Below are 115,343 nucleotides of genomic sequence, written 5' to 3'. Positions count from 1 at the left end.
GCCCGACACTGCACAACTTCAGAGCCTGGGCGAGCCTGCGGTTGCTGATGAACGCGTGCCAAAGATCGACGAATCCGCCGACTGGCTGACTCGCACGGCCTTCTGTGCGGAGGCGCGAGAAGGGCGCTTGTACCTGTTCATGCCGCCGCTGGAACGGGTCGAGGATTACCTGGAACTGGTCAGCGCCATCGAAGCGACCGCCGAGGAATTGCATTGCCCGGTGTTGCTGGAAGGCTATGAGCCGCCGAGCGATCCGCGCCTGAGCAATTTCCGCATCACGCCCGACCCGGGCGTGATCGAGGTCAACGTGCAGCCGTCTGCCACGTGGGATGAACTGGTCGAGCGCACCGAGTTTCTTTACGAAGAGGCACGCCAGACCCGACTGACCACCGAGAAATTCATGATTGACGGTCGGCACACTGGCACCGGCGGTGGTAACCATTTCGTCCTGGGTGGCGCGACACCGGCGGACTCACCGTTTCTACGCCGCCCCGATCTGCTGCGCAGCCTGATCAGCTACTGGCATAACCACCCGTCCTTGTCCTACCTGTTTTCCGGATTGTTCATCGGCCCGACGTCTCAGGCGCCACGGGTCGATGAAGCACGCAACGATGCGTTGTATGAACTGGAAATCGCCTTCGCCCAGATGCCTGAGCCGGGCGAGGAGTGCGCGCCGTGGCTGGTGGATCGGCTGCTGCGCAACCTGCTGATCGACGTGACCGGTAACACCCATCGTGCCGAGTTTTGCATCGACAAACTGTATTCCCCGGACGGCGCTACTGGTCGCCTGGGATTGCTCGAACTGCGCGCCTTTGAAATGCCGCCCCATGCACGCATGAGCCTGGCTCAGCAGCTGTTGCTGCGGGCGCTGGTGGCTCGATTCTGGCGCGAGCCTTATGCGCCGCCAAAACTGGCGCGCTGGGGCACTGAGCTGCACGATCGGTTTTTGTTGCCGCACTTTATCGAGCAAGACTTCGCCGACGTCATCGTCGACCTTAATGCCGCGGGTTATCCCGTGCGTGCGGAGTGGTTCGCAGCGCATCTGGAATTCCGGTTTCCAAAAGTCGGTGATTATGCCGTCAGCGGCATAGAGCTGGAATTGCGTCAGGCGCTGGAGCCCTGGCATGTGCTGGGCGAGGAGGGTGCAGTCGGCGGCACGGTGCGTTATGTGGATTCGTCGCTGGAGCGCTTGCAGGTCAAACTCACGGGCCTGCCGCCGCAGCGTTATCTTCTGACCTGCAATGGCATCCCGGTGCCGTTGCAACCCACCGGGCGGGTCGGCGAGTTTGTCGCTGGCGTGCGTTTCCGCGCCTGGCAACCGGCCAACTGCCTGCAACCGACCATCCCGGTCCACGCGCCGTTGGTGTTCGACCTGCTCGACACCTGGATGCAGCGTTCGCTGGGGGGTTGTCAGTACCACGTCGCCCATCCGGGCGGGCGCAACTACGACAGCTTGCCGGTGAACGCCAATGAAGCCGAGAGCCGGCGGATGGCGCGCTTCTTCCGCATCGGACATACGCCGGGGAAACTTCCTATACCCAACTTGGAAATTAACGACGAGCTGCCGATGACACTCGATTTGCGACGTTTCTAAGCCCTACGCGACGCTCGGATTTTTCGTATATCCGAGCGTCATGAGCCTGCGTTAGTCTGACCGTTCTTTGCTGTCTGCCGAGCTTTCCATGCCTGACCTGCTTGACCGCTACCCGCTAACGGCGGGCACTTATCATGAACTGCTCGACGACAGCGGCGCCGTGCGCCCGCATTGGCGTCGGTTGTTCGACCAATTGCAACGCAGCACACCAACGCAATTGGTGCAGCGTCAGGCGCTGCTGACCCGGCAGATCCAGGAAAACGGCGTGACGTACAACGTCTACGCCGATCCCAAGGGCGCCGATCGGCCGTGGGAACTCGATCTGCTACCGCACGTGATTGCTGCGGATGAATGGCAGCAGTTATCGGCGGGGATCGCCCAGCGGGCACGCTTGCTCAATGCTGTGCTGGCAGATTTGTACGGCCCGCAACGCTTGATCGCTGAGGGCCTGCTGCCTGCTGAGCTGGTCTTCGGTCACAACAACTTCCTCTGGCCCTGTCAGGGCATCACGCCGCCCGACGGGGCTTTTCTGCATCTGTACGCCGTAGATCTGGCACGTACGCCCGACGGTCGCTGGTGGGTCACGGCGGACCGGACGCAAGCGCCATCCGGTGCCGGTTATGCACTGGAAAACCGCACTATCGTGTCCCGGGCCTTTCCCGAGTTGTACCGAGATTTGAAAGTGCAGCACCTGGCCGGGTTCTTTCGCACGCTTCAGGAAACCCTGGCCCGTCAGGCGCCGAGTGATGACGACGCGCCACTGATCGTGCTGCTCACACCGGGACGTTTCAACGAAAGCTATTTCGAACACATCTATCTGGCGCGTCAGCTCGGCTATCCACTGGTAGAGGGCGGCGACCTGACCGTCCGGGATGCCACGGTCTACCTGAAAACCTTGAGCGGACTGCGCCGGGTCCACGCGATCATGCGGCGGCTCGACGATGATTTTTGCGATCCGCTGGAGCTGCGCACTGACTCGGCCCTTGGCGTGCCGGGATTGCTGGAAGCGGTACGTCGAGGGCGGGTGCTGGTGGCCAATGCCCTCGGCAGCGGCGTGCTGGAATCGCCGGGGTTGTTGGGCTTCCTGCCGAAGATCAATCAATTCCTGTTCGGCGAAAAATTGATACTGCCCTCCATCGCGACCTGGTGGTGCGGTGAAGCACCGGTGCTGGCTCAGGCCCTGGAAAAATTGCCGGAGTTGTTGATCAAACCGGCGTTCCCGTCGCAGAGCTTCACGCCAGTATTTGGTCGCGATTTGAGTGAAAAACAGCGTCAGGCACTGGCCGAGCGCATGCAGGCACGGCCTTACGCCTATGTTGCGCAAGAATTGGCTCAGCTCTCTCAAGCTCCGATCTGGCAGGCTGAAGAGGGTCATCTGCAACCCCGGGCCGTCGGGATGCGCATGTACGCAGTGGCCAGTCGTGAGGGTTATCGGGTCCTGCCCGGCGGCCTAACCCGGGTTGCCGCCGAGGCTGACGCCGAAGTGGTGTCGATGCAACGGGGTGGCGCGAGCAAAGACACCTGGGTGTTGGGCGATCGCCCGCCAAGCGGTGAGCAATGGAAAACCCAGCGTACGATCGGTGTGCACGACCTGGTGCGACGGGATCCGTATCTACCGTCGCGAGTGGTGGAAAACCTGTTTTGGTTCGGTCGTTATTGCGAGCGCTGCGATGACAGCGCACGGCTGCTGCGGATCATGCTGGCGCGTTATGTCGATGGCGATGACCCGCAAGCCCTGGAGGCGGCGGTCGATTTGGGTGAACGGTTGATGTTGTTGCCCGATGAAGGCGAGTTGCCGGAGCGTTTGCTGGCGGCATTGCTCGGCGATGACTGGTCGTTCAGCCTACGCTCCAACTTGCAGCGTTTGCAGTGGGCGGCCTCGCAGGTGCGCGGCAAGCTCTCGCGGGAAAACTGGCAAGCGCTGGTGGAGCTGCAGCGTGAAGCCATGGAGCTGGAAGCCGAAGAGCCGGACTTCGGCGAATTGCTGGATTTCCTCAACCGTGTGGTGATGTCCCTGGCGGCATTATCCGGTTTCGCCCTCGACGACATGACCCGGGACGAAGGCTGGCGCTTCCTGATGATCGGTCGCCGGATCGAACGTCTGCAATTTCTCAGCGCCAGCCTGGCGGCATTTCTGCGCGGTGCCGGCGCGTTCGATCAGGCCGGTCTGGAATGGCTGCTGGAGCTGGGCAACAGCAGCATCACTTACCGTTCGCGGTACCTGGCGGTGGCGCAATTGATCCCGGTGCTTGACCTGTTGCTGCTCGACGAGCAGAACCCCCACGCCGTGCTGTTTCAGTTGAAGTTGGTGACTCGAACCTTGAAACGCTTGAACGACGACTTCGGCGTGCCTCGCGAAGCGGGGTTGCCACAGTTGGTGGAACGCTTGGCACGGTTCGATCTGGGATGCCTGGAGAACTCGCTGTTCGGCGAAGCCAGCGTTCGGGCAGCCATTGAGGGGCTGGCCGACCTGTTACAAGAGATCGCCGACGCCAGCGGGCAAGTGTCGGATCGTCTGGCCTTGCGCCATTTCGCTCATGTCGATGACGTCAGCCAGCGCACGGTGTCCGTCTGATGAGCGCCCATTATCAGATTCTCCACGACACCCATTATCACTACGACAGCCCGGTTTCTCTGGCCCAGCAGCTCGCGCACCTATGGCCGCGGGCGTGTGCCTGGCAGCGCTGTACCGAGCAGCAACTGCAGATCAGTCCCGACCCGACGTCGCGCCGCGATGAGCTGGATGTGTTCGGCAATCCGCTGACCCGGTTGGCGTTCGAGCGGCCGCATGATGAATTGCTGGTCAATGCCCGGCTCACCGTCGAAGTGCTGGCCCGGCCCGCGCTGGATTTCAATCAATCCCCCGCATGGGAAGAAACCCGCAACGCGCTGACCTACAGCAGTCAGCCGCTTTCCCCCGAATTGCTGGAAGCGTGTCGTTACCGGTTCGAATCGCCTTACGTGCATTTGAAGCGCAACTTCGTCGAGTTTTCCGAAAGCTGCTTTCCACCGGGGCGCCCGCTGTTGCTGGGTGTACAGGCGCTGATGGAGAAGATCTTCAGCGAATTCACCTTTGACGCAGAAGCGACCCAAGTGGCGACGCCGCTGGTGGAAGTGTTGGAGCGCCGGCGTGGTGTTTGCCAGGACTTCGCTCACCTGATGCTCGCCTGCGTGCGCTCCCGTGGATTGGCGGCGCGGTACATCAGTGGCTACCTGCTGACCCAGCCACCACCGGGCCAGCCGCGACTGATCGGCGCCGATGCGTCACATGCGTGGGTTTCAGTGTTTTGCCCGGTGCTCGGTTGGGTGGATTTCGACCCGACCAACAACGTGCAGCCGGCGCTGGAACACATCACCTTGGCCTGGGGCCGGGATTTTTCCGATGTGTCGCCGTTGCGCGGGGTGATTCTTGGGGGCGGCAACCATGACCCGGAAGTCCGCGTCACTGTAATGCCACTGGATTAACAAAGATCCACTGTAGGAGTGAGCCTGCTCGCGATAGCGGTGTGTCAGAAAAATAAATGCTGAATGTGCCACCGCTATCGCGAGCAGGCTCACTCCTACAAGGGACTGTGTGCGTTCTTTAGATAAGGGTATTTCAGATGGGACTGTGAGGGTCAGCAAAGTAACTGCTGACCCTGGACACAGATCCGGTGGGCCTGATCAGATCATCGGGCCCTGAGGGTCTCAGGCGTCGGGCGCCTGATCTTTCGGTGTTTCAACATCATTTTCTGCGGCCACTTCACCTTCTGCATCCGGGTTCAGTGCGGCGGCTTCTTCTTCAGCTGTAGCTTTCTTGCGCTGAAGCTTTTCCTCTTTCTTCTGCTCCTTGGCCAAGTCTCTCTGACGTTTGGCGAAGGAATAATTGGGTTTAGCCATGGGCGATCCTCTGGGGTCGAAGGTGAGGTTGAGCGGCGCGTATTCTGCCCTGTATCGATGCCCAGCCGTTAGCTGGGTTTTTGCTCGATCCACTTTGGCACCACTGTCGGCTGCCAGGCATCCAGTTGATCAAGCAGGGTTTGCGGCGACTCGCTCACTTGCAGCATGTCACGGTGCGGTGCGCGAACGAAGCCTTCGCCGACGATATGATCGAGAAAAGAGGTCAATTTGCTATAGAAACCGTTCACTTCCAGCAGCCCCAGCGGTTTTCCGTGATACCCGAGCTGGCCCCAGGTCCAGACCTCGAACAGTTCTTCCAGCGTGCCCAGGCCGCCGGGCAGGGCGATAAAGGCGTCACTGAGCTCGGCCATCCGCGCCTTGCGCGCATGCATGCCGTCAACCACTTCCAGACGAGTCAGGCCGCTGTGACCTATTTCCTTGTCTTTGAGGCTTTGCGGGATGATCCCGATTACTTCACCGCCGGCCGCCAGCGCAGCATCGGCGACGATGCCCATCAGCCCGACGGCACCGCCGCCATAGACCAGAGCCAGCTTACGCTCGGCCAATGCTCGCCCCAAGGCGACAGCCGCTTCACGATAAGCCGGGTTGGTGCCAGTGCTGGCACCGCAAAATACACAAACGGACGCTAAAGACATGCCTTACTCCATGGTCAGGATGGCCACAGAGTAAAGGCAGGCACGCGGCGTTCCAAGGTCTACACTTCGCGTGCAGGTGTTTCACAGGTTCCGCTGGCGCCACAGGCGTAGGCGGCGAGCCAATTGCGCAACAGGCTGTTAAGGGACATGACTGACGCTCCAGATGGATGAGGACGACCTGATGATAGGGCCGCCCCAGAGGTCTGGCTGGTAGATTGTTTCGATAGGTGTCATAGCCCGAAAGTTGTATACAATTTATGATTCAGGTCATAGGAACTTGCGACGTTTTCAGGCAGTCTTCTGTCCATTAGCACTTTCGTTAACCCTGCCTTGGAGATTCACCATGTTTGCCAAACTTGTTGCGGTATCCCTGCTGACACTGGCCAGCAGCCAATTGATGGCTGCCGAGTGCAAGACGACCGTCGACTCCACTGACCAGATGTCCTTCGATACCAAGGAAATCAGCATCGACAAGAGCTGCAAGACGTTCACCGTGGAGCTGAAACACTCCGGCAACCTGCCAAAAAACGTCATGGGTCATAACTGGGTGCTGAGTAAAGAGGCTGATATGCAGCCGATCGCCACCGCTGGCCTGGCCGCAGGTATCGAGAAGAGCTACCTGCCGGAAGGTGACGCGCGCATCATCGCCCACACCAAAATCATCGGTGCCAAGGAAACCGACTCGGTGACCTTCGACGTGTCGAAGCTCGATGCTGGCGAGAAGTACGGCTTCTTCTGCTCGTTCCCTGGCCACATCTCGATGATGAAAGGCACGGTTACCCTGAAGTAATCGAATCGAGCTCATAAAAAAAGCGTCCACCGGACGCTTTTTTTGTGCCTGTCTGTTCGCTCAATCAAGGTGCGAACGGCATCACTCGCTTGTGATGAGTCTTTTTATACGTGTCACAAATGATCTTGAACGCTTCCTCACGCACCGGCTCGCCATGCAAAAACGCGTCGATCTCGGCGTAGGTCACGCCGTGGGACGCTTCGTCCGGTTTGCCGGGCGACAGGTCTTCAAGGTCGGCCGTCGGGATCTTTTCCACCAGCGACTCCGGCGCGTCGAAGCTGCGGGCGATGTCCCGGACCTGGTTTTTCACCAGGCCACTCAGTGGCGCCAGATCGCAAGCGCCATCGCCGAACTTGGTGAAGAAACCCATCACCGCTTCTGCCGCATGGTCGGTACCAATCACCAGGCCGTGGGCCGCGCCGGCGATGGTGTATTGGGCAACCATGCGCATCCGCGCCTTGGTGTTGCCGAGCACGAAATCCACCGAGACCGCGTGCTTGCCTTCGAAGGCTGCGACTTCACTGGCCAGGGATTTGACTGCCGGGCCGATGTTCACGGTGTGGCGCTCGTCCGGGGCGATGAAGTCCACCGAAGCCTGGGCGTCGTGTTCGTCGAACTGGGTTTCGTACGGCAGGCGCACGGCGATGAACTTGTAGCTGTTGTCGCCTGTGCGGGTGCGCAGTTCGCGCATGGCACGCTGGGCCAGCAGGCCGGCGGTCAGGGAATCGACGCCACCGCTGATGCCGAGTACCAGGGTCTTGAGCCCGGAATTGACCAGGCAGTCCTGGATGAAGATGATCCGCCGGGTGACTTCAGCCTCGAGGGCGGCCTGGTCGGCGAACGGCGGCTGGACCTTGAGCTGTTCAGCAATCTCACGCTGTTCGGCTTGCATGAATTCACTCCTTGCTAGAAATGCTGGATGTACTGGAAAGGGCGGCAGGTACTTTGAAAACGTGTCGCAAATAGGCGACGAAATTCGGGTCTTTGCAGTGAGTCTTGCCAGGCTCATCGGAAATCTTTGCCACGGGCTGGCCGTTGCAGGCGGCCATTTTAAGCACGATGCTCATCGGTTCAACACCCGGAATATCGCACGTCAGGTTGGTGCCGATGCCAAAGCTGACATTGATCCGACCGCGCAGCGCCCGAAAAATCTCCAGGGACTTGGGCAGCGTCAGGCTGTCGGAGAACACTAGCGTCTTGCTCATCGGGTCGATGCCCAGCTTGTGATAGTGGGCGATGGCCTTTTCCGCCCAGAGCACCGGATCACCGGAATCATGGCGCAAGCCGTCAAACAGCTTGGCGAAGTACAGGTCGAAATCGCCGAGAAAGGCATCGGTGGTGATGCAGTCGGTGAGGGCAATTCCCAGCAGGCCACGGTACTCGCGGACCCAGCAATCGAGGGCGGCAATCTGACTGTCGATCAGCCGTGGGCCGAGTTGTTGGTGGGCCATGATCCATTCGTGGGCCATGGTGCCCAACGGCTTCATGTCCAGCTCCCGTGAAAGGTGCACGTTGCTGGTGCCGACAAAACGACCGGGGAAATCGTGCTTGAGCACGTTCACCACTTCTTCCTGAACGCGGTACGAGAAGCGACGGCGAGTGCCGAAATCGGCTACCTGCAATTCGGACAATTCCTCCGCGCTGGCGTTGGCGGTCAGCCAGTCGAACTTGCGGTAGAGCTGCTCACGCGCCTGTTCCAGGACAATCTCACGGTAGCGATAGCGGTTGCGCACTTCGCTGACGATGGACAGCAGCGGCACTTCGAACAGGATCACGTGCAGCCATGGCCCGCGCAGGCGGATGAACAGCTCGCCGTTTTCGATGCCGGTGTGGACGTAGCGCAGATTGAAGCGGAACAACCCGAGAAAGCGCAGGAAATCCGGCTTCATGAAGCTGATGCGCTCCATGAAACTCAACTGGTCGGCGCTCAGGCTCAATTCGGCGAGGCGCTCGATCTGGAAGCGGATTTCCGCCAGGTACGGGCGCAAATCTTCACTGTTACGGCAACGAAATTCCCATTCGACTTCAACGTTCGGGTAGTTGTGCAGCACCGCCTGCATCATCGTCAGTTTGTAGAAGTCGGTGTCGAGCAGGTTCTGCACGATGCGATCGCCAAACACGCTCTCGCTCATAACGGGGTTCTCCAGGCTGGCCGCGGCCCGTGGCAGCGACGTTGCAGCTGTTTCAATGAATGGGGCTAGTGGCGCATATCAACGGCAGGTAATGCCAGTGATTTTTTAGACAGTGCAGATTCCTGTGGGAGCAAGCTCGCTCCCACAGGGATTGTGTGAAGCTTTAGATTTGCGGTACATCCGGGCTGTCGATCTGCTCCAGCATCCACTTCACAAAATCCCGCACCTTCGGCACTTCCGCCGAATGCTCCGGATACGCCAGGTAGTAGGCATCGGTGCTGGGCATCGCGTGCTGCCAGGGTATGACCAGTTTGCCGTCGGCCAATTCCTCTTCCACCAGAAACCGCGGCAACAGCGCCACACCGCAGCCGACCTGGGCTGCGCGGATGCACATGTAAAAGGTTTCAAAGCGCGGGCCGTGGTAGCTGTGTTCGGTGTGGTAGCCCTGGCTGTCGAACCAGTCGTGCCAGGCTTGGGGCCGGGAGGCGTTTTGCAGCAGGACCAGGTCGGTGAGTTGCGTAGGATCGGTGAACGGCGTGTTCGGCAGGCTGCCCGGTGCGCAGACCGGCACCAGCTCTTCGCCGAACAGCTTCAGGCATTCAGTGCCGGGGCGTGAGCCCTGGCCGAAGTAGAACGCCAGGTCGCTGCGACCTTGCAGCAGATCGTCGGCTTCCTGCTCGCTGCACAGGTCCAGATGGATCGAGGGATGGCGCAGACGCCAGCCTTTCAAGCGAGGCACTAGCCAGCGCGCGCCGAAGGTCGGAGGCGTCGAGACGCGCAGGACTTCGGTTTCACCGCCGTAGGAGCGCAGGTAGTGGGTCGACATCTCCACCTGCGTGAGGATTTTTCTTACCTCCACCAGATACAAATCACCGGCCGGGGTCATTTGCAGGCGTCGGCGCACCCGGCGGAACAACAGGTGCTGCAGCAATTCTTCGAGTTGCGCGACCTGTTTGCTGACGGCGCTCTGGGTCAGGTTCAGCTCTTCAGCCGCCCGGGTGAAGCTCAAATGCCGGGTCACGGCCTCAAAACACTGCAGCGCGGTGATCGACGGCAAGTAGCGTTTATTCAGCATTGGTTGTCCTTTTTCTTGTTTCTTTCTTACCAGCAATTCGCAGCATGAATAAACGGAATGATATCTCTCTTAAAGGTCGTTTGTTGGGTAACGTCGGGAGCGCTAAAACTACAGGCCTCACCAGCCGAATCAATCCGGCTGCACGTTTTCTGTTTTTCGCTTGAGGAGTGACCCATGGTTGCCGCATTGCTTGATCGTCTTGGTGTTAACCCGGCCCTGTACCAGAACGGCAAAGTGCCGGTGCATTCGCCAATCGATGGCAGCCAGATCGCCGCCGTGAACTGGGAAGGCGCCGCTGAAGTCGAGCAGCACATCAGTCGTGCAGATCATGCGTTCGAATTGTGGCGCAAGGTCCCGGCGCCGCGCCGTGGCGAACTGGTCCGCCAACTGGGCGACATCCTGCGTGAATATAAGGCCGACCTCGGCGAGCTGGTGTCCTGGGAAGCCGGCAAGATCACTCAGGAAGGCCTGGGTGAAGTTCAGGAAATGATCGACATCTGCGATTTCGCCGTCGGCCTGTCCCGTCAGCTGTACGGTTTGACCATCGCTTCCGAGCGTCCTGGCCACCACATGCGCGAAACCTGGCACCCGCTGGGCGTCGTCGGCGTCATCAGTGCGTTCAACTTTCCGGTCGCGGTCTGGGCCTGGAACACCGCGCTGGCGCTGGTGTGTGGTAACCCGGTGATCTGGAAACCATCGGAAAAAACCCCGCTGACCGCACTGGCCTGCCAGGCGCTGTTCGACCGCGTACTGAAGAACTTCAGCGACGCGCCTCCGCACCTGAGCCAAGTCATCATCGGCGGTCGCGATGCCGGCGAAGCCCTGGTCGATGACCCGCGTGTCGCGCTGATCAGCGCCACCGGCAGCACCCGCATGGGCCGCGAAGTGGCACCGAAAATCGCTGCACGTTTCGCTCGCAGCATTCTGGAACTGGGCGGTAACAACGCAATGATCCTCGGCCCAAGCGCCGACCTGGACATGGCCGTACGAGCCATCCTGTTCAGCGCCGTCGGCACTGCCGGTCAGCGTTGCACCACGTTGCGTCGCCTGATTGCCCATGAATCGGTAAAAGAAGAAATCGTCACCCGCCTGAAAGCCGCTTACTCCAAAGTGCGTATCGGCAACCCGCTGGAAGGCAATCTGATCGGTCCGCTGATCGACAAGCACAGTTTCGAAAACATGCAGGACGCGCTTGAGCAGGCCCTGAGCGAAGGCGGCCGGGTGTTCGGCGGCAAGCGCCAACTGGAAGACAAATTCCCTAACGCTTATTACGTCTCGCCGGCCATCGTCGAAATGCCGGAGCAGAGCGACGTGGTCTGCAGCGAAACCTTCGCGCCGATTCTGTACGTGGTCGGTTACAAGGATTTCGACGAAGCGCTGCGCCTGAACAACGCCGTGCCACAAGGCTTGTCGTCGTGCATTTTCACCACTGACGTGCGTGAAGCCGAGCAGTTCATGTCGGCGGTGGGCAGCGACTGCGGCATCGCCAACGTCAACATCGGCCCGAGCGGCGCGGAAATCGGCGGGGCGTTTGGCGGTGAGAAAGAAACGGGCGGCGGTCGTGAATCCGGCTCCGATGCATGGCGCGGCTACATGCGCCGTCAGACCAACACCGTGAACTATTCGCTGGAGTTGCCCTTGGCCCAGGGCATTACCTTCGACTGATCGGTGATCCTCTGTAGGAGCAAGCTTTTGTGGCGAGGGGATTTATCCCCGTTGGGCTGCGAAGCGGCCCCAAATAATGGGACTGCTGCGCAGTCCAACGGGGATAAATCCCCTCGCCACATAGATCATCTCCACATTCAATGATTGTGGTGGTTAGGTTTCTGTTGGAGTCTGGCAATGCCGTTACGCGAAGAGTGTCTGTGGGAAAAACTGACGCCGCAAAGGCCTGACAATGCGGCGCTCAAGGGCGAGGTGACGGTGGATGTCTGCGTCATTGGCGCTGGTTTCACCGGTCTGTCGGCGGCGGTGCATCTGCTGGAAAAAGGCAAAAGTGTCTGTGTACTGGAAGCCCATCGCGCCGGTCATGGCGGATCGGGGCGCAACGTCGGGTTGGTCAATGCCGGGATGTGGATTCCACCGGACGAGATCGAAGCCGGTTTCGGCGAGGCGGTTGGCAGTCAGCTCAATCGCATGCTGGGTGCGGCACCTTCCCTGGTGTTCAGCCTTGTGGATAAGTACAACATCGATTGCCAGTTACGCCGTGAAGGCACGTTGCACATGGCGCACAACGCCCGTGGCGAAGCGGACTTGCGCAGTCGTGAAGAGCAATGGAAACGTCGCGGCGCGCCGGTGGAACTGCTGACCGGTCAAGCCTGCGAACAAGCAACGGGCACCAAAAAGATTGCCGCCGCGCTGCTCGATCGGCGTGCTGGCACGATCAATCCAATGGCTTACACGACGGGGCTGGCCAAAGCGGCCATCGGTCTCGGCGGTCAGTTGTTCGATCATTCCCCGGTGACCCGACTCGAACGTCAGGGCCAGCGCTGGTCGGTACAAACCGCTCAGGGTTCGGTGCTTGCCGAGCAAGTCGTGATTGCTTCTAACGCCTACACCGAAGGTGACTGGACGGAATTGCGGCGCAACTTTTTCCCCGGTTATTACTATCAAGTGGCCTCGGTCCCGCTGACCGAGGAGGCTGCACAGCAAATTCTCCCAGGTGGCCAGGGTTCCTGGGACACTCGCCAGGTTCTCAGCAGTGTTCGTCGGGATAAGGATGGCCGTCTGCTGCTCGGCAGTCTCGGTAATGGCAATCAGAAGCCGACCTGGTTCCTTAAAGCCTGGGCCGACCGGGTTCAACAGCACTATTTTCCTTATCTCAAACCGGTGGATTGGGAGTGCACCTGGACCGGTTGCATCGCCTTCACCCCCGATCATTTGATGCGTTTGTTCGAGCCGGTGCCCGGTTTAGTGGCAGTCACCGGTTACAACGGCCGGGGCGTCACTACCGGCACAGTCGTCGGCAAGGCCTTTGCCGATTATCTGTGTAACGGAAACCCTCAAGCGCTGCCGATTCCCTTTGCACCCATGCAGCCATTGGCTGGCGTGGGATTGCGAAGCTGTCTGTACGAGGCCGGATTCTCGCTGTATCACGCAGGCCAGTGCCTGCGGATCGTTATTTGATTGTTGAAATTTGTTGCTGAAAGCGGCGCTTTTTCGCGCAGCGACTAGCCTGTAAAAGGTGCGGGTTGTAGCAGTTCCGCACCAGCAGTGTGCACTTCGGTGACGCACGTTGTTACAGGCTGGTTGCACGTCGTTTGGCGCCGCGGTTGCAATGATGGCGCGCTCGGGTTGCGCCTTTAAAAATAAATGGTTACACCTTCCGCGGTTTAGACGGTTGCACGCCCAATGAAAATGGGATCGAAACAGTCGAAAAAACAATAAAGCAGCGACTTTTCTCAGAATAAAAAACCGATGGCACGGCCCTTGCTCTGAGCATTCAGGAAGTCGCAGTGCCAACTAAAAAAAACCTTGGAGCACCACCTCATGTCCCAGACGTTTTACAAAAAAGGCTTTTTGGCCCTCGCAGTGGCAACTGCGTTGGGTGTTTCTGCGTTTGCACAGGCTGATGTGAAAATCGGTGTGGCGGGACCAATGACAGGCGCCAACGCGGCATTTGGCGAACAGTACATGAAGGGTGCACAGGCTGCGGCCGATGCGGTCAACGCAGCGGGCGGCGTAAACGGGGAAAAAATCGTACTGGTCAAAGGCGATGACGCCTGCGAACCGAAACAGGCTGTGACGGTTGCCAAGGACCTGACCAACCAGAAAGTCGCTGGCGTAGTCGGTCACTTCTGCTCCTCCTCGACCATCCCGGCTTCGGAGATCTACGACGAAGCGGGCATCATCGCGATCACTCCAGGCTCCACCAACCCGGCTGTTACCGAGCGCGGCCTGAGTGCCATGTTCCGTATGTGCGGGCGTGATGACCAGCAAGGCATCGTGGCCGGCGACTACATCGTCGACGTGCTCAAGGGCAAGAAAGTGGTGGTCCTGCACGACAAGGACACCTACGGCCAAGGTCTGGCGGACGCTACCAAGGCCCAGCTGGAAAAACGCGGTGTGAAGCCGGTGCTGTATGAAGGCCTGACCCGTGGCGAGAAAGATTTCAGCACCATCGTCACCAAAATCCGCGGCGCTGGCGCCGACGTCGTCTACTTCGGTGGTCTGCACCCGGAAGCCGGTCCTCTGGTCCGTCAACTGCGTGAGCAAGGTCTCAAGGACGTCAAGTTCATGTCCGACGACGGCATCGTAACCGACGAACTGGTGACCACCGCTGGCGGTCCACAATTCGTCGATGGCGTACTGATGACCTTCGGTGCCGACCCACGCATGCTGCCAGACAGCAAGACTGTAGTGGACGAGTTCCGCAAGAAAGGCACCGAGCCTGAAGGCTACACCCTGTACGCCTATGCTTCGGTCCAGACCCTGGCTGCAGCGTTCAACGGCGCCAAATCCAACAGTGGCGAGAAAGCCGCCGAGTGGTTGAAGAAAAATCCGGTCAAAACCGTGATGGGCGAGAAGACCTGGGACGCCAAAGGCGATCTGAAAGTCTCCGACTACGTGGTTTATCAGTGGGACAAGGATGGCAAATACCACCAGCTGGAAAAACAGAAGTGATATGACTTGCTGATTGCCCGGCGCCTTGTGCGCCGGGCAATCAAAGAACATGTCCGTGCAGTACCTGTCTTTTCTCGTAGAGCTGCACATAACCGTGTTGCGCCGGCAGCTGAACTCCGGTCCGTCGCACCCGGCTTCTGTGCAGTCTCTCAAATGCGTGAGATTGCGTTATGGATGGTATTTTCCTGCAGCAACTGGTCAACGGCCTGACCCTCGGGTCGGTCTATGGCCTGATCGCCATCGGCTACACAATGGTCTATGGCATCATCGGCATGATCAACTTCGCCCACGGCGAGGTTTACATGATTTCCGCTTACCTCGCGGCAATCAGTCTGGCTCTGCTGGCATACTTCGGTATTGAATCCTTCCCGCTGCTGATGCTTGGCACACTGATCTTCACCATCATCGTCACGGCGGTGTATGGCTGGGTCATTGAGCGCGTCGCCTACAAACCGCTGCGCAACTCCACCCGACTGGCACCGCTGATCAGCGCCATCGGTATTTCCCTGATCCTGCAAAACTATGCACAGATCGCCCAGGGTGCCCGCCAACAGGGTGTGCCCACACTGCTCACCGGTGCATGGCGAGTTGAAGTCGGGACCGGCTTCGTCCAGCTCACCTACACCAAGATCTTCATTCTGGTCGCAGCGTTTGTCGGGATGGCCGCGCTGACCTACGTCATCAAGTACACCAAGCTCGGCCGCATGTGCCGCGCCACCCAGCAAGACCGCAAGATGGCCTCGATCCTGGGGATCAACACCGATCGCGTGATTTCCTACGTGTTTATCATCGGTGCCGCGATGGCGGCCCTGGCCGGCGTGCTGATCACCATGAACTACGGCACATTCGACTTCTATGCCGGCTTTATCATCGGGATCAAGGCGTTCACCGCCGCGGTGCTCGGCGGGATCGGCTCGCTGCCTGGCGCCATGCTTGGCGGGATTATTCTGGGGATCTCCGAATCACTGTTCTCAGGTCTGGTGAACTCGGACTACAAAGATGTTTTCAGCTTCTCGCTGCTCGTTCTTGTTCTGGTCTTTCGGCCTCAAGGCCTGCTCGGCCGTCCTCTTGTGTCGAAGGTGTAAGCGATGTCTTCAACCACTAAAAAAACCATTGATCTCAAAAGAAGCCTGGTTGACGCGATTCTTGCCGGCCTGGTGGCCCTGATTGTGTTCGGCCCGATTGTCGGCGTGGTCCTCGACGGCTACGGCTTCAACCTGGAAACGACGCGGGTGGCGTGGATTGTCGCTATCGTCATGGCTGGCCGCTTTGCCTTGAGCCTGTTCCTGCAAACCCCCAAGGGCCTGAGAATTCTCGAGGGCTTTGAAAGCACCGGCTCCGGGGTTCATGTACTGCCACCTGATTACAAAACCCGGTTGCGCTGGATCATTCCGGTGGTGATTGTTGTTGCCGTGGTGTTCCCGTTTTTCTCCAACTCCTACCTGCTGGGCGTGGTCATTCTCGGGCTGATCTACGTGCTGCTGGGCCTCGGGCTGAACATCGTGGTCGGCCTGGCCGGCCTGCTCGACCTGGGTTACGTGGCGTTCTATGCCATCGGTGCCTACGGGTTGGCGCTCGGTTACCAATACCTCGGCCTGGGCTTCTGGACGGTGCTGCCGCTGGCGGCGATCACCGCTGGCCTTGCCGGTTGCATCCTCGGTTTCCCGGTGCTGCGTCTGCACGGTGACTACCTGGCGATCGTGACCCTGGGCTTCGGTGAAATCATCCGGTTGGTCCTCAATAACTGGCTGTCCCTGACCGGTGGCCCGAATGGCATGGCTGCTCCATTGCCAACCTTTTTCGGCATCGAGTTCGGCAAAAGGGCGAAAGAGGGCGGGGTGCCGTTTCATGAGTTCTTTGGCATCGCCTATAACCCGGACGTGAAGTATTACTTTATCTACGCGGTGTTGTTCCTGGTGGTATTGGCCGTGTTGCACATCAAGCACCGCTTGACCCGCATGCCGGTCGGTCGCGCCTGGGAAGCCCTGCGTGAAGACGAAGTCGCTTGCCGCTCCATGGGGCTGAACCATGTACTGGTCAAACTCTCGGCGTTCACCATCGGTGCTTCGACGGCCGGTCTGGCCGGCGTGTTCTTCGCCACCTATCAAGGCTTCGTCAACCCGACCTCGTTCACCTTCTTCGAATCGGCATTGATCCTCGCCATCGTGGTGCTCGGCGGCATGGGCTCGACCATCGGCGTGGTGATTGCGGCCTTCGTGCTGACCGTCGCCCCGGAACTGCTGCGTGGTTTCGCGGAGTATCGCGTGCTGCTGTTCGGCATCCTGATGGTGTTGATGATGATCTGGCGACCGCGCGGCCTGATTCGGATCAGCCGTACCGGTGTGACCCCGCGTAAAGGAGTAGCGCCATGAGCGAAGTCGTACTCTCGGTCGAGAAGCTGATGATGCACTTCGGCGGCATCAAGGCGTTGAACGATGTCAGCCTGAAGGTCGAACGCAACTCGATCTTCGCCCTGATCGGCCCCAACGGCGCCGGCAAAACCACCGTGTTCAACTGCCTGACCGGGTTCTACAAGGCCTCGGGCGGCAAGATCGAACTCAATGTGCGTGGCGAGCAAACCAACGTTATCAAGCTGTTGGGCGAATCGTTTAAAGCCACCGATTTCGTCTCGCCGAAAGCGTTTGCCAGTCGGATGTTCTACAAGATGTTCGGCGGCACCCACCTGGTGAACCGTGCCGGTCTGGCGCGGACTTTCCAGAATATTCGCCTGTTCAAGGAAATGTCGGTGCTGGAAAACCTGCTGGTGGCCCAACACATGTGGGTCAACCGCAGCATGCTGGCCGGGATACTCAACACCAAGGGTTATCGCAAAGCCGAAAGCGATGCGCTGGACCACGCGTTCTACTGGCTGGAAGTGGTGGATCTGGTGGATTGCGCCAACCGTCTGGCCGGTGAGCTTTCCTATGGTCAGCAACGCCGTCTGGAAATCGCCCGGGCCATGTGCACCCGGCCGCAGATCATCTGCCTCGACGAACCGGCCGCCGGCCTCAACCCTCAGGAAACCGAAGCGCTGAGCGCGATGATCCGGCTGCTGCGCGACGAGCACGATCTGACCGTGGTGCTGATCGAACACGACATGGGCATGGTAATGAGCATTTCCGACCACATCGTGGTGCTGGACCACGGCATCGTCATCGCCGAGGGCGGCCCTGATGCGATTCGTAACGATCCGAAAGTGATTGCGGCCTATCTGGGCGCCGATGAAGAGGAAGTGGTGCTATGAGCCAACCCATCCTCGAACTGAAGGATCTGGATGTGTTTTACGGGCCGATCCAGGCTCTGAAGAATGTTTCGCTGCACATCAATGAAGGTGAAACAGTCAGCCTGATCGGCTCCAACGGCGCCGGTAAATCGACCTTGCTGATGTCGATTTTCGGTCAGCCGCGGGCGGCGGATGGGCAGATCATCTATCAGGGTGTGGATATCACCCACAAATCCTCCCACTACATTGCGTCCAACGGCATCGCTCAATCGCCGGAAGGGCGACGGGTGTTCCCCGACATGACCGTCGAGGAAAACCTGCTGATGGGCACCATCCCTATCGGTGATAAATACGCCAAGGAAGACATGCAACGCATGTTCGAGTTGTTCCCGCGACTCGAAGAGCGGCGCACCCAGCGGGCCATGACCATGTCCGGCGGTGAACAGCAAATGCTCGCTATCGCACGTGCGTTGATGAGCCGGCCGAAACTGCTGTTGCTTGACGAGCCGAGCCTGGGTCTGGCGCCGATTGTGGTTAAACAGATCTTCGCGACCCTGCGGGAACTGGCGAAAACCGGCATGACGATCTTTCTGGTGGAACAGAACGCCAACCACGCCCTCAAACTGTCGGACCGGGCGTACGTGATGGTCAACGGCGAGATTCGCCTCACGGGCACCGGCAAGGAGCTGCTGGTTAACGAGGAAGTGCGTAACGCCTATCTCGGCGGCCACTGAGTTCGCTGTTGTAACACCAAGCCCCGGCGCGCAATCACCGGGGCTTTTTTACATCTCCAAAACACCGTCAATCCCCTGTGGGAGCGAGCCTGCTCGCGAAGGCGATAGCACGCTCAATATTGAAGTGTCAGACCCACCGCTTTCGCGAGCAGGCTCGCTCCCACAGGGTGTCTCTGTGTGCTTTCGGGAAATTGTGGAAAACAATATTCACAAGCTCTCAAAGCGCGACATAAAGCCGCTGCAAATAGTTGTTTTGTCACGGTTTTGACTTGTCCCCGTTTGCTGTGGAGCTGGCTGTGAATAACGTGGGAGTAGCTGGCTGAAAGCCTTTGAAACCGTGGCTTGCAGAGTTGTGGTTGTTTTTTGATCAGGCGTTTTTACCGAGCCGCGAGTGGGCTTTGTCAACCTTTTTGTTGATGACCCAAACGGGCCAAAACTGTGGGTAGCTGCCTGTGGATAAGTCTGTGGTTAAACTCTGGAAAGACTCGGCTGAAGGCCGTAGTTACTGGCTTGGCGCCATCGTCGGTATGACCGGTCAATCGTGCAAGATGCCATGGGCTGCACAGCCGACGTTCCAGGGTCAAGCAAAAAAATTTCCAATTTGCCCGCAAAGCCTTGTACACAGCGGGTTACAGCTTTTCCACTTGCCCCCGGAAACTGTGGACCGGCCTGTGGATAAGGTGCGCGCACATGGCTGAAAGCCGCGGCGGGCAAGGCGTGGCAACGTTTGATCGTTTTTTGTACAGTTTGTGCGGTAGTTGCCGCTGTGGGTCAGGCCGGGCATGCTGCCTGCTGATTTTCTATTCCAGTGGCTGTCGATCAGCCGAAGCAAGGAGAACACGATGTCCAACACCCTGTTTATTACCGGCGCGACCTCCGGTTTTGGTGAAGCCTGCGCCCGTCGTTTTGCCGAAGCCGGATGGAAACTGGTGCTGACCGGCCGTCGTGAAGAGCGCCTCAATGCGCTGTGTGCCGAGTTGTCGAAGCAGACCGAGGTCCATGGCCTGGTGCTCGACGTGCGTGATCGCAAAGCTATGGAGGAGGCAATCGCCAACCTGCCGCCGTCCTTCGCCAAACTGCGCGGGCTGATCAACAACGCCGGCCTGGCCCTGGGCGTTGACCCGGCGCCCAAGTGCGACCTCGACGATTGGGACACCATGGTCGACACCAACATCAAAGGCCTGATGTACAGCACGCGTCTGTTGTTGCCGCGCCTGATCGCTCACGGTCGCGGCGCCGGCATCGTCAACCTCGGCTCCATCGCCGGCAACTACCCGTACCCGGGCAGCCATGTGTATGGCGCGAGCAAAGCGTTCGTCAAACAGTTTTCCCTGAACCTGCGCTGCGACCTGCAAGGTACGGGCGTGCGGGTCAGCAATATCGAGCCGGGCTTGTGCGAAAGCGAGTTCTCATTGGTGCGTTTCGCTGGTGACCAGGAGCGCTACAACGCGACCTACGCCGGTGCCGAACCGATCCAGCCGCAAGACATCGCCGATACCATTTTCTGGGTGCTCAATGCCCCGGCGCACATCAACATCAACAGCCTGGAGCTGATGCCGGTGAGCCAGACGTGGAGCGGGTTTGCGATTGAGCGGAATGCCAAGGCTTAAGACCGCGTAATGGCCATTCGCGGGCAAGCCTTGCTCCTACAGGTTCTGTGTCGATTCGCGATGATGCGAACAACACAAAACCTGTAGGAGCAAGGCTTGCCCGCGATGGCGATTTCTCAGTCAGCGCAGATATTCGACCAATCCGCGATAACACGTCGCCAAGTGATAAGGCGTGGTCGACGGCATGTCCCGACGTGTCACATCACCGTTTTCATCACGACACTCATACCAGCCACCCGCATGCAGAAAGCGCTGCTGCAACGCCTGCAATTGGCGCAGCACCGCAGCCTCGCTGTCTGGCCGCAAGGTCAAGGCGCGCAGGTATTCAGCCTGAGCCCAGATTCGCTGCGTAGCGTCCCGAGGTGGGCTGTCCGGCTGCAGGTCAAGCATGGCCCGCACAGCACCGGTCTGTTGATCGACGCCCAGTTTTTCAGTGAACGCAAAGGCGCGTTCCAGAGCAGCATGCAGTGTCGAACCGCGCAGCAACAAAGACGATTCCAGTAAGAAATACCACTCGAACTGATGCCCAGGTTCAAACCAGTTATCCACAGCGCCCAGCGGCTTTTCCATCAACACACCGTGTTGCGGGTCGATAAAGTGCTTATGCATCGCCGTGCATAACTCGACGAGTGCGTTTTGCACGACGACGTCTTTGCGCACCGACAGCGTGGCGAGGAAGGCTTCGGCCAAGTGCATCAGGGGATTTTGCAGCGGCCCGGACTCGAGCGAGGACCAGTCACGGCCGAGACTGGCTTCGTACAGGCCGTCGCCCGTGACAAAGCGCTGCGCGACCACTTCCAGTACGGCATTGAGCACCGATTCCACCAGCGGTTCGCGAACTTTGTCCCAGTAATGGGCGCAGGCGAACAGGATGAAGGCGTGGGTGTAGAGGTCTTTGCGCTGATCCAGCGGCGCACCCTGTGGGTCGACGCTGTAGAACCAGCCGCCATGCTCGGCATCGTGGAAATGCTGTTGCAGGGAACGGAACAGCGCTGCGGCGCGCTCTTCGGCGGCCGGCACCTGGCCGATCAGGCTGGAAAACAGGTAAAGCTGCCGCGCGCAGGCCATGGCCCGATAGCGTTGGGGCGGCAGCGGTTGGTGTTCGGCGTCCAGCGCCTCATAGGGCAGCGCCATGTCGGCATTCCAGCCGGGGCCTTGCCAGAGCGGCACGATCACGTCCTGGAAGTGCTGTTGCACCGAGGCAAACAGAGCGGTCAATTCAGGCTGGGAAGCAGAGCGGGAAACAGGCGGCATTGGCTGGCGTCGTCACGGCAGGGTTGATTGCGCGACATGTTAGCAGAGAGGCCGGCTGGAGAGATGCGGTGTCTGTCAGACCGCTATCGCGAGCAAGCTCGGCTCCCACAGGAGTACGCATTTCACTGTGGGAGCCGAGCTTGCTCGCGATGAGGCCATCACAGGCGATAAAGAAATCAGCCCGCCAACAGCCACACGCCAGTCGCCGCCGAGGCCGCACCCGCCAGTCGAACCAACGGCGCCGCCGCTTGCGGCAACACCCGCACTACGGCGTAACCCAATCCATGCAACGCAGCCGTCGCCGCTACAAACCCCGCGGCATACGTCCAAGGGCTCGACATCTGTGGCAACTCCAGTCCGTGCGCCACCCCGTGGAACAACGCAAACAAAGCGGTTGCCGCAACGGCGAAGCTCAACGGCGGACGCACGGCCAACGCCACCGCCAGACCCAGCGCCAGCACCGACGCCGCAATCCCGCTCTCCAGCGCCGGCAGGTTCAGCCCTTCAAACCCTAGCAAACCGCCGATCAGCATGATGCCGACGAATGTGCACGGCAGCGCCCAGCGTGCAGCGCCTTTCTGTTGTGCCGCCCACAAACCGACCGCAACCATCGCCAACAAGTGATCGAGGCCTCCGATCGGGTGGCTGATGCCGGCGATCAAGCCGTTGTCGCCATGCCCCGGGTGGGCGAAGGCGATGGCCGGGGTCAGCAGCAGGGCGATGACGCCCAGAATGCGTTTAAGTGTCATGGATAAGCGTCCTTGTTGATAAAAGTTGATCATGTTCACGCCGCTGTCAGCAGGCCCTGGCGTTCGATGAAGGCGATGATTTGTTCCAGGCCGAGTCCGGTTTTCTGGTTGCTGAAAACGAACGGTTTGCCGTTGCGCATGCGCTTGGTGTCGCTGTCCATCAGTTCCAGCGACGCACCCACCAATGGCGCGAGGTCGATTTTGTTGATCACCAGCAGATCCGATTTGCAGATCCCCGGCCCACCCTTGCGCGGCAGCTTGTCGCCGGCCGAGACGTCGATCACATAGATGGTCAGGTCGGACAGTTCCGGGCTGAAGGTGGCAGACAGGTTGTCGCCACCAGACTCCACAAGGATCAGGTCCAGCCCCGGAAAGCGCCGGTTCAGTTGGTCCACGGCTTCGAGGTTGATCGAGGCGTCTTCGCGGATCGCCGTGTGCGGGCAGCCGCCGGTTTCTACGCCGATGATCCGCTCCGGCGCCAATGCTTCGTTGCGCACCAGAAAGTCGGCGTCTTCGCGGGTGTAGATGTCGTTGGTGACCACCGCCAGGTTGTAGCGGTCGCGCAGCGCCAGGCACAGGGCCAAAGTCAGAGCGGTTTTGCCGGAACCGACCGGGCCGCCGATGCCGACGCGCAGAGGTTGTGTGTTCATGTGCTTCTCCAAAATAACAGGCCCAAAATAAAGGCCCTAGGAACGGAACAGACGGCTGTACTGGCGCTCATGTGCCATGCACGCCAGGGACAGGCCGAAAGCGGCGCTGCCATAGTGTTCGGGGTTGATTCGGGTGGCGTTTTGCTGAGCCTCTTGCAGCAGCGGCAGCAGTTCGCTGGTCAGGCGTTGCGCGGCTTGCTGGCCCAATGGCAGGGTTTTCATCAGCACCGCCAGTTGGTTTTCCAGCCAGCTCCAGAGCCACGCCGCGAGTGCGTCCTGCGGGCTGATATTCCAGGCGCGAGCGGCCAGTGCCCAGCCGAGGGCCAGGTGCGGCTCGGGACGTTGCTCAAGAAAGGCACGGGCCGGTGCATCAAGCTCAGGCAAACCGTTGAGCAGTTGCTGCAACGAATAACCCATCTGCCGACTTTCCTGATGCAGCTCGCGGGTTTCCCGGCTGGCGCGATGTTCTTCGCAGCGTTGCAGCAGTTCACCCCAGTTTTCATCAGAGGCGGCCACGCAATGGGCGAGCAGCAACGGCGCTTCGAAACGTGCCAGGTTCAGCAGCAACTGATCGCTGATCCAGCGATGGGCGCTGTCAGGATCATTCACACGGCCGCTATCCACAGCCATTTCCAGGCCTTGGGAATAGCTGTAACCGCCAATCGGCAATTGCGGACTGGCCAGGCGCAACAGCGCCCAGGCTGGGTTCATAGCCGCACGCCGAATTGGTGCAGCTTCGGCGGGTAGTTGAAGTCTTCGTCGCCGTGACGCGAATGGTGGTGGCCGCCACCGTAGGCACCGTGTTCTGGCTGGAACGGCGCCTCGATGTTCTCGACCTTGGCATCAAGCTGTTCGAGCATGGCCTTGAGCACGTAGTCGTCGAGCAGGCGCAACCAGCCATCGCCGACTTGCAGGGCGACGTGGCGGTTGCCGAGGTGATAGGCGGCGCGAGTCAGTTCGAAAGCATTGGCGCAGGTGACGTGCAACAGTTGTTCGGCCCGGGCGCAGACGCGCACGATGCGCCCGTCTTCGGCTTGCAGGTATTCGCCGTCGTACAGCGGTGGCTGACCGCGCTCCAAAAACAACCCGACGTCTTCACCCTCGGCACTGAAACAGCGCAAACGGCTTTTGCTCCGGGCTTCGAAGGTCAGGTGCAACTCGGCGGCCCAGACGGGTTGAGGGTCGATTCTGCGATGAATCACCAGCATCGGAAGGCTTCCAGCAATGGACAATGCTTAGGGCTAGAGCAAGGGGCTTGCCAATCGGGTGATACGTAGGAAATGCCTGTCGGAGCTCAGTGGGGGCTAACAGGCTTTGCGGCTATTTGGATGAATTTGGTGCGGTGCAGAGCTGCGCGCACCAAATTGCGGCGCAAAAAAAAGATCGTCCGAACGATCTTTTAGAAGATTACTCGGTACTGCCGAGGCCTTGCCAATGCTTCAGGCCAATAAAGATAAACCTTAGCTGCTGTGTAATCTTCGCCTGCGGCGTCAGATGCTCAGGCAGCGCCTGTGCCGGCGGATCAATGATGTCCGGCAAGGTCGCGAACACGCTTTTGACAATCAGATCAGCCATGACGCTCAGGCCGGCGATGTCCAGATGTTGCAGTTTCGGCATCAAGGACAAGTCGGCCGCCAGGTCCGAGCTGATGTCTTCGCGCAAGCGGCCAATGGCCTGGCGCACTGGCAGCGAGCCGCCGTACTGCTCGCGAGCGAGAAACAGGAACTGCGAGCGATTGGCCGTGACCACGTCGAGAAAAATCCGCACCGACGCATCGATGATGCCGCCCATGACGAACTCGTTGTGCCGCACCAGGCGTATGGTTTCGCGGAAGGTCTGACCGACTTCACTCACCAACACCAGGCCCAGTTCATCCATATCGGCGAAATGCCGGTAGAAACCGGTAGGCACGATCCCCGCAGTTCTGGCGACTTCGCGCAGGCTCAGGCTGCCGAATCCTCGGCCGCATTCCATCAAGTGGCGGGCAGCGTCCATCAGGGCGTTGCGGGTCTGTTGTTTCTGTTCGGCGCGGGGCAGCATCGCAAGGGTGTTTTCTATATAAGACAGCGGCGCACTCTAGCAAATCGGCTTTGCCGGCGTCGAATGACTATCGTGGGATCAAGCGGGGAAGTGAGGCATCTATAACGTTAAAAGCCCAATCCGGGGATTGGGCTTTTTTTCAGGGCCGCCATGGGCTCAGCTCAAAGCGCTGTTGCGTTCGATGACACGGTCACCACCGCCTTCAGCCAGGGTCTGACCTTGTGGAGTGCGATCGGAACCGTCAGCCGCCAGGGTTTGACCTTGTGGAGTGCGGTCGGAACCATCAGCCGCCAGGGTTTGACCTTGTGGAGTGCGATCGGAACCATCAGCCGCCAGGGTCTGGCCTTGTGGAGTGCGATCGGAACCGTCAGCCGCCAGCGTTTGACCTTGTGGAGTACGGTCTGAACCATCCTGGGTGATCAGGCCTTTTTCTTTCAGGCGATCATTGCCACCTTCGGCGACGGTTTGGCTGAACGCCGAGTGGGTGGATTTCACTTGCGGTGTGGCCTGGTCAGCCGCTGGCAGGGCGAAAGCAGTGCTGGCCAGCATTGAGAGAGTAAGGCTAAGCAGTAATTGGCGTTTCATGATTGGGTGCTCCGTGGGAGGGCTATAAAGTGGGTACGAGGGCAATGCTACTCTCGATAAGTCGATATAAAAGTTCATAAACGCAATGGTAATAATCAACAGAATTGATTGTTCCGTGAAACGGCTCTAGATCGGGCGTTTCCGGCGGACGTTTTTGCGCTGAGATGGGTATTTTCCACTCACTTGCGCCTTGCAATAGTGCGGGTCCGGTAACGCATCCTGTCGCCGACCGATTATTTGAGCGTTAAGCGGCTTTTCGGTTAAACCTGCGCGCCATTTCCCAGTCCTACACTCCATGGCAGGCCGGTTCTGGCCTAACGTTTCAAACATGCGTCGCAGGTCAGGGCGCTCGGTCGTATCAGGAGCCCTGTGCAATGACGCGCACTCGTAAATTTTTTACCTGGACCCTCGCCAGCCTGGTTGTGCTGCTGGCCGTATTGGTTCTGATCATCGCGTTCTTCGATTGGAACCGAATCAAACCGCCGCTTAACGCCAAAGTTTCCGAAGAGCTGCACCGCCCGTTTGCCATCAACGGCAACCTCGCGGTGGTCTGGCAGCGCGAACCCGACGAGGGCGGCTGGCGCGCGTGGGTGCCGTGGCCGCATGTGGTGGCAGAGGACTTGAGCCTGGGCAACCCGGACTGGTCGAAGAAGCCGCAAATGGTCACCCTCAAGCGTGTCGAGTTGCGCATCTCGCCCTTGGCCTTGTTGGCGCAGCGCGTGGTGATCCCGCGCATCGACCTGACCGAACCGAATGCCGACCTTCAGCGCCTTGCCGATGGTCGAGCCAACTGGACCTTCAAATTCGACCCCAAAGATCCGAACGCCGAGCCTTCCAACTGGGTGGTGGACATCGGTGCGATCGGCTTCGACAAAGGTCACGTCATCCTCGACGACCAGAGCCTGAAGACTCAGCTCGACTTGATCATCGACCCGCTGGGCAAGCCGATTCCGTTCAGTGACATCGTCGGTGACAAAACCGCGAAAACCGCGTCGGAAAAGGGCGCTACGCCGCAGGATTACGCGTTCGCGCTGAAGGTCAAAGGCCAATACCACGGCCAGAAACTCGATGGAGAAGGCAAGGTCGGCGGCCTGCTGGCGTTGCAGGACGCGGCCAGACCGTTCCCGCTTCAGGCGCAAGTGAAAATCGCTGACACCCGTGTCGAACTGGCCGGCACCCTCACTGATCCGTTGAACCTCGGTGCCCTGGACTTGCGCCTGAAACTGGCGGGCACCAGCCTGGGCAATCTTTACCCGCTGACCGGCGTGACCCTGCCGGACACACCGCCGTACGAGACTGACGGGCACTTGATCGCCAAGCTGCAGGAAGCAGGCGGCGGGGTGTTTCGTTATGAAGAGTTCAACGGCAAGATTGGTCAAAGCGATATCCATGGCAGCCTGACCTATGTCGCCAGCCAGCCGCGTCCGAAGCTGAGCGGATCGCTGGTTTCCAATCAACTGCTGTTTGCCGACCTGGCCCCGTTGATCGGTGCCGACTCCAATGCCAAACAAAAGGCCCGTGGCGGCGAAAGCAATCAGCCGGCCGACAAGGTGTTGCCGGTCGAAGAGTTCAGAACCGAGCGCTGGCGCGATATGGACGCTGACGTCGAATTCACCGGCAAGCGCATCGTCCACAGCGAAAGACTGCCGTTCAACGATCTCTACACCCACCTGATACTCATTGACGGCGTGCTCAGCCTTGAGCCCCTGCGCTTCGGCGTGGCCGGCGGCAACCTGGACGCTCAGATTCGCCTCAATGGCCGAACCGAACCGTTGGAAGGCCGGGCAAAACTCACCGCCCGCGGTTTCAAACTCAAACAACTGTTCCCGACCTTTGAGCCGATGAAAACCAGTTTCGGCCAGCTCAATGGCGATGCCGACATCACCGGTCGTGGCAACTCGGTGGCCAAACTGCTGGGCACCGCCAATGGCAATCTGAAGATGCTGATCAACGATGGCGCTATCAGCCGCGAGTTGATGGAGCTGGCCGGGCTCAACGTCGGCAACTATGTAGTGAGCAAGATCTTTGGCGACAAGGAAGTGAAGATCAACTGCGCTGCCGCCGACTTCGACATCAAGACCGGGCTGGCGACCCCGCGCCTGTTCGTCTTCGATACCGAAAACGCGATCGTCTACATCGACGGCACCGCCAACATGGCGACTGAACAACTGGACCTGACCATCACCCCGGAATCCAAGGGCTGGCGATTGATATCGCTGCGTTCGCCGCTGTATGTGCGGGGCAAGTTCATCAAGCCTGATGCGGGTGTGAAGGCTGTGCCGCTGATGCTGCGCGGGGCGGGAATGGTGGCGTTGGGTGTGATTGCGGCGCCGGCGGCGGGGTTGTTGGCGCTGATAGCGCCGAGCGGTGGCGAACCGAATCAGTGCGCGCCGTTGCTGGAGCAGATGAAGGCCGGCAAGGCACCAGTCACCGTCAAACCCACCAAGTAATCCGTTGGCGTCTGTCATGACGCCATCGCGGGCAAGCCATGCTCCTACAGGTCTCGGCCACCACACGAAACCTGTAGGAGCATGGCTTGCCCGCGATGGCGGATTAACAGGCATTACCAATCTTTCAGAATGTCCGCCATGTCATCCGCGCCGTTCTCTACGTTCTTCATCTCGATCTCCTGTAGGCGCTGCCGAAGGCCGCGATCTTGGCAATAGCCCTGACAATGCTGCTTCTTCCTGCAACCACGCAAAAAACGCCCGGACCGGCGGATGCCGTTCGCGCCCCGGCACGCACAGTGCCGCGTAACCGGCACCATCGACCTGAACCTCACCCTTGTAAGCCACCAGCAAACCACTGGCCACGCTCTCGGACACCAGAATATTGCTCGCCAGCACCAGGCCTTGCCCGGCAATCGCCGCTTGCAGGGCGTAATGTTCTTCGTCGTATTCACGCACCACCGGTTGCCCGGCCAGCCAGGTTTCGCCGGACTTCACGCACCAGGCCTGCCAATCGTATGCGTAAAATTTTGAGTTGCACCAGCGAACGCTAATCAACGTCGGCACTCGTCTGGCCGCCAGGGCCACCTGTTCGGGAGAGCCATAGACGCCGAAGGATTCGTCGAACAGACATAACCCATAAAGGTTCGGGTAGTCGCCTTGTGTGTAGCGCACCACCAGATCGACGCTGGCGTCCTGATGCAAATCGATGACATCGCAATGGGTGTCGAGCCGCAGGCTGATATTGGGATGCCGCGCATAGAAGCGCCCCAGTCGCGGCACCAGCCATAGTGCGGCGAAGGCGGCGATGGTGGAGACCGTCAAGCTCGCTCCACTGCGCTGCGGGCGCAGGGTATCGACGCTTTGTGCCACTTCCAGCAAGGCGCCGTGCAGACTCTGGAACAGGCGTTCGCCGCCGTCAGTGAGGCGCACTTGTCGCGGCAATCGCTCGAACAGCGCGATACCGAGCCAGTTTTCCAGCGAGCGAATCTGATGGGAAATCGCTGTGGGTGTCACCGAAAGCTCTTCGGCGGCGGCCTTGAAGCTCAGCAAGCGAGAGGCGGATTCGAAGGCGCGCAAAGCGGTTAGCGGCAGTGAGGCGAACATGGGAACTCCATGGATGAAATAAATTCATCCTGAATGACTTTTGCTCATTTGAAGGAAGGCGGCTACGAGCGCCAAGCTAAGAGCCATAAACAATCGAGTGTAGTCCTTCAGGAGGTTCAGATGAGCACAGTTCTTGCGATTCACGCCAGCCCCCGTGGCGAACGTTCCCACTCCCGGCGCTTGGCCGAAGTGTTTTTGGCGGCCTGGCAGGCCCGTCACCCGCAGTCGCAGTTGACCCGTCGTGAAGTCGGTCGGGCATTGATTCCGCCGGTCAACGAGGCTTTTGTTGCGGCGGCGTTTTACCCCGAGCCCGAGGCGCGGCCGCTGTCGATGCAGGCCGACCTGGCGTTCAGCGATGAGCTGGTGGGGGAATTGCTCGGCCATGATCTGCTGGTGATTTCCACGCCCATGCATAACTTCAGCGTACCCAGCGGCCTCAAGGCCTGGATCGATCAGATCGTGCGGCTCGGGCTGACCTTCAATCACACCCTGGACAATGGCGTTGCGCAGTACCAGCCGTTGGTACAGGGCAAAAAAGCCCTGATTGTCACCAGCCGCGGCGGGTTCGGTTTCGGACCGGGCGGTGAGCTGGAAGCCATGAATCACGCCGATCCGTTGTTGCGCACGGCGCTGGGTTTCATCGGTATCACCGACATCACGGTGGTCGCTGCCGAGGGTGAAGAGTCCGCCGAGCGGACTTTTCAGCTCAGCGCCGCCGAGGCAGAACAGCGTCTGCTGGCGTTGGCAGGGGAGTTTTAATGGCTTGGTTTTTTTTGTTGATCGCCGCCGGGTTCGAAATCACTTTCGCCATGAGCATGAAGTACTCGGAAGGCTTCACTCGGCTCTGGCCGTCGCTGATCACCGTTGTGGCGGCGCTGGCCGGAATCTACTTCCTGACCTTGTCCATGCGCGAGTTGCCGGTGAGCATCGCTTACCCGATCTGGACCGCCATCGGCTCACTGGGCACGGTGTTTCTCGGGTTTGCGTTGCTCGGTGAAAGCCTGACGGCAGTCAAACTGGTGTCGGTCGGATTGATCGTGGCGGGGGTGGTGGGGCTGAAGTAGGGCGGGATGTCATAGACTGGTCGTCGAGTTGTCATCTTCGATGCCGATGCTTGGCTGATGTCTTGCATTCAGTCTTGCGTCACTTCACCGATCACAAGGACGTTCGCCCATGTCGCAAGGTTCCGCCACACGTTACCCGTTGGTGCTGGTCCCGGGAATGCTCGGGTTTATCCGTCTGCTGCTCTATCCATACTGGTACGGGATCGTCTCGGCGTTGCGCCGCGGTGGGGCGACGGTGTTTGCGGTGCAGGTCTCGCCGCTCAATTCAAACGAGGTACGCGGCGAACAGTTGCTGGCGCGGATCGAGGAGATTCTGCGGGAAACCGGGGCCGAGAAGGTCAACCTGATCGGCCATAGCCAGGGCTCGCTCACCGCCCGTTACGCTGCGGCCAAACGCCCGGATCGGGTGGCGTCGGTGACGTCGGTGGCAGGACCCAATCACGGTTCGGAGCTGGCGGACTACCTGCACAGCCACTACCCGGGAGACAGCGCCAAGGGGCGTTTGCTCAGCGTTTTGCTGCGCTGGATCAGTGCGCTGATGAGCCTGCTGGAAACCGGTTATCGCGGGCCGAAATTGCCGGTCGATATCCATGCCTCCCATCATTCACTGACGACGGAAGGCGTGGCGCTGTTCAACCAGCGTTATCCACAGGGCTTGCCTGAAACCTGGGGCGGGCATGGGCCGGAGGAGGTCAACGGCGTGCGGTATTACTCCTGGTCCGGGACCTTGCAGCCGGGGAAAACTGATCGGGGGCGTAACCTGTTCGATGGGACTAATCGCAGTTGTCGGTTGTTTGCCAGGACCTTCGTTCGAGAAGTCGGGCATTGCGACGGGATGGTCGGGCGTTACAGCTCGCATCTGGGGACAGTGATCGGCGATGAGTATCCGATGGATCACTTCGATATCGTCAATCAGTCGTTGGGTCTGGTGGGCAAGGGCGCGGAGCCGGTCCGGTTGTTTGTCGAGCATGCTGCGCGGCTGAAAGCGGCCGGGGTTTAGCCTCCAGACCGAGTTATCGTTCATCGCGGGCAAGCCTTGCTCCTACAGGTATCACCAACCCTGTAGGAGCAAGGCTTGCCCGCGAAGGCGTCAGATCAGGCAACACTGACCTTACGACCGAGAACCGTGGTCCAGCGCTCCGACAAAATCACGCCACCCAACGTCAACATCCCGCCCACCAGGTGATACATCGCCAACTGCTCATGCAGCACCACCGCCGCAATCAGTGCAGTAATCAGCGGCAGCAGATTGAAAAACAACGTGGTCCGGCTCGGTCCCAGGCGCACCACGGCCTGCATCCACGCCAATGGCGCAACCATCGAGGCCAGCAGGCAAGCGTAAAGCACCAGCGGAATGTTCTGCAGCGTCGGGCCGATCTTCGGTGAAGCGAGGAACAGCGGAAACAGCACCGCCACCGCCACCCATACCTGCAAGTACAGCAACACCAACGGCGGCAAACGCAGCTGCCACTTTTTCAGCAGCGTGCTGTAAATCGCGTAGGCCAGGGTGGCGATCAGCATCATCGCGTCACCCAGGTTCACCCCGTGTTCGAGCAGCGCACCAAGGCTGCCGGATGAGACAACCACCAAAACCCCCGCAAACGACAGCACCGCACCGGCCAGGGCCCCGATGGTCAGGCGCTGGCCCAGGCTGATGATTGCCATGGCCAGCGACATCAGTGGCATCAGCGACAGGATGATGCCCATGTTGGTGGCCGAGGTCAGGCTCGCCGCGAAGTACGCCAGGCTTTGGTAAACCGCCATGCCGAGCACGCCGAGCACAAAAATCTTGCCCAGGTTCGGGCGGATCGCTGGCCAATGGGCGATCACCGGTTTGAGCATGAAGGGGGTGAACAGCAGTCCGGCAAGCAGCCAGCGGTAAAAGCCGATCTCGGCAGGGAAGATCGCCCCGGCCGACATTTTGGTGATCACGGTATTGCCGGCCCAAATGAAAATGGCCAGCAGGGGATAAGCGTATTGCATCAGGGAAAACCAGAACGTTAATGAGGGGCGATTATCGCCTGTCTGGATACAAGCCTATACTTCGATCCAGACAACCTGCCCCTGATGACGGACAGCATGAACAGTAAACACATCGATCTGCTGGATTTCAGCGAACTGCCTGCCCCGGTGTATTTCCGTTATGCCGACTTTGATGCACATCGTTATGCCTCGGCGCACCGTCATCCCTGGGGAACGCTGGAGTATTCGGCCCACGGCGTATTGCACATGGAAATCGGCGGCAGCCGCTTCATGTCACCGCCGCAATATGCGGTGTGGGTGCCGCCGCAGACCGAGCACAGCTTCTATAGCCATCAACCGATCAACTATCGAGCGGTCTGCCTGGCGCCGCCGATGTGCCAGGACCTGCCTCAGCAGGCCTGCACCCTGGCCATCAGCGACATCCTCAAAGCGATCCTCAAAGACTTCGCCGCGCGCGATGTGAAGATTCCGGAGCACGACGCTGACAAACGTTTGGCTCAGGTGTTGGTGGACCAGCTGCAGCAGGCGCCTATCCACGAGTGTTATTTGCCCTACGCCAGCAGCCCCGGCTTGCTCGGGATTCTCGAAGCCTTGCAGGCCGAGCCCGGTGATAACCGGCCCTTGGATCAATGGGCCGCGCAGATCCATGTCAGCGAACGCACCCTGGCGCGGCGGTTCGTGCGTGAGTTGGGCATGAGCTTTGGCGAGTGGCGGCAGCGGTTGCGGTTTCTGGCGGCGATCGAAGCGCTGGACAGCCATCGCAGCATCCAGGAGATCGCCTTCGACATGGGCTACAGCACCGGTTCAGCGTTTATCGCGATGTTTCAACGCCAGGCAGAGTGCACGCCGGAACAGTATCGACGTAGCCACCTTGAGAGCAGGAAGGTGTAACAGGTGTTGTCTACACTCCAGAGCGAGGTCGTGCTCGTCGGTGCGGCAACAAGGAGAAAACTCCATGAAGATGTTGCGTGTCCCTTTGTTGATGATCGGTTTGCTGCTCTGCGCCCAAGGCTTCGCCGCCACTGAACAACAGAACAAGATGACCACCTGCAATGCTGACGCTACCGCGAAAAGCCTCAAGGGAGATGAACGTAAAGCCTTCATGAGCAATTGCCTCAAAGCAGCACCCGCCGCCGATGCCGCCAAACCCCTGACTCCTCAGCAAGAGAAAATGAAAACCTGCAACGCCGATGCTGCTACTCAGGCGCTCAAGGGCGATGCGCGCAAAGCCTTCATGAGCGATTGCCTGAAGAAAAAATAATCATTGGGCTGGAAGATGTGGGGGCTGTGAGGGCCTCTTCGCGAGCAGGCTCGCTCCCACAATGGATCTGTGTACGCAGGACAAATGTGGGAGCGAGCCTGCTCGCGATGGGGCCAATAAGCTCACTGCAAAAAGTCGCCAGCGCCCCCACTAAGGTCGACCTACACAATCCCTAGTGCTGGCATCGGAACGCTGGCAGACTGCCAATCCTTTTACGCCGTTCGTTTTGAGGCTGTATGCCAACGTTTTCTCAACGCCAAGTCTTGCAAGTCATCAGTTGGGTCATCATTTTCGGCGGTTTGTTGTTGGTGATCCCGCTGCGATTACTGCCGAGTTTGCTGGCCGGGCTGCTGGTGTTCGAACTGGTCAACATGCTCACCCCGCAATTGCAGCGACTGATCGAAGGTCGGCGTGCGCGATGGCTGGCGGTGGCGTTGTTGGGGACGCTAGTGGTCAGTGTGTTGTCGCTGATCTTTGCCGGTGCCTTCAGCTTTCTGCTGCATGAAGCGGAAAACCCCGGCGCTTCTCTCGACAAATTCATGGGGGTGGTTGATCGGGCACGCGGGCAACTGCCGCCGTTCATTGACGCCTATCTGCCCGCCAGCGCCGCCGAGTTCCGCGTGGCGATTGGCGAGTGGGTGAGCAAGCACCTCAGCGACTTGCAACTGGTGGGCAAGGACGCGGCGCACATGTTTGTGACGCTGCTGATCGGCATGGTGCTGGGGGCGATCATTGCCTTGCAGCGCGTGCCGGACGTGACCAAGCGCAAGCCATTGGCCGCCGCACTGTTCGACCGCTTGCACCTGCTGGTCCAGGCGTTTCGCAACATCGTGTTCGCCCAGATCAAGATTTCCCTGCTCAACACCTTCTTCACCGGGATTTTCCTGGCGGTGGTCCTGCCGATGTTCGGGATCAAGCTGCCGCTGACCAAAACCCTGATCGTGCTGACCTTCCTGCTCGGCTTGTTGCCGGTGATCGGCAACCTGATGTCGAACACCCTGATCACCATCGTCGGTTTGTCGCTGTCGATCTGGGTGGCCGTGGCGGCGCTGGGTTACCTGATTGTTATCCACAAGCTCGAATACTTTCTCAACGCGCGCATCGTTGGCGGGCAGATCAGTGCCAAATCGTGGGAGTTGCTGCTGGCAATGCTGGTGTTCGAGGCCGCGTTCGGCCTGCCGGGGGTGGTGGCAGGGCCGATTTATTACGCGTACCTGAAGAGTGAGTTGAAGCAGGTGGGGATGGTTTAACCCCCCCCATCTCATTGTGGTGAGAAGATTTATTGTGGCGAGGGGATTTATCCCCGTTGGGCTGCGAAGCGGCCCCCTTATCGCTAAATGCGAGGACTGCTGCGCAGTCCAACGGGGATAAATCCCCTCGCCACAGATAAATCCCCACACCACAGGGTTTCGGATCAGTCCATGTTGCCGTAGCGCTTCATCGCTTCAATCGCCAAGCCACTGCCGATGCTACCGAAGATGTTCCCTTCCACATGCCGCGCGTTCGGCAACATCGCCGAAACGCTGTTGCGCAGTGCCGGAATTCCGCTCGAACCGCCGGTGAAGAACACCGTATCCACCTGATCAACACGCACATTGGCGTCGTTCAGTAGCTGGGTCACGCTGTTGCGCACGCGCTCCAGCAAGTTGTCGATGGCCGATTCGAACAGTGCCCGGCTCAACTCCACGCTCAACCCCGGTTCGATGCGGTCCAGCGGCACGTGGCGGCTGTCGGCGTGGGTCAGCTGGATCTTGGTTTCTTCCACTTCCATCGCCAGCCAGTGGCCGGCGCGCTGGTCGATCAGCTTGAACAGGCGATCGATGCCGCCGGTGTCTTCGATGTCGTAGCGCATGCTGCCCAGCGCCAGGGTGGACTTTTGCGAGTACACCGAGTTGATGGTGTGCCAGGTCGCCAGGTTCATGTGGTGGCTGGTGGGCATGTAGGCGCCGCTCTTCATCCGGCTGCCGTAGCCAAACAGCGGCATCAGGCCTTGCAGGCTCAGTTGCTTGTCGAAATCGGTCCCGCCGATGTGCACGCCACCGGTGGCGAGGATGTCATCGTGACGGTTGTCGTGGGTGCGACGTTCAGGGGACAGGCGCACCAACGAGAAGTCCGACGTACCACCGCCGATGTCGACGATCAGTACCAGCTCTTCTTTTTCGATGGTCGACTCATAGTCGAAGGCCGCCGCAATCGGTTCGTACTGGAACGAAACGTCCTTGAAACCGATGGCGCGGGCCACGTCCACCAGAGTGTTTTCGGCTTCCTGGTCGGCCAACTCATCGTCGTCGACGAAGAACACCGGACGACCCAGCACCACTTCATCGAACTCCCGACCGGCGGCGGTCTCGGCGCGCTTCTTCAGCTGGCCGATGAACAAACCGAGCAGGTCCTTGAACGGCATTGCCGTGCCGAGGACGCTGGTGTCGTGCTTGATCAGCTTGGAGCCCAGCAGGCTCTTGAGCGAGCGCATCAACCGGCCTTCATAGCCTTCCAGGTACTCGTGCAGCGCGAGGCGGCCGTACACCGGGCGGCGTTCTTCCATGTTGAAGAAGACCACCGAAGGCAGGGTGATCTTGTCGTCCTCCAGCGCGATCAGCGTTTCCATGCCGGGGCGCAGCCAGCCGACGGTGGAGTTGGACGTGCCGAAGTCGATACCACAGGCACGGGCTGGAGATGCGTTTTTCATGTCTTTCGAGTTCCGGTTAAAAAACGGCCGCGCAGTGTATGTCAGTGCGGCGCAGATTCGAAGGCCGACTATCTGCTAAATCACCGCGAATAGCGCCTTGATAAGCTGGCCCGATGCCCCAAACTTGTCTGCATCGACCCTGGCAGCCATTTGGCGGTCGCAAGAACTGCCCATCGCTGCCGATAAACTTCTGATGCGCTGCCCGGTCACAACCTTGCGATCGGTCAACCTTGCGGCTGCCAATTAAGCGCATGCTGCCGGTGGTGGCGCGATATCGATAATGGATGGTGATCCTTAGATGGACTTCAAAGACTATTACAAGATTCTCGGTGTGGAACCGACCGCGGACGATAAGGCGATCAAGGCCGCCTATCGCAAGCTGGCGCGCAAGTATCACCCGGACGTCAGCAAGGAAAAGGACGCCGAGTCCAAGTTCAAAGATGCCTCGGAAGCCTATGAAGCGCTGAAAAGCGCCGACAAGCGCGCCGAATACGACGACTTGCGCAAATACGGCCAGCACGGCCAACCGTTCCAGGGCCCGCCGGGTTGGCAGGGTCGTGGCGCAGGCGGTTTCGGTGGTGGTCAGGACTCGGGCGATTTTTCGGACTTCTTCAGTTCGATTTTCGGCAACCGTGGCCCTGGTTTTGGTGGTGGACAGTCGGGCCGTAGCGCCGGACGTCGAGGGCAAGACGTGGAAATGGAACTCGGGATTTTTCTGGAAGAAACCCTTTCGAACGAATCGAAAAAGGTCACCTTCCAGGTGCCGCAGTACAACGCTGCCGGCCAGCATGTCAGCAACACCAGCAAAAGCCTGAACGTGAAGATCCCGGCCGGCGTGGCCGACGGCGAGCGCATCCGCCTCAAGGGCCAGGGTGCACCGGGCACGGGTGGCGGGGCGAATGGCGACTTGTTCCTGATCATTCGCTTTGCGCCGCACCCCAAGTTCGACGTCGAAGGCGAAAACCTGATCATTACCTTGCCGCTGGCTCCGTGGGAGTTGGCATTAGGTACTGAGGTGGCAGTGCCTACACTGACAGGCAAGATCAACCTCAAGATTCCGGCCGGCAGCCAGAACGGCCAGCGCATGCGCGCCAAGGGCCACGGCTTGCTGAACAAGGCCGGCCATCGCGGTTATCTGTTTGTACAACTCAAGGCCGTCATGCCTAAAGCCTCGGACGACGAGGTCAAGGCGCTGTGGCAGGAACTGGCGAAAAAAGCGGCTTTCAACCCCAGAGAACACTTCTGATCCAAGAGACGGAGTAGCCCATCATGAGCAACCCCCTGATCGTTCAACTGGACATGGCAGAATTCTGTGAGGCGACCGACCTGTCGGACGTCTACGTGATCGAAATCGTCGAACACGGCATCCTAGAACCTCAGGGCACGCAGCCCAAGGATTGGCGTTTCAACGATTATGAGCTGGCCCTGGCCAAACGTGCCGCCAAGCTGCGCCGCGACCTGGAGCTGGAATGGGAAGGCGTCGCCCTGGCGCTCGACCTGCTGGAAGAAGTGCAGCAACTGCGCGCCGAGAACCGCATGCTCAAGCAGCGGTTGGCTCGGTTGGTGGTCGAATGACTCTGGCGACGCAGAGCATTGATTTCAGACCAGATCAACGCAAAACCAGGGTGTTATATATGTATGTTTAACTCTTTAATAGTTGAACGATCACGCTATTGAATGGCCGTCTGTCCAGCAGTTTTTTAGTCTTTTATTTCAGGGGGTGCGGCTTAAGCTGATCACTCTTATCGTTAGTTTGGTTGTTACATAATGTCTGAATTAAAAGAGTTGAAAGGTGTTGAACAACGTCCGGTTAATCAAGTTGCACATAAGGGCCCTCACCACGAACGTATTGTCCAGGCACTGCCCCGCGCCATAACAGAAGCGCCGGTGAGTCGACTGTTATCACTGGACGGTTCAAATGATTTAAATACGATTTTTCCCGATTGGTACATGAACGCGTCCAGCCTCAATCGGCGCTACCTCTCGCAACTGGTCGAGGAGCGCTGGCGCTTGCAGGCGAAGGTCGATGGCTCGCTGAAAAACCTGCAACAGGACATTCAGGCGTTCGCCAAACCCTTGCTGTCCACGCTCATCAGGTCAAATTTCAACACCCCTGTCGACGTCAGCCAACTGACGGTGAAGCTGTATGTTCCGGACAAGATTCTCTTCGGTATCGACCGTGGCGCCAGCTATCTGCGCGAATCCACGCTGCTGGAGGCGGCCTTGCACAACTTCGAAGAGCCGGAAACCGTTGAAGATCATTTCAGGACCGGTTCCGGTGTGTATTCGAGGAACTTCCAAGGAGAGTTGAAACTTGAAGCAACAATGACCACCCAAGAAATCGCCACGCTGTGTCGGCGACTGGACTTGGGTGCGCAGTATCAAACCCATATAAAAAGCATTCTGTTGCCGTCCGATCCAAACGCCAGGCAGTTATTGCAAGATAATGCGCTGGCCGCGCAAAAAGCGTCCTTTAATCTGGACGCGCTGATGGCTTATTTGAAAAAAGATATCAGCGAGTCTGCCTACGGCAAACTTCAACAGGTGCGTGATGGCAAAAGCGATATCAACTTTCACGGTCAGCCACTGCACCGACATCGGCTCTCGTTGATGGGCTTCGCCTTGCACGGCATCGTGTTGTTCAGTGCGGTGAGCCAGCCGTCCAGGCTCAAGTCGTTGGTCGACGAATTGACGCCTGACGGTCTGAAGTTCTGGAGCGACTGGTCGCAACGCATGCCGGCGCTGACGGGTAGTACTTACGACGCATACAAACTGCTGCAGTCGTTCCTGGCCAACGGCCCTGCCGGTGTGCATGAGGACATGCTGCGCCGCGAAGATATCTATCAGCAAAGCCGACTGGATGGACCGGTGATTGCCTACGTGCCGGACGATCCGCTGCATCCGTTAAAAGAGTACGACTCCCTCGCTGACTTCATGAAAGAGCTGCTGAGCCAACTGCGGGATACGGAGTATCAAGCGTTTTTCAGTCGCTTCGTGAGGCAAAAGGACAAGGGGAAATTCTTCGCCCGGGTCAAAGAGCGGCTGACGCGCGTTGTCTGGCAGCAACGCGAGCCGTTGGACATGGGCCCCTGGTGGCGGGAAACCGCAGTCGAAAATCCCACCGCAGAGCCCATCACCAACCTGATTGCCGGGGACTTGTGGCAATGGCTGTATGCCGACAAGCGCGATAAAGCCATTGCCGATGCGCGGGTGATCGCGGTGCCGACCGGCGACGAGGATGCCACCACGCGCTGGAAACGCCTGACCAGCTATCTGGACATTGGCTGGAACGTGTTCAACTTTGTCGGGATGTTGATCCCCGGTGTGGGTGAAGTCCTGTTGGGGGTGATGGTCGCGCAGATCGCCGAAGAACTGCTGGAGGGCATCGAGAACTGGAGCAAGGGCGACCGGGAGGAGGCTGGGGCGCACATCAACGGGGTGCTGATCAACTTTGCCCAGTTGGCGCTGATGGGCGCGGGGCATGTGCTGCCTCGGGGGGCCGTAGCGGTCAAGCCCAGCGCGCTGATCGACAGCCTCAAACCGGTGGAACTGCCCGGTGGCAAGACCCGCCTGTGGAGCGCCGACGTCGGGCCTTACGAGCACCCGGTGGCGCTGCCGGCCAATGCCGTGCCCAACGACATCGGTCTGATTGAACAGGGCGGCAAGCAGTGGCTGCGGCTGGAGGAAAAAAACTATCAGGTGAGCCAGGACCCGGTGACGGGGCAGCATCGACTGGAACATCCGCAGCGTCCCACCGCCTACAAACCGGTGGTGGAGCACAACAAGGCCGGTGCCTGGAAGGTCGAGACCGAGCGGCCGCTGGAGTGGGAAGCGAAACGGTTGATGCAGCGCATGCACACCACGCTCGACGGATACTCTGCGCAGACGTTAGGCATCATTCAACGCGTGAGCGGGATAGACGAAAGCCTGCTGCGCCGGTTGCACGTCGAGCATGAAACACCGCCAGCGCTGCTGCGCGATACCTTCTTGCGCTTCAATACCTATGCCGATGCGGAACGGTTCCCGCAGCACATCGCGGCTAACCAGATTCCCGACGCGATGATCGGATTTGTGCCAGAGGTCACGGTTGAACTGCCGCGTTGGCCCGAGAATTGGGCGCTGGAAGTTTTCGAGGCATCGGATCGTTCCGGGACCTCCGTCAAACACGGCAATGCAACGGCATCCGAGCCGATGACAATCAAGGTCAGTCGTTCCGAATTGGCTGCCGGAAAGCTGCCCGAGCGAGTCATTGAATCGCTGAATGAAACCGGGATTCGCGACCTGCTCGGCGATGAGGTTGCGGGGGGTACACCTGAGCGTATCGATGCGCTACGCAAGCAGTTGGTCGTGCAGGCAGGGAGGCACAAGAAAACCGTATTCGACGCACTCTACAAAAACCGCGATGTGTCCCGCGACCCTCGTGTGCAACGAGTGCTCAGTGACGTTCCGGAGTTGCCGGCCAGCGTTGCGCTGGAATTGCTGGAGAATGCCGAGCCGGCCGATTTGCAACACCTGAGCGAAAAACAGCGTCTCTCGCTGCGCTTGCGTCAACAGGCCCGGGCAGTGCGTGACCGGGTGCGATTGAACCGGGCTTATGAGGGCCTCTACCTTGAGGAGCTGGCCAGTGCCGACTCGCGCAGGCTCGAACTGGGCTCCTTGGTCAGCCTGCCCGGGTGGTCCGATGAGGTGCGGATCGAAATTCACGAACTGGGTTTCGGCGGGAAGCTGCACGCCAGTGTGGGGCCGGAAAGTGCGCCCATCCGCAAGGTGCTGATTCTCGAGGAAGACGGGCGTTACCAGACGCGGGACGCGGATGATCGGCATTTGCACGGCAGCGATGAGTTCTATGCTTCGGTCTTGCACGCCCTGCCGGATGCGCAACGCAACGCGTTGGGGTATGGCATTCACGAAGGCGCACGGCTCAAGTTTGCGATACAGCGCTCACCCCTGAGCCATGATCAGTTCGCGTCGACGTTGCTCGAGCATCCTATTCGTAAACCGGCTTACGACCCACACACCCTGAAGCTGCTCGGCGGGATGGACGGCTATCGGCGTGTTTCCAGAGACATGACGGACCGGCTTCGAATCCGCAGCCTTTACCCGTCGCTCACGGACGCAGAGCTCGACACGTTTATGGAGACCCTGCGCCAGCAAAACAGACCCATCGGATTACAGATCCATGAGCTTGAGACGAGTTCAACCAGATGGTTTCAACGCTGAACCAATGGGTGAAACGCCCCCTCCGGGATTTTCGTTTCGGCCCTAGTGGCGTGGCCGAATGGAATACCAGAAATGCCATCGCTGGAAAGATCAGGCGCTGCTGGCAGCGCAGCGGCCCAAGGCATCTGGATGGGTACGGAGGCGCTGTTGGGGAGGTGCTGGACCTGAGCAACCTGGATCTGAGCCCGCACATCGATAGCCTGCCCAAGCTTGCGGCCAACTTCGATCACGTGACGCGTCTGGAGTTAAGCAACACAGGATTGTCGAACATCGAACATCCTGTTCTTCAGTCCTTTCGCAAAGTGCGTGCGCTGCACCTGGCTCGAAACAGTTTGACCGCGTTGCCATCAAGCCTCGCCGAGATGCCACACCTGAGGGAGCTGGACCTTACGAGCAACCGGATTGTGTTGAACATCGTCGATCAGCAGAGGCTCAAGAACATGACCTTGCTGACCTCCTTGAAGCTGGGTGAAAACCCCCTGGGATTGTTGCCGAACGTCGGTCGCATGCCTGACTTGCACACCTTGATGCTGGCTAATACAGGCGCCACTACCTGGCCGCCCGGGCTGTTTGAGCGGCCACGGTTCCGGCACTTTCACCTGGACCTGCGCCGCAACGTGTTGACCCATATTCCGCCGGTTACGCCGGGTACCTGGCATGCCGAGATGTTGGGGCGTACGTGGCTCAGTCGCGAACCCGAGTGGATGTCGGCTGAAAATCTGGAGCGCCTCAAAGACTATGTACGGTCGGTGGGCATGGATCCTGAACGTCCTTACCCGCCGCTGGGTGTGATCACCAGTATCCAGTGGGAGGAAGGCTTGACGCGGCCTCAGTGGGTTGAAAAGCAGTACGTCTGGAACGAGGTTGAGGATGAATTCAATTCGACGGATTTTTTCGAAGAAATCAACGCACTCACCCTGTCCGCCGACTTCACCGCCAGCAAGGCCTATCGCGCCGATTTGACGGCCAAGGTCTGGCGAATGCTGGACACCATGGCTGAGAGCGCTCCATTGCGAGAGCAGTTTTTCAGGGAGGCCAACGTACGATCCAATTGCGTCGACGGTGCGACACAGCTTTTCAATGTCATGGGAATGGAGGTGCTGGTTCACGAAGCGTTGGCGCTCGGTAACAGCGGTTTGATCGAGGCTGAGCTGGTGAACCTGGCAAAGGGCAAGTCTCGACTGGACGAGCTCGAGAGAATTGCCAGGCGCCACATCGAGGCGCGCGAAGCGGCTGGTGAGCGGTTTCGACGTGAGGATGCCGCACGCAATGTCACGGGCACCATTGATGAGGTGGAGGTTCACCTGGCCTTCATGACGGATCTGGCCGAGCGGCTGGACCTGCCATGGCAGGCGCGCGGCATGCAGTTCCGCAAGATCGCAGGCGTTACCAGCGAAATGATCGAGGATGCCTATGAACGGATTCTGGGGCTTGAGGAGGGTGACCTGCTGCGTAACTCGATTGCCGAGCAACCTTTCTGGAAGTCCTTTGTCGAGCGATCGAACCGGGCACGCTTCAGGGCGATTGATCGCAAGACCATTGCCACCACCGAGTTCAAGGTTGCCCTGGATGAGCGGGCCAACAGCGCAACGCTGTCGCTGGAGGAAAAGGCCGGTTTGAAAGAGCGAATCCGCGTACTGGCGGCTGAGCTTGGTGAACCTGAAAGTGCTTTCGCACCCGGCCAGATCATGACCGACGAGGCTTATATCCAAGCGCTGGAAACGATCAAGGCCGAGCGTGAAGCCTTGCTGTTGCAGCTGACCCAGGAAGCCATGGACCGGGCGAAACTGAATCGGGTTGAAATACCTTTTACGGTTGCCCCGGGCAACTGATACCTGAACGTCTCAGCCCCGAGTGCCGCATGGTGCACTCGGGGCTTTTGTACGCTTGAGGCGTCAGAACAGGAAATAGCGCTGCGCCATCGGCAACACATCCGCCGGTTCACACCACAGCAAAACACCGTCAGCCTTGACCTGATAAGTCTGCGGATCGACGTCGATGTTCGGCAGGTAATCATTGTGTATCAGGTCGGTTTTCTGCACGTCACGGCAACCTTTGACCACGGCGATTTTCTTTTTCAAACCCAGTGCTTCGGGCAACCCGGCATCCGAAGCCGCCTGGCTGATAAAGGTCAGGCTGGTGGCCTGCAGCGAACCACCGTAACTGGCGAACATCGGACGGTAATGCACCGGTTGCGGTGTTGGGATCGACGCGTTGGCATCGCCCATCAGGCTGGCGGCGATGGCGCCGCCCTTGAGGATCAGCGTTGGTTTGACCCCGAAAAACGCCGGGCGCCAGAGCACCAGATCGGCCCATTTACCCACTTCGACCGAGCCCACTTCATGGCTGATGCCGTGGGTGATTGCCGGGTTGATCGTGTACTTGGCGATGTAGCGTTTGGCGCGGAAGTTGTCGTTGCCTTCGCCATCACCGGGCAGCGGGCCGCGCTGTTTTTTCATCTTGTCGGCGGTTTGCCAGGTGCGCGTGATGACTTCGCCAACGCGGCCCATGGCCTGGCTGTCGGAGCTGATCATCGAGAACGCGCCGAGGTCGTGAAGGATGTCTTCGGCGGCGATGGTTTCACGACGGATACGGCTTTCGGCGAACGCTACGTCTTCGGCAATGCTCGGGTCCAGGTGATGGCAGACCATCAGCATGTCGAGGTGTTCATCGATGGTGTTGCGGGTGAACGGCCGGGTCGGGTTGGTCGAGCTCGGCAGTACGTTGGCAAAGCCGCAGGCCCTGATGATGTCCGGGGCATGACCGCCGCCCGCACCTTCGGTGTGATAGGTGTGAATGGTGCGGCCCTTGAACGCGGCGAGGGTGGTTTCGACGAAACCCGACTCGTTGAGGGTGTCGGTGTGGATCGCCACTTGTACATCGTACTGGTCGGCGACGTTCAGGCAGTTGTCGATGCTCGCCGGGGTGGTGCCCCAGTCTTCGTGCAGCTTCAGGCCGATGGCCCCGGCCTTGACCTGCTCGATCAACGGTTCCGGCAGGCTGGCGTTGCCCTTGCCGGTGAAGCCAATGTTCATTGGGAACGCATCGGCGGCCTGGAGCATGCGCGCCAAGTGCCACGGTCCGGACGTGCAGGTGGTTGCATTGGTGCCCGTGGCCGGGCCGGTGCCGCCACCGATCATGGTGGTGACGCCGCTCATCAATGCTTCTTCGATCTGCTGCGGGCAGATGAAGTGGATGTGCGTGTCGATGCCGCCTGCGGTGAGGATCATGCCTTCACCGGCGATAACTTCGGTGCTGGCGCCGACTGCAATGGTCACGTTCGGCTGGATGTCCGGGTTGCCGGCCTTGCCGATGGCGGCGATGCGCCCGTCCTTGAGGCCGACATCGGCTTTGACGATGCCCCAGTGGTCGATGATCAGCGCGTTGGTGATCAGGGTGTCGACGACTTCTGCGGCGAGTAATTGGCTTTGACCCTGGCCGTCGCGGATGACTTTACCGCCGCCGAATTTCACTTCTTCGCCGTAGGTGGTGAAGTCTTTTTCGACTTCGATCCACAGTTCGGTGTCGGCCAGGCGGACCTTGTCACCGACGGTGGGACCGAACATGTCGGCGTAGGCCTGACGGGAAATCTTCATGTGTTCGCCTTGGGATTCAATTGATTTTGAGACCGCTCGCATAGCTCGCTATCGCGAGCAAGCTCTGCTCCTACAGGTGACCGCGATCTCCTGTAGGAGCAAGGCTTGCGGCGCGATGGGGCCTGTGCAGACACCGCAATACTTAAAGGTCACCCATGATCCGCCCCGCAAACCCGAACACCCGGCGATGCCCGGCCAAGTCTACCAACTCGACCTCGCGGCTCTGTCCCGGCTCGAAGCGCACGGCGGTGCCGGCGGGGATGTTCAGGCGCATACCGCGGCTGGCGGCGCGGTCGAACGTCAGGGCGTCGTTGGTTTCGAAAAAGTGATAGTGCGAGCCGACCTGGATCGGACGGTCGCCGCTGTTGGCCACCTTCAGGCTGAGGGTGCGGCGGCCAACGTTGAGTTCGATCTCACCGGGCTGGATCTGGTATTCACCGGGAATCATCAATGGGCTCCCTGGAGAATCTTGTAATAGAGGGCGGTCGGTCTGTAGCGACCGCTCGGGTCGCAGGCATAGTCGGGGATTTCGCCGGCGCGGGTGTAACCCAGGGCCTTGTAGAAGTCTTCGGCAGGGGAGCCGGCCTCGGTGTCGAGGTAGAGCATGCCGCGTTTGTGCTGGAGGGCGGCCGTTTCCAGCGCACTCATCAATTGCTGCCCCAGGCCCCGGCGACGTGCATGTTCACGCACCAGCAGTTTTTGCACTTCGGCGCGGTTCAGGCCGTTGGCTTTCTGGCACAGGGTCAGTTGCACGCTGGCCTGCACTTGCTCGTCCTTGACCACCACCCACAGCAGCACGTTGCCCTTGTTCAGGTTCTCCTGGACATCATCGAAATAGGCTCGGGCCTGGGTGGCGTCCAGATTGGCCATGAACCCGACGCTGGCGCCATAGCCGACGGCGTCGAGCAGCAGATCAATCAAACCCTGACGATAGTGCGCAAAGCTTTCAACATTGACGCGGCGCAGTTGGGCGGCGTTCATGGGCAATTACTCCTTGTTGGCGGTCGGCGGCTCCGCGCCAGGATTGAGGGTCAGTTGCATAAAAGTCAGGTCGAGCCAACGACCGAACTTGGTGCCCACCTGAGGCATCTGGCCGGTCGTCACAAAACCGGCTCGTTCATGCAGGCGAATAGACGCGGCGTTACCGCTTTCGATGGCGGCGACCATCACATGTTTGTCGCAGCCTTTGGCGCGCTCGATCAACGCGATCATCAATTGCGGGCCGAGACCATTGCCACGCTGGTCGCTGCGCACGTAAACCGAGTGCTCGACGGTGTGACGGAAGCCGTCGAACGGGCGCCAGTCACCGAATGAAGCGTAGCCCAGCACCGAGTTGTCGCCGTTGACGATCACCAGAATCGGATAACCCTGGGATTGCCGGGCGCTGAACCAGGCCTGGCGGTTACCCAGATCCACGGCCTGTTCGTTCCAGATGGCCGTGGTGTTGAGCACGGCGTCGTTGTAGATGTCGCGGATCGCCGGCAGGTCGGCATGCGCTGCATCGCGGATGTGGTAAGTCATGGCGCGGCCTCAGGCGATCGGTTGGTGGACGGTGACCAGTTTGGTGCCGTCGGGAAAGGTCGCTTCGACCTGGATCTCCGGGATCATTTCCGGGATGCCTTCCATCACTTGTTCGCGGCTGAGCAGGGTGGTGCCGAAGTGCATCAACTCGGCCACGGTCCGGCCGTCACGGGCGCCTTCGAGCAGCGCTGCGGAAATGTAGGCCATGGCTTCCGGGTAGTTGAGTTTCACGCCGCGCGCCAAACGCCGCTCGGCCACGAGGCCGGCGGTGAAGATCAGCAGCTTGTCTTTTTCGCGTGGGGTCAGGTCCATCGTTTGGAATCCATATCGGCAGTTAAAAGGTCACTCAACCTGTAGGAGCATGGCTTGCCCGCGATGGGGGCGCCGCGGTTTAACTGGAATACCGCGTTATCGTTCATCGCGGGCAAGCCATGCTCCTACAGGGGATAGGCGTTCAGGTGCTCCATATTCTGGGTGGGACAGCTTCTCGGCCGAGCAACGCCGGCCTGAGCAATCGCCACAAATCGATCAACCAGCCCCGGGCCAACAGGGCTTCACTGGCCAGACATCGTGCGACTAAAAGCCCCGGTAACTGGGTCAGATCTCCGCGCACGTCATGGGGCAGTGAACGGCATTTTTCCAGTAAGTCGCTATCAATCTCACCGGTCACCAACAACGTCGCAAACACCGGTTGCCCATCCAGCCCAATCGGCGAATCAAGCAAACCGTCACTCCCGACAATGCGCTGGCGTTCATGCCAGAGCAACTGGCCGTCGCGGCGGATGTCCAACTGCGCCTGAAAATGCCCGAGGTCGAAACGCTCGCCACTGGCCGGGCGACCCAGCGCCACCACATCCCAGTAAAACACCTGCGCATCGCCTTCCAGATCAATCGAGGTGCAGAGCTCCGCCTGGGCGTCGCTGAAGATAATCGTCTCTTGTGGCAACCATTCCAGTGTCGCGCCGGCGGCTACTTTCAAGTCGAGTTTCTGGTAAGCGGGCCCCGCCGCGCGGTACCACTTGGCCGCGCCAGGGCTGGTGATTTGCGCCCAGGCATCGCGGCCGACACTGGCCGAAATGTCCAGCCGATCACCCCCGGCAATCCCGCCCGGCGGGTGCACGATAATGTGCTGGCAAACTTCTGGCCCTTCGGCATACAGGTGTTTCTGCACCCGCAGCGGGCCTTTGTGACGGCGCTGAACCGGGCGCGTACTGTCGCCGAATCGGGCGTAGCCGAGTTCCAGCTCAGCGTGCCAGCTGGGGGTAAACACGGCAGTGGGAACAGGTAAATTCATGGCTTCTAATTATCGTTGGGACGCTACAGATTAGATCGTAGCCTTATATCGTAACCAGACCGCGTACACCCTCGGCCTCCATATTTTCTCCGCGACCCTGTTGCACTATTTCGCCCCGGGACATCACCAGGTACTGATCGGCCAGTTCGGCGGCGAAATCGTAGAACTGCTCCACCAGCAAAATCGCCATATCACCACGGGCCGCAAGCTTCTTGATCACCGCGCCGATTTCCTTGATCACCGATGGCTGGATGCCTTCGGTGGGCTCGTCGAGAATCAGCAAGCGTGGACGGCTGGCCAACGCTCGGCCGATCGCCAATTGCTGCTGTTGGCCACCGGACAAGTCACCCCCGCGCCGTTGCTTCATCTGCAGCAGCACCGGAAACAGCTCGTAGATGAACGCCGGGACTTCCTTGGCTTCAGCGCCGGGAAATCTCGACAGGCCCATCAGCAGGTTTTCTTCCACGGTCAGCCGGCCGAAAATTTCCCGGCCTTGAGGTACATAAGCGATTCCGGCATGAACCCGCTGGTGTGGCTTGAACGCGGTGATCGGTTTGCCTTCCCAGTTCACCGCGCCTTCTTTGGCCGGCAACAAACCCATCAGGCATTTGAGCAGGGTGGTCTTGCCCACACCGTTGCGTCCGAGCAGGCAGGTGACTTCGCCGACTTTCACGTCAAACGTCAGGCCCCGCAGGATGTGGCTTCCGCCGTAATACTGGTGCAACTTGTCGACTTGCAGCATGTCTGAACTCTCCTCAAATCCCCTGTGGGAGCGAGCCTGCTCGCGATAGCGGTCTTTCAATCAACGGATGTGTTGTCTGACCCGCCGTCATCGCGAGCAGGCTCACTCCTACAGTTGGATAGGTGTTTGCAGGTTCAGCGACCGAGATAAACCTCGATCACGCGTTCGTTGTCCTGCACCTGTTCCAGCGACCCTTCGGCCAGCACGCTGCCCTGGTGCAACACGGTGACGTGGTCGGCGATGGAGCCGACGAAGCCCATGTCGTGCTCAACCACCATCAACGAATGTTTGCCCGCCAGGCTCTTGAACAGTTCGGCGGTGAATTCGGTTTCGGCGTCGGTCATGCCCGCCACCGGCTCGTCGAGCAGCAGCAGTTGCGGGTCCTGCATCAGCAACATGCCGATTTCCAGAAACTGCTTCTGACCGTGAGACAGCAAACCCGCCGGACGATTGACCGAAGTGGTCAGGCGAATGGTCTCCAGCACTTCGCTGATGCGATCTTTCTGTTCGCCACTCAGGCGCGCCCGCAAGCTGGCCCACACCGACTTGTCGGTTTTCTGCGCCAGCTCCAGGTTTTCAAACACGCTGAGCGCTTCGAACACCGTCGGCTTCTGGAATTTGCGACCGATGCCGGCCTGGGCGATTTGCACTTCGCTCAGCTGCGTCAGGTCGAGGGTTTCACCGAACCAGGCCTTGCCGTGGCTGGGCCGGGTCTTGCCGGTGATCACGTCCATCAGCGTGGTCTTGCCCGCGCCGTTGGGGCCGATGATGCAGCGCAATTCGCCGACGCCGATGTACAGATTCAAGTCGTTCAGTGCCTTGAAACCATCGAAGCTGACGCTGATGTCTTCCAGAGTCAGGATGGTGCCGTGGCGGGTGTTCAGGCCTGGGCCGACGCGCTGGCCGAGGCCGATGGCATCGCGGCTGCTGCCGGCGTCTCTGTTGGGTTCCAGTGGTGGAAAAAACGCCGGTTCGAGCATGAATTCTGCCGTCGCTGTCACTCTCATTGTTCACCCCTTTTTTTCAGCAGACCGATCACGCCTTTGGGCAGGTACAGGGTCACGACGATGAACAGCGCTCCGAGGAAGAACAGCCAGTATTCCGGGAAAGCCACGGTGAACCAGCTCTTCATTCCGTTGACTACGCCGGCGCCGAGCAGCGGGCCGATCAGCGTGCCGCGACCACCCAGCGCCACCCAGACTGCGGCCTCGATGGAGTTGGTCGGCGACATTTCACTCGGGTTGATGATCCCGACTTGCGGCACGTACAACGCACCGGCCAGGCCGCACAACACCGCGCTCAACACCCAGACAAACAGCTTGAAACCACGCGGATCGTAACCGCAGAACATCAGGCGGTTTTCCGCATCCCGCAGGGCGGTCAACACGCGACCGAACTTGCTTCGCGCCAGACGCCAGCCAATAAACAGGCTGGCCACCAGCAACACCACGGTGGCGAAAAACAGCACGGCGCGAGTCCCCGGTTCAGTGATGCCGAAGCCGAGAATGGTGCGGAAGTTGGTGAAGCCGTTGTTGCCGCCAAACCCGGTTTCGTTGCGGAAGAACAGCAGCATTCCGGCGAAGGTCAGGGCCTGGGTCATGATCGAGAAATACACGCCCTTGATCCGCGAACGGAAGGCGAAGAAGCCGAACACCAGCGCCAGCAACCCTGGCGCCAGCACCACCAGACACATCGACCAGAGGAAACTGCTGGTGCCGGTCCAGTACCACGGTAATTCAGTCCACGACAGGAAGGTCATAAACGCCGGCAAGCCATCGCCCGAAGCCTGGCGCATCAAGTACATGCCCATCGCATAACCGCCGAGGGCGAAAAACAGTCCGTGGCCCAGGGACAGCAGACCGGCGTAACCCCAGACCAGATCCAGCGCCAGGGCAACGATGGCGTAGCAAAGAATCTTGCCCACCAGCGTCAGCGTGTACGCCGAGACGTGAAGCGCACTGTCCGGCGATAGCAACGACAGCAGCGGCAACGTCAGCAGCAAAACGAGAATCACCGCGCCAACCGCGATGGTGATTTTGGGGCCGGCCTTTTGCGTGGCCGTGAGCATCAGGGGCTGGTTCATCAGTCGATCACCCGTCCTTTCAGTGCGAAGAGGCCTTGCGGACGTTTCTGGATGAACAGAATGATCAGCGCGAGGATCAGGATCTTGCCGAGCACGGCACCGATTTGCGGTTCGAGAATTTTGTTGGCAATACCGAGGCCGAACGCGGCGAGCACACTACCGGCTAATTGGCCGACGCCACCGAGCACCACCACCAGGAACGAGTCGATGATGTAGCTCTGACCGAGGTCCGGGCCGACGTTGCCGATCTGGCTGAGGGCTACGCCACCAAGGCCAGCGATGCCGGAGCCGAGGCCGAAGGCGAGCATGTCCACGCGTCCGGTCGGCACACCGCAGCACGCGGCCATGTTGCGGTTTTGGGTAACGGCGCGAACGTTCAGGCCCAGGCGCGTCTTGTTCAGCAGCAGCCAGGTCAGCACCACTACAAACAGCGCGAAGGCGATGATCACGATGCGGTTGTACGGCAGCACGAGGTTGGGCAGCACTTGAATTCCGCCCGACAACCACGCCGGGTTGGCCACTTCAACGTTCTGTGCACCGAACATCAACCGCACAAGCTGGATCAGCATCAGGCTGATGCCCCACGTGGCGAGCAGGGTTTCCAGCGGGCGGCCGTAGAGGTGGCGAATCACCGTCCGTTCCAGCGCCATACCGATGGCGGCGGTGACGAAAAACGCCACCGGCAAGGCGATCAGCGGATAGAACTCGATGGCTTGCGGGGCGAAGCGCTGGAACATCAGCTGCACCACGTACGTCGAGTACGCGCCGAGCATCAGCATCTCGCCGTGGGCCATGTTGATCACGCTGAGCAGGCCGAAAGTGATCGCCAGACCGAGTGCGGCAAGCAGCAGGATCGAACCGAGAGACATGCCGCTGAAGGCTTGGCCGAGGATCTCGCCAATCAGTAGTTTGCGTTTGACCTGAGCGAGGCTGGTTTCAGCAGCGGTGCGTACACCAGCGTCGGCTTCGACACCCGGTTGCAGCAGGCTTTCGAGTCGAGTGCGAGCCAGCGGATCACCGGTTTCACCGAGCAGACGCACAGCGGCGAAGCGTACGGCCGGGTCGGTGTCCACCAGTTGCAGATTGGCCAGGGCCAGGCTCAAAGCGGCGTGAACGCTTTCATCTTTTTCGCCAGCCAGTTGCTGGTCGAGAAATTTCAACTGTGCCGGTTTGGCGCTTTTCTGCAATTGCTGCGCGGCGGCCAGACGGGTTTTGGCGTCGGTGGCGAGCAATTGGTGACTGGCCATAGCGGTGTCGATCAGACCGCGCAGGCGGTTGTTCAGGCGCAGGGTTTTCGGTTGGCCATCGACGGTCATCTCGCCTTGCTGCAGGGCGTGGATCAGCTCGATGCGCGCCGGATCGGGCTGCGCGGCCCAGGCTTCCAGGAGTTTTGCTTGTTGCACGGGATTGGCCGCGACGAAGTCTTCGGCGTCGCCGGCCTGTACGGCCATGGGCAGTAAAAGCACGAGTGCAAAGATATAGCGGTAAAGGGCGGTGGGCATATTTAAGGCCTTGCGCGGACTATATGTAGGAGTGAGCCTGCTCGCGATAGCGGTCTATCAATCAACAGCTATATTGTCTGACCCACCGCTATCGCGAGCAGGCTCACTCCTACAGGGGATTGCGTCGGGCTCAAGCGACATGCCCAGTCCCGACACCTAGTGGCTTTAGTTGCTCTTCACCGCATAATCCGGCTTCTTGTCGTTACCCGAGATGAACGGGCTCCACGGCTCGGCACGGATCGGCCCTTCGGTCTGCCACACCACGTTGAACTGACCGTCCGCCTGAATCTCGCCGATCATCACCGGTTTGTGCAGGTGGTGGTTGGTCTTGTCCATGGTCAGCGTGTAACCCGACGGCGCGGCAAAGGTCTGGCCGGCGAGGGCTTCGCGGACTTTGTCGACGTCAGTGGACTTGGCTTTCTCAGCCGCTTGCGCCCACATGTGAATGCCCACGTACGTGGCTTCCATCGGGTCGTTGGTTACTGCTTTGTCGGCGCCCGGCAAGTTGTGTTTCTTGGCGTAGGCTTTCCAGTCGGCAACGAACTTCTTGTTCGCCGGGTTCTCGACCGATTCGAAGTAATTCCATGCCGCGAGGTTGCCCACCAGCGGTTTGGTGTCGATGCCGCGCAGCTCTTCTTCGCCGACCGAGAACGCCACGACCGGAACGTCGGTGGCTTTCAAACCCTGGTTGGCCAGCTCTTTATAGAACGGCACGTTGGAGTCGCCGTTGACGGTGGAGATGACCGCTGTCTTGCCACCGGCCGAGAATTTCTTGATGTTGGCCACGATGGTTTGATAGTCGCTGTGGCCGAACGGGGTGTAGACCTCTTCGATGTCCTTGTCCGCCACACCTTTGGAGTGCAGGAACGAACGCAGGATCTTGTTGGTGGTGCGCGGGTAGACGTAGTCGGTGCCCAGCAGGAAGTAACGCTTGGCGCTGCCGCCTTCTTCGCTCATCAGGTATTCCACCGCCGGGATCGCTTGCTGGTTCGGCGCGGCGCCGGTGTAGAACACGTTCGGCGACATCTCTTCGCCTTCGTACTGCACCGGGTAGAACAGCAAGCCGTTAAGCTCTTCGAACACCGGCAACACCGATTTACGCGACACCGATGTCCAGCAACCGAACACCACGGCGACCTTGTCCTGAGTCAGCAACTGACGGCCCTTTTCAGCGAACAACGGCCAGTTCGATGCCGGGTCGACCACCACAGGCTCCAGCATTTTGCCGTTCACGCCGCCCTTGGCGTTGATCTCATCGATGGTCATTAGCGCCATGTCTTTGAGCGACGTTTCGGAGATCGCCATGGTGCCGGACAACGAATGCAGGATACCGACCTTGATGGTCTCGGCGGCCTGGAGGCTCCAGGTCATGCCCATCGCGGCAATCGATGCCGATAGTGTGAAAGCCTTGATCAAGCTGCGACGCTTCATTGTGCGATCTCCATGAACTTATGAGTTTTCTTGGTGGCAGATGCGGACTACTGAAGGGTCTTTAGCAAGGGCTGTGCCTGGTCGGCAAAAGGCAGGGAAATGTCGTATTAGAGCGGTTGCGTGGTTTGTGCGACGCACCATGAAGGATCGCGCCTGGCGCGTTGGTGCGAAGAAGTGCGCCACATTGGGGCGCAGCCGCGACGAACTGTGAACAACAAAGACCTGTAGGAGCAAAGCTTGCTCGCGATAGCGGCAGTACATTCAACATCACCGTGACTGACACACCGCTATCGCGAGCAAGCTTTGCTCCTACAGCGGTTCAGCGGCGGCGCATGAGGCCGATGAAGAACAGACCTCCGATGGCGGCGGTGGCGACGCCGATGGGCAGGTCTTCCGGGGCGATCAGGGTTCGCGCGGCGACGTCGACCCAGACCAGAAAGAGGCTGCCCAACAACACGCACACCGGCAGCAATCGCCGATGCTCCGCCCCGACCAAGCGCCGCGCAATGTGCGGCACCATCAGCCCGACAAACCCGATGGAGCCACTGATCGACACCAGCACCCCAGTCATCAGCGAAGCAATCAAAAACACCCGCAACCGCACGGTACGAGCATTGAGCCCGAGGGTCACGGCCGTCTGTTCGCCCGCCATCAATGCATTCAACGGCCGCGCCATGCCCAGTAACAACACCAACCCGAGCGACACGCTGGCCGCCGGCACCGCCAGCAACTCCCAACGCGCCAACCCGAGCCCGCCGAGCATCCAGAACATCACCGCCGAACTCGCGCGGTGATCGCCGAGAAACAGCAGCAGATTGGCGATCGCCATCATCACGAACGACACCGCCACGCCGCACAACAGCAGCCGATCACTGTCGAGCCGCCCGTTGCGGTTGGCGATCATCAGCACGATCAGCATGCTCAGCAACGCGCCGATAAACGCCGCGATCGGCAAGGTCAGCAGACCGACAATTTCACCGACATGCAGCACCACAATCACCGCGCCGAGGGTCGCGCCGGAGGTGACTCCAAGCAGGTGCGGATCGGCCAGCGGATTGCGTGTCACCGCTTGCAGCACTGCACCGATCAGCGCGAGCCCGGCACCGACCAACGCACCCAACAGCATGCGCGGCACGCGAATCAGCCAGACGATATGTTCCTGCCCGGCGGCCCAGTCCGGCACGCCGAAACCGAAAATCCTGTGCAACAGAATCCGCCACACCACGTCCACCGGCACCCGCGCCGGACCGAAGCCCAGCGACACCACGCACGACATCAGCAACAACGCGCCGAGGGCCACCAGCAACAAAGCGTAGCGACGATTGATCATTCGCCGTGGAAACCCTTGGCCAGGGTTTCAACCGCCAGCACGTTGTCGATCCCCGGCGTGGCCTGCACATACGGAATCACGATGAAGCGCTGATGCTTGATCGCGTCCACCGATTGCAGCGCCTTATTGTTGAGCAGAAATTGCTCTTTCTGTTCGGCGGTGACTTCGCCGTAGTCGACGATCACGATCACCTGCGGATTGCGCTCGACCACGTTCTCCCAGTTGACCCGCGTCCAGCTCGATTCGACGTCATCCAGAATATTGCGCCCGCCAGCGGCATCGATCAGCGCTTGCGGCATACCGAGGCGACCGGACGTCATGGCGCGGTCTTCACCGCTGTCATAGAGGAACACGCGAGGTTTGTCCGCCGGCAGATCCTTGCGCACTTCGGCGACTTGCGCCTGCATCTGGGCGATCACGGCGTTGGCGCGATCCTGCACGTCGAAGATTTTGCCGAGGTTGCGCAGGTCGTTGTAGGTGTCTTCCAGGCTGGCCGGCGGACGCTTCATCACGAACGCGCAGGACTCGGTCAGCTCGTAGACATTGATGCCCAATGGCTGCAACGTTTGCGGCGTGAGATCACCGCCCACGCGCATGCCGTAATCCCAACCGGCGAAGAAGAAATCGACGTTGGCGTTGAGCAGGGTTTCCACCGACGGGTACTTGGCTGCCAGCTCCGGCAAGCCATCGAGGATGGTCTGCATCTGCGGTGTGACCGACTTCCAGCCGGTCACACCGCTGTAGCCGGCCATGTTTGGTTTGAGGCCCAGGGCGAGCATCATCTGGGTCATGTTGATGTCGTGGCTGACCGCGTGTTTCGGCGTTTGCTTGAAGGTCACTTCGCGGTTGCAGCTCTGCACGGTCAACGGGTAGTGAGTGGCCTCGGCAAATGCTTGGGCATTGCCCAGCAATAGAACGGTGCAAAGCAGGGAACGCAAAGTCATGGTTGGGTTATCCAGGTAATTCGTGGGTAGCCGTGCAAGGGATGTTCATCGATCAGCGCTTCGACGCCGAACACGTCGCGCAGCAGTGGGGCGGTCAGGACTTCTTTGGGTGTGCCGCAGGCGACGATACGGCCGTGATTGATCACGTACAACCGATCGCAGAAAGCCGCCGCCAGATTGAGGTCATGGATGCTCGCCAGGGTGCCGATCTTCAGGCGTTTGACCAGCTGCAGCAGTTCGAGCTGATAGCGCGGGTCGAGGTGATTGGTCGGCTCGTCGAGGATCAGCATTTGCGGTTGCTGAGACAGGGCTCGGGCGAGGATCACGCGCTGTTTTTCACCGCCGGAGAGGGTGGCGAAGGCATGATCCTCGAAGCCTTTCAGGCCGACTGATTCGAGAGCCTGGGTGATGAGATTTCGGTCTTCGAGGGTGTCGCCGTCGAACAGACCTTTGTGCGGCGTGCGGCCCATCGCGACGACTTCATCGACGGTCAGCCCGAAGGCGTCGGGGAATTCCTGCAGGACCACGGCGATGCGTTGCGCGCACCAGCGTGAGGATTGCTTCCAGACGTTGTGGTGGTCGAGCTTGACCTCGCCGGCCTCGGGTTTGCTGAAGCGCCAGGCACAGCGCAACAGACTGGTTTTACCGCTGCCGTTGGGGCCGATCAGACCGACGAACTCACCGGGGGCCACGTGCAAGGTTGCATCACGCAGTTGGAACTGGTGATGGCAATGGTCGTGACCCTGGGGTGTCCAGGCGAGATTCGTGAGGTTCAGCGAGGTCATGCATCTACTCTGAGATATTGGGTGTTGCGGATGACGCCATCGCGAGCAGGCTCGCTCCCACAGGGGCTGCGTGAAACCTGTGGGAGCGAGCCTGCTCGCGATGAGGGCGACACGGTTTAAAACCGGCCCTCATTGTATTGACTTCGCGCGTGCACGTATCTCGCCTGTTTCATGATGAAGGTGAGGCCGATTCAGTTTGCCGATTGAGTCGCGACAGCAACACCCGATCGAGCAGCCAGACCACCACCAGCGAAGCGCCCACCAACGGAAACACCACCGCCAGCGCAAACATGATCACCATCGCGGTTTTCCATTTCGGCAAATCGTGGCGCAGCGGCGGAACACCGAACTTTCCTTGCGGGCGACGCTTCCACCAGATCACCACACCGCTGACGGCGCTGAGCAGAATCATCAGGCAGATCAGCAGGATGATGATCTGATTGAACAGACCGAACATTTTGCCTTCGTGCAGCATCACACCGATTTCTGTTGCACGGGCGACGGTGCCGTACTGCTCGAAACGCACGTCGGCGAGGACATCGCCGGTGTACTGATCAACGTGCAGCGTAGCGTCGTTGCGCGGGTCGTCGGCGAACACCGCTATGGTGAACACGCCAGTCGCCGTGGTCGGGAAGGTGATGCTGTAGCCCGGTTCGACCTTGCGTTGCACGGCAATGTTCTGCACGTCCTGCAAGCTGATGGTCGGCGCGGCGGGGCCCGCTTGCGCGATACCGTGGGCCATGTGTTCGGCGTGGTCGCCGGACATTGGCATCGGTGTGTTTTCCATCGCCCAAGGCACGGTCTGGCGGGTGGCGGTGTTGAGGCTTCGGGCCTCGACATCGGACTTCGGTACGTCATCCCACATAGCTGCCGGAAAGACATTCCACACTTCGGCGTATTGCTTGCCCCAGAACCCGGTCCAGGTCATGCCGCTGAGCAGCATCACCAGCAGCAACGACGCGCCCCAGAACCCGGTCACCGCGTGCAGGTCACGCCAGAGTACTCGACCGCGACTGTTCAACCGCGGCCACAGGATGCCGGCCGCCTGGCCACGCGGCCACCACAGAAAGACGCCGGAGACCACCAACACCACGCCCCAACCGGCGGCCAGTTCGATCAGTCGATCACCGACGGTGCCGATCATCAGTTCGCCATGAATCGCTCGCGCAACGGCTTGCAGGTTCTTTTTGGCGTCTTGCTCGCCGAGGACATCGCCGTGGTAGGGATCGACGAATACGTTGAGCTCGTTACCGCCATCGATCACGACAAATTGCGCGCTGCGTTCGGCGTTGATCGGTGGCAGATACTGCTTGATCGTGGCTTGTGGGTAAGCCTCTTTCACCCGCTTGAGCAGCTCATCGGCCGGGGCGCTGTGATGCCCGGCCGGGACGTTCAGCAGGCTGCCGTACATCAACGGGTCGAGTTGCGGCTTGAACAGGTAAATGATGCCGGTCAGGGCCAGCATCACCATGAAAGGCGCGACGAACAGACCGGCATAAAAATGCCAGCGCCAGGCCAGGTTGTAGAAATTCGGTTTGGGCTGTTTCATCACGTGTGCTCCGCTTTGGCATGGATCTTTTAGTTGTTTGTTTGCGGTTGCTGCGCAACCGATCGCGAGCAGGCTCGCTCCCACATGGACAGTGGTGTACCTGTGGGAGCGAGCCTGCTCGCGAAGCTTTTTTAGAAACTCATGTCCACCTTGGTCCAGAGCGTGCGCCCCGGTTCTTTGATGGCTTGCGGGTCATTGGCCGGGTAGCCGAAACCGGCGTTGCCAGCCAGGTTCAAGTGCTCGGCGTAAGCCTTGCCGAACAGGTTGTCGACGCCGGTGCTGACCTTCCAGTTTTTGTTGATCCGGTATGCGCCATTGAGCGAGAACACGCCAAAACCCGGGGTCTTGTCGAAGTCCTTGCCAACCACGTTGCCCTTGTTCTGGTCGATGCGGTTTTGCGCCGCGACCACCCGCCACAAGGCCCCGGCGCTCCAGTTGTCTTCGCTGTAGGTCAGGCCAAAACGTGCGTCCAGCGGCGGCATTTGCGGCAGTGCGTTGCCGTCGCTGCTGTTCTTGCCCCAGGCGTAGGCCAGGGTCGCGTCGGCTTTCCAGTTGCTGGTCAGCTTGTAGGCCGCACCCAATTCACCACCCATGATCCGCGCGTCGATGTTCTGTGCTTGCGAGGTCATGCCCATCATTGTTGGCGTGTAGTTGAACAGGATGTAGTCGCGCACCTGCCCGACGTAACCCGAGGCCCAGGCTTCGAGGTCTTCGGTCTTGTATTGCAGGCCGAAGTCGAGCTGGGTGGTTTTTTCAGGCTTGATCGAATCGAAGGCATTCACCGAGCCGGCGGGGCCGGACTTGGGTGAAAACAGCTCCCAGTAATCCGGGAAACGCTGGGTGTGGCCGAGGCCGGCATACAGCGTGGTCGGACTGTCAGCCAGGTCATGCTCATAACGGACGAAGCCGCTTGGCAGTGTGTCGGCGCGGGTGTCGTCGGCAGTCGGGTTGGGGCGCGCCATCATCCCGGAGCCAGTGGTCTGCCGGAAATCCTTGGCCGAGGCGCGATCCAGGCGCGCGCCGGTAATCAGCCGGTCACGGTCGGCGGCGTACCAGGTCAATTCGCTGAACACGCCGTAGTTGTGGAAGTCGGCGTCCTTGTTGCGCGGCAAGTCCTTGTAGACGTCGATGCCCATGGCGCTGCGCTGGCGATGTTCGCTGGTCTGCGCATCGATGCCGCTGATCAACTGCACATCAGCCCAGCGCCAGGTGGCTTTGATCCGTGCGCCGAGGGTTCGACGGTCGACGTTGGAGGCCATGGGACCTGCCATCATGCCGGTGCCGGACGGCGTGCGCAGGGTGTAGTTGTCCATCACGTGGTCGGCGTAGTTGTAGTAAACCTGCGCCTCGACCTTATCCAGCACGTCGCCGATGTTCGATTTCTCGAATCGCAGGCCCAGGCTCTCGCGCTTGAACTGCGAGCCGTCCATGCCGCGCCCCGCGTAACGCGCTTCGCCATCGCCCTTGCCGGCGGTGAGTTCCAGCAGGGTGTCGGCGTCCGGGGTCCAGCCCGCTGCGACGTCGCCGTTCCATTTGTCGTAGCGCGACGGCACGGTGTCGTTGTTGCCGTCCTGGTAGTCGTCGGCATGCGCGGTGTTGCCGATCACTCGCACGTAACCCAATGGCCCGCCGGCAGCAGCGTCCACCACTTTGTCGAAACGCCCGTTGGAGCCAGCCAGCACGCTGGCGTTCACCCGCGTGCCGAGTTCGCCGAAGCTCTCCGGCTCACGGTCGAAGAGGATGGTCCCGGCCGACGCGCCTGGTCCCCAGAGCACGGTTTGCGGGCCTTTGATCACGGTCAGTTTGTCGTAGGTTTCCGGCGAGATGTACGAGGTCGGTGCGTCCATTCGGCCGGGGCAGGCGCCGAGCAACTGGCCGCCGTTGGTGAGGATGTTCAGCCGCGAGCCGAACATGCCGCGCAGCACCGGGTCGCCGTTGGTGCCGCCATTGCGCACCAGGGCGAAGCCGGGAATGGTTTTCAGGTAATCGGCACCGTCGCTGGCCGGCACCGGTTGGCGCGGATCCTTGGGGTTGGTGACGATGGTCAGTGGCGAACTCGGCGCGATGGCGGTGATCACCGTCGGGCTCAGCTCTTCGCTGTGACCGGCGTGTTCATCGGCCAGCACCATGGGTGTCAGCAGTGCACCGCAAAGGAAGGCGGTGGCGTGCCTGAAACGAATGCGGGATTCGTTCAAGGCAAAAGAAGCTTGGGCAGCGCTCAAGCGTGTGTCAGCAGAAAACCTGGACATGACAATTTCCATCGAACAGTCGTAAACGACACGGCCGGCAGCCTGCGGCTGTCTTCTAAACCGTGTGAGATCGGATGTGAGGGTTTACGTGTCGATGGGCGGGGCGCGGGTGCGGGCGCCGGGGAAGAAGGTTTGCCGGGCGTGGCCCAGGCGAGGGGACGGTGTGGTGAAGGTGGTGGCTGATGGTGTGTCGAATGCGCCGAAGGACTGGCCGCCGGTCAGCGCCGGGCAATTGAACAGCAGGCTGCAATAGCCGCATTTTTCCCAGAGCGCGTGATGTGAGGTTTTGGGCGGGCAGTGCTCGGCAGTGGGTTGTGCGTCGTGGTCGGCGTGCTCCATCGCCGACATGTCCATCGACATCGTCATGGACATCGAGGCGCGTTGATCCATCGGCATCGACTGAGAAATCAGCGGGCCGATAAAGATCATCAACATGGCGAACAGGCTGATCCAGCTCCCGTGCGTCAGGCTTAACGGCTGACGACGGTGTGCGGATGACCTGGCGCTAAGCAGGCGCATGGGCGTTTTTACTCAGTCGCTTACTGGGCGTGGGCGTGTATCTGCATGCCTTCCGGCGGCTTCTTCTGCACTGAGATTTCGACCGTCACGTCACCGGATTTCTCGAAATGCATTGTCAGCGGGAAGCGTTTGCCGTCACTCAACAGGCTGCGATCTTTCAGGTTAACCAGCATCACGTGATAGGCCATCGGCGCAAAGGTGACGTTGCCACCGGCAGGAATGTCGACGCTCGGCACCTGCTGCATTTTCATCAGATCGTTTTGCATGACGTGCTCGTGCAACTGGGCTTCGCCTGCAATGGGCGAGTCGACACTGAGCAGCCGGTCAGCCGTTTTACCGTTGTTGTGAATCACGAAATACGCCGCGACCGTTGGTGCGTTGGGCGGCAACTCTTGCGACCACGGATGAGCGATCTCCAGTTCCCCGGCCTTGTATTCGTGGGCATTGGCAAAACAGGCAGGCAGCAGCAACACAGCCAGGACGATGAGTTTGTTCAACATGGCAGTTCTCCAGAACGATTCAAAACGCAGGTCAATTGCGAGAAGGAATCACACCAGAGGGGAAGCTCGAGGATTAAGACTTGGCCATTGCTGGCGCGGTGTCGGTGTATCGAGAGAGGCGTCAGGCAGGCTTCGATTGGCCTCGAAACGCGCGAAGTACAGTTGCGGCAGATGCCCGGGCAACGCCACCAGTGGCGCGGAACCTGAACAGCACCAGCAATGTTGCATGTTGGAGTGATCGTCACTCTGCGGGGCTTTCTGTTCGATATCGCCCAGGGAAATCGCCACCATCTTCGTGCCGCTGGATGAACAGAAGCTGCCCCACAGCAACTGCTCGGCAGGCGATTTCGCCGTCTGCGCCATCGCTCCCGTCATCGGCATGGCGAGCATGTTGAACAGCACTGCGAAGCAGGCGATCCAGGCAAATGCGAGCCGTTGTCGAGACATGGGAAGAATCCGGTTGGGTGGACGATCAGGCGCGGCTATTTAGCCTGATCAGGGCCGATAAGTAAAAAAGCGGCGTGCGGTGTGGTGTCGCAGTGCAGTCAGAGAGTGCTGGCGTGCAAGCGCAGGCCCAAAGCTTTCATAACCTTCATGATAGTAGCGAATTCCGGATTGCCAGTGCTGCCCAGTGCTTTGTACAGACTTTCACGACCCAGCCCCGCATCACGGGCAATCTGTGTCATGCCCTTTGCTCGGGCTATGTCGTTAAGGGCTGCACGTATAAGCACTCCGTCGCCGGCATCCTCTTCAAAACAGGCGTCCAGGTAAGCGGCCATTTCTTCTGGTGTTTTTAGAAATTCGGCGGCATCGAAACGGGTGAATTGTTCGGCCATGATTTACTCCTCATTACCGATGTTTTGCGCCATTTGAATGGCGCGTTTGATGTCTCGTTTTTGAGTCGACTTGTCACCGCCCACCAACAGCAGATAAACCACTTCACCTCGGCGGGTGAAATACATCCTGTAGCCGGGGCCGTAATGCACACGCATTTCATAAACAGCCCCGCCTATGGGTTCGCAATCTCCAAAATTTCCATGCTCGGCGGCCCGAAGCCTAGCGATGATTCGAACTTTGCCAATGACGTCTCTCAGTGAATCAAGCCAATCGGCAAATGCTCGGGATCGTTCGAAGTCGATCATGCTTGATCGTATTCCTTGGGATACAGGTTGGCAAGCCGCACTTTCCTCGGGGCGAATTTAGGCGTCCCTTAGGATGTAAGGTTGGTGTGCTTGTTAGGATCAGAGGGCTCGGACTATAGGATTGAAGCCATAGGGTGGAAAGCCGGCTCCGTCCGAGAGTGTTGCCGGCAAAGTCGCAAGGTTATGGAGATCTCAGGAATCGTCTTACACCGATAGGGCTTTCAGTACTTCACCCACCGACCCAAACTCCCGATCAACCCCCGGCAACACCGGCCGCTGCAAAACGATCACCGGCACCCCACGCTCCCGTGCCACTTCCAGCTTCGGCTCGGTCGCCGTACTGCCGCTGTTCTTGCTGATCAGCACATCAATCTGCCGACGTTCAAACAGTTCACGTTCATCTTCAATCAGAAACGGCCCACGCGCGCCGATGACTTCGCAGCGTTCGTTGCCCGGATAAACGTCCAGGGCACGCAAGGTCCAGAATTGCTCCGGCGGGATTTCATGCAGATGCTGCAACGGTTCGCGGCCAAGGGTAAACAGCGGTCGCCGGAACGGTTCCAACGCTTCGATCAACTCGGCCCAGTCGCTGACATCTCGCCAGTCATCCCCGGCCTGTGGTTGCCAGGCCGGGCGCCTTAACGCCCAGCAGGCAATGCCGCTCAACCGCGCAGCGGTGGCGGCGTTCTGGCTGATTTGGGCGGCGTAGGGGTGGGTGGCGTCCAGCAGCAGATCAATCCTTTCATCGCGAATGAACTGCACCAGACCTTCGGCGCCGCCGTAGCCGCCAACGCGAACCTGACAGGTCAGATCTGTCGGCACACGCCCGACGCCGGCCAGACTATAGATGTGTTCCGGCCCCAGGGTTCGAGCGATGGCCAAGGCTTCCGTCACGCCACCGAGCAGCAATATGCGCTTCATTGAAAAGCTCCCGCATGGCCGACAATCCCGCCTTGGCGATCAATGGCAAACACTTCGACCTGAACCTGCACCGGCACCACGCTGCGGGCAAAGTCCAACGCGTGCTGACACACCGCATCACCGAGGGCGATGCCCGCCGCACTGGCCATCGCTAAGGCTTGCTGGCTGGTATTGGCCTCGCGAATCCCTTGCTGCAACGCCTCATCGGCGCCAATCGCCGCGGCCCACTCGGCCAGTTGCGGCAGGTCGATGCTCGAATGCCGGCTGTGCAAATCCATGTGCCCGGCCGCCAGTTTGCTGATCTTGCCGAAACCACCGCACAGGCTGAGTTTATCCACAGGCACTTTGCGCAGATGTTTGAGCACGGCGCCGACGAAGTCGCCCATTTCGATCAGGGCGATTTCCGGCAGGTCGTAGACCCGGCGCATGGTGTCTTCGCTGGCGTTGCCGGTACACGCGGCGATGTGTAGGTAGCCGTTGGTTTTTGCGACGTCGATGCCCTGATGGATCGAGGCAATGTAGGCCGCACAGGAAAACGGCCGGACGATGCCGCTGGTGCCGAGAATCGACAAACCGCCGAGAATCCCCAGGCGCGGGTTCATGGTTTTCAGTGCCAGTGCCTCGCCGTCCTCAACGCTGACGGTAACCTCAAAGCCACCGCTATAGCCGAGTTCTTCCGCAAGCAGGGTCAGGTGGTCGGTGATCATCTTGCGTGGCACCGGGTTGATCGCGGGTTCGCCGACGCCCAACACCAGCCCCGGCCGGGTGACGGTGCCGACGCCACGACCCGCGTTGAAGCGGACTCCCCACTCGCTATGTAATCGCACCAGGGAAAAGAGCAGCGCGCCATGGGTCACGTCGGGGTCGTCGCCAGCGTCCTTGATCGTTCCGGCTTCGGCGCCGCCGTCCGTCAATCGACAGAACTCCAGACGCATCTGCACTCGCTTGCCCTTGGGTAAAACGATCTCCACGGCGTCAGCACTCATCCCGCCCAACAACAAACGAGCCGCCGCCAGGCTGGTGGCGGTGGCGCAGCTGCCGGTGGTCAGGCCGCTGCGCAACGGTGCGGGTTGTTCGGCGGTTTCGTCACGCATCGAAAGGCTTCGTCACTTCCAGCAAGGTAATCGGCAACGCCTGACGCCAGGTATCGAAATCTCCCAGCGGTTGCGCTTGAGCGATATGGATCCGCGTCAGCTCGCCGCCGTGCTGCTCGCGCCAGGCCATCAAAGTCATTTCACTTTGTAGCGTGACGGCGTTGGCGATCAAGCGACCGCCGGGCTTGAGTTGTGTCCAGCAGGTGTCGAGTACGCCCTCGCGGGTGACGCCGCCACCGATGAAAATTGCGTCCGGGCGTTGCAGCCCAGCCAAGGCTTGCGGCGCACTGCCGCGAATCAATTGCAGGCCGGGCACGCCGAGCGCATCGCGGTTGTGCTCGATCAACAACTGCCGACTTTCATCGGCTTCGATGGCCAGCGTTCGGCAACTCGGATGGGCGCGCATCCACTCGATGCCGATCGAACCGCTGCCGGCACCGACGTCCCACAGCAGTTCGCCGGGCACCGGGGCCAGGCGAGCGAGGGTGATGGCGCGCACGTCGCGCTTGGTCAGTTGACCGTCGTGCTTGAACGCCGAGTCGGGCAGGCCGGCCAATCGGGAGAGGCGCGGCGTATTGGGTTCAGCGATGCACTCGATGGCGATCAGGTTCAGATCGGCGATCAGAGGATTGTTCCAGTCATTGGCGACACCCTCGATGCGTCGTTCGGCGGCACCGCCCAGATGTTCCAGCACGGTAAGGCGACTTGGCCCGAAACCGTGCTCACGCAATAACGTCGCGATGGCGGCCGGACTCTGGCCGTCGTTGCTCAATACCAGCAAGCGAACACCGCTGAACAATTGCGCATTGAGTGCGGCGCCGGGACGAGCAACCACCGAAAGCGTGACCACATCCTGCAACGGCCAGCCCATTCGCGCCGCCGCCAGCGAGCAGGAGGAGGGCGCCGGCAGTATCAGCATTTCATCATTGGGCAGTTGCCGGGCCAGGCTGGCGCCCACGCCAAAGAACATCGGATCGCCGCTGGCCAGTACGCAGACCGGTTCGCCGCGCAGCGCCAAAACCGGATCAAGGGAGAAAGGGCTGGGCCACAACTGCCGTTCGCCACGGATGCACACCGGCAGCAAATCCAGTTGCCGCTGACCGCCAATAATCCGCGAAGCGCGTAGCAGAGCGTGCCGGGCGTTTTTGCCCAGGCCCTTGAAGCCGTCTTCGCCGATTCCCACTACTGTCAGCCACGGTGACATCTATAGCCCTCAAATATTGTCCGCAAACGGACTGTTCCGACGGGCAGGCTTTTCATGCCGTCGAACAAAGCAGGCATAATACCGCGCCTTCGCCCGCGAAGCGCCTTTCCCACACAGCCGGTCGCCCCCTTGAACGAACGCCCGATGTCCTCAGCCTTACGCCCCTCGGCCTGCCCGGGGTTGCTGCGTATCGTCCAGGCGCTGGACGGCGGTATCTGCCGGATCAAGTTGAATGGCGGTTCGATCAGTGCGGCCCAGGCCGAAGCGGTGGCCCGTTCGGCCGAACGCTTTGCCGGCGGCGTGATCGAGGCGACCAACCGCGCCAATCTGCAAATTCGCGGTATCGGTGGTGAACATGACGCCTTGATCGATGGCCTGATGGCTGCCGGGTTGGGGCCAAGCTCCGCCGCTGGCGACGATGTGCGCAATTTGATGCTTAGCCCGAGTGCGGGCATTGATCAGCAGATGCTGTTCGATACGCGTCCGCTGGCTGAACAGATTCTCGCCACTTTGCAAAGTCATGAACGCTTCCACGACCTCAGCGCCAAGTTTGCCGTGCAACTGGATGGCGGCGAAGGCTTGGCGATGCTTGAACATCCCCATGACCTGTGGTTGTCCGCCACTGAACGAGACGGCGAGCTGGTTTTTGCATTTGGCCTGGCAGGTTGCCCTGTGGACTCGCCTGCGGGCGCGGTGTCACTGGAGCAGGGCCATGCGCTGGTGGTTGCGGTGCTTGAATTGTTTCTCGACCTGGCGCGTCCCGAGCAGACACGCATGCGGTATTTGCTCGCTGAATGCCCGCTCGACGAATTTCTCGCTCGTCTGGTCGAGCGTGTGCCGCTGATGCCCATCACGGGTTGGCAGCGCAAAGTAAGTCCGAGTGTCTTGCACATCGGCGCTCATCCACAACGCGACGCCGAGCATGTGTATATCGGCGCGGTGCCGCCGCTGGGTCGCCTCAATCCCGCGATGCTCAGAGGCGCTGCACAACTGGCGCGTGATCAGGGTGACGGCAGCCTGCGTTTCACACCTTGGCAAAGCCTGTTGTTACCCGGTGTCCATATCGACGATGCGCCGCAAGTTATCCACAACCTTGAACAACTCGGCCTGCGTTGTTCGGCCGACGATGCCTTGGCGCACCTGATCGCCTGCACCGGCTCGACGGGTTGCGGCAAAGGCCTGGCCGACACCAAGGGCGATGCCCGACAACTGGCGGCGCTGCTGCAATGTCACGGCCAGGCACTGAACGTGCACCTGTCCGGCTGCCCGCGTTCCTGCGCGGCCGCGCACATCGCGCCGGTCACATTGCTGGCGGTTTCTCCTGGTCACTACGACCTCTATTTTCGCGACGCAGCGCAGCCGCATTTCGGCGCACTGCACGCACGCAACCTTACTATTGAAGCGGTCGCAGCCTTGCTCGACGCCCGCTCACGGAGCCCCCTTGATGCTTGATTACATCCGCGACGGTCAGGAGATCTATCGCAACTCCTTCGCGATCATTCGTGCCGAGGCCAATCTCGAGCGTATTCCGGCCGATCTGGAAAAACTCGCGGTCCGCGTGATCCACGCCTGCGGCATGGTCGACGCCATCGATGGGCTGCAATTTTCCGAAGGCGCGGGCAAGGCCGGGCGTGATGCGCTGGCCGCCGGTGCACCGATTCTGTGTGACGCGCGGATGGTTTCCGAAGGCGTGACCCGAACGCGCTTGCCAGCGAACAATCAGGTCATCTGCACTCTGCGCGATGAAAGCGTTCCTGAGCTGGCCCGCGAGCTGGGTAACACCCGCTCCGCCGCCGCGCTGGAACTGTGGCGCCCGCACCTGGAAGGCAGCGTGGTGGTGATCGGCAACGCGCCGACCGCGCTGTTTTATCTGTTGGAAATGCTCGATGCCGGCGCGCCAAAACCGGCACTGATCCTCGGCTTCCCGGTGGGCTTCGTCGGCGCCGCCGAATCCAAGGCAGCGCTCGCGGCGGACAGCCGTGGCGTGCCTTTCGTCATCATGCAAGGCCGGCTGGGCGGTAGCGCCATGGCCGCCGCCGCCGTCAATGCCCTCGCCACGGAGATCGAATGATGCAGCAACCTGGACGTTTGATCGGCCTGGGCGTCGGCCCCGGTGATCCGGAACTGATTACCGTCAAAGCCCTGCGCCTGCTGCGCGAATCGCCGGTAGTGGCGTACTTCGTGGCCAAGGGCAAAAAAGGTAACGCGTTCGGCATCATCGAGGCGCATTTGCAGGACGCGCAAACGCTGCTGCCGCTGGTGTATCCGGTGACCACCGAAGCATTGCCGGCGCCGCTGTCGTATGAACAAGTGATCAGCGATTTCTACGATGCGGCCGGTGAGGAACTCGCCGCGCATTTGGACGCTGGCCGTGACGTGGCGGTGATCTGCGAAGGCGATCCGTTCTTCTACGGCTCCTACATGTACCTGCACGATCGACTGGCCGAGCGTTATGAAGCCGAAGTCGTGCCGGGCGTTTGCTCGATGCTCGGCGGCGCTTCGGTGCTGGGTGCGCCGCTGGTGTATCGCAATCAGAGTTTGTCAGTGCTGTCGGGTGTGTTGCCCGCCGACGATCTCAAGCGTCGTCTGGCCGATGCCGATGCCGCCGTGATCATGAAGCTGGGGCGCAACTTCCCAAAGGTCCGTCAGGTGCTCGAAGAGCTCGGGCTGGCGGAGCGTGCGCTGTACGTCGAGCGCGCGACCATGGCCAACCAGAAAATTGTGCCGCTCAATGAGGTCGAGCCGATGTCCTCGCCGTACTTCTCGTTGATCATTGTGCCCGGCGAAAGGTGGCAAGGCTGATGGCCCGTCCAGTTCCGGCGATTGTCATTCTGGGCAATGGCAGCCTTGCAACCGCGCGCAAGATTGCGCAGCTATACCCTGGCGCATTGATCCATGGCCTGGCCGAACGGGTGGAAGGCGCGGACCGCGTCTATCACGAATTCGGCGCCACCGTGCGCGAGTTCTATCAGCAGGACACGCCGATTATCGCCTTGTGTGCGGCGGGCATTGTGATCCGAACGCTGGCCCCGCTTCTGCTGGAAAAAGGCGCCGAGCCGCCAGTGCTGGCCGTGGCCGAAGACGGCAGCGCCGTGGTGCCGCTGCTCGGCGGCCTCGGTGGCGTGAACGTCATGGCGCGAGAGATTGCTGCCGGTCTCGAGGTGGCTGCGGCGATCACCACCAGCGGTGAATTGCGTTTCGGCACCTGCCTGCTCAATCCACCCAGCGGTTACGCCCTCGGCGATCTGGAACTGGGCAAGCGCTTCGTCTCGGATTTGCTCGCCGGCCAAAGCGTACGCGTCGAAGGGGCTGCGCCGTGGCTGGCGCAGGCGCAGTTGCTGCAAGATCCTCAAGCGCAGCTGTCGATCCATGTCGGCCATGCCGAGCGTGCACCTGCGGCCAATGAATTGATGATCTACCCGCGTAATGTGTTGGTGGCGGTGAGCGCCGAGGTCGCGGATCTGCCAGGCGCGATTCGCTCAGCCTTGCATAAGGCGAAGATCGCCGTGCAGTCGGTGGCGTGCCTGTTGGCCAGCGATCTGTGCATGGCCAGTGCGGCGTTACGTGAAGCGGCGCTTGAACTGGGTGTGCCTCTGCGGTTTGCGTCAGTCAGCGGCGGTGTCAGCGAGTTGTCCCGCCACACCGTGCCGAACGCTACCATCGTGTCAGCGGATACCGGCATTGCCATCGCGGTGGCCACTCAGCCGCTGGACGCTGCGCAGATCGGCCGTGCACGCGGTCGTCTGGCGGTGATCGGTCTGGGCCCTGGCGCCGCCGAACTGATGGTGCCAGCGGTCAAGGCCGAACTGGCCAGGGCCACCGACGTACTCGGTTACGAAACCTACGTGCGCATGGCCGGGCCGTTCCGCGAAGACCAAGTGCTGCATTGCACCGACAACCGTGAAGAGATGCAGCGCGCCCGCCACGCCTTCGAGCTGGCGGCGCAAGGCCGTTCAGTGATTGTGGTGTCGTCCGGTGACCCCGGTGTGTTCGCCATGGCGGCGGCGGTGCTTGAAGCGTTGCATGAGTCGAGTGAGCCGAGCTGGCACAGCGTCGATCTGGAAATCCTTCCGGGTGTTTCCGCGTCACTGGCGACGGCTGCTCAAGCAGGCGCGCCCTTGGGCCATGACTTCTGCGTGATGTCGCTGTCGGACAACCTGAAACCCTGGTCGATCATCGAGAAGCGCCTGGACCTGGCCGCCGAAGCCGATCTGGCGTTGGCGTTCTACAACCCGATCTCCCGCGCGCGGCCGTGGCAATTGGGCCAAGCGTTGGCAATCGTCGGCCGGCATCGCACACCGGAAACGGTGGTGGTGCTGGGTCGCGACATTGGCCGTCCTGGTCAGACGCTACGGGTTACCACGCTCGGCGAACTGACCCCCGACCAGGTCGACATGCGCACCATGGTGTTGATCGGCTCGTCCACCACCTGCGTGTTCCCTCGTGCCGAGGGTGGTGAGTGGGTTTATACGCCGCGTTGGTACGGTATCAAGCCTGCCTCCTGAACCACAGCGGCCCCTGCGTGGGCCGTTTTTCACTTGATACATTCCCGTCTGCTGGTTTGGCACTTTCACCTTGGCGTTGATGCGTCATTTATTTCACCAGTCGTTGTGGGATCTATGACTCTCACCATGAAGAATTAATACTGTTTTCTGTCGCTGCTTTCTTCCTTTCTGCAGTGCTTTTTTACAGTCGAAAACTTCGGTGTTGCGCATGAGTCACAACGGCGCCTGTTTGCTGATGGGTTCAACGATTTTATTTGTCCATGTGCGCTTATTTAAGTCAGTAATATTAAGTTTTATTATTTTCAAATTTGATTGTATTGAAATTAATTGAATTTCTTCGGGTTTGAAGTGCCTGCTTTTACGATTTAGTTTTGTCTCGTGTGAAGTGGTTATTTGCGCAGTGGTTTGGTCTCGCTCAAAAATACGAAAGGGTTGACGTTGCCGTCGAACGGTATTTGCGTGGCTGGCTTACAGAACTTAATTGCATGTATTGAAGCGGGAGAGTGTCTTGTCTAATAGTCATTTGGATGTTGCGCATGTCGGTGAATATGTAAAGTTCGCAAAACTTTTTAATCTTGAAGATCTTGAGCTGGCGTTGATTTCGCACAAAGGTACCGACGAGTATGACGCCGTCTTCAGGTACTACTCAGGCTGCATCGACTTGCTCGATTCGCCCAGGATGCTGGAGCCGCTGGGCCTGTTGAAGCAGGCTTTGGCATCTATTGCCGGGCCTGAGGGCCGACCACGACGAACGACCGAGTCGCTTCCTCCCAAGAGTGCGACCCCCGGCGTGACAGACATCTACGAACGGCTCGAAGGTTTCGAGGCTCGTTTGTCGAACGGTACGCAGCAGTTGCAAACTCCAAAAACAAACGTCCCTGACAATCTGCATTTTGTCTGGCTCGGCGGTGGTATTGGCGATATCCAGCGCGACTACATCAATATCTGGAAGCAGACACTGTCTGGGCAGGGTTACACCCTGACACTCTGGTACGACAGCGATGCATTGCTGGCCTATGAAACTAACCGAATTATTGTTGAGGCGGCAAAGGCTGATGCCATGCTAAATGGCGGGCAGGCCAGTAGTAACGCTGTTGAACTGGGCGACAAGTATGAAGAGCGGGTCATTGCTCTCAAGCAGCAGATGTTTGCGCACATTAATAAAGCGGTAGAGAGCGGTGAGAGCGCCGACGACGCCAGGATTGATCTGTTGGTTCGAGCCTATGGCCAAGATAAAGGACGGTTGAAAGTACTAAGAGAAAAAAACCGCAAGAGTCTGTTGTCGTTGAAAGAGGGCGCTATTGTTCTTCGCGATCTCGCCACCGAGGCGACACCGTTGTACTTGCAGGACATCTACGAGCGAGAAATCAGCTTGCGTGGCAACTTTGCTGCCGCCTCCGATATCGTCCGCGTCGAGGCACTGTTCGCCGACGGTGGCAGTTATGCAGACGTGGATAACCTGCCGCCGCTGTTAGAAAACCTGGGCGGGGTGGATATCAGTCGGTTTGGCTCGGATGCACGCCTGGGTGTTTTGCAGTTGATACTTGACCACAGTCCTGAGTGGATGCCGGGGCGGCAGGTTATACGCAGCAAGTACACAAACTATTTCGAGCAAATTCCCCTGGAGCACCGTGAGGCGCTGGAGAATTTTGCCAAGAGCAGCCCTGATATCAGCAGTGTTTTCCGGCGCCCGGTAGAGCGCCAGGTGAGACCGGATGGGCTGCGTGCCGTCGCCGAACAAAGCACGTTGAGTAACGCGTTCATGATGGCTCATTCCGGGTCAGCAATGCTCAAGGCCGTTCTCGACCGTTTTAAGTTCAACTATGAGGTGCTTGATGCCACTACTCAGTTAGTCATTGAAAGGAAGGTTGCACCTAACGATTCTCACGCTGTATCCGACCTTGGCATGGAGGTTGTCGAAAAAAGGTTAGGGGTCTTGGACGAGCTGTCGCCGGAAGAATTTCAGTCAGCTGCTTTTCTGGCTGTAGCGGTTGCAAAGTACTTCAGAGACGGTATTCGTCCCGATAGCGAGGTGACGATTTATCTGACCGGACCCGCCGCCATGCGTGATGGCATCGCGGATTACGAGAAGCAGCATTTCACCTCGTGGGGTGCTGAAACCTCGCGAGTAGGTGTCGCCATCCCAGCCATAGCAACCGTCAACCGGGCGACCGAGGAAGAACTGGACCACTCCTGGAAGGAGAATGAGAACGACATGGTTCAATGGCTGAGCAGAGAAAAGCTGAGATGGGACGCGGGGCAATTCAAAACTCGCTATGTCGGCGATGTCGCACAACTGCTCAAGTACCAGCGTATTGATTTCGAAGAAGGCTGGCCGGTGATCGAAGGTCGTCATGTGTTGATCTCCGATCTTTTGCAGCAACTGGCCGATGATCTCGGCGAGCCATTTCGCCAGGCAATGAGTCAGCGCCACACCGGCAGCGTGACGTTTGAAAAGCCGTTGTCCCTGAGCTTCGATGACCGGCAAGCGATCATTGCTCAGGACGCCAACACCCTCCCCTCGGCACCCGTCCCGGACGCGGCGACACAAAATCTGTCGGTGGATGAACTGCTGAGCCGGGTCGCCAAGGACCCACTGCTCACCTTGAAACTAAACCCGCTGCAACGTCTGTTGCTGGGTGGGCTGTTGGGGGTCAATACACTGGATAGCAAGCATTTTGATGCCGCCAGTGCAACGCTTGAAAACCTTGCCAATACGATGTCGGAGTTGGGAGTCGTCCACCGTTACGGGGCCATTGAGCGGGAGTTGTTCAAGCAAAGCCATCCGGCTTTCCTTGCCGGGTTGACGAGTGCATCCAACCCGCCCGTGGCCTTGTCCGAAACCAGCGTCGAGCTCAAGAAGCAGGCACTCGAACGCCCGCTGACGCTGGTGGAATGGGGGCGTTCGGTCGCCAGAATTCAGCACGTGGCGAAACTCGAGTACCGCGACCGGATTGGCGAACGAATCGGTGAAGTGCTGGAGAGCTTTGATCACGGCAGTTTCAAATTGGTGCCCCAGGACTTGTTGCTCGAAGGATCGGGCGATCGGGTGGCCGGACGCTGTTACCCACTGGCTCTGGCCATGGCTGCTGCGCTCCACAAAGGCAACACGGCGGCAAACACCTTGAGAGAACGCTTTTGTCTGGCCGTTACCGAGCCTGAGGCCGGGGATTCAAAGGCTTTTGTGAGCATGATCGAGGAGTTGCGTGACGCGCCTGTCATTGACATAGGCATGCCATTGAAGCGCTCTGATCTGGGTGAGGTCGTAGAGATACTGGAAGAAAAAACGGCCAGCACGACCGTGATGCTCAACTCGGACAACCACTCGATGCTGGTGGCGAAAATCTTCGAAGGTGAGCGCAGCATTTATCTGCTCTACGACCCGAATTTCGGGATCTTCGAGTCTGTTACGTCGTTGGCGTTCAATGACGCGTTGACGCACTTTTTCCTGCACAAACAAATGGCGGCGCATTACGCAGCCTTTGGCGATGCGCAACGGCCCACCTTCGATCTGATCGAGCTCGATGGCGCCAAACTGAACAAGCTAGTGCTTGCCTCCGGCAGTGAGGTATCAAGCCTGTCCGAGCCGGGTGCTTTGCCTGAACAAGCGCTGCCCGGGGTTCGGCAACGTGTGGCCAGTGCACGTGGGCGATCGCTGGTCAATAATGCGGCCCTGGGCAGTTCATTGCTGGAACTGGACGCGCACTGGTGGGGTGGGCAGATCGCGCAGGCGACGCGGCAGTTGCAGGAGCAACACGGACTGGCGTCGGATTCTGTTGCGTTGTTCGAGACACTGGAGATAACCCCGACAGGGGAATACACAATCAGTCTGGTCAACACCGATGCCGGGCAGACCATTGAGCGTGTCACCACCGGCGATCACCGGTTCCTGAGAATTAAAAACTTCCTCTCCGAAACCTTCCATTCATTGGCCGCGCGCCCGCGTGCGTCGGTCAATCCGCTTGATCCGACGGACGCCGGCAGCGTTCATACGCTCAATGCCGGTTTCACCATCCAGGCCCTGATGAATGCGCTACGACATCACGAGGCCGCGGCCAGCGGTGGTGACAAGGCCCTGACTACCGCCATTCGCCTGCATGCCTACGTGAACTATGCCCAGTTGGCCCATGGCAACGTAGTGGACGTTATGGGTGTGATCAAACTGGTCCGCCAGGCACTGGACGATGAAAAGCTGATCGCCAGGACCAGCGCGCCGTTAGTGCGCAGGGCGTTGGGGCATATCGCCAATGAAGGCGTCGGTACTGTGCTGGGGCTGGTGAATGTCGGATTTGATATTTACCAGTTGAGCCATGCCACCAATGAGATTGAAAAGGCGCAGTTCGGCACGCAGTTGGTCTTTGACTCCGCGAGTACGGTGTTGGGCGCAGCGGGTCTGGGGGCAGCCCTGGCTGGCGCGGGTACGGTGGCCGCGGTGCTGGGGGGCGCCGGGGTGATGCTTGGCGGGTTGGCGGTGGGCGTTACGGCGCTGGCCGAAGGCTTTGCGACGATTGCGGAGGAAGCCAAGGAGGTCGCGCGGTTTTTTGATAGGTTGGAAAAGGCGTATGTACAAGGCGGTTATCACCTGGACAAGGCGTCGAATGCCTGGATTGCGCATCCCTTGCTGGTGTTTGCCGATTTGGATCTGCGCGCATCCACCGTCCATTTCGACAGCCCGAAACTGTTCCCGCTTCGGGACCATTTCGGGGTCCCGGATTACGATGTGGATTACACCCGAGCCGTCGATATTCGCCAGGGCCTTGGGTTGCCGGACTCGGCGCATTTCTCACCACAGGCAGGACAGACAATTGTTCTGCCCGGCAGACCCAGGACCTGGTACGGCTACAGATACAAGTTGCTGCCGTTCGTCACGTTTCGTCACGCCGGCGGTTACGACACGGCACGTCGACTGGAGAAAAAGAACGAACAGGGGCAATGGCAGTTTCTGTTTTCGTTCTTCTCGTTTCCCGGTGAGTACGTGATCAACCAGCTGATCCCGGCCTACAAACCAACGGTATTCAATGTTCGTCTCGATAACGTCGAGCGTTCTCTCGCAATACCTGCGCTGCCGAAGATGTGGCACGGGCTGCTGTCCTACCGGATAGAAGGCGCAGGTGCTCAATGTTCCGTGCTGCTTACCCCCGGGGTGCGCCTTGAACTCGCCGCACCCGGTCACATTGCTATGGAATGGGTGCTGCGCACCCCATGGTTGACGGAGACAGACATCCGGGTAGAAGCCGGTGGGCGTCTTGTTTCGAAGACGCTGGATGTGACATTCAATGGCGGTGGCGTTCACCATGTGTTGCTTCAGCTGGCGGGTAACAAAATCGTGCAAGTAGATCTTGTTGCACGGCGGTTGGAGGTTGTCGAAGAAGACGCTGATCCGGCCGTCGGGGAACAAGCGTTGCTGGATCACTTCAAGACACTGACCCATGAACATCGCCTGGCCACGTCTTACACCCCCGTTCGCAACTTCGTGGTGCCGTTCGAAAAGCCGGGAGAACCCAGGACGGTAACCGCGTATTACGACTCGGCGCAGGATCGTTTTCTGTACATCCGCGATCCGAATGTCCTGTTGTCCGATGAGGTGATATTGGGCGCGGTGGTGGAGGGCTCGGCTTACTTCTATCACCCCGAGTCTTTCTATGTCTGGCAGGTCGATGCGATCACCGGCACGCTGGTTCAGCGCTATCGTTTGCTTATTGGAGATGGCCTGGCGATTGTCCGCTGCGAGGCCGTGACCAATGGCGGCATTCAAGTCGTGCAGCAGCTCACTGGAAAAGACGGCCAGCGCAATGAACTGACCTATGTGATCCATGACCGGGCCATGTTGCTCAGCTCGATCACCCGCGATCAGGATCCTGCGTTGAAGCTCGTTTTGGAGGCTGACACGCTGAGGGACTGGAAGCAGGTGCTGGGTGACTATGTGTTGCTCGCAGAGTCCGCCACTACAGTGAACTGGCGGCCCGGTGCACTGGTTTCGATTTGTTGGCAGATCAATGACAAGTTGCGGGATCTGGTCTGGGTGCGCAGCAGTGACGGGTTGATTATTCGGGCACCTGCCAGGCGTCACCATGCGCGGGGATGGGCAGACTCGATCAAGGCCTTGAATGAGCTTCTGCTCACCACTCCCGCCGGTGTCGAGGGCGACGTGTTCGTGACCTACGACAAACCTCGCCAAAGCCTCATGCGTCAGCAAAGGTCGATGGTGGATGGTCGCGCACAATGGTCGTCCAGCAACATCTCCCCCCCAGGGCTGAAAAATGTTATCGCCGTTGGGCGGGGTTATCTCGCGTTGACCGACTCGGGTCTGTTCTTTGACTTTACGCCGGACGGGGATCTGAGCTTTGGCGGGCTGACCGAGCACTGGTTCAAGGATCGGGCTCAGTGGTGGTCGGTGCTGGAAACGGTTGCGTCGGATTACCCGGTGTCGAGTTTTGTCATCCTGGGTTTGACCGGTTTCAAGGGAGATGCCTTGTGCGCCTGGTACCTGGATGGCCGGCTGCTGCTCGCTGAAATGGGGCACGGCAAAGAAGTACGGTTGCTGAGTATTACTCCAGACAATCAGGCCACTTGGCTGTTTGATCTTTCAACCGGCAGGATTGTCCGTCAGGGTTTTATCGATCCAGACCGCTTGAGCACGGCATTTGCCCAGGGAACGAAACTGTTACTGGCTGAGGCATTGCCAGCCCCAACGCAGGAATGGGCGAGCTGGACCTTTAGCGACGTAACTGTGGAAGGCTCCGGCCTGAGGGCAACGACGCTTGAAGGTGTGGAGGTGGATTTGCAGTACAACGAACCGGTACGGATTACCGGCGTTGACAGCCATTGGGTCGCTGCACAGGAAGATGAAGTGAGTGAGGGCCTGGCGGCGCTGGCGAACGAACATCGATGCGCCGATTTTCTGTCCGTCAAAGACCCTGACTACCAACAATGGTACGTGGTCCGGGCCGGACGGTTGATCCGCATGCCGAAGACCGCGATTGCTGCGCCATTCACGCTCGTCGGCACCCAGCATCAAACCAATGTGATGCTGCATGACCACGGGAATGGTTTTTTGCACACCTATCCGCAGAACAACAAGGTCGGGCCGCTCGGCTATGTCCAGCGAAACGCCGAAGTCCTGGTGGTCGAGGGGTTGAAAACGAGGACGGACCTGCTCCCGTTGATTGCCGATGATGTCAGCATCCTGGTGCTCAAACTGGGTCAAGGTTCAACGACCTGTCGGCTTACCCGAGCCGCGTGGTTGAAACTTGAATTGGTCATCGTCGATTGCCGCCATTCGCTTGACCACTCGCCCTCGGTTCCGGGAAAACTGATCTGGGATATCGTGGTTGCGGATCAGTTGTGGGCGAGCCGGGTCGATGAACACTTGGTGATTGTGGATGCGGACAGCGGACACAGTTTGATCTTTCGCGACGTGTTCTCGAGCGATGTCGTTTTGCAACGGAACGTATTTCTGACGATGAGCGGCTATCAGTCCTTCGCGGTGTCAACTCTGGTGAGCGCCCTGACCAGGAAGGGCAGCACGAGCAGTGTGTTACTCAAAGACATTTTGCCCACCGCAATAGTTGAAAAAATAGAAGATTGAATTCTGACAGCCACTGACACATTGACGCTGTGCGATGTGTGAGTGGCTGTCGGCTTTTTTCATATGGAAATGAAAATGAAAAGTACACCTGGCGGAACACTGAATCAGACTGACACTTTTTCCATGCCGTTTGATCGCAGCGAGTTGGAGTTTGCGTTGAGCGGTTTCAAAGACATGCCGGAGCACGCAGCGGCCTTGCGTTACTTCGACGGTGCTAGCGAAGCGTCGAGTCTTGACGCCCAACTGACGCCGATAAGTCTATTGAGGGAAACGCTCGAATCAAAAACCCCGAAAGGTTCGGCTGCCACACTGCAAAAAGTCCGGGATAAATTGACGGTCTATTTACTGCGATTAAGTACAACTGTCGAACTACTGAATACTGCCAAACCCGTCCCCAAAAAGTTGCACTTTGTCTGGGTGGGTGGGGGGATTGGCGCTATTCAGGGAGACTACATCAATGTCTGGAGGCAAATGCTTGCCCCACAGGGTTACAGCCTCAACCTGTGGTATGACAGCGATGCGTTGCTGGCCCATGAGACCAATCGCATTATCGTCGAGTCAGCCAAAGCGCTGGGGACGATTTCTGCGCCACCAGGAACAGCCGATACGCCTGCTGCGCTGGCTCGTCGTTACATCGAGCGAACTCGAGTGTTGCGACAGCAAATGTTCGAGCATATCCAGACTGTCACCCAGGCGGGCGGCAGTGCCGACCAGGCGCGGATCGATCTTTTAGTCAGTGCCTATGGCCAGGACGAAGGTGTGCTCAAGGCGCTCAAGGCCCGAAATCTTCAATCTCTGCAACGCGTGGAAATTGCCCATCGAGACATACACGTAGAGCTTATCGATCAACCGTTGTTCGATGTTTATGAGCGCGAAATCTCGTTTCGCACCAACCTGGCGGCTGCATCCGATATCACACGTTTACAGGTTCTGAATGTCGAGAGTGGAACCTATCTTGACGCTGACTTGCTGCCGTCTCTGCATAACGTGCTCGGTGGTGTGGATCTCACCGCCTTCGGTGCCGAAGAACGTATAGGTGTGATGCAGTTATTGTTCGATCACAACCCGACACTACTTCCGAATCGGGGGCAGGCCTATGCGGATTTTCGCCCCAAGGTGCCTGAACAACACAGAGAGGCGATAACAGCATTTGCCAAAAGCATGCCGTCCCTCAACGATATTTTTGCGCCGTTCAATGACGTCATGGTTGCAGAGAACGGGCTGCGTGTCGGGAACAAAAACACGCCTGATTTGGTGCCGGATCAAATCAAGACGCCATTCAACGGATTATCCAATGCCCTGTTGAGTGGTCATGCGGGTTCTGCGCAACTCGCCGCCGTTATGGAAAAAATTCGCAGCAACTATCAGTTCCTGGACCGGGTAGTTGCACAGGCGTTGAGCAGTAATGTATCGCTTCAGGATCATCGGGTATTTTCCGATCTGATTATCCGGGAGCTGGAGAAACAACACGGCCCGATTTCAAGCTGGGACGCGTATGACAAAAGCCTCACCAGTTTTTTGCAGGCGATCAATGACTATGATGCCGACGGCATCAAATTCGGTGCCCAATCGGCCATTGCGATGAGCGGGCCGACGGCGGTAACCAGCGGTCTGAGTGACTTTGTCGAAGACCATGCGGTGCTTGAAAGCCGCCAACTGATCAGCGACAAGGTTGACCTGTTCGACGGCTTTAACCTCGCCACCGAAGAAGAAACCCACCACAGCTGGAAAGACAATGCCAGGACTGTGGAGGCCTGGTTCGAGCTTGAAACAACCAAAGCGAGCCAGGGTGGCTATAAGACCCATTTCAAAGGCAACATCACGGAGCTGCTTAAAGGTCAGCTGATGACGTTTGAAAAGGGTTGGCCTGTGATTGAAGGCCGGCCGGTTTTACAGGCTGATATCTTGCAGCAACTGGTGGACGACCTCGGTGCCCCCTTCATCCGGGCCATGAACGAAAAACTCAGCGGCGACCTGAGCTTCGATAAGCCTTGGCCCCTGAGCTTCGATGAGCGTCAGCGGATCCTGGTGCAAGCCCGTGTCGAACTTCCGGTCTCACACGGTTTTGAGCCGATCGGTAACTTGAACGAAATGATTGCCCGTATTGGCCACGGCTCTCTGCCGCTTGATCAGTTGAGCCCGGTGCATCGAGTACTGCTCGGTGGGCTGTTCGGCGCGCAGACGCTGGATACTGCCGGATTCGACGAGGCCTGGCAGCGCACCCGAACCCTCGCGCAGAGCACCGCCGACCTGGGTTTCGCCCAGCGTTATCTGGCCATCGAACAGGCCTTGCTCGCACGTCGGCATCCTGCATTCGAAGCCGGGTTTGCCGCTGCGCAGGCAGCGGTTGAGCCGTCGAAGAACAGCGCTCAGGTGCTCAAGGTTCTTGCGTTCGAGCAGCCGTTGACCTTGCGCCAATGGGGCGAGCACATGGCCTGCATCAGGTTTCAGGCCCAATACGAACTGCGCAACCACATCTTCCAGCGCAGCGCCACGGTGCTGGAAACGTTCATCGAGCAAGGGGCTTTGACGGGGAGGTTGATGCCGCAGGGATTGCTGGTCAGAGGTGAAGGCGATCCCGGAAGGCGCTGTTATCCACTGGTGTTGGCGATGGCGGCAGCCCTCGAAAAAGGTCCCTCGGCTGTGGACGCTTTGAGCGGCAGGTTGGCCAATGCCAACCTTGCGCCCGACGCCAATGAAACCCATGCTTTTCTGCGAACCCTCGATGAGCTGCGAACCGTGCCAATGGCGCGGTCGGGCTCTTTATCAGGAGAGTCCGGGCTGAATCAGGTCATGCAGGCACTGGAAGCCAGGACTTCTACCAGTACCTTGATGCTCAACACCGAAAGCCACTCCCTGTTGGTGGCAAAAATCGTCAATGGCGAGTCGAGTACCTACCACTTCTACGATCCGAATTTCGGTGTCTTCGGATTTGAACAGGCACAGGACCTGCACCGTGGTCTTGAGCGGTTTCTGAGCAGCCCTGAGCTGGCCAGGCTCTATGAGATCAGTCACGTGATGGACGCGACGTTCAACGTCGTCGATCTCAATGGCCCGCGTATCGCCGATCTGACACTGCCGTCGCAGATCAATGTGTCGGGTTTGCTGAGCCATGATCCGATCAGCACCGGTGTAACGGTGGCGCCATGGGAGCACCATGCGGAGTTACGGGCCCGTTCATTGGCGGAAAATGCCCGACTGGGGCGTGGACTGAACGAACTGGACGCCCGTCACTGGGCGCAGCAGATTCAGCACAGCGCTGATCGCCTCCACACGGAAAATAACCTTGGGCGAGACTTTGTTCCGGTGTTCGACAGTGTGCGAGAGGTGTCGGGTGGACATTATGAAATCAGCCTGGTCAATCTCAAGGACCCCACGCGCACCGTCAGGGTGTCAAGCACCGACGGAGTTCTGTCGCGGATCCGCTCCTACCTGACGGAGACCTTCCAGACACTGTCGGTCAAGCCGTCCGTACCGGGTTATATCGACCCGACCGATGTCAGCGCCGTGCATACCTTGAATGCGGCTTTTACGGTTCAGGCGCTGCTGGTGACGCTCCAGTCCCATGAGCAAATCAGCGACATCAATCAAGACCGGAGCCTGACGAATGCCGTGCGAATGCACGGTTACCTCAGTTACGCGCAACTGGCTCATGGCAATCTGCTCGACATCGTTGATCTGGTCACCCTGTTCAGGGTGGCGTTAAACGACGCACCGCTGGTGGCCCGGACCACCTCCTCGGTCGTGGTCAATGCGCTGGGACATATTGCCAGGGATGGTTTGGCCACGGTGATGCAGCTGGCTACTCTGGGTTTCGATATCTATCTGCTGGCCAATGCCAGGGACGATCTGCAACGGGCGCAATACGGCACGCAGTTGGCGTTCGATTCCGCGGGGTTGGCACTGTCTGCGGCCGGCATAGGAGCCGGCCTGGCAGGTGCCAGTACGGCAGCTGCGTTTCTTGGCGGAGCCGGTGTGATTCTGGGCGGGCTGGCCATTGGCGTGAGCGCGCTGGTCGAAGGGTTCAACGGCACATTGGAGCGAGGGCGGCGGATCGGCCAGTACCTGAGCCGCGTCGATAAGGCGTATCGCTCGGGCGGTCACTCGATCAAGGAGGGCGTGTTTTATCCGAATCCTTATGCGGCCATCCGCGAGATTGATTTGCGCAACCAGCGACTGACGTTTGGTAGTCAGGAAATCTTATCGGCCAACACCTCCGTGCTGCACCCGCCGAATGACAATCGTGATCGTTCGAAAGCCATCAACATCCGACAACACCTTGGGTTGCCGGAGCAGGCGGCTATTGGCGATTTGACGACCTTTCAGGCCATTGTCCTGCCGTGTGTGGCTAACACCTGGTTCGCTTTCAATTACTCGGCCCTGCCGTTTTCGACCACGCGTTCCGAGCATTTTGAAACGGCGCTGAAGCTGGAGTACGACACAGCAGGCAATCGCCAGTTCTGGTTTACCTTTTACAAGTTCCCCACCGAGTACATCTTGCACAACTTGTTTCCGATAGAGGTCGAGACGACGATCAGTGTCTTGCTGGATGAGGAGCCGCGTTCGTTGCTGGTGCCCGAGCTGCCCAAGATGTTGCACGGCAAGCTCTCCTACAGTGTTGAGGGGGTGGGTGGTCATTGCGCGCTGACACTCGCTCCGGGTGTGCGATCGGTCAATCTGTCTCTGGCACAGAAGGCTCGCCCTATGACCTGGACGTTGCGTGCGCTCTGGTTGAGCGAAGAGGACATCGTTGTCGGCGAAGGTCTTTTGAAGGTGGGAGCTGTCGACGTTCACGTCATGGGTACGCCTGAATTGGTTATCCAGACTTCGCATCACTCGTTTCGAGTCAACTGGGCGAAACAGCAGTTGCTGCTCGAAGAACTGGAGAACGACCCGACTCTCGACACTGCAATGATCCAGGCCCGAGTCAGGGAACTGGCCCGCACCAATCGCTTGGCCAGCCCGTTCACAGCGGTACAGCATTTCCCGGTTCCGTTCGCAGACCCACAAGAACCACAACTCACCACGGCTTTTTATGAGCAGGCCCGTGATCGTTTTATCTACGCTCGCGACCTCCCTTTAGCACTGGCGAGCCAAGCCAGGTTAGGCGCGGTTTTGGGTGGGCAGGCGTATTTCTATTGTTCCCGGGAAGCACTCATCTGGCGCTCTGACGTGGTCACCGGACAGGTCAATCGATTCTATAGGCTGATGGATCCGGTGCCCGGTTCGAGCATTTCGGTGTTTCAGGTACTGGGGCGCGGGGTCATTCGAATTGTCCAGCATGTGACCCAGCGCACTGGGCGTGAAGCCGAGGTGGTCTACCTGTTGGGTGAGGACGAAGTCTTGCTGCTGGCGATTGCAGGTCATCTGACCGACCGTCAGCAAGAGCAGCTGCTCAGGGGCGCCATGCCAGGGTGGTCGAACTTCCTGTGGGATTACGAACTGTTGGTCAAGGACTCGAAACTTCGGCCTTTGACCCAAGTGAAAGTCGTGGATTATCAGCCAGCGGCGTTTGTCTCGATAACACCTTTGACAGCGGGCAGAAAGGATCCGGTCAGCACGTGGGTCCGTGCTGCCGATGGCCTGCTGATTCGTCCCAATGTGCCGCAGATTGAGGGGCCGGGCGGCGCGGTCAGCCCGATGTTGCTGACACCCGCGACCAGCACGGGCGATACCGTCCTGTTCTTTGACAAGCTCAATCGGAGCCTCTATCGCCAGAAGACCGGGATGATTGTCACCGGTGTGGATGCCCAGGCTGAGCTTATCGGGCCCTTGAATGTGATTGAGGTCATCGCCAATGAAAAACGCTACGTAGCGTTGACCAAGGACGGGCTGTATTTCGATATCAACGAGCAAGGGCAGTCGCAGCTGGCCGGAGTCTCCGAAGACTGGCTGGAGGATGCCAGAGGACCGTTGGGCATTGGCTTTGAGTTTTGGACCGACCTTGAGGCGCTTGCGAAGGCGCATCATGCGTCGAGCTTTTCGATTCTTGGTTTGAGCAACGGCGTAGGGGATGAAAAGCTGTGTGCCTGGTACGTCGACCATCGATTGCTGATTGCTGATGTTGGCCCCGGCAAGGTCGTGCAGTTGGTGGCAACGACACCGGATGAGGAGGCGGGCTGGCTGCTGGATATTTCCGTTGGGCAACTTTATCGCCAAGCGTTCCTTGGGCCTGAAAAACTACCGACACTCTTTGATAATGGTCTGCAACTTCTGCGGCAGGACCTGTTGCCTGTGCCTCAAAAAGTCTGGCCCGAATGGGCTTTTGCACAGGTATGGGCACAGGGCGCCGGTCTGCGAGGGCGGACGCTTGAAGGGGTTGAACTCGAGATGAGGTTCGGTGAACCGGCACGTATTGTCGGCGTCACGGGAGACTGGGTTCTGGCGCAACAGGGCACGAATGACCCTTACGATGCGGGTGTGAGACAAGCGTTGAAGGCGCTGGTGAGCAAGCATCCCCACGAAGCATTTGTATCGGTTGGCGGTTACTCGGGCTACCAATGGTACGTCGAGGGCATCGATCGCGTGGTGGGTGAGATCAATACGAGCCTGGAAACCCGACTGCTGGGTGTTCGAAACAAAACGGTTGCCTTGTTACATGAAACGCCCAGCCAACTGACATACAGCGCTTCGAAGGATGTGTGGCTGGAGAACAGCGTTGCACGTCGTGAAGCCGAGGTGTTGATGCTGGAATTTCAGGGGGAGCTCGATGACGTTATGCCGTTGATACCTGACGGCGTTACCCAGTTGATCTTGAGTTATGGGCCCAGAGCGATCAGCTGCGGCGTATCGAGCGATGTCTGGCAGCGGCTTGAATGCATTGTGGTTGATTGTCGTCGTTCGTTGAGCGCTGAGTCACTGATGCCTGGCACATTGATTCTGAATACCGGGGCGCAGGATGTTTGGCGGGTCAGCCAGGTTGAAGGGCAGTTGCTGTTCACCGACCCGAATACCGGGCACAGCCTGATCGTGCGCGATCACCCCGACGATTTGACCGCACGCCGCGCCATGAACCTGAGTCTTCAGGTTCATGGCACCACAATGACCATAACCCTTGATGAATTAGTGCAGGCACTGGCCATCGATGGCGAGGACAGGCAGCTTGCGGCGCTAATGACGAAGGTGGGCGTCACGGAACCAGGTAGCCCTTCACCCCGGTAAAGATGATCTGCGCCGCCAATGCACAGACGAACAACCCCATCAACCGGCTGACGATCTGCAAGCCCTGGTCACCGAGAATACGCTCGATGCGGTTGGACAGATAAAGCACTACACCGACCGTAAAGCTGGCCAGGGCAATACTGAGAATGGCCGTGAGTTTGTCGTCCCAATGAGGCTGACTCACGCCCATCACCCGCTTCGGCGTTAAAACCCAAGGCAGGAGCCGTATGCGGTAATTCCGCACGTACGGATCTGTGCGGGGGGTGGCAGGTGACTGCCATTCCTACCGCGACCAAGTGATCGTCAGCCTGGTGGATGAACACGTGGTGATGCTCGATCCGGTACGTGGCGCAGCCTGATCCTGCGCCAGGTCAACGCGAGGACATCACGCGTCGCGGGGAGGTTTTGTTATCGATTGGCAGTTATCCGTCTGTTGCCATTTCGACATTGCTGACCCGGCCAGGTCTCACGGCAGGAGTGCCGCTCAAGACGTTGTTGATGACCCGGCAGAGTGAAGCAACCGTACAAGTCTGATCCCAGCGTTCGGCGTCGCCCCTTCACATGTTCAAATGTGTGAAGGGGTTTTTTATGTGTGCGAGGCGGTTTATGGCTTTGCCTTCCTCAAGGTAAATCGCTTCATGACTTGTTCGCGGAGCTTGGTCTCCATAAGCGGTCTTTTTGTGTCGAGTATGGCTCTGTTCAATTTGAGAAAGGCACTCTGTTGAACGAGATTTGCCGATTGCTTTTCCCAGGACCAAAACAAGAAGCCGTTCTTCGTTGCATTGGCGACCAACTCAAGGTTGAAAACGGCTATATGGAGATTTCTACTTGAGTCATAACGGGCAGGAAGGACTTGGAATCGACGTCCTTTAAGGCTCTCGTCGTCCAATGAACGCACCGCGCCAGCGTCGGGTCGCAAGGCGTCGAGGGTGTCAATCATGGCGTTTGCTTGCCGGGAGTCGCTCAGGGTTTGCGCTTTGCGCACCAGAAAATCGGCAACGCTGCCAGAAACATCAAAACGTGTTCGTGTCGTAATGGCTCCTTCATGGAGCGACCAGCCGAGAAACATGAGAGTGCGAACATATTCATCCAGCCAGTGTTGTGAGTTGGCAAAGCGATTGTGGACGAGGTCGGCAGATCGTGTGGCAATGTGCGTACAGTTGGTTAAGTCGTCGAAGTCTTGCAGGGTAAGTTCGCCGACACTTGAAATCAGATTGGGACCCGTCACCACACCGGACGGTAGCGTATTGCTCATAAGTAACTCCTGATAAAAGAAATAGTAATTCCTAGCGAGGGTGTTGCACGGCTGTGCAATTTCCGCAGCTTACAATGGCGAGTGTTGGTGCTGGCTTTGTTATGTGTGTGAAGTTTTCTCTTGGGCGTGGAATCGTTCTTATACATATATGGAATTTAATTGGGGTTTGTTTGTTCGGGTAGAGCACGTTAGATTCGACTTGCCCTCATCAGGGTACTATTAATTAATTGAATGGAATATTAGATATGGATGTTGTTGAGAGTGCTATTAGTGTCGAAAAATGCACTGCTTTAGTGAAGGCGCGTATTAGTCGTCGGCTGTCTGTACAGCCTGCAATTCGTATGCGGTCATTTGCGGCAGCAGACGCTTCGAGCCCGACTAAAGAACTGGATGCCGTCGTGCTGGCCAATGCGCTGGTGGGTTATGGCGATAATATTACGCTCGAAAATATGGCGATCATTGAAAACCTGATCAAGTTTTCGAAGCTGGAGGCAAGTTACGAAGTTCCAGGCGACGACCCTCAGGCGTGGTACCTCGCGTTCCTGAAATGCATGGATGAATCGGGGTGTTTCGTGGCAGATTCCGGTTACACTGTTTATCGGAAGAGTTCCCGCCAATTGACCATGGATAACATCGTTACCGACATCGTCAAGGCCGGTATGGATGCAGCGAAAGCCGCGATTCCGGGTGCTGCTGTACTCAGCGCAGTCGTTAACACGACATTGGATGCCCTCAAGAAGGAACCGCAAGCGATCAACTTGTTCAATCGCGAAGTTACAGGCAGTAGAGGTGTCAGGTTGGCAGTAATGCCATGCGATCAACTTGCCAATGGCATTATCGTGACTTCGTTGGCATCGATCGACAGCGTGGGCGGCAGTAAGGAAACCACGCCTCTATTTTTTAACTGGAAAACTTCGGGGCGCGATATTTTTCGTGGTAGTTCTTTTATTACATTTAACCCGATTCGTTATGCTGCACTCAAGAATGAACTGGAAGAGTACTTGGGGCAGTATTACAAGCCGTTGCTGCAAAACCGGTTCAGTCGCCGCAGGAATGCTCCCAAGTAAATAATCAACGCCATACAAAAATCAGGGCCGAGGGAATTGGATCCTTCGGCCTTGTGCGTTCAGGGAACCAGGTAGCCCTTCACCCCGGTAAAGATGATCTGCGCTGCCAATGCACAGACGAACAACCCCATCAACCGGCTGACGATCTGCAAGCCCTGGTCACCGAGAATACGCTCAATGCGGTTGGACAGATAAAGCACTACACCGACCGTAAAGCTGGCCAGGGCAATACTGAGAATGGCCGTAAGTTTGTCGTCCCAATGAGGCTGACTCACGCCCATCACCAGCAAGGCGCCGATGGTGCCGGGACCGACCGTCAGGGGAATGGTCAGCGGGACGATGGTCACGTCCTGCTGCACGTTGTCGGTCTGCACCGCCGACTTGCCCTGAGCCATGCCCAGCGCCGAGATAAACAACACACTGCCGGCACCGATGCGGAAGGCGTCCACGGTGATGCCAAAGACACTGAAAATCACCCTCCCGAACAGGTACAGCAAGACGCTGGAGACCAGGGTGGCAGTCGCCACTTTCCAGGCCAGGCGACGCTGTTCCTTGCGCGAATAACCGCGGGTCAGACTGATGAAACAGGACAACACGAAGAACGGGCTGTAGAGCACCAGCATCTTCAGGTAAACGCTGAACAACACGTGGAGCATGGTGCAAGCTCACTGGCGAGGGAAGTCGAGGGGGAGTCTATCAGGCGCTGCGGGGTCTGTCGGCTCAGGACGTTTGAGTCGCTGCCCGGATCTGCTGATCACGCTGGGCTACCCAATGCTCGATCAGGTCGCGCAGTTGCGACAGCTCGACCGGTTTGGCCATGTGCCCGTCCATGCCTGCCTGACGTGCGCGCTCTTTGTGCTCGGCGAGGATGTGCGCGGTCAGCGCCACCACGGGGGTGCGAGTCCGCTGGTTGCCAACTTCCCAGGCACGCAATTGCTGAGTCGCGGAGAAGCCGTCGAGGATCGGCATTTCGCAGTCCATCAGGACCAGGTCATAACGCTGGGCTTTCATCGCCTGCAAGGCTTCTTCGCCATTGCTGGCGGTATCCGGTTGCAGGTTGAGCTTGCCTAGCATGCCGCGAATAACTTTGGTCGAGATGCTGTTGTCTTCGGCCACCAGGATGCGGAAGTCGCTTGGCACTTTAACCGGTAAGGTCGGGCCGACGGGCAGGTGATGCGAGATGGAAAGGCCCTTGTTTCGTTGGTTCAGCTCATCGGCCAGCGTCGTCTTGAGGGTATAACCGGCCACCGGTTTGGCGAGGATGCGTTTGATCCCGGAGTTGCGCGCGATGATCTTGCTGGGCGCATTGCTGATACCTGTAAGCATGATCAGCAGGATGTCGTGGTTCAGGCTCGGGTCTTCCTTGATCTTGGCCGCCAGTTGCATGCCGGTCATGCCGGGCATGTTCTGGTCGAGCAGGACCACGTCGAAGTAATCGCGCAAGTGAGCCTTGGTCCGCAGCAGCGCCAGCGCTTCCTTGCCGGACGCTACGGCGCTGACATTCAGGCCCCAGGCGGTGCACTGTTGCACCAGCACTTTGCGGCAGGTGTCGTTATCGTCCACCACCAAAACCCGTGCACCCTGCAAGGGGCCATCAAGGTCAGACGTCGGATGTTCGAGGCGGTCAGGGTCCAGTGGCAAGGTCAGCCACAAGGTGCTGCCCTGATTGGCGCCGCTCTTGATCCCGAACTCCCCGTGCATCAAGCGAATCAACTGACGGGCGATCACCAGCCCCAGGTTGCCGCCCAAACGGGTGGCCGAGAGGAAGTGCTTGCTGTGCAGTTCGGCGTGCATCAATGCGTCGCGCTCTTCGGCGTCCATCGGCTCACCGCTGTCCTGCACGGCAATGCGCAAGCGCGGTTTGACACTGCGCTCATCGAGCGCGACGACGATCAGGATTTCGCCTTCGTCGGTTTTCTTCAGGGCGTTTTCCAGCAGGCTCAGCAGGGTCTGGCGCAGGCGAGTCGGGTCACCGCTGATGACGCGCGGCACTTGCGGCTGGATAAAGCTGATCAGCTCGACGTTCTGTTGTTCGGCCTTGGCGCGGAAGATGCTCAGGCAATCTTCGATCAGTGCGTTGAGGTCGAACTGCACATCGTCCAGTTCGATCTGCCCGGACTCGAGCTTGGAGATGTCGAGAATCTCGTTGATCAGTGTCAGCAGTTCGTTGCCGGCACTGTGGATGGTCTGTACATAGTCGCGCTGCTTGACCGAGAGCGGCGTGCCCAGCAGCAGCTCGGTCATGCCCAGCACGCCATTCATCGGGGTGCGGATTTCGTGGCTGATTTTTGCCAGGAATTCGGCCTTGGCGTTGATCTCTGCATTGCTGGCGGCCAGGTCGCGACTGATGCTGAAACGGTCTTCAGTGATGCTGCGCTGACGTTCGCTCAGCGCAATGCTCATCAACACGCCGCTGATGCAGATTAACCCCAGCAGCGTCATGATCAAGCCTTGCGGTGCGACCAGGGTCAATCCCAGCAGTGCCGGCAACATGATCAGAGTGCCAGTGTTGAACACCACCATCGCCGCGACGAACAGGCGCGCCGGGCGATAACCTTTTTGCCAGTGATAGGCGCTGACGAACAACATGCTCAGACCTGCCAGAGCGACCAGGGCGTAGGTCATGATGTTCAGCGGCAGCGTGTTGACGAATAACAGCAGCAATCCGCAGACCACGATGAACAGAATGTCCCCCAGCAGCAGCTTGTTCAGCGGGTGCGGGCCGAGCGGGGCGAAGAAGCGGTAGGCGAACATCAGGCCGCATGGCGCCGTCAGCAGCAAGGCGAGGTAGGCGCCGGGAGTCTGCACCGCGTGCCAGTTCGGCAACCAGGGCCCTGCCAGATTCAGCAACAGCAACAGGCTGAGCATCAACAATGCTTCGCATCCGGCCAGCCAGAAACTGCTGCGTGAGCGGGTATAGGCGTAGCGGACGAGGCTGTGCAGGATCAGCATCGCGATACAGCCGAACAACAGTCCGTAGATCAGCGTCTGATTCTGATTGGCCGCGGTCATGACCGCCGACTGCAAGGTGACGTAAGGCCTCAACTGATGGTCGGACACCAGTCGCAGGTAAACGTCGAGAGGTTTTTCGTTTTGCGGCAACGGCAACATGAAGTCGCTGCTGGGCAGTGGCCGTTCAGCCTGGGGCTGGCCGGTGCCGGTGTTCACTTGCTCGATCAGCGTGTCGCCGTCCAGCACATACAGATTGAGATGCGACAGGTCGGGCGCGAATACTCGCAGCAACTGTTCATGCTTGCCGGGCGCGAGTCTGAAACGTAGCCATAACGCACCATCGGGTTCGGCGGCGGTGAGGCGGTCGAGTTCAATGGGGCTGAATTGATTGGTGTAGCGAGCGGAACGGATGTCGCTGAGCTGCAGGTCACCCTGTTCGTCGAGCAATACCGCCCAGCCACTGCCTTGCGCGGCCTGGGCCGGGAGCATGCAGAGCAAGGTCAGCAGAGTGACTGTGAATCCTATGGCAATCCTGAGCCAGCGCACGGCGAAATCCCTTCGTAGGTTAATGCCAGAATACAACTATGCGCGGCGCCGGAATAGTCCGGCAAGGGCTCGAAGCCCTTGCCTGGCCGAATGGCGTTCTTATTCCTGATTTTCGCCACGCTCGCGGGCAATGGCACGGTAGCCAATGTCCTTGCGATAGAAACAGCCTTCCCAGTCAATGTTGGCCGCCAGCTTGTAAGCCTGCTGCTGAGCGGCGTCGACGCTGTTACCCATTGCCGTGGCGCAAAGCACCCGACCACCGGCCGTCACCACTTGACCGTCCTTGAGTGCAGTACCGGCGTGGAAGACTTTGCCTTCCAGTGCGGCAGCTGCATCGAGGCCGTTGATGGCAATGCCTTTAGCGTAGTCACCTGGATAGCCGCCAGCCGCCAGCACGATGCCGACGCTCGGACGCGGATCCCATTGTGCTTCGACCTTGTCCAGGGCTTGCGCGAGGGCCGCTTCGACCAGCAACACCAGACTCGACTGCAAACGCAGCATCACCGGTTGGGTCTCAGGGTCGCCGAAACGGCAGTTGAATTCGATGACTTTTGGGTTACCAGCCTTGTCAATCATCAGACCGGCGTACAGGAAGCCCGTGTAAACATTGCCTTCCTCGGCCATGCCGCGCACGGTCGGCCAGATCACCAGGTCCATGACGCGCTTGTGCACGTCAGCAGTCACGACCGGGGCAGGGGAGTAGGCACCCATGCCGCCAGTGTTCGGACCGGTGTCGCCGTCGCCGACACGTTTGTGGTCCTGGCTGGTGGCCATCGGCAGCACATTTTTGCCGTCGACCATGACGATGAAGCTGGCTTCTTCGCCGTCCAGGAACTCTTCGATCACCACGCGCGAACCGGCATCGCCGAATGCGTTACCCGCCAGCATGTCGCGTACGGCGTCTTCGGCTTCGGTCAACGTCATGGCAACGATCACGCCTTTACCGGCGGCCAGGCCATCGGCCTTGATCACGATCGGCGCGCCTTTTTCACGCAAATAAGCCAGGGCAGGCTCGATCTCGGTGAAGTTCTGGTAGTCGGCCGTCGGGATCTTGTGGCGCGCCAGGAAATCCTTGGTGAAGGCTTTCGAGCCTTCCAGCTGAGCAGCGCCAGCGGTTGGACCGAAGCAGTCCAGGCCACGGGAGCGGAACAGATCGACGACGCCGGCGACCAGTGGCACTTCCGGGCCGACGATGGTCAGCGAAACATTCTTCTCGGCGAAATCAGCAAGCTGTTCAAGGGCCAGCACGTCGATAGCGACGTTCTCGCACTTGGCTTCAATGGCGGTGCCGGCGTTGCCCGGGGCAACGAAAACCTTCTGCACGCGCGGATCCTGAGCCACTTTCCAGGCCAGGGCGTGTTCACGGCCACCGCTGCCAATGATCAAAACATTCATTTCAAAAACCTCGGATGACGCTAATTCTGTTGAGCGCCGCAGGGGCGCTTTTCTGTAGGAGTGAGCCTGCTCGCGATGACGGCGTTACAGTCAGAATCAATGTGTCTGAAAGGACGCTATCGCGAGCAGGCTCACTCCTACAGTGGATCGTGTACTTAGTGACGGAAGTGGCGCATGCCGGTGAATACCATCGCGATGCCGGCCTCGTCAGCGGCTGCAATCACTTCGTTATCGCGCATCGAGCCGCCAGGCTGGATCACCGCCGTGACACCGGCCTTGGCCGCATTGTCCAGGCCGTCGCGGAACGGGAAGAACGCGTCGGAAGCCATTACCGAACCCTGCACTTGCAGACCAGCGTGTTCAGCCTTGATCGCAGCAATTCGCGCGGAGTTCACACGGCTCATCTGGCCGGCGCCGACACCGATGGTCTGACGGTTCTTGGCGTAGACGATGGCGTTGGACTTAACGTATTTGGCGACTTTCCAGGCGAAGATCAGGTCGTGGATCTCTTGCTCGGTCGGAGCGCGCTTGGTCACGACTTTCAGGTCGTCAGCGCCGATCATGCCGATGTCGCGGCTCTGCACCAGCAGACCACCGTTGACACGTTTGTAGTCCCAGGCAGCGGCGCGATCAGCCGACCACTCGCCGCAGGCCAGCAGGCGCACGTTGGCTTTGGCAGCGACGATGGCGCGAGCTTCTTCGCTAACGGACGGGGCGATGATCACTTCGACGAACTGACGCTCGACGATGGCCTTCGCGGTTTCAGCATCCAGCTCGCGGTTGAAGGCGATGATGCCGCCAAACGCCGACTCGGTGTCGGTGGCGTAGGCCAGTTCGTAAGCCTGACGGATGCCGCCTTCGGCGTCCGGGCTGACGGCAACGCCGCACGGGTTGGCGTGCTTGACGATCACGCAGGCCGGTTTGACGAAACTCTTCACGCATTCCAGCGCGGCGTCGGTGTCGGCCACGTTGTTGTACGACAGCTCTTTGCCTTGCAGCTGGGTCGCCGTGGCGATGCCGACTTCGGCAGGCTTGGCTTCAACGTAGAACGCCGCGCTCTGGTGCGGGTTCTCGCCGTAGCGCATTTCCTGAGCCTTGACGAACTGGCTGTTGAACGTGCGCGGGAACTCGCTGCGACCGGAGGTAGCGAGGGTGTCAGCCGCCTGGTTCACGGTGCCCATGTAGTTGGCGATCATGCCGTCATAGGCGGCGGTGTGTTCGAAGGCCTTGAGCATCAGGTCGAAACGCTGAGCGTAGGTCAGGCCGCCGACCTTGAGGCTCTCGAGGACGCTGGCGTAGTCGCTGGCATTCACCACGATGGCCACGTCTTTGTGGTTTTTTGCAGCCGAACGGACCATGGTCGGGCCGCCGATATCGATGTTCTCGATCGCGGTCGGCAGGTCGCAGCCTGGCTTGTTGATAGTCGCTTCGAACGGGTACAGGTTGACCGCTACCAGGTCGATCGGCTTGATGCCGTGCTCGTTCATGATGGCGTCGTCGATACCGCGACGACCGAGGATCCCGCCGTGGATTTTCGGGTGCAGGGTTTTTACCCGGCCGTCCATCATTTCTGCGAAACCGGTGTAATCCGCGACTTCCACTGCGGCAACACCGTTGTCGCGCAGCAGCTTGAACGTTCCGCCGGTGGAGAGGATCTCGACGCCCAGGGCTTCAAGCTCTTTGGCGAATTCGAGGATCCCGGTCTTGTCGGAAACGCTGATCAAGGCGCGGCGGATCGGCAGGCGGGTAGTCTGGTCGGTCATCTCAATGTCCATCAAAAGCAAAGGAGTCAGCAAAAAAGGCGACCGTTTTTACGCGGGCGCCTTTCTGGTTTGATTGAATGCTTACAGCAAATCGTACTGCTTGAGTTTCTTGCGCAGCGTGCCTCGGTTCAGCCCGAGCAGCTCGCTGGCCTTGGTCTGGTTGCCCTTGACGTAGTTCATCACGCACTCGAGCAGGGGAGCCTCGACTTCGGAGAGCACCAGGTTGTACACATCCGTGACGGCAGCGCCCTCAAGGTGGGCGAAATAATTGTGCAGCGCCTTCTCGACACTCCCGCGAAGGGTCTGACCTTCTTCGCTTGGCGTATTGAGGTGCTGTTTCAAATTCACGTTGTCGCTCACGGGTGTTGTTCCACTCACTAAAGTCTCGGTCATCATCGTCATGCGGCCACCCCTTCTCCGTCCCCTGTCAGGCTCTTGTAACGTTCGGCGAAAAACTCCCGGACGTTGGCGCATTGTGTTTCCGTACCATCCAAACGATTGAAGTGGGCGCGAAATTCCCTGGCGCCCGGCAAGGTTGCGAGATACCAGCCCACATGCTTCCGAGCAATGCGTACGCCCATGACGTCTCCATAGAAGACATGCAGCGCAGCCAGATGCTCTAGCAGGATGCGTTCCACCTCGATCAGTTCCAGTGCCGGGAGTTTCTCGCCGGTACGCAGAAAATGATCGATCTCACGAAAAATCCACGGCCGCCCCTGGGCGGCCCGGCCTACCAGCAGGCCATCGGCACCGGTCGCATCGAGCACGTACCGGGCTTTCTCTGGCGAATCGATATCGCCATTGGCAAAGACCGGAATCGACACCGCCTGCTTGATCGCGGCAATGGTGTCGTACTCGGCTTCGCCGGTGTACAGATCGGCACGGGTGCGGCCATGAACCGCCAACGCCGTAATGCCTGCCTGCTCGGCGATCTTCGCCACGGTCAGACCATTCTTGTTGTCACGGTCCCAGCCGGTGCGGATCTTCAGGGTCACCGGCACATCAACCGCAGCCACTACGGCCTGCAGGATCTCGGTCACCAGTGCTTCATCCTTCAACAGCGCGGCCCCGGCGGCCTTGTTGCAGACTTTTTTCGCCGGACAGCCCATGTTGATATCAATAATCTGTGCGCCCAGTTCGACGTTGGCCCGGGCTGCATCCGCCAGCATCTGTGCATCACCACCGGCGATCTGTACCGAGCGGGGCTCGGGATCACCTTCGTGGATCATGCGCATCCGCGATTTGCGGGTGTTCCACAAGCTCATGTCGCTGGTGACCATTTCCGAGACTACAAGTCCTGCGCCCAGTCGCTTGCACAGCTGACGAAAGGGTTGGTCTGTGACCCCCGCCATCGGGGCGAGAATCAAGCCGTTGTGCAATGTGTAAGGACCGATGCGTACCGCCGACATAGGACTTCCCTGTTGTGGGGTCGGATCATGAGAGTTCGAAAAAGGGTTGGCATGATACCCGCTCTCGATGACTGGATAAAGGCTGAATTGAACAAAATCTGAACAGTTATTCTGTTATCGCCAGCGGTTTGGTGTGAGCGGCCGAAGTCAGAAATATGCCGTCAAAGCCGTAACACTGAAGCGTTTCACTCGGGCGAATGGAAGCTCAGGCTGTAATTCACCGCTTTGGAACCTGGATCGAGGATATCCAGTGCGATGTGGATCGGCGTTTGCGGAGGCATTTCCGCCATCCCTTCGAGATCGCCGTTGAGGTACTCGCCGGGCTTGAAGCGACGGCTGGCGATCAGGTGGCCGTTGAGGTCGGCAAAACGCAACTCCAGCAGCGGGAAAGGCTGGGAGAAGGGCGCGCGGTTATAGATGATCGCGTCGACCACCAGTGCACCGTTAAAGTCCGGGTGGCTGCGGACCACCAGGTTGCTGCTTTTGATTTTGGCGATGTCGACTTTGGATGGCACGGTGCAGCCGATTTGCGGGCACACTTGCTGGAACCACGGACGGTACTGGTCCTGGCGTGCCAGTTCATCGAAATGGTAGGCGATGTACTGACCGGCGAGCGCGGCGGCGCCGAGCAGGATCAGCAGCAGCCAGAAAAATCGGCGACCCCAGGGTGAACGGCGCTTTTGCCAGTCCAGCTGCAGCGGGTCATCGGTCAGGTCTTGCAGGGCTTCGGCGCGGACAGCCGGCTCACGTTTTTTGCGCTGAGGCTGGATCGAGGGCCGATCGTCGTCGATATCATCGGTCGCCGACAGGCGTTCGTGATGCATCGGTGCGTCGAGCGGGTCGTGCAGTCGCAGCTGTGGCGGCAGATGTTCGTCGTCCGGTTCCACTGGTTCCAGGGACAGCGAAGGTTCGGTGCGCGAATATTTGCTCGGGTCGAGTTCCAGCTCTGGCAAGTCGGCTTCAGTGGTCTGCGCACGATCGGCGGCCGATTCGCTGAACAGACTGTCGGGCCACGGCGCTTCTTCGTGCTCAACGGTATCCCGGCTGGCACTCAGGTTGTCTTCGCGCTGACGGCCGAATTCCGTGGTCGGCTGGATCTCCCGTTGTTCGAGGCGGGCGAGCTCTTCGTCCAGGTCCAGACTGTCCAGATCCAGCTCGGCCGCGGTCCATTGCTTTTGGCTGATGGCTCGCGGCTCCGGCGGTTCGACGATGACCGGGGCATCCGGCGTGAGCGCGTCCTTGCCGGACCGTTGCTCAAGTAGCTGCTTGGCGGCGTTGAACACCTGCAAACACGAGCCACAACGAACCACCCCGCGGGCCACGCTCAATTGAGCATGGCTGACGCGGAAGCTGGTTTGGCAATGCGGGCACTGAGTGACGAAGCTGTCGGTCATGCGGCAATCCGGTTTATGCAGGCGTTCATTCTAGCGCCGACGGCCAGTAATGCGCACCCAGCCATCGCGATTGGCGATCGGGTCCAGGTCGAAGTCCTGGGCGTAGGCTTTGGCGACTTCTTCACCTTGCTCGGCGAGGATGCCCGACAGCGCCAGGCGACCACCGGATTTGACCAGGCTGGACAGTTGCGGCGCCAGCGAAACCAGCGGGCCGGCAAGTATGTTGGCCACCAGTACATCGGCCTGAGCTTGCGGCAGATCTTGCGGCAGGTACAGCGGGAAGAGTGCTTCGGCGATATTGTTGCGACCGGCGTTATCGCGGGAGGCTTCCAGCGCCTGCACGTCGATGTCGGTGCCGACGGCTTCTTTCGCGCCGAGCAGCAGGGCAGCGATCGCCAGAATCCCCGAGCCGCAGCCGAAGTCCAGTACGTTGCAGCCTTTCAGATCCTGGCCGTCGAGCCATTCCAGGCACAGCGCGGTGGTCGGATGGGTGCCGGTGCCGAACGCCAGGCCCGGGTCCAGCAGCAGATTGACCGCGTCAGGCTCGGGAGCTGCGTGCCAGCTCGGCACAATCCACAGGCGCTGGCCGAAACGCATCGGCTGGAAACCGTCCATCCAGCTGCGTTCCCAGTCCTGGTCTTCGATGACTTCGCTGTGATGCTCGGGCAGCGGACTGCCGGTCAGCAACTCAAGGTGGGCCAATACGGTGGCGGCTTCGGTGCCACCTTCGAACAGGGCCAGCAGGTGCGTGTGCGACCACAGCGGCGTGGTGTTGAGTTCCGGCTCGAAGATCGGCTGATCTTCGGCGTCCATGAACGTCACCGATACGGCGCCCACTTCAAGGAAAGCGTCTTCGTAGGTTTCGGCTTGTTCTGGGCTGATGGCGAGGCGGACTTGCAGCCAAGGCATGGCGGGCACCTTTGAAAAATATTGATTGCAGCCTAGCGGGCTGCGAGAAGCGCGCAAGTTTACGCGAGCGCGGGGCAGAAGACGACAGGACCGACATGTGTATGCTTTTCGTAGGAGCATGGCTTGCCCGCGATTCAGGCGACGAGGTCTCTCAGGTAGACCGTATCATCGTTCATCGCGGGCAAGCCTTGCTCCTACAGAAACAACAAAGCCGCTCGAAAGCGGCTTTGTTGGTCGGATCACATTTTAGTGCTGATTCCCTGCGTTATTGGCGGTGAGCCATTGCAGTCCCTTGTTCGTCATACGATAGCGTTGCAGGCGGCTGTTGGGCTGTTCAGGCAGCGTCATTTCAAGCACCCCGGCGGCCATGGCCGGCAGTATGTAAGCTTTACGGAAATGGTCGGCGTTTTTCAGACCCATAGTGGTCTGAAGTTCCAGCCTGCTCATGCTGCCTTCAATGGCCCTCAGCACCGAGGCGACTTCCATGGTGACTTCCATGGTTGTTGCTTCTGCTCTCTGTGACTGAGGGTGCGCTGGAAGCCGTACGACATACGAAATCCGATCATCGTCGGTTTCAAATAGCGGCGCAGGTGAGCCATTGATCGCCATGACCTTGAGAATTTTCGGGATGCCTGTCGAGCGGCCTTCGGTCAGACTCAGTTCTTTCAGGAACTCACCAATTCGCCGGTTACGGTAGCGGCGGCTCACGGCGCGGCCTATTCGCAGGTCCTCCATTCGAATCGAGCGGTCTGGCCCCGGGAAGCTCAGAATCACCAATTCTTCCTGGCTGATACGGACTTCAATCGGTTCGCGTTCTTCATAGGACCGGTGATAAACGGCATTGACCAAGGCCTCTTCAATAGCTGCGAAGGGGAAGTTCCAGATCCGCGTAGCTTCGGCGCGGTCTGCATGCTTGATCACTGTTTCCTGCAGGTAATTGCGCTGGATATAAGCCAGTGATTCGCGGGTTATGGTTGCCAGTGGCCCCTTGAAGATCTTTTCGTCAAAGCGATCACCGCCAGCACCCTCCGGAAACCACAGCACATCAATCTGTGTGCCGGGGAAGAATCGCTCTGGGGCTGGACTAAAGAACATCAGGCCTGCATTTTTAGGCCATGGCGATTCGGCCGGGCCGCCCACGACGTTCATTTGTCGCCCTAGCGCTTCGGTAGACAGAACCGCTGCATCCTCGGCCAAGGCACTGCCCACTTCTTGCAGAAAGCTTTGCATTAAAGGTTTGGACAAATCGCTGACCCGAGCGCCCAGATTGAAGCGATCATCAAAAGGCACCTTGGCAGTAAGGCTCAAGAGTTCCTGTTCGGTTTCGCCCTTGGCTTCCACCGTGCTGCTGTAGCGACGGATGTAGTAGTGCAAGCTTCTGTGTTTGGCTGTCACTGCGGCCGGAGCTTTATAGGGGCGGTTTTGCCCGCCGGGCGCCCATAGCACGATTAACTTGCGACCTTCGACCTCTTCCATGCTCAACACTGGAAAGTAAGCAGGCTGAATTGTTTGGCAAGCCGCCAGCAGTTCGAGCTGGATCTTGTCGAGCATCTGATCGGAAAGTCCCTGAGCAGAAACAACAAAGCCGCTCGAAAGCGGCTTTGTTGGTATGGATCACAGCTTAATGCTTTTCGCCAGCCAGCTTGTGTTCCAGGTAGTGGATGTTGATTCCACCTTTGCAGAAGCCTTCATCGCGGACCAGGTCGCGGTGCAGCGGGATGTTGGTCTTGATCCCGTCGACAACGATTTCGTCCAGCGCATTGCGCATGCGCGCCAGGGCTTCGTCACGGGTTGCGCCGTAGGTGATCAGCTTGCCGATCAACGAATCGTAGTTCGGCGGAACGGCATAGCCACTGTACAGGTGCGAATCGACGCGAACGCCGTTGCCGCCTGGTGCGTGGAAATGCTTGACCGTGCCTGGGCTCGGCATGAAGGTTTTCGGGTCTTCGGCGTTGATCCGGCATTCCAGCGCGTGACCGCGGATGACCACGTCATCCTGAGTGAACGACAACTTGTTGCCAGCGGCGATGCTGAGCATCTCCTTGACGATGTCGATGCCGGTGACCATTTCCGAAACCGGGTGCTCAACCTGAACGCGGGTGTTCATTTCGATGAAATAGAACGCGCCGTTCTCGTACAGGAATTCGAAAGTACCCGCGCCACGGTAGTTGATGTCGATGCACGCCTTGACGCAGCGTGCGAGGACTTCAGCCCGTGCCTTCTCGTCGATGCCCGGTGCCGGCGCTTCTTCGAGAACCTTCTGGTGGCGGCGTTGCAGCGAGCAGTCGCGGTCGCCCAGATGGATGGCGTGGCCCTGGCCGTCGGAAAGTACCTGAACTTCCACGTGACGTGGGTTGGTCAGGAATTTTTCCAGATAGACCATCGGGTTGCCGAACGCCGCGCCTGCTTCGGTGCGGGTCAGCTTGGCGAAGGAGATCAGGTCTTCTTCTTTATGCACAACGCGCATGCCGCGACCACCACCGCCGCCAGCGGCTTTGATGATCACCGGGTAACCGACTTCGCGACCGATGCGCAGAGCGGTTTCTTCGTCTTCAGGCAACGGGCCGTCGGAACCCGGAACGGTTGGAACGCCCGCTGCGATCATGGCGTGCTTGGCCGATACCTTGTCGCCCATCAGGCGAATGGTGTCGGCTTTCGGGCCGATGAAGGCGAAGCCGGAGTTTTCGACCTGTTCGGCGAAATCAGCGTTTTCCGCAAGGAAACCGTAGCCTGGGTGAATGGCGGTAGCGCCGGTCACTTCAGCCGCGGCGATGATTGCCGGGATGTGCAGATAAGAGTGCGCGGCCGAGGCCGGGCCGATGCAGACGGATTCGTCTGCCAGACCCAGGTGCATCAGTTCTTTGTCAGCCTTGGAGTAAACGGCGACAGTCTTGATGCCCATCTCTTTGCAGGCACGCAGGATCCGCAGGGCGATCTCACCGCGGTTGGCGATCAGAACTTTTTCCAACTTCGCAGTCATCAAAGTCTCTCCGCGGTTCAAACGATGGTGAACAGCGGTTGGTCGTACTCAACCGGCTGGCCGTCTTCGACGAGGATAGATTCGATCACACCGCTGGATTCAGCTTCGATGTGGTTCATCATCTTCATGGCTTCGACGATGCACAGGGTGTCGCCTTTCTTCACGGTCTGGCCGACTTCAACGAAGGACGGCGAGGCTGGCGAAGACTTGCGATAGAAGGTACCGACCATAGGCGAACGGGCAACGTTGCCGTTCAGAACTGGCGCGGCCGGAGCAGCAGGAGCCGCAGCGGCAACCGGGGCAGCAGCAACAGGCGCAGGCGCCGGAGCATGCATTGGAGCCGGTGCGTAGTACTGCTGAGCCGGGGTCTTGCTGTGACGGCTGATGCGTACGGACTCTTCGCCTTCCTTGATCTCGAGCTCGTCGATGCCGGACTCTTCCAGCAGTTCGATCAGTTTCTTAACTTTACGGATATCCATGAATCATCAACTCCCAAGGGTCGGTCAGGGGCGTTACGCTTGTTGTTCAAGCTGTTGCCGGTCTTTCAAGCTGTTCTAGGGCAGCCTCCAGGGCCAGTCGATAACCGCTGGCGCCAAGGCCGCAGATCACTCCCACCGCTACGTCGGAGAAGTAAGAGTGATGGCGGAAAGGTTCGCGTTTGTGCACGTTAGACAAATGCACTTCGATGAATGGGATGCTCACCGCCAGCAGCGCGTCACGTAATGCGACACTTGTGTGCGTAAAAGCTGCTGGGTTGATCAGAATGAAGTCCACACCTTCGCTGCGGGCAGCGTGGATACGGTCGATCAACTCGTACTCGGCGTTGCTTTGCAGGTGCAGCAAATGGTGGCCGGCTTCACGGGCACGGCGTTCCAGGTCCTGGTTGATCTGCGCCAGTGTCGTAGCGCCATAGGTGCCCGGTTCACGGGTGCCGAGCATGTTCAGGTTGGGTCCGTGCAGAACCAGTAGCGTCGCCATCTGCTGTTCCTTGTTATCTGTGTGCAATTGTCAGAACCCGGCGACTATGCCGCAAAGCCTTTGTGACTGTCCAGTTCTATGCAATAGCCAGCACGATGGCCGATGTTTGCGCGAAATATGTGACCGGGTTATTAAATCCGGTCATTTGCTTTCGCAACACGTTCGGCGAAGTCGGTGGCGTTGATCTCGCCGATCACTCGCATATCGGCGTGTTCGACGCCGTCCTTGCCGAAAAGCATCAGCGCTGGCGGGCCGAACAGTTTGTAGCGGTCGAGCAGGGCGCGTTGCTCGGTGTTGCTGGCGGTGATGTCGAAGCGGATCAGTCGATAGCCTTTGAGGCGTTCGACGACCGTGGCGTCGTTGAGCACTTTATGTTCGATGACTTTGCAACTGATGCACCAGTCGGCGTACCAGTCGAGCAGCAGCGGGGTGCCTGAAGATTTGGCTTCGGCGAGGACGCGGTCCAGGTCTGCCGGGGCGCTGATGGTTTGCCAGGCGCTGGTGTTTCGCGGTTGCTCGTTGCCGGCAACCGAGCGCGGCTGGCCAATCGGATTGAACGGGTCGGTCTGGCCGCTGAACGCTCCATACCAACACGCCAGCGCATAAAACAGCAGGAACATCCCCAGCAATTGGGCCAGGCGTTTTCTCGGCGGTTTGTAGACGAACTCCAGCGCACCCATGAACAACCCGGCGCCACCGGCCAGCAAGCCGATCAGCAGCAACGTGATCTGGCCCGGCAGTACTCGACTGAGCAGGCCGATCGCCAACCCCAGCAACAAAACGCCAATCGCGTTTTTCACATAGATCAGCCAGGGGCCGCTTTTCGGCAGCCAGGCGGCACCACCGGTGGCGACCAGCAACAGCGGGGCGCCCATGCCCAGGCCGAGCATGAACAATTTCAGGCCGCCGCCCACTGCATCGCCGCTGGCGCTGATGTACAGCAGCGCGCCGGCCAGCGGTGCCGAGACGCAGGGCGACACCAGCAGGCTGGAAACCACGCCCAGCACAGCGGCGCCCCACAACGAACCGCCTTCGGTGCGACCGGCGATCCGATCCAGCCGACTGCTGATAGCGTGAGGCAACTTGAGTTCGAAGACACCAAACATCGCCAAGGCAAACAGCGCAAAAAACATCGCGAACGGCACCAGCACCCACGCCGATTGCAGCCGCGCCTGAAGATTGAGCTGTGCGCCGAACATCCCCATCAATGCCCCGAGCAGGGCGAAGCAGATGGCCATTGGCAGGACATAAGCGAGGGACAGATTGAAGCCGCGAAAACCGCCCACCTGACCGCGCAACACTACGCCGGACAGGATCGGCAGCATCGGCAGCACGCACGGTGTGAACGTCAGGCCTACGCCTGCGAGGAAGAACAGCGCCAGTTCGCGCCAGCTCCAGGCCGGGGGCGCGCCAGTGCTGCTATCAATACTCAGGCGCTCGGTTTCGGGGGGATAGCACAAGCCTTTGTCGGCGCAACCCTGATACGTAACCACAAGGGTGAAGGCGCGTTGATCGGTGCGCGGCAGCTCTATATCGAGAATGCCGTGGTAGACCTCGACATCACCGAAATACTCATCGTGTTTCTGTTCGCCCTTGGGCAATTGCGCGGCGCCCAGGCCTGCATCGGCCGGATCGGCGCGAAACTGAAAGCGGTGCCGGTAGAGGTAGTAGCCCTCGGTGGCGACGAAACGCAGCTTGATCGATAGCGGTGTGCTTTCGACCAGGCTCAGTTGGAAGGCTTCGCGTACTGGCAGAAAGTCGGCGCTGTTGTTGATCGAGCCCAACGTCGAACTGGGCCGACTGTCCAGCAAACCGGCGGCGGTGGCCGGCAGGGCGAGCACTAAAAACAACAGGCAGAGCAAACGGCGCATGACAATCTCGCGTATCGAAAGTGAGGGCATGATAGCGGACAGTCGCGGGGTGTGCAGGGCGGGGAGTCTTGTGGTGATTGCAATGACGCTTTCGCGAGCAGGCTCGCTCCGACAATGGAATGCATACCCCTGTGGGAGCGAGCCTGCTCGCGAAGGCGATCTTTCAGACTCGGAAAGCCTGGACGGCTGTATGCAAGCGCCCACCCAGCACCAACAAATTCTCCCCCTGCACGCGTCCCTCGCCGATGCGCAGCAAGTTATCCCCACCCAATTGGTGAATCCGCTCACTGTGATCGCGGATCTCGCTGACGGCGCCGCTCTGCTGGGCGGTGACATCGGCGATGCGCACGGCGGTGTCGGAAATGGTCTGGATCGCGCCGACGATTTTATCCAGCGCACCGTCGGCGGCCTGGGCCTGATTGGCAGTGGCTTCGGCGTGTTCGACCTGGGCGCGCATGCCTTCCACCGATTGTCGCGCCGCGGTTTGCAAACCGGCGATCAATGTCTGGATCTCTGCTGTGGCGCCAGCGGTGCGTTGTGCCAGTGAACGAACTTCTTCGGCCACCACCGCAAACCCTCGACCCATTTCCCCGGCACGGGCCGCTTCGATGGCGGCGTTCAGAGCCAGCAGGTTGGTCTGGTCGGCAATCGAGCGGATGACTGTCAGCACGCCGCCAATGGTTGCCGACTCCTCGGCCAAGTGTTCGATCATCTGCGCGTTGCCTTGCACTTCACCGACCAGCGCGTGCAGCCCGGTGAGGCTCAAACCGATGACTTTCTGGCCATGCTCCACCGCCAGCCCGGCATGGCGGCTGGCGTCGGCCGCCTGGCTGGCATCGCCGGCAACCTGTTGAATGGTCGCTTCCAGCTCGCCGAGAGAATCACGGATCAGCGCCGTGTCGCCGGCCTGATGTTCGGCGCCGCTGTGCAGGTCATTGCTCAGCTCGGCCAGCGTTCGGCTGCTGCCGGCGACCTGTTCTGCGTTGAGGCGAATGGTCCCGACCAGGTCGACCAGATAGGCGCGCAAGCGATTGAGCGACGCTTGAATGTCATGCAGTTCACGATTGGTTTTACCCAGTTGAATGTCCTGGCTGAAGTCGCCCTCGGCCCAGGTCGAAAGGGCTGGGGCGAGGTTGGTCAGCGTCCGGGCCAGTTGCCGTTGCAAGGTGTCGATCAGCAACGCAATCAGCAGAATCAGGCCGATCATCACGCCTTGCATCAGCCGCACTTCGCCCTGGATCTGCCCGTGCTGGGCGCGAACCACCGGCTCCAGCCCGGCAATGGCCTGCTGCACGGCGGCGATTTTCAGGTGAGTGGCGGCGCTGAGGTCGGTGCGTTTCTGGATCTGCTCCCGAGTGCGCGCCAGTTCGGCCGGGTAGCGAGTGAGGAGGCTGTTGAGTTCGCGCTTGAGGCCGACACCCGCATCTTCGGCAACCGCTTTTTCGGTGTTCTCCAAGCCCATCATCGCGGCGAAATCATCGGTGCCGGATTCGCTGCTGCTGGCTACCCCGAGCAGCGGCAACGCACCCAGCAACTCAGCCTGAGTGCGGATGTTGGCGACTTCACGCTCGACATCGGCGGCCAATTCGCTGCGGCCGCTGCTGACCAGTTTGCCCCGGGCCAGAGACAACTTGCCCAAGTGCTGGGAGGCGGCGAGCAATGGCGTCAGATACGCCGCGTTAGCGCTGGCGTATTGGCTGAGCTGATCTAGGCTGGCACCGAGCTCGCGTTCGGCCTGAAGCAGCAGCGCTTGCGGATCGCCCGCGAGTTTACCGGCCGCCAGCAGGTCGGTTTTGCTGAATTCTTCGAGGTTCGACAGGCTCGGGCGCAAGGTGTCGGCCAAGGCCGGCGGCAACTCACCGAGCTCCTTTTGCACGCCGTCGATGGCCTGGCTGGCACTGCTCAGGCGCAGGGCATCGCCGCTGGCGAGGTAGTCGTCGATGTTGCGCGCGACTTCATTTTGAAATTGCTGGGACAAGCCCAGGTAACGCTCCATCAACAGATAGGGGCGTTCCAGGGCCTTTTGCGACCACCAAAGCGTGGCGCCAAGGGCCACGCACACGGCGACTAAAAGGAGGGTATTGAGATTGGTCAGCAGCTTCAGGCGCATCGCGGGTCTACCAGCGGCAGAATGGTAAGCGCCTGAATTTATTGCGTTTGTATTACAGGGTTATGACCGAATGGGTCGATTCCGATGAAAAAGTGGCACTTTGCTTTGACGTCCGCGCAGCCTGCACGCGGTTGCGTCCGGCGTTCTTCGCCCGGTACAGCGCTTCGTCCGCCTGGCTAGCCATCATCAGGCTGTCGGAGTGTTCACACAGTTCCACCACCCCGGCGCTGAACGTGCACCAGAGGTCCTGCGGTTGAGCCGGGTAGTGAATCTCGGCAAAGCGTCGACGGATTTCATCGAGCACTTTGTGGGCCGATTCGAGATCGGTGTCCGGCATCACGATGGCGAACTCTTCACCGCCGTAACGGCCGATGAAGTCGGTCTTGCGCAAGCGTTGCTTGAGGAACAGCGCCAGGCTCTTGATCACTCGATCGCCCATGGGGTGGCCGTGGCTGTCGTTGACTCGTTTGAAGTGGTCGATGTCGAGCATCGCAAAGCTCAGCGGCTTGTTCTCGCGGCGGGCGCGGAAGCTGCAGTCTTCGAGCAATTGCAGAATGTGTGTGTGGTTGTACAGCCCGGTGAGGCTGTCGCGGACCATCCGCGCTTTCAGATTGCGTGCCCGCGCCGCGCGGTTGCGCACGGTGGTGATCAGGTGCCGGGGCTTGATCGGTTTGGTCAGGAAGTCGTCGCCGCCCTCGCTCATGGCGTCGAGCTGTTTGTCCAGATCGTCTTCGGCCGACAGGTAAATGATCGGTACGCTGACATAACGGTCGTTATGGCGGATCACTTTGGCCAGTTCAGTGCCGGTGCAGGCCGGCATGTACATGTCGAGGATAATCAGGTCTGGCTGGAAATCCGCGAGCTCGGCCATGGCCTGGATCGGCTCGATCAAAGTCCGCGTGACGATCCCGGCGCTATTGAGCAGGCGCTCGGTGTGCAGGGCCTGGGCGCGGGAATCGTCAATGATCAGCACTTTATAAGGTTCGTACTGGGCGACGCAGGTCAGGACTTCGATTTTCTCCAGCAGACTCGAGGCTTCGAGGGTGCCGGTCAGGAACTCCTGGCCACCGGCACGCACGGCGGCGAGACGGGTCGGGGTGTCGGTTTCGTGCAGGCTGAAGAACAACAGCGGCAATTGATGATCGAGGCCTTCCTGGGCTTCGGCAGCCAGTTTCAGGCCGATGCCGGCACCACTGAAATCCACGTCCATGACGATCGCCGCAGGCAAGCGCTCGATCATCGAAGAGCGGAACGCCGCAACGCTGTCGAGGGCTTGCGCACTGAGCCCGAAAAATTCCAGCTGCTTGGCCAGACGCTCGGCGCGGTCGTGATCCTGCAGCATCACGTAGATCGGCTTGCGCAGCGGCGGCAGAAAGGTCTGGTCCAACTGATCGCCATGGCGCAAGCCGGTGCGTGACAGGCGCTGCATCAAACGATTGAGGTCAGTGATCAGTCCGCTGCTCAAGCGTCCGCGATTGGCGTCGACGGCCTCCAGCGACTGACCGATGTGGCGCGCCAGTTGGCTGTGTTCGGGTTGTTCGAAGCGCTCGGCGAAACGCAGCAGGCGCAGGTTGGCCTCGCTCAGTTCCGATAAGTCGGTGGTGGACCACTCGCTGCGTTGCAGGCGCTGCCATATCTCAAGAATTTGACGTGCCTGATGAATTACCCGCTGGGCAAAGTGGTGCTTGAGGCGCTCACGGCTGGGGTCTTCTGGCTCGGTCATATCCTGACTACTAGTTAGGGTGCATGCTGAGATCGACTGGTGGCTCTATGCTAGCACCTCTTTTCGATTGCATGAGTGTCGTACGTCAATTAACTGCAAAGCGACCTTATTCAGTTCCTGACCGACTGGTCGCATAGGATCGAAGCTGTGCTTCATTTATAGTGGCCGTCGATCGTGGTCATTGTGCGGCTAGTGTTTGCGCAGGATTTAATACGCGGCAAACGAGGCACGATGAGATAGGGTTGTGGTCGAAACCGATGAACTCAAGTGATTGAAAGGATATCGCCATGCTGGACTGGAAGAACCGCGCGGGCAGCGCGCCTGAACGTGCCGCTGAACCGAAATCGGCCACCCGTAGTTACTTGGGTGGCCTGTTGTTCAGCCGGGCGCTGGCCACTCTGATTGGCCTGTATTTGCTGGTGGCTATTGCGTTGGGCTGGTACTGGAGCCAGGAACCTGCGCTGTTCCCGGTTCAGCAGAATGCCCAGATGGCCGCCGAGAAAGAAGGCAAGCAAATGGTCATCGGCTACACCACGGTCGAAACCCTGAAGACCGTCGCCGGTACTTTGCTGACCAAACCGGGTGGCTATATTTCCAACGACCGTTTCCCGCCGGGCCTGTGGATGGATAACACGCCGAGCTGGGAATATGGCGTGCTGGTCCAGGTCCGTGACTTGACGCGTGCCTTGCGTAAAGACTTCGCTCGTTCGCAGTCGCAATCTGCCGAAGACTCCGATCTGGCCAAGGCCGAGCCGCGTTTCAACTTCGACAACAAAAGCTGGGTGCTGCCATCCAGTGAGTCCGAGTATCAGGAAGGCATGAATTCCCTGAGCCGTTATCAGGCGCGCCTGTCCGATCCGTCGCAGAAAAACGCGCTGTTCTACGCCCGTGCCGACAACCTGAACAACTGGCTGGGCGATGTGGGTACTCGTCTGGGTTCGCTGTCGCAACGGCTGTCGGCCAGTGTTGGCCGGGTCAAACTCAACACGGCGCTGAAAACCGAAGTCGTCGCACCGGGCCAGGTGCCGCAGGTTGACGAAGAAATCGTCGAAACCCCGTGGATGCAGATCGACAACGTGTTCTACGAAGCTCGCGGTCAGGCGTGGGCCTTGTCCCATCTGCTGCGCGCCATCGAAGTCGACTTCGCCGATGTGCTGGCCAAGAAGAACGCCACGGTCAGCGTGCGTCAGATCATTCGTGAACTGGAAGCCTCGCAGGAACCGGTCTGGAGTCCTATGATCCTTAATGGCAGCGGCTTCGGGGTGCTGGCCAACCACTCGCTGGTCATGGCCAACTACATCTCCCGGGCCAATGCCGCAGTGATCGATTTGCGTCAATTGCTCAATCAGGGCTGAGTCATGGTCGATAGCGCCAGAGAGGTCGCGCACCGCGCGGCCTCGGATGCCGAACAGATCGCCTGGGTTGACGAGCAGGACAACCTGCTCGGCACCCTGGTCCGCTCCGACCTGCGTGAACGCGGGCTGATCGGGCGCGGCACTTACATCATGCTGTTCAATTCCGCCGGTGAACTCTGCGTGCATCGACGCACGCTGAGCAAAGCCATTTATCCAGGTTTCTGGGACGTGGCGGCAGGGGGCATGGTGCTGGCGACCGAAACCTACGCCGAATCGGCTGCCCGTGAGCTGGAAGAAGAGCTGGGCGTGAGCGGCGTGGAACTGACCGCCCATGATCACTTTTTTTTCGAAGATCCCGGTAATCGGCTCTGGTGTTCGGCGTTTTCGGCGGTGTGGGACGGCCCGTTGATCCTGCAGCCCGAAGAAGTCCTTGAAGCGCGCTTTATTCCCGTTGATCAAGTCCTGCTGGAAATCCAGCAAAAGCCTTATTGCCCGGACTCTCTGGCCGCGTTGAAGCGCTATCTTCGAGCCGGTGGGGCGGACGTCGCAAAAGAGGCATAAATTGGCGCCGATTGGCTCTTAGCAAGTCGGCTTTTTGCCGTTACACTGCGCGACCTTTTCAAACTGAACCGGCATTGCTTTTTGTAGGAGCAGAGCTTGCTCGCGAAGAACGCAAGGACGACGCGAACATTCAGACAGCTCGCGTTTTCGTTGACGTCCATCGCGAGCAAGCTCTGCTCCTGCAAGGTTGTACCGTTTCAGTAGCGCTGCCCCTGCCTGAGTGGGGCTTCGCGGTCGATGGCACTTGCCCAAGTTGCCGCGACCAGTCTTTGTCCTCCCAAGAGGATTGCCGGTGGCCAAAAAAGCCGCATCCTTCGCCGCCCTTGGTGGCCTGGTATTTTCCACCGACGCAGGTCGTCATTGCCCGGATTGCAGTCAACCGGTGGATGCCTGCATCTGCAAACAGACCGTTATCCCGGCCGGCGACGGCATCGCTCGCGTGCGTCGCGAAAGCAAGGGCCGTGGCGGCAAGACGGTGACCACCATCACCGGCGTGCCGTTGGCCGAAGACGCACTCAAGGACCTGGCGACCACGTTGAAGAAACGTTGCGGGACCGGTGGGGCGTTGAAAGACGGAATCATTGAAATCCAGGGCGATCATGTCGAGCTACTCTTGGCCGAACTGATCAAACACGGTTTCAAAGCGAAGAAGTCCGGCGGCTAGCAGCCTCTGTGAAAACCACCCTCGGCTTGATCCAGCCCTGATCCGATTCAGGTCTGGCGTCGTCTACATGGTTTTCACAGAGCCTGTTCTGACCGGTTTCTAAACTCACTGCGGTCAGCGAGGTCTATCCCCTCGTTGACGAACCGTCATTTTCATTCTTTAGACTGCGCCGGCCTGAACCCAGGCGACGCTCTATGACTTCTTTATAGGGGACTTCAATGTCCGTACGACGCACACGCAAAGACGATGGCAGCCAATGGACAGTTGCGGACAGCCGCAGTGTTTACGGGATTCGCCATTGGGGGGCCGGGTACTTCGCGATCAATGACGCCGGTCGCGTCGAAGTTCGTCCGAACGGTCCGACCAGTTCGCCTATCGACCTGTTCGAGCAAGTCGACCAGCTGCGTAAAAGCGGCCTGTCCTTGCCGTTGCTGGTGCGTTTCCCTGACATTCTGCAAGACCGCGTGCGTCAGCTGACCGGCGCGTTCGACGCCAACATCGAGCGCCTGGAATACCAGAGCAAGTACACCGCGCTGTACCCGATCAAGGTTAACCAGCAAGAAGCGGTGATCGAGAACATCATCGCCACCCAGGACGTGTCCATTGGTCTTGAAGCCGGCTCCAAGCCTGAGCTGCTGGCCGTGCTGGCCCTGGCGCCGAAGGGCGGCACCATCGTCTGCAACGGCTACAAGGATCGCGAATTCATTCGTCTGGCGCTGATGGGCCAGAAGCTCGGCCACAACGTGTTCATCGTGATCGAGAAAGAATCCGAAGTCGCGCTGGTGATCGAAGAAGCCGCCTCGCTCAAGGTCAAACCTCAGGTTGGCCTGCGCGTGCGTCTGTCGTCCCTGGCGTCGAGCAAGTGGGCCGACACCGGTGGCGAAAAATCCAAGTTCGGTCTGTCGGCGGCGCAACTGCTGTCGGTGGTCGAGCGTTTCCGCGCGGCGGGCCTGGATCAGGGCATTCGCCTGTTGCACTTCCACATGGGCTCGCAGATCGCCAACCTGGCGGACTACCAGCACGGCTTCAAGGAAGCGATTCGTTACTACGGCGAACTGCGCAACCTCGGCCTGCCGGTGGATCACATCGACGTCGGTGGCGGTTTGGGCGTGGACTACGACGGTACGCACTCGCGTAACGCCAGCTCGATCAACTACGACATGGACGATTACGCCGGTGTCGTGGTCGGGATGCTCAAGGAGTTCTGCGACGCGCAGAACCTGCCGCACCCGAACATCTTCTCCGAAAGCGGCCGTTCCCTGACCGCTCACCACGCGATGCTGGTGGTGCAAGTGACCGACGTCGAGAAGCACAACGACGACGTGCCGCAGATCGACAACAAGGAAGAACTGCCGGAAACCGTGCAGTGGCTGGTTGACCTGCTGGGCCCGACCGACATCGAGATGGTCACCGAAACCTACTGGCGCGCCACTCACTACATGAGCGACATCGCGACTCAGTACGCCGATGGCAAGCTGACCCTGGCCGAGAAAGCCCTGGCCGAGCAATGCTACTTCGCCGTGTGCCGTCGCCTGCACAACTCGTTGAAGGCGCGTCAGCGTTCGCACCGTCAGGTGCTCGACGAACTCAACGACAAGCTGGCCGACAAGTACATCTGCAACTTCTCGGTATTCCAGAGCCTGCCGGACACTTGGGCCATCGGCCAGGTGTTGCCGATCCTGCCGTTGCATCGTCTCGACGAAGAGCCGCTGCGCCGTGCGGTGCTGCAAGACCTGACCTGCGATTCCGACGGCAAGATCAAGCAATACGTCGACGAGCAAAGCATCGAAACCAGCCTGCCGGTTCACGGTTTGAACGAAGGTGAAGACTACTTGCTGGGTATCTTCCTGGTCGGCGCCTACCAGGAAATTCTCGGCGACATGCACAACCTGTTTGGTGACACCGACTCGGTGAACATCTACCAGAATGCAGACGGTAGCGTGTACCACGCGGGTATCGAAACCCACGACACCATCGAAGACATGCTGCGTTACGTGCATCTGTCGCCGGAAGAGTTGATGACTCACTACCGCGACAAATGCGCCAGTGCCCGGATCACCGCCGCCGAGCGCACCCAGTTCCTCGACGCACTGCGTCTGGGCCTGACCCGTTCGTCTTACCTGTCTTCTTGAGGTAAGGCACCGTTCTCATCAGGTTGTCTGAAAATGTTCCGCACGTAGCGGAAATTTCAGATGACCTGGTGGGATGCTTCCCTGATTTCAAGCGAAATGACTTACATTCCTGGCCATCCAAGCGATGTGGTCTTCTTTTCGCGTAGGTCATTTCCTAAGTTGTACTTCGGCACTCTACTCGGCCAACTCTCTCGGAGAGAATCCCCGGCCGCCCCTCCTGTAGAGAATCGCCAATGTTCGATCCAGTCAACGAGCCGTCATTTCGTCTGGATGTAGAGGGTCTGCCCGACCCCTTTGAGGTCTTGGCGTTTACCGGTACAGAAGCCATCAGCGAGCCTTTTGTGTTCGACGTGGATCTGCTGATCGATGACCCGACACTCGACCTTGCAAGCCTGCTGTACCGTCCGGCCTTTTTGCATGTCGGGCCTGCGGGAAACGGCTTTCACGGACAATTGCATGAACTCGTTCAGCGTGATCATGGCCCGGCAGTCAGACTCTGCCGCGTTCGTCTGCGGCCGAAGCTGGCGTGCCTTTCCCTGCGCTTCAGTCAGCGAATTTTCAGCGCGCGTTCGGTGCCGCAGATCCTCTCTCAGGTGCTCAAGGAGCACGGTATTGCCGGCAAGAATCGGCGCTTTGAGCTGAGTGGCGATTACCCGGCCCGTGAATTCTGTACGCAGTACCAGGAATCGGATCTGCAATTTATCCAGCGTCTATGTGCTCAGGAACAGCTTCACTACCATTTCGAACACGGCGAGCGCGGGCATTGCGTAGTTTTCGGTCAGGGGCAGGGGCATTTTCGCCTCGGCGAAAATGCGTTCTTCCAGGTCGAGAGTGAGCAATCGGCCGTGCGTCAGTTCAAGCTTTTGGGGTGTGCTGGGCAACGCACCGCGCAGATTGCCGAAGGTCGTACGGACCTGACAACGCTGCGAAGCGGTCAGCTGATGCCGCTGTCCGGCCATCCAATTGCCGACTGGAACCATCTCTGGCTGCTGACCCATGTGGAGCATCAGGGCAGCCAGGATTTAACGGTGCCCTACAGTAACCAGATCCGCGCGATTCACTGGCAGGTGCCTTTTGTAGCGCCTCATTGCGCAGTGCAACCCAGGATGCACAGCCTGCAACGGGCCTGGGTGGTCGACATTGATGAGTCGTGCCCCGATCCGTCCAGACCGGTTGCCGTGCAATTTGACTGGCTCTATCAGGGCGAGGGCGCGGCGCCCAGCCACTGTTGGCTGCCGTTGGCCGCTGAACTGGGCGACGCGGCAGTCACGCAGTTGAGTGAGGGGGCCGAGGTGGTGGTGAGCTTTATCGAGGGGGATCCGGATCAGCCGCTGATTACCGGGTTTCTTCACGTCCCTTCGTCCGTTGAAGAGGCTGAGGAGGTCGGCCCGCCACGCACATCCGCGACAGATGATGTCGAGGGCTTGCTGGCGCTTCTGCAATCGAGCGAACCATTGATGTTGCTATGTCTGCTGCCCGGTGGCGGCAGTTTCAACCATTGCACGCAAGCCCTCTGCACCTGCCGGGCGGCAATGCGGTTTGACCGGAGCGGTGCGGCATGATCGTCGCGACCCCGCAATGGCTATTGCTGGATGTTCCGGGTGCGCCACAGGCGGGGGCGATGCTGCAACAGCAGTTTGCGCATGCCCGGTGGTTCTGGTTGTTCGAAGGCACTGAGTGGCAGGCGTTGCGTGAACGCGGTCCGGCCCTGATCGACCTTCGGACATGCCCGGCGCTGGCTGGGTTGTGCCACGGGGAAGAGCCTCTCTGGCGTGGCTTGCTGATCGCCAGTGAAGCGTCGTCGTCGCAGTTGCTGGAGCATTTGCGTCGCATGCTCACGGTCACTGTCGGTGTGCATCACCGAGCCTTGTTGAGTTACTACAACCCACACACCGCCAGTTACTTGTTCGATGCCTGCGATGCGCAGGAGCTGAGTCGCTGGCTGGGTCCTATCAGCCATTTGCGCTGGTTCGGCGGGACATGGGCTGACCGCGCGATCGGCAGCCAGGGCTGGCAGCAGTTGGTCAATCCGGGGCTTGCCGTCAGCCCTTTGGCGGTTGAAGAAAACCTCAGTGCTCGTCAGCAGGAAAAACTGCAAACCTGCCTGCTGGAGCAACATGCCTGGCACTGGAGTCGGTCCACCGGGACTGACTACAACACGCTGTGGTCCCACGTGCAGGAAGGGTTGGCGCTGGAATTTACCGAGCGTGCGGTACTCGATGACTGGTTATGGCTACGCTTGCAGTATCCCGGCGCTTTGACTGGGCACGCATTGCCGGGACTCACCCAGCAGGAACGTCTTGATAGCCTGCGCAACCGGTGGCAGAACGATCAACCCTGAACACGGTGATCTGCCGCTGCGCTTCAAAGCAGCACCGACTCAGTGAGCTTTGCCTGCGAACCAGCCGTCGTTTTTGTGCAGATACCAGGCAAACGCGCCGAGGGTCAGGCTGCGCAGCAACATGAACAATAGAAAGGTGATCCACAGTCCATGGTTGCCCAAACCTTGCAGCGCCCAGGCAAACGGTAGCAACAAAACCACCGTCAGCAGCATGCCGTTGCGCATTTCCCGGGCACGGGTGGCGCCGATAAACAACCCGTCGAGCAGGTAACTCCCGACCGCGATCAGCGGTAGCGCGGCGAGGTAGGGCAGGTAAATGAACGCCGTGTCGCGCACGCTCTGAATGTTGGTCTGCATCTCGATAAACAGATGCCCGGCGAACAGAAACAGTACGGCAAAACCCAGGCTCGCCAGCAACGACCAACCGCAGGCGACCACCAATGAGCGGCGCAGGGCCTCTCGATCACGAGCACCAATGGCATGCCCACAAAGGGCTTCCACGGCGTGGGCCAGGCCGTCCAGCGCATGGGCGGTCAGCAGCAAACCGTTGAGCAGCAGTGCGTTGGCGGCGACGGTCGCATCACCCAGTCGTGCGCCTTGCACGGTGATCAGGAAAAACACCGATTGCAGCGCCAGGCTGCGGATGAAAATGTCGCGGTTGACCGCCAATAGCGGTCGCCAGCTCTGCCACAGCGCCAGCGCTGCCCAGGCGATGTGGCCGGGATAAGCGCGCAGGGCCTTGCGGGTCATCAGCAGGCCGATCAGCGCGCCGGTCCATTCGGCGATCACCGACGCTCGGGCCGAACCGACCACGCCCCATTCCAGCCCGAGAACGAACCACAGGTTCAGCGCGATGTTCACCAGGTTGGTGCTCAGCAGAATGGCCAGCGGCGCCCGGGCGTTCTGAGTGCCG

92 protein-coding genes and 1 pseudogene (2 of these 93 running past the window's edge) are annotated in these 115,343 nt (G+C 59.4%); 36 read left to right on the top strand and 57 right to left on the bottom strand.

Features of this window, described 5'->3' with window-relative positions; all coding sequences use genetic code 11:
• The 3 genes from ACYZUA_RS28950 to ACYZUA_RS28940 all read left to right on the top strand — a co-directional run.
• Positions 1-1,594: the end of a transglutaminase family protein gene (locus ACYZUA_RS28950; RefSeq protein ID WP_461961559.1), read on the top strand. 1,682 nt of this gene lie to the left of the window's left edge; 1,594 of the gene's 3,276 nt are visible here — the last part of the coding sequence; its start codon lies beyond the left edge, outside the window; it ends in the stop codon at positions 1,592-1,594.
• Between the two features lie 88 nt (positions 1,595-1,682).
• Positions 1,683-4,169 (top strand): circularly permuted type 2 ATP-grasp protein, encoded by a 2,487-nt coding sequence (locus tag ACYZUA_RS28945; protein ID WP_461961558.1) that lies wholly within the window; start codon positions 1,683-1,685, stop codon positions 4,167-4,169.
• Positions 4,169-5,059, top strand: coding sequence for a transglutaminase family protein (locus ACYZUA_RS28940; RefSeq protein ID WP_461961557.1), 891 nt, complete (start codon positions 4,169-4,171; stop codon positions 5,057-5,059). The genes ACYZUA_RS28945 and ACYZUA_RS28940 overlap by 1 nt, the downstream gene beginning before the upstream one ends.
• 222 nt (positions 5,060-5,281) lie before the next feature.
• Here the strand turns inward: ACYZUA_RS28940 and ACYZUA_RS28935 are convergent, their stop codons facing one another.
• Together ACYZUA_RS28935 and ACYZUA_RS28930 are read right to left on the bottom strand one after the other, a co-directional pair.
• On the bottom strand, positions 5,282-5,473 hold the full coding sequence (locus tag ACYZUA_RS28935) for a hypothetical protein (protein ID WP_461961556.1): 192 nt from the start codon (positions 5,471-5,473) through the stop codon (positions 5,282-5,284).
• Between the two features lie 68 nt (positions 5,474-5,541).
• Positions 5,542-6,129, bottom strand: a complete 588-nt coding sequence (locus ACYZUA_RS28930; RefSeq protein WP_461961555.1) for an LOG family protein — start codon at positions 6,127-6,129, stop codon at positions 5,542-5,544.
• A 343-nt stretch (positions 6,130-6,472) separates the two neighbouring features.
• Here ACYZUA_RS28930 and azu point away from each other — a divergent pair, with 343 nt between their 5' ends.
• Positions 6,473-6,919: an azurin gene (gene azu / locus ACYZUA_RS28925; protein ID WP_461961554.1), complete on the top strand. Its 447-nt coding sequence runs from the start codon at positions 6,473-6,475 to the stop codon at positions 6,917-6,919.
• A 64-nt stretch (positions 6,920-6,983) separates the two neighbouring features.
• Here the strand turns inward: azu and nadE are convergent, their stop codons facing one another.
• The 3 genes from nadE to ACYZUA_RS28910 all read right to left on the bottom strand — a co-directional run bounded on the left by nadE (position 6,984) and on the right by ACYZUA_RS28910 (position 10,126).
• The gene (gene nadE, locus ACYZUA_RS28920) at positions 6,984-7,811 is read right to left on the bottom strand and encodes an ammonia-dependent NAD(+) synthetase (RefSeq protein WP_461961553.1); all 828 of its coding nucleotides are present in this window, start codon (positions 7,809-7,811) and stop codon (positions 6,984-6,986) included.
• A gap of 4 nt (positions 7,812-7,815) precedes the next feature.
• Positions 7,816-9,051 carry a nicotinate phosphoribosyltransferase gene (gene pncB / locus ACYZUA_RS28915; RefSeq protein ID WP_095127379.1) on the bottom strand — a complete coding sequence of 412 codons (1,236 nt, stop codon included), beginning with the start codon at positions 9,049-9,051 and terminating at the stop codon, positions 7,816-7,818.
• A 163-nt stretch (positions 9,052-9,214) separates the two neighbouring features.
• Positions 9,215-10,126, bottom strand: coding sequence for a LysR family transcriptional regulator (locus tag ACYZUA_RS28910; RefSeq protein ID WP_461961552.1), 912 nt, complete (start codon positions 10,124-10,126; stop codon positions 9,215-9,217).
• 174 nt (positions 10,127-10,300) lie between these two features.
• On the opposite strand from ACYZUA_RS28910, the gene amaB reads away from it, so the two are divergent.
• The 8 genes from amaB to ACYZUA_RS28870 all read left to right on the top strand — a co-directional run bounded on the left by amaB (position 10,301) and on the right by ACYZUA_RS28870 (position 20,316).
• Positions 10,301-11,791, top strand: a complete 1,491-nt coding sequence (amaB, locus tag ACYZUA_RS28905) for an L-piperidine-6-carboxylate dehydrogenase (protein ID WP_134419869.1) — start codon at positions 10,301-10,303, stop codon at positions 11,789-11,791.
• Positions 11,792-11,968: 177 nt separating this feature from the next.
• On the top strand, positions 11,969-13,252 hold the full coding sequence (amaA, locus tag ACYZUA_RS28900; protein WP_461961551.1) for an L-pipecolate oxidase: 1,284 nt from the start codon (positions 11,969-11,971) through the stop codon (positions 13,250-13,252).
• A gap of 363 nt (positions 13,253-13,615) precedes the next feature.
• Positions 13,616-14,749, top strand: a complete 1,134-nt coding sequence (locus ACYZUA_RS28895) for an ABC transporter substrate-binding protein (RefSeq protein ID WP_461961550.1) — start codon at positions 13,616-13,618, stop codon at positions 14,747-14,749.
• Positions 14,750-14,919: 170 nt separating this feature from the next.
• The gene (locus ACYZUA_RS28890; RefSeq protein ID WP_095127375.1) at positions 14,920-15,834 is read left to right on the top strand and encodes an ABC transporter permease subunit; all 915 of its coding nucleotides are present in this window, start codon (positions 14,920-14,922) and stop codon (positions 15,832-15,834) included.
• A gap of 3 nt (positions 15,835-15,837) precedes the next feature.
• Positions 15,838-17,121, top strand: a complete 1,284-nt coding sequence (gene livM / locus ACYZUA_RS28885) for a high-affinity branched-chain amino acid ABC transporter permease LivM (RefSeq protein ID WP_461961549.1) — start codon at positions 15,838-15,840, stop codon at positions 17,119-17,121.
• Entirely contained in the window at positions 17,118-17,993 is an 876-nt protein-coding gene (locus ACYZUA_RS28880) for an ABC transporter ATP-binding protein (RefSeq protein ID WP_461961548.1), read from the top strand. Before livM ends, ACYZUA_RS28880 begins: the two co-directional genes overlap by 4 nt.
• Positions 17,990-18,706: an ABC transporter ATP-binding protein gene (locus ACYZUA_RS28875; protein ID WP_008153378.1), complete on the top strand. Its 717-nt coding sequence runs from the start codon at positions 17,990-17,992 to the stop codon at positions 18,704-18,706. Before ACYZUA_RS28880 ends, ACYZUA_RS28875 begins: the two co-directional genes overlap by 4 nt.
• Positions 18,707-19,548: 842 nt before the next feature.
• A complete protein-coding gene (locus ACYZUA_RS28870) occupies positions 19,549-20,316 on the top strand; it encodes an SDR family oxidoreductase (protein ID WP_056746308.1) in 768 nt (255 codons plus the stop codon).
• A gap of 120 nt (positions 20,317-20,436) precedes the next feature.
• Here ACYZUA_RS28870 and ACYZUA_RS28865 read toward each other — a convergent pair whose 3' ends face one another.
• The 7 genes from ACYZUA_RS28865 to ACYZUA_RS28835 form a co-directional block, all read right to left on the bottom strand.
• On the bottom strand, positions 20,437-21,570 hold the full coding sequence (locus ACYZUA_RS28865; protein ID WP_461961547.1) for an AGE family epimerase/isomerase: 1,134 nt from the start codon (positions 21,568-21,570) through the stop codon (positions 20,437-20,439).
• A 176-nt stretch (positions 21,571-21,746) separates the two neighbouring features.
• Positions 21,747-22,319 carry a HupE/UreJ family protein gene (locus ACYZUA_RS28860; protein WP_461961546.1) on the bottom strand — a complete coding sequence of 191 codons (573 nt, stop codon included), beginning with the start codon at positions 22,317-22,319 and terminating at the stop codon, positions 21,747-21,749.
• Between the two features lie 35 nt (positions 22,320-22,354).
• Complete coding sequence (gene ureG / locus ACYZUA_RS28855) at positions 22,355-22,969, bottom strand: urease accessory protein UreG (protein ID WP_461961545.1); 615 nt, start codon at positions 22,967-22,969, stop codon at positions 22,355-22,357.
• Positions 22,970-23,005: 36 nt separating this feature from the next.
• Positions 23,006-23,680, bottom strand: coding sequence for an urease accessory protein UreF (locus ACYZUA_RS28850; protein WP_461961544.1), 675 nt, complete (start codon positions 23,678-23,680; stop codon positions 23,006-23,008).
• Positions 23,677-24,177 carry an urease accessory protein UreE gene (gene ureE / locus ACYZUA_RS28845; RefSeq protein ID WP_095127367.1) on the bottom strand — a complete coding sequence of 167 codons (501 nt, stop codon included), beginning with the start codon at positions 24,175-24,177 and terminating at the stop codon, positions 23,677-23,679. The genes ACYZUA_RS28850 and ureE overlap by 4 nt, the downstream gene beginning before the upstream one ends.
• A 199-nt stretch (positions 24,178-24,376) precedes the next feature.
• Complete coding sequence (locus tag ACYZUA_RS28840) at positions 24,377-25,009, bottom strand: TetR family transcriptional regulator (protein ID WP_033055580.1); 633 nt, start codon at positions 25,007-25,009, stop codon at positions 24,377-24,379.
• Positions 25,010-25,165: 156 nt separating this feature from the next.
• Complete coding sequence (locus ACYZUA_RS28835) at positions 25,166-25,594, bottom strand: hypothetical protein (protein ID WP_461961543.1); 429 nt, start codon at positions 25,592-25,594, stop codon at positions 25,166-25,168.
• Between the two features lie 374 nt (positions 25,595-25,968).
• Between ACYZUA_RS28835 and ACYZUA_RS28830 the strand changes: the two genes are divergently transcribed.
• Positions 25,969-28,044 (top strand): AsmA family protein, encoded by a 2,076-nt coding sequence (locus ACYZUA_RS28830; RefSeq protein ID WP_461961542.1) that lies wholly within the window; start codon positions 25,969-25,971, stop codon positions 28,042-28,044.
• A gap of 141 nt (positions 28,045-28,185) precedes the next feature.
• On the opposite strand, the gene ACYZUA_RS28825 is transcribed toward ACYZUA_RS28830, so the two are convergent.
• Positions 28,186-29,148: a LysR substrate-binding domain-containing protein gene (locus ACYZUA_RS28825; protein ID WP_461961541.1), complete on the bottom strand. Its 963-nt coding sequence runs from the start codon at positions 29,146-29,148 to the stop codon at positions 28,186-28,188.
• 120 nt (positions 29,149-29,268) lie between these two features.
• On the opposite strand from ACYZUA_RS28825, the gene ACYZUA_RS28820 reads away from it, so the two are divergent.
• From ACYZUA_RS28820 to ACYZUA_RS28810, 3 genes are all read left to right on the top strand, one after another.
• On the top strand, positions 29,269-29,907 hold the full coding sequence (locus ACYZUA_RS28820) for an FMN-dependent NADH-azoreductase (RefSeq protein ID WP_461961540.1): 639 nt from the start codon (positions 29,269-29,271) through the stop codon (positions 29,905-29,907).
• Positions 29,907-30,212 (top strand): DMT family transporter, encoded by a 306-nt coding sequence (locus ACYZUA_RS28815; RefSeq protein ID WP_095127361.1) that lies wholly within the window; start codon positions 29,907-29,909, stop codon positions 30,210-30,212. Before ACYZUA_RS28820 ends, ACYZUA_RS28815 begins: the two co-directional genes overlap by 1 nt.
• A gap of 109 nt (positions 30,213-30,321) precedes the next feature.
• Positions 30,322-31,212, top strand: a complete 891-nt coding sequence (locus tag ACYZUA_RS28810; RefSeq protein ID WP_461961539.1) for an alpha/beta fold hydrolase — start codon at positions 30,322-30,324, stop codon at positions 31,210-31,212.
• A gap of 95 nt (positions 31,213-31,307) precedes the next feature.
• On the opposite strand, the gene ACYZUA_RS28805 is transcribed toward ACYZUA_RS28810, so the two are convergent.
• Positions 31,308-32,195 carry a DMT family transporter gene (locus tag ACYZUA_RS28805; RefSeq protein WP_461961538.1) on the bottom strand — a complete coding sequence of 296 codons (888 nt, stop codon included), beginning with the start codon at positions 32,193-32,195 and terminating at the stop codon, positions 31,308-31,310.
• Between the two features lie 96 nt (positions 32,196-32,291).
• Between ACYZUA_RS28805 and ACYZUA_RS28800 the strand changes: the two genes are divergently transcribed.
• The 3 genes from ACYZUA_RS28800 to ACYZUA_RS28790 all read left to right on the top strand — a co-directional run bounded on the left by ACYZUA_RS28800 (position 32,292) and on the right by ACYZUA_RS28790 (position 34,706).
• Positions 32,292-33,086 carry an AraC family transcriptional regulator gene (locus ACYZUA_RS28800; RefSeq protein ID WP_461961537.1) on the top strand — a complete coding sequence of 265 codons (795 nt, stop codon included), beginning with the start codon at positions 32,292-32,294 and terminating at the stop codon, positions 33,084-33,086.
• A 64-nt stretch (positions 33,087-33,150) separates the two neighbouring features.
• On the top strand, positions 33,151-33,456 hold the full coding sequence (locus ACYZUA_RS28795; RefSeq protein ID WP_461961536.1) for a PsiF family protein: 306 nt from the start codon (positions 33,151-33,153) through the stop codon (positions 33,454-33,456).
• 236 nt (positions 33,457-33,692) lie between these two features.
• Positions 33,693-34,706 (top strand): AI-2E family transporter, encoded by a 1,014-nt coding sequence (locus ACYZUA_RS28790; RefSeq protein WP_461961535.1) that lies wholly within the window; start codon positions 33,693-33,695, stop codon positions 34,704-34,706.
• A 164-nt stretch (positions 34,707-34,870) separates the two neighbouring features.
• Here the strand turns inward: ACYZUA_RS28790 and ACYZUA_RS28785 are convergent, their stop codons facing one another.
• Positions 34,871-36,145 (bottom strand): Hsp70 family protein, encoded by a 1,275-nt coding sequence (locus tag ACYZUA_RS28785; RefSeq protein ID WP_074873323.1) that lies wholly within the window; start codon positions 36,143-36,145, stop codon positions 34,871-34,873.
• Positions 36,146-36,443: 298 nt separating this feature from the next.
• Between ACYZUA_RS28785 and ACYZUA_RS28780 the strand changes: the two genes are divergently transcribed.
• The 4 genes from ACYZUA_RS28780 (at position 36,444) to ACYZUA_RS28765 (ending at position 43,197) form a co-directional block, all read left to right on the top strand.
• The gene (locus ACYZUA_RS28780; RefSeq protein WP_461961534.1) at positions 36,444-37,391 is read left to right on the top strand and encodes a DnaJ C-terminal domain-containing protein; all 948 of its coding nucleotides are present in this window, start codon (positions 36,444-36,446) and stop codon (positions 37,389-37,391) included.
• A gap of 23 nt (positions 37,392-37,414) precedes the next feature.
• Positions 37,415-37,720, top strand: a complete 306-nt coding sequence (locus ACYZUA_RS28775; RefSeq protein ID WP_461961533.1) for a chaperone modulator CbpM — start codon at positions 37,415-37,417, stop codon at positions 37,718-37,720.
• A gap of 375 nt (positions 37,721-38,095) precedes the next feature.
• Positions 38,096-41,365 (top strand): dermonecrotic toxin domain-containing protein, encoded by a 3,270-nt coding sequence (locus ACYZUA_RS28770; protein ID WP_461961532.1) that lies wholly within the window; start codon positions 38,096-38,098, stop codon positions 41,363-41,365.
• Between the two features lie 155 nt (positions 41,366-41,520).
• Positions 41,521-43,197 (top strand): NEL-type E3 ubiquitin ligase domain-containing protein, encoded by a 1,677-nt coding sequence (locus tag ACYZUA_RS28765; RefSeq protein WP_461961531.1) that lies wholly within the window; start codon positions 41,521-41,523, stop codon positions 43,195-43,197.
• Positions 43,198-43,260: 63 nt separating this feature from the next.
• Here ACYZUA_RS28765 and ureC read toward each other — a convergent pair whose 3' ends face one another.
• From ureC to cbiE, 24 genes are all read right to left on the bottom strand, one after another.
• Positions 43,261-44,961, bottom strand: a complete 1,701-nt coding sequence (ureC, locus tag ACYZUA_RS28760) for an urease subunit alpha (protein ID WP_461961530.1) — start codon at positions 44,959-44,961, stop codon at positions 43,261-43,263.
• A 142-nt stretch (positions 44,962-45,103) separates the two neighbouring features.
• Entirely contained in the window at positions 45,104-45,409 is a 306-nt protein-coding gene (locus ACYZUA_RS28755; RefSeq protein WP_102669228.1) for an urease subunit beta, read from the bottom strand.
• Complete coding sequence (locus tag ACYZUA_RS28750) at positions 45,409-45,942, bottom strand: GNAT family N-acetyltransferase (protein ID WP_461961529.1); 534 nt, start codon at positions 45,940-45,942, stop codon at positions 45,409-45,411. Before ACYZUA_RS28750 ends, ACYZUA_RS28755 begins: the two co-directional genes overlap by 1 nt.
• Before the next feature lie 6 nt (positions 45,943-45,948).
• Entirely contained in the window at positions 45,949-46,482 is a 534-nt protein-coding gene (locus tag ACYZUA_RS28745; RefSeq protein WP_461961528.1) for a GNAT family N-acetyltransferase, read from the bottom strand.
• A gap of 9 nt (positions 46,483-46,491) precedes the next feature.
• Positions 46,492-46,794, bottom strand: a complete 303-nt coding sequence (ureA, locus tag ACYZUA_RS28740; RefSeq protein WP_033055605.1) for an urease subunit gamma — start codon at positions 46,792-46,794, stop codon at positions 46,492-46,494.
• Positions 46,795-46,936: 142 nt separating this feature from the next.
• Positions 46,937-47,776 (bottom strand): urease accessory protein UreD, encoded by an 840-nt coding sequence (locus ACYZUA_RS28735; protein ID WP_461961527.1) that lies wholly within the window; start codon positions 47,774-47,776, stop codon positions 46,937-46,939.
• A 43-nt stretch (positions 47,777-47,819) separates the two neighbouring features.
• The gene (gene urtE / locus ACYZUA_RS28730; RefSeq protein ID WP_033055608.1) at positions 47,820-48,518 is read right to left on the bottom strand and encodes an urea ABC transporter ATP-binding subunit UrtE; all 699 of its coding nucleotides are present in this window, start codon (positions 48,516-48,518) and stop codon (positions 47,820-47,822) included.
• Between the two features lie 134 nt (positions 48,519-48,652).
• On the bottom strand, positions 48,653-49,525 hold the full coding sequence (gene urtD, locus ACYZUA_RS28725) for an urea ABC transporter ATP-binding protein UrtD (protein ID WP_461961526.1): 873 nt from the start codon (positions 49,523-49,525) through the stop codon (positions 48,653-48,655).
• On the bottom strand, positions 49,522-50,601 hold the full coding sequence (gene urtC / locus ACYZUA_RS28720; RefSeq protein ID WP_461961525.1) for an urea ABC transporter permease subunit UrtC: 1,080 nt from the start codon (positions 50,599-50,601) through the stop codon (positions 49,522-49,524). The genes urtD and urtC overlap by 4 nt, the downstream gene beginning before the upstream one ends.
• The gene (urtB, locus tag ACYZUA_RS28715; protein WP_461961524.1) at positions 50,601-52,103 is read right to left on the bottom strand and encodes an urea ABC transporter permease subunit UrtB; all 1,503 of its coding nucleotides are present in this window, start codon (positions 52,101-52,103) and stop codon (positions 50,601-50,603) included. The genes urtC and urtB overlap by 1 nt, the downstream gene beginning before the upstream one ends.
• Before the next feature lie 165 nt (positions 52,104-52,268).
• Positions 52,269-53,534 carry an urea ABC transporter substrate-binding protein gene (gene urtA, locus ACYZUA_RS28710; RefSeq protein ID WP_033055613.1) on the bottom strand — a complete coding sequence of 422 codons (1,266 nt, stop codon included), beginning with the start codon at positions 53,532-53,534 and terminating at the stop codon, positions 52,269-52,271.
• Positions 53,535-53,853: 319 nt separating this feature from the next.
• Positions 53,854-54,864: a FecCD family ABC transporter permease gene (locus ACYZUA_RS28705; protein ID WP_461961523.1), complete on the bottom strand. Its 1,011-nt coding sequence runs from the start codon at positions 54,862-54,864 to the stop codon at positions 53,854-53,856.
• Positions 54,861-55,808 carry an ABC transporter substrate-binding protein gene (locus ACYZUA_RS28700; RefSeq protein WP_461961522.1) on the bottom strand — a complete coding sequence of 316 codons (948 nt, stop codon included), beginning with the start codon at positions 55,806-55,808 and terminating at the stop codon, positions 54,861-54,863. Before ACYZUA_RS28700 ends, ACYZUA_RS28705 begins: the two co-directional genes overlap by 4 nt.
• The gene (locus ACYZUA_RS28695) at positions 55,805-56,593 is read right to left on the bottom strand and encodes an ABC transporter ATP-binding protein (RefSeq protein ID WP_461961521.1); all 789 of its coding nucleotides are present in this window, start codon (positions 56,591-56,593) and stop codon (positions 55,805-55,807) included. The genes ACYZUA_RS28700 and ACYZUA_RS28695 overlap by 4 nt, the downstream gene beginning before the upstream one ends.
• Positions 56,594-56,762: 169 nt before the next feature.
• A complete protein-coding gene (locus tag ACYZUA_RS28690; RefSeq protein ID WP_461961520.1) occupies positions 56,763-58,142 on the bottom strand; it encodes a PepSY-associated TM helix domain-containing protein in 1,380 nt (459 codons plus the stop codon).
• A gap of 131 nt (positions 58,143-58,273) precedes the next feature.
• Entirely contained in the window at positions 58,274-60,391 is a 2,118-nt protein-coding gene (locus ACYZUA_RS28685; protein ID WP_461961519.1) for a TonB-dependent copper receptor, read from the bottom strand.
• An 84-nt stretch (positions 60,392-60,475) separates the two neighbouring features.
• Entirely contained in the window at positions 60,476-60,910 is a 435-nt protein-coding gene (locus ACYZUA_RS28680) for a DUF2946 domain-containing protein (protein WP_461961518.1), read from the bottom strand.
• Between the two features lie 20 nt (positions 60,911-60,930).
• Positions 60,931-61,410 (bottom strand): copper chaperone PCu(A)C, encoded by a 480-nt coding sequence (locus tag ACYZUA_RS28675; RefSeq protein ID WP_461961517.1) that lies wholly within the window; start codon positions 61,408-61,410, stop codon positions 60,931-60,933.
• A gap of 48 nt (positions 61,411-61,458) precedes the next feature.
• Entirely contained in the window at positions 61,459-61,857 is a 399-nt protein-coding gene (locus tag ACYZUA_RS28670; RefSeq protein ID WP_461961516.1) for a DUF2946 domain-containing protein, read from the bottom strand.
• Between the two features lie 98 nt (positions 61,858-61,955).
• A complete protein-coding gene (locus ACYZUA_RS28665; protein ID WP_149630208.1) occupies positions 61,956-62,246 on the bottom strand; it encodes an addiction module antidote protein in 291 nt (96 codons plus the stop codon).
• 3 nt (positions 62,247-62,249) lie between these two features.
• The gene (locus ACYZUA_RS28660; protein WP_309677790.1) at positions 62,250-62,552 is read right to left on the bottom strand and encodes a type II toxin-antitoxin system RelE/ParE family toxin; all 303 of its coding nucleotides are present in this window, start codon (positions 62,550-62,552) and stop codon (positions 62,250-62,252) included.
• Positions 62,553-62,756: 204 nt separating this feature from the next.
• Positions 62,757-63,473: a cobalt-precorrin-6A reductase gene (locus ACYZUA_RS28655; RefSeq protein ID WP_461961515.1), complete on the bottom strand. Its 717-nt coding sequence runs from the start codon at positions 63,471-63,473 to the stop codon at positions 62,757-62,759.
• The gene (locus ACYZUA_RS28650; protein ID WP_461961514.1) at positions 63,470-64,567 is read right to left on the bottom strand and encodes a cobalt-precorrin-5B (C(1))-methyltransferase; all 1,098 of its coding nucleotides are present in this window, start codon (positions 64,565-64,567) and stop codon (positions 63,470-63,472) included. The genes ACYZUA_RS28655 and ACYZUA_RS28650 overlap by 4 nt, the downstream gene beginning before the upstream one ends.
• A complete protein-coding gene (gene cbiE / locus ACYZUA_RS28645; RefSeq protein ID WP_461961513.1) occupies positions 64,560-65,771 on the bottom strand; it encodes a precorrin-6y C5,15-methyltransferase (decarboxylating) subunit CbiE in 1,212 nt (403 codons plus the stop codon). Before cbiE ends, ACYZUA_RS28650 begins: the two co-directional genes overlap by 8 nt.
• A 144-nt stretch (positions 65,772-65,915) precedes the next feature.
• Between cbiE and cobG the strand changes: the two genes are divergently transcribed.
• The 6 genes from cobG (at position 65,916) to ACYZUA_RS28615 (ending at position 85,025) form a co-directional block, all read left to right on the top strand.
• Positions 65,916-67,223 (top strand): precorrin-3B synthase, encoded by a 1,308-nt coding sequence (gene cobG, locus ACYZUA_RS28640; protein WP_461961512.1) that lies wholly within the window; start codon positions 65,916-65,918, stop codon positions 67,221-67,223.
• Entirely contained in the window at positions 67,216-67,842 is a 627-nt protein-coding gene (locus ACYZUA_RS28635; RefSeq protein WP_046054534.1) for a precorrin-8X methylmutase, read from the top strand. The genes cobG and ACYZUA_RS28635 overlap by 8 nt, the downstream gene beginning before the upstream one ends.
• A complete protein-coding gene (locus tag ACYZUA_RS28630; protein ID WP_223432872.1) occupies positions 67,842-68,573 on the top strand; it encodes a precorrin-2 C(20)-methyltransferase in 732 nt (243 codons plus the stop codon). The genes ACYZUA_RS28635 and ACYZUA_RS28630 overlap by 1 nt, the downstream gene beginning before the upstream one ends.
• Positions 68,573-70,276, top strand: a complete 1,704-nt coding sequence (cobJ, locus tag ACYZUA_RS28625) for a precorrin-3B C(17)-methyltransferase (protein ID WP_461961511.1) — start codon at positions 68,573-68,575, stop codon at positions 70,274-70,276. The genes ACYZUA_RS28630 and cobJ overlap by 1 nt, the downstream gene beginning before the upstream one ends.
• Before the next feature lie 508 nt (positions 70,277-70,784).
• Positions 70,785-77,864, top strand: a complete 7,080-nt coding sequence (locus tag ACYZUA_RS28620; protein ID WP_461961510.1) for a TcdA/TcdB pore-forming domain-containing protein — start codon at positions 70,785-70,787, stop codon at positions 77,862-77,864.
• 75 nt (positions 77,865-77,939) lie between these two features.
• Positions 77,940-85,025: a TcdA/TcdB pore-forming domain-containing protein gene (locus ACYZUA_RS28615; RefSeq protein ID WP_461961509.1), complete on the top strand. Its 7,086-nt coding sequence runs from the start codon at positions 77,940-77,942 to the stop codon at positions 85,023-85,025.
• On the opposite strand, the pseudogene ACYZUA_RS28610 reads toward ACYZUA_RS28615, so the two are convergent.
• Positions 84,994-85,218, bottom strand: a pseudogene (locus ACYZUA_RS28610) (MarC family protein); the annotation flags it as partial. The gene ACYZUA_RS28615 and the pseudogene ACYZUA_RS28610 overlap by 32 nt on opposite strands.
• A gap of 411 nt (positions 85,219-85,629) precedes the next feature.
• Positions 85,630-86,280, bottom strand: coding sequence for a hypothetical protein (locus ACYZUA_RS28605; RefSeq protein WP_461961508.1), 651 nt, complete (start codon positions 86,278-86,280; stop codon positions 85,630-85,632).
• Positions 86,281-86,525: 245 nt separating this feature from the next.
• On the opposite strand from ACYZUA_RS28605, the gene ACYZUA_RS28600 reads away from it, so the two are divergent.
• Positions 86,526-87,347 carry a hypothetical protein gene (locus ACYZUA_RS28600; RefSeq protein ID WP_461961507.1) on the top strand — a complete coding sequence of 274 codons (822 nt, stop codon included), beginning with the start codon at positions 86,526-86,528 and terminating at the stop codon, positions 87,345-87,347.
• 59 nt (positions 87,348-87,406) lie between these two features.
• Here the strand turns inward: ACYZUA_RS28600 and ACYZUA_RS28595 are convergent, their stop codons facing one another.
• From ACYZUA_RS28595 to gcbA, 15 genes are all read right to left on the bottom strand, one after another.
• Positions 87,407-88,003 (bottom strand): MarC family protein, encoded by a 597-nt coding sequence (locus ACYZUA_RS28595; protein WP_007937197.1) that lies wholly within the window; start codon positions 88,001-88,003, stop codon positions 87,407-87,409.
• A gap of 64 nt (positions 88,004-88,067) precedes the next feature.
• Positions 88,068-90,845, bottom strand: a complete 2,778-nt coding sequence (locus ACYZUA_RS28590; protein ID WP_461961506.1) for a hybrid sensor histidine kinase/response regulator — start codon at positions 90,843-90,845, stop codon at positions 88,068-88,070.
• A gap of 99 nt (positions 90,846-90,944) precedes the next feature.
• On the bottom strand, positions 90,945-92,240 hold the full coding sequence (purD, locus tag ACYZUA_RS28585) for a phosphoribosylamine--glycine ligase (RefSeq protein ID WP_461961505.1): 1,296 nt from the start codon (positions 92,238-92,240) through the stop codon (positions 90,945-90,947).
• Positions 92,241-92,395: 155 nt separating this feature from the next.
• Positions 92,396-94,003: a bifunctional phosphoribosylaminoimidazolecarboxamide formyltransferase/IMP cyclohydrolase gene (gene purH / locus ACYZUA_RS28580; protein WP_461961504.1), complete on the bottom strand. Its 1,608-nt coding sequence runs from the start codon at positions 94,001-94,003 to the stop codon at positions 92,396-92,398.
• Between the two features lie 81 nt (positions 94,004-94,084).
• On the bottom strand, positions 94,085-94,405 hold the full coding sequence (gene fis, locus ACYZUA_RS28575) for a DNA-binding transcriptional regulator Fis (protein WP_007907419.1): 321 nt from the start codon (positions 94,403-94,405) through the stop codon (positions 94,085-94,087).
• Positions 94,402-95,412 (bottom strand): tRNA dihydrouridine synthase DusB, encoded by a 1,011-nt coding sequence (gene dusB / locus ACYZUA_RS28570; protein ID WP_461961503.1) that lies wholly within the window; start codon positions 95,410-95,412, stop codon positions 94,402-94,404. The genes fis and dusB overlap by 4 nt, the downstream gene beginning before the upstream one ends.
• Positions 95,413-95,597: 185 nt before the next feature.
• Complete coding sequence (locus tag ACYZUA_RS28565) at positions 95,598-96,806, bottom strand: DUF3426 domain-containing protein (protein WP_461961502.1); 1,209 nt, start codon at positions 96,804-96,806, stop codon at positions 95,598-95,600.
• Between the two features lie 30 nt (positions 96,807-96,836).
• Positions 96,837-97,715, bottom strand: coding sequence for a 50S ribosomal protein L11 methyltransferase (gene prmA, locus ACYZUA_RS28560; protein ID WP_461961501.1), 879 nt, complete (start codon positions 97,713-97,715; stop codon positions 96,837-96,839).
• A 246-nt stretch (positions 97,716-97,961) separates the two neighbouring features.
• On the bottom strand, positions 97,962-99,266 hold the full coding sequence (locus ACYZUA_RS28555; RefSeq protein WP_461961500.1) for a Fic family protein: 1,305 nt from the start codon (positions 99,264-99,266) through the stop codon (positions 97,962-97,964).
• Between the two features lie 70 nt (positions 99,267-99,336).
• Entirely contained in the window at positions 99,337-100,695 is a 1,359-nt protein-coding gene (gene accC, locus ACYZUA_RS28550; protein ID WP_283189788.1) for an acetyl-CoA carboxylase biotin carboxylase subunit, read from the bottom strand.
• A gap of 17 nt (positions 100,696-100,712) precedes the next feature.
• Positions 100,713-101,174: an acetyl-CoA carboxylase biotin carboxyl carrier protein gene (gene accB / locus ACYZUA_RS28545; protein ID WP_046044753.1), complete on the bottom strand. Its 462-nt coding sequence runs from the start codon at positions 101,172-101,174 to the stop codon at positions 100,713-100,715.
• Between the two features lie 46 nt (positions 101,175-101,220).
• The gene (gene aroQ / locus ACYZUA_RS28540) at positions 101,221-101,673 is read right to left on the bottom strand and encodes a type II 3-dehydroquinate dehydratase (RefSeq protein ID WP_033059577.1); all 453 of its coding nucleotides are present in this window, start codon (positions 101,671-101,673) and stop codon (positions 101,221-101,223) included.
• 131 nt (positions 101,674-101,804) lie between these two features.
• Positions 101,805-103,544, bottom strand: a complete 1,740-nt coding sequence (locus ACYZUA_RS28535; RefSeq protein ID WP_461961499.1) for a protein-disulfide reductase DsbD — start codon at positions 103,542-103,544, stop codon at positions 101,805-101,807.
• A 163-nt stretch (positions 103,545-103,707) separates the two neighbouring features.
• Positions 103,708-104,751: a methyl-accepting chemotaxis protein gene (locus tag ACYZUA_RS28530; RefSeq protein WP_461964152.1), complete on the bottom strand. Its 1,044-nt coding sequence runs from the start codon at positions 104,749-104,751 to the stop codon at positions 103,708-103,710.
• 955 nt (positions 104,752-105,706) lie between these two features.
• Complete coding sequence (gcbA, locus tag ACYZUA_RS28525) at positions 105,707-107,377, bottom strand: diguanylate cyclase GcbA (protein ID WP_461961498.1); 1,671 nt, start codon at positions 107,375-107,377, stop codon at positions 105,707-105,709.
• A 287-nt stretch (positions 107,378-107,664) separates the two neighbouring features.
• Between gcbA and ACYZUA_RS28520 the strand changes: the two genes are divergently transcribed.
• The 6 genes from ACYZUA_RS28520 to ACYZUA_RS28495 all read left to right on the top strand — a co-directional run bounded on the left by ACYZUA_RS28520 (position 107,665) and on the right by ACYZUA_RS28495 (position 114,430).
• Complete coding sequence (locus tag ACYZUA_RS28520; protein WP_074873450.1) at positions 107,665-108,732, top strand: DUF2333 family protein; 1,068 nt, start codon at positions 107,665-107,667, stop codon at positions 108,730-108,732.
• A 3-nt stretch (positions 108,733-108,735) separates the two neighbouring features.
• Positions 108,736-109,293 carry an NUDIX hydrolase gene (locus ACYZUA_RS28515; RefSeq protein WP_461961497.1) on the top strand — a complete coding sequence of 186 codons (558 nt, stop codon included), beginning with the start codon at positions 108,736-108,738 and terminating at the stop codon, positions 109,291-109,293.
• A 292-nt stretch (positions 109,294-109,585) separates the two neighbouring features.
• Entirely contained in the window at positions 109,586-109,957 is a 372-nt protein-coding gene (locus tag ACYZUA_RS28510) for a translation initiation factor Sui1 (protein WP_007907444.1), read from the top strand.
• A gap of 218 nt (positions 109,958-110,175) precedes the next feature.
• Positions 110,176-112,089: an arginine decarboxylase gene (gene speA, locus ACYZUA_RS28505; RefSeq protein ID WP_461961496.1), complete on the top strand. Its 1,914-nt coding sequence runs from the start codon at positions 110,176-110,178 to the stop codon at positions 112,087-112,089.
• Positions 112,090-112,322: 233 nt separating this feature from the next.
• Entirely contained in the window at positions 112,323-113,651 is a 1,329-nt protein-coding gene (locus tag ACYZUA_RS28500) for a contractile injection system protein, VgrG/Pvc8 family (protein WP_461961495.1), read from the top strand.
• Positions 113,648-114,430 carry a DUF4123 domain-containing protein gene (locus tag ACYZUA_RS28495; protein ID WP_461961494.1) on the top strand — a complete coding sequence of 261 codons (783 nt, stop codon included), beginning with the start codon at positions 113,648-113,650 and terminating at the stop codon, positions 114,428-114,430. Before ACYZUA_RS28500 ends, ACYZUA_RS28495 begins: the two co-directional genes overlap by 4 nt.
• Positions 114,431-114,469: 39 nt before the next feature.
• Here the strand turns inward: ACYZUA_RS28495 and ACYZUA_RS28490 are convergent, their stop codons facing one another.
• On the bottom strand, positions 114,470-115,343 hold the 3' portion of the coding sequence (locus ACYZUA_RS28490) for an MATE family efflux transporter (RefSeq protein ID WP_461961493.1). It continues 476 nt past the right edge of the window; only the last 874 of its 1,350 coding nucleotides appear in the window; the start codon falls outside the window, past its right edge — the gene reads right to left on this strand; its stop codon occupies positions 114,470-114,472.

It is taken from the genome of Pseudomonas sp. LS2P72 (assembly GCF_054897865.1).
Note: the sequence above shows the minus strand (reverse complement) of the source record. Positions and strands in the feature narration are given on the sequence as shown.

Coding starts and splice junctions, on each gene's coding strand:
- ACYZUA_RS28945 (WP_461961558.1), top strand. CDS start 1,683: ATGCCTGACCTGCTTGACCGCTACCCGCTAACGGCGGGCACTTATCAT.
- ACYZUA_RS28940 (WP_461961557.1), top strand. CDS start 4,169: ATGAGCGCCCATTATCAGATTCTCCACGACACCCATTATCACTACGAC.
- ACYZUA_RS28935 (WP_461961556.1), bottom strand. CDS start 5,473: ATGGCTAAACCCAATTATTCCTTCGCCAAACGTCAGAGAGACTTGGCC.
- ACYZUA_RS28930 (WP_461961555.1), bottom strand. CDS start 6,129: ATGTCTTTAGCGTCCGTTTGTGTATTTTGCGGTGCCAGCACTGGCACC.
- azu (WP_461961554.1), top strand. CDS start 6,473: ATGTTTGCCAAACTTGTTGCGGTATCCCTGCTGACACTGGCCAGCAGC.
- nadE (WP_461961553.1), bottom strand. CDS start 7,811: ATGCAAGCCGAACAGCGTGAGATTGCTGAACAGCTCAAGGTCCAGCCG.
- pncB (WP_095127379.1), bottom strand. CDS start 9,051: ATGAGCGAGAGCGTGTTTGGCGATCGCATCGTGCAGAACCTGCTCGAC.
- ACYZUA_RS28910 (WP_461961552.1), bottom strand. CDS start 10,126: ATGCTGAATAAACGCTACTTGCCGTCGATCACCGCGCTGCAGTGTTTT.
- amaB (WP_134419869.1), top strand. CDS start 10,301: ATGGTTGCCGCATTGCTTGATCGTCTTGGTGTTAACCCGGCCCTGTAC.
- amaA (WP_461961551.1), top strand. CDS start 11,969: ATGCCGTTACGCGAAGAGTGTCTGTGGGAAAAACTGACGCCGCAAAGG.
- ACYZUA_RS28895 (WP_461961550.1), top strand. CDS start 13,616: ATGTCCCAGACGTTTTACAAAAAAGGCTTTTTGGCCCTCGCAGTGGCA.
- ACYZUA_RS28890 (WP_095127375.1), top strand. CDS start 14,920: ATGGATGGTATTTTCCTGCAGCAACTGGTCAACGGCCTGACCCTCGGG.
- livM (WP_461961549.1), top strand. CDS start 15,838: ATGTCTTCAACCACTAAAAAAACCATTGATCTCAAAAGAAGCCTGGTT.
- ACYZUA_RS28880 (WP_461961548.1), top strand. CDS start 17,118: ATGAGCGAAGTCGTACTCTCGGTCGAGAAGCTGATGATGCACTTCGGC.
- ACYZUA_RS28875 (WP_008153378.1), top strand. CDS start 17,990: ATGAGCCAACCCATCCTCGAACTGAAGGATCTGGATGTGTTTTACGGG.
- ACYZUA_RS28870 (WP_056746308.1), top strand. CDS start 19,549: ATGTCCAACACCCTGTTTATTACCGGCGCGACCTCCGGTTTTGGTGAA.
- ACYZUA_RS28865 (WP_461961547.1), bottom strand. CDS start 21,570: ATGCCGCCTGTTTCCCGCTCTGCTTCCCAGCCTGAATTGACCGCTCTG.
- ACYZUA_RS28860 (WP_461961546.1), bottom strand. CDS start 22,319: ATGACACTTAAACGCATTCTGGGCGTCATCGCCCTGCTGCTGACCCCG.
- ureG (WP_461961545.1), bottom strand. CDS start 22,969: ATGAACACACAACCTCTGCGCGTCGGCATCGGCGGCCCGGTCGGTTCC.
- ACYZUA_RS28850 (WP_461961544.1), bottom strand. CDS start 23,680: ATGAACCCAGCCTGGGCGCTGTTGCGCCTGGCCAGTCCGCAATTGCCG.
- ureE (WP_095127367.1), bottom strand. CDS start 24,177: ATGCTGGTGATTCATCGCAGAATCGACCCTCAACCCGTCTGGGCCGCC.
- ACYZUA_RS28840 (WP_033055580.1), bottom strand. CDS start 25,009: ATGCTGCCCCGCGCCGAACAGAAACAACAGACCCGCAACGCCCTGATG.
- ACYZUA_RS28835 (WP_461961543.1), bottom strand. CDS start 25,594: ATGAAACGCCAATTACTGCTTAGCCTTACTCTCTCAATGCTGGCCAGC.
- ACYZUA_RS28830 (WP_461961542.1), top strand. CDS start 25,969: ATGACGCGCACTCGTAAATTTTTTACCTGGACCCTCGCCAGCCTGGTT.
- ACYZUA_RS28825 (WP_461961541.1), bottom strand. CDS start 29,148: ATGTTCGCCTCACTGCCGCTAACCGCTTTGCGCGCCTTCGAATCCGCC.
- ACYZUA_RS28820 (WP_461961540.1), top strand. CDS start 29,269: ATGAGCACAGTTCTTGCGATTCACGCCAGCCCCCGTGGCGAACGTTCC.
- ACYZUA_RS28815 (WP_095127361.1), top strand. CDS start 29,907: ATGGCTTGGTTTTTTTTGTTGATCGCCGCCGGGTTCGAAATCACTTTC.
- ACYZUA_RS28810 (WP_461961539.1), top strand. CDS start 30,322: ATGTCGCAAGGTTCCGCCACACGTTACCCGTTGGTGCTGGTCCCGGGA.
- ACYZUA_RS28805 (WP_461961538.1), bottom strand. CDS start 32,195: ATGCAATACGCTTATCCCCTGCTGGCCATTTTCATTTGGGCCGGCAAT.
- ACYZUA_RS28800 (WP_461961537.1), top strand. CDS start 32,292: ATGAACAGTAAACACATCGATCTGCTGGATTTCAGCGAACTGCCTGCC.
- ACYZUA_RS28795 (WP_461961536.1), top strand. CDS start 33,151: ATGAAGATGTTGCGTGTCCCTTTGTTGATGATCGGTTTGCTGCTCTGC.
- ACYZUA_RS28790 (WP_461961535.1), top strand. CDS start 33,693: ATGCCAACGTTTTCTCAACGCCAAGTCTTGCAAGTCATCAGTTGGGTC.
- ACYZUA_RS28785 (WP_074873323.1), bottom strand. CDS start 36,145: ATGAAAAACGCATCTCCAGCCCGTGCCTGTGGTATCGACTTCGGCACG.
- ACYZUA_RS28780 (WP_461961534.1), top strand. CDS start 36,444: ATGGACTTCAAAGACTATTACAAGATTCTCGGTGTGGAACCGACCGCG.
- ACYZUA_RS28775 (WP_461961533.1), top strand. CDS start 37,415: ATGAGCAACCCCCTGATCGTTCAACTGGACATGGCAGAATTCTGTGAG.
- ACYZUA_RS28770 (WP_461961532.1), top strand. CDS start 38,096: ATGAACGCGTCCAGCCTCAATCGGCGCTACCTCTCGCAACTGGTCGAG.
- ureC (WP_461961530.1), bottom strand. CDS start 44,961: ATGAAGATTTCCCGTCAGGCCTACGCCGACATGTTCGGTCCCACCGTC.
- ACYZUA_RS28755 (WP_102669228.1), bottom strand. CDS start 45,409: ATGATTCCCGGTGAATACCAGATCCAGCCCGGTGAGATCGAACTCAAC.
- ACYZUA_RS28750 (WP_461961529.1), bottom strand. CDS start 45,942: ATGAACGCCGCCCAACTGCGCCGCGTCAATGTTGAAAGCTTTGCGCAC.
- ACYZUA_RS28745 (WP_461961528.1), bottom strand. CDS start 46,482: ATGACTTACCACATCCGCGATGCAGCGCATGCCGACCTGCCGGCGATC.
- ureA (WP_033055605.1), bottom strand. CDS start 46,794: ATGGACCTGACCCCACGCGAAAAAGACAAGCTGCTGATCTTCACCGCC.
- ACYZUA_RS28735 (WP_461961527.1), bottom strand. CDS start 47,776: ATGAATTTACCTGTTCCCACTGCCGTGTTTACCCCCAGCTGGCACGCT.
- urtE (WP_033055608.1), bottom strand. CDS start 48,518: ATGCTGCAAGTCGACAAGTTGCACCAGTATTACGGCGGAAGCCACATC.
- urtD (WP_461961526.1), bottom strand. CDS start 49,525: ATGAGAGTGACAGCGACGGCAGAATTCATGCTCGAACCGGCGTTTTTT.
- urtC (WP_461961525.1), bottom strand. CDS start 50,601: ATGAACCAGCCCCTGATGCTCACGGCCACGCAAAAGGCCGGCCCCAAA.
- urtB (WP_461961524.1), bottom strand. CDS start 52,103: ATGCCCACCGCCCTTTACCGCTATATCTTTGCACTCGTGCTTTTACTG.
- urtA (WP_033055613.1), bottom strand. CDS start 53,534: ATGAAGCGTCGCAGCTTGATCAAGGCTTTCACACTATCGGCATCGATT.
- ACYZUA_RS28705 (WP_461961523.1), bottom strand. CDS start 54,864: ATGATCAATCGTCGCTACGCTTTGTTGCTGGTGGCCCTCGGCGCGTTG.
- ACYZUA_RS28700 (WP_461961522.1), bottom strand. CDS start 55,808: ATGACTTTGCGTTCCCTGCTTTGCACCGTTCTATTGCTGGGCAATGCC.
- ACYZUA_RS28695 (WP_461961521.1), bottom strand. CDS start 56,593: ATGACCTCGCTGAACCTCACGAATCTCGCCTGGACACCCCAGGGTCAC.
- ACYZUA_RS28690 (WP_461961520.1), bottom strand. CDS start 58,142: ATGAAACAGCCCAAACCGAATTTCTACAACCTGGCCTGGCGCTGGCAT.
- ACYZUA_RS28685 (WP_461961519.1), bottom strand. CDS start 60,391: ATGTCCAGGTTTTCTGCTGACACACGCTTGAGCGCTGCCCAAGCTTCT.
- ACYZUA_RS28680 (WP_461961518.1), bottom strand. CDS start 60,910: ATGCGCCTGCTTAGCGCCAGGTCATCCGCACACCGTCGTCAGCCGTTA.
- ACYZUA_RS28675 (WP_461961517.1), bottom strand. CDS start 61,410: ATGTTGAACAAACTCATCGTCCTGGCTGTGTTGCTGCTGCCTGCCTGT.
- ACYZUA_RS28670 (WP_461961516.1), bottom strand. CDS start 61,857: ATGTCTCGACAACGGCTCGCATTTGCCTGGATCGCCTGCTTCGCAGTG.
- ACYZUA_RS28665 (WP_149630208.1), bottom strand. CDS start 62,246: ATGGCCGAACAATTCACCCGTTTCGATGCCGCCGAATTTCTAAAAACA.
- ACYZUA_RS28660 (WP_309677790.1), bottom strand. CDS start 62,552: ATGATCGACTTCGAACGATCCCGAGCATTTGCCGATTGGCTTGATTCA.
- ACYZUA_RS28655 (WP_461961515.1), bottom strand. CDS start 63,473: ATGAAGCGCATATTGCTGCTCGGTGGCGTGACGGAAGCCTTGGCCATC.
- ACYZUA_RS28650 (WP_461961514.1), bottom strand. CDS start 64,567: ATGCGTGACGAAACCGCCGAACAACCCGCACCGTTGCGCAGCGGCCTG.
- cbiE (WP_461961513.1), bottom strand. CDS start 65,771: ATGTCACCGTGGCTGACAGTAGTGGGAATCGGCGAAGACGGCTTCAAG.
- cobG (WP_461961512.1), top strand. CDS start 65,916: ATGTCCTCAGCCTTACGCCCCTCGGCCTGCCCGGGGTTGCTGCGTATC.
- ACYZUA_RS28635 (WP_046054534.1), top strand. CDS start 67,216: ATGCTTGATTACATCCGCGACGGTCAGGAGATCTATCGCAACTCCTTC.
- ACYZUA_RS28630 (WP_223432872.1), top strand. CDS start 67,842: ATGCAGCAACCTGGACGTTTGATCGGCCTGGGCGTCGGCCCCGGTGAT.
- cobJ (WP_461961511.1), top strand. CDS start 68,573: ATGGCCCGTCCAGTTCCGGCGATTGTCATTCTGGGCAATGGCAGCCTT.
- ACYZUA_RS28615 (WP_461961509.1), top strand. CDS start 77,940: ATGAAAAGTACACCTGGCGGAACACTGAATCAGACTGACACTTTTTCC.
- ACYZUA_RS28605 (WP_461961508.1), bottom strand. CDS start 86,280: ATGAGCAATACGCTACCGTCCGGTGTGGTGACGGGTCCCAATCTGATT.
- ACYZUA_RS28600 (WP_461961507.1), top strand. CDS start 86,526: ATGGATGTTGTTGAGAGTGCTATTAGTGTCGAAAAATGCACTGCTTTA.
- ACYZUA_RS28595 (WP_007937197.1), bottom strand. CDS start 88,003: ATGCTCCACGTGTTGTTCAGCGTTTACCTGAAGATGCTGGTGCTCTAC.
- purD (WP_461961505.1), bottom strand. CDS start 92,240: ATGAATGTTTTGATCATTGGCAGCGGTGGCCGTGAACACGCCCTGGCC.
- purH (WP_461961504.1), bottom strand. CDS start 94,003: ATGACCGACCAGACTACCCGCCTGCCGATCCGCCGCGCCTTGATCAGC.
- fis (WP_007907419.1), bottom strand. CDS start 94,405: ATGACGATGATGACCGAGACTTTAGTGAGTGGAACAACACCCGTGAGC.
- dusB (WP_461961503.1), bottom strand. CDS start 95,412: ATGTCGGCGGTACGCATCGGTCCTTACACATTGCACAACGGCTTGATT.
- ACYZUA_RS28565 (WP_461961502.1), bottom strand. CDS start 96,806: ATGACCGACAGCTTCGTCACTCAGTGCCCGCATTGCCAAACCAGCTTC.
- prmA (WP_461961501.1), bottom strand. CDS start 97,715: ATGCCTTGGCTGCAAGTCCGCCTCGCCATCAGCCCAGAACAAGCCGAA.
- ACYZUA_RS28555 (WP_461961500.1), bottom strand. CDS start 99,266: ATGCTCGACAAGATCCAGCTCGAACTGCTGGCGGCTTGCCAAACAATT.
- accC (WP_283189788.1), bottom strand. CDS start 100,695: ATGACTGCGAAGTTGGAAAAAGTTCTGATCGCCAACCGCGGTGAGATC.
- accB (WP_046044753.1), bottom strand. CDS start 101,174: ATGGATATCCGTAAAGTTAAGAAACTGATCGAACTGCTGGAAGAGTCC.
- aroQ (WP_033059577.1), bottom strand. CDS start 101,673: ATGGCGACGCTACTGGTTCTGCACGGACCCAACCTGAACATGCTCGGC.
- ACYZUA_RS28535 (WP_461961499.1), bottom strand. CDS start 103,544: ATGCGCCGTTTGCTCTGCCTGTTGTTTTTAGTGCTCGCCCTGCCGGCC.
- ACYZUA_RS28530 (WP_461964152.1), bottom strand. CDS start 104,751: ATGATCGGCCTGATTCTGCTGATTGCGTTGCTGATCGACACCTTGCAA.
- gcbA (WP_461961498.1), bottom strand. CDS start 107,377: ATGACCGAGCCAGAAGACCCCAGCCGTGAGCGCCTCAAGCACCACTTT.
- ACYZUA_RS28520 (WP_074873450.1), top strand. CDS start 107,665: ATGCTGGACTGGAAGAACCGCGCGGGCAGCGCGCCTGAACGTGCCGCT.
- ACYZUA_RS28515 (WP_461961497.1), top strand. CDS start 108,736: ATGGTCGATAGCGCCAGAGAGGTCGCGCACCGCGCGGCCTCGGATGCC.
- speA (WP_461961496.1), top strand. CDS start 110,176: ATGTCCGTACGACGCACACGCAAAGACGATGGCAGCCAATGGACAGTT.
- ACYZUA_RS28500 (WP_461961495.1), top strand. CDS start 112,323: ATGTTCGATCCAGTCAACGAGCCGTCATTTCGTCTGGATGTAGAGGGT.
- ACYZUA_RS28495 (WP_461961494.1), top strand. CDS start 113,648: ATGATCGTCGCGACCCCGCAATGGCTATTGCTGGATGTTCCGGGTGCG.